The sequence below is a fragment of the Pacificibacter maritimus genome, assembly GCF_003814915.1.
Classification (GTDB): domain Bacteria; phylum Pseudomonadota; class Alphaproteobacteria; order Rhodobacterales; family Rhodobacteraceae; genus Celeribacter; species Celeribacter maritimus.
In genome coordinates this window covers 1-113692 of sequence record NZ_RKQK01000004.1, presented here as the reverse complement: position 1 = coordinate 113692, position 113692 = coordinate 1, and the positions used below count along the sequence as shown (strand labels likewise).

General features: G+C 49.0%; 115 protein-coding genes and 1 pseudogene (1 of these 116 cut by a window edge). 58 read left to right on the top strand and 58 right to left on the bottom strand.

What is annotated here, in order from left to right; all coding sequences use genetic code 11:
• Positions 1–57: the 3' portion of a protein-export chaperone SecB gene (gene secB / locus EDD53_RS12075; RefSeq protein WP_123793601.1), read on the top strand. The gene continues 441 nt to the left of window position 1, outside the view; only the last 57 of its 498 coding nucleotides appear in the window; its start codon lies off the left edge, out of view; the stop codon is at positions 55–57.
• A gap of 2 nt (positions 58–59) precedes the next feature.
• Here secB and dnaQ read toward each other — a convergent pair whose 3' ends face one another.
• Genes dnaQ through EDD53_RS12055 form a run of 4 tightly spaced genes read right to left on the bottom strand, consistent with a single transcriptional unit; the run spans position 60 to position 2836 of the window.
• On the bottom strand, positions 60–803 hold the full coding sequence (dnaQ, locus tag EDD53_RS12070) for a DNA polymerase III subunit epsilon (RefSeq protein ID WP_123793599.1): 744 nt from the start codon (positions 801–803) through the stop codon (positions 60–62).
• Positions 796–1413 (bottom strand): dephospho-CoA kinase, encoded by a 618-nt coding sequence (gene coaE / locus EDD53_RS12065; protein ID WP_123793597.1) that lies wholly within the window; start codon positions 1411–1413, stop codon positions 796–798. The genes dnaQ and coaE overlap by 8 nt, the downstream gene beginning before the upstream one ends.
• On the bottom strand, positions 1410–2240 hold the full coding sequence (locus tag EDD53_RS12060) for a shikimate dehydrogenase (protein ID WP_123793595.1): 831 nt from the start codon (positions 2238–2240) through the stop codon (positions 1410–1412). The genes coaE and EDD53_RS12060 overlap by 4 nt, the downstream gene beginning before the upstream one ends.
• Positions 2237–2836 (bottom strand): Maf family protein, encoded by a 600-nt coding sequence (locus EDD53_RS12055; RefSeq protein WP_123793593.1) that lies wholly within the window; start codon positions 2834–2836, stop codon positions 2237–2239. Before EDD53_RS12055 ends, EDD53_RS12060 begins: the two co-directional genes overlap by 4 nt.
• Positions 2837–3243: 407 nt before the next feature.
• Here EDD53_RS12055 and hemJ point away from each other — a divergent pair, with 407 nt between their 5' ends.
• The 7 genes from hemJ (at position 3244) to EDD53_RS12020 (ending at position 10625) form a co-directional block, all read left to right on the top strand.
• Entirely contained in the window at positions 3244–3696 is a 453-nt protein-coding gene (gene hemJ / locus EDD53_RS12050) for a protoporphyrinogen oxidase HemJ (RefSeq protein WP_123793591.1), read from the top strand.
• A gap of 121 nt (positions 3697–3817) precedes the next feature.
• On the top strand, positions 3818–5089 hold the full coding sequence (rho, locus tag EDD53_RS12045; RefSeq protein ID WP_123793589.1) for a transcription termination factor Rho: 1272 nt from the start codon (positions 3818–3820) through the stop codon (positions 5087–5089).
• Positions 5090–5114: 25 nt separating this feature from the next.
• Positions 5115–6404 (top strand): tRNA uridine-5-carboxymethylaminomethyl(34) synthesis GTPase MnmE, encoded by a 1290-nt coding sequence (gene mnmE, locus EDD53_RS12040; protein ID WP_123793587.1) that lies wholly within the window; start codon positions 5115–5117, stop codon positions 6402–6404.
• A 15-nt stretch (positions 6405–6419) separates the two neighbouring features.
• Positions 6420–8303, top strand: a complete 1884-nt coding sequence (gene mnmG / locus EDD53_RS12035) for a tRNA uridine-5-carboxymethylaminomethyl(34) synthesis enzyme MnmG (protein ID WP_123793585.1) — start codon at positions 6420–6422, stop codon at positions 8301–8303.
• Positions 8300–8917 (top strand): 16S rRNA (guanine(527)-N(7))-methyltransferase RsmG, encoded by a 618-nt coding sequence (gene rsmG, locus EDD53_RS12030; protein ID WP_123793584.1) that lies wholly within the window; start codon positions 8300–8302, stop codon positions 8915–8917. The genes mnmG and rsmG overlap by 4 nt, the downstream gene beginning before the upstream one ends.
• Complete coding sequence (locus tag EDD53_RS12025) at positions 8910–9707, top strand: ParA family protein (protein ID WP_123793582.1); 798 nt, start codon at positions 8910–8912, stop codon at positions 9705–9707. Before rsmG ends, EDD53_RS12025 begins: the two co-directional genes overlap by 8 nt.
• A gap of 3 nt (positions 9708–9710) precedes the next feature.
• Positions 9711–10625 (top strand): ParB/RepB/Spo0J family partition protein, encoded by a 915-nt coding sequence (locus tag EDD53_RS12020; protein WP_123793580.1) that lies wholly within the window; start codon positions 9711–9713, stop codon positions 10623–10625.
• A gap of 3 nt (positions 10626–10628) precedes the next feature.
• Here the strand turns inward: EDD53_RS12020 and hemW are convergent, their stop codons facing one another.
• Genes hemW through rph form a run of 4 tightly spaced genes read right to left on the bottom strand, consistent with a single transcriptional unit; the run spans position 10629 to position 13496 of the window.
• Positions 10629–11780 carry a radical SAM family heme chaperone HemW gene (hemW, locus tag EDD53_RS12015; protein WP_123793578.1) on the bottom strand — a complete coding sequence of 384 codons (1152 nt, stop codon included), beginning with the start codon at positions 11778–11780 and terminating at the stop codon, positions 10629–10631.
• Positions 11781–11782: 2 nt separating this feature from the next.
• Positions 11783–12166 (bottom strand): RidA family protein, encoded by a 384-nt coding sequence (locus EDD53_RS12010; protein WP_123793576.1) that lies wholly within the window; start codon positions 12164–12166, stop codon positions 11783–11785.
• Positions 12163–12783: an RdgB/HAM1 family non-canonical purine NTP pyrophosphatase gene (rdgB, locus tag EDD53_RS12005; RefSeq protein WP_123793574.1), complete on the bottom strand. Its 621-nt coding sequence runs from the start codon at positions 12781–12783 to the stop codon at positions 12163–12165. The genes EDD53_RS12010 and rdgB overlap by 4 nt, the downstream gene beginning before the upstream one ends.
• Positions 12783–13496, bottom strand: coding sequence for a ribonuclease PH (gene rph / locus EDD53_RS12000; RefSeq protein ID WP_123793572.1), 714 nt, complete (start codon positions 13494–13496; stop codon positions 12783–12785). The genes rdgB and rph overlap by 1 nt, the downstream gene beginning before the upstream one ends.
• A 121-nt stretch (positions 13497–13617) precedes the next feature.
• On the opposite strand from rph, the gene hrcA reads away from it, so the two are divergent.
• Together hrcA and EDD53_RS11990 are read left to right on the top strand one after the other, a co-directional pair.
• Positions 13618–14682 carry a heat-inducible transcriptional repressor HrcA gene (hrcA, locus tag EDD53_RS11995; protein WP_123793570.1) on the top strand — a complete coding sequence of 355 codons (1065 nt, stop codon included), beginning with the start codon at positions 13618–13620 and terminating at the stop codon, positions 14680–14682.
• Positions 14683–14731: 49 nt separating this feature from the next.
• The gene (locus EDD53_RS11990; protein ID WP_246002394.1) at positions 14732–15244 is read left to right on the top strand and encodes a nucleotide exchange factor GrpE; all 513 of its coding nucleotides are present in this window, start codon (positions 14732–14734) and stop codon (positions 15242–15244) included.
• On the opposite strand, the gene mutS is transcribed toward EDD53_RS11990, so the two are convergent.
• Positions 15241–17868: a DNA mismatch repair protein MutS gene (gene mutS / locus EDD53_RS11985; protein WP_123793929.1), complete on the bottom strand. Its 2628-nt coding sequence runs from the start codon at positions 17866–17868 to the stop codon at positions 15241–15243. The two genes, EDD53_RS11990 and mutS, sit on opposite strands and share 4 nt — an antisense overlap.
• A gap of 165 nt (positions 17869–18033) precedes the next feature.
• Here mutS and EDD53_RS11980 point away from each other — a divergent pair, with 165 nt between their 5' ends.
• Together EDD53_RS11980 and EDD53_RS11975 are read left to right on the top strand one after the other, a co-directional pair.
• Positions 18034–20298 (top strand): NADP-dependent malic enzyme, encoded by a 2265-nt coding sequence (locus tag EDD53_RS11980; protein WP_123793566.1) that lies wholly within the window; start codon positions 18034–18036, stop codon positions 20296–20298.
• 15 nt (positions 20299–20313) lie between these two features.
• Positions 20314–21198, top strand: coding sequence for a ribokinase (locus EDD53_RS11975; protein ID WP_123793565.1), 885 nt, complete (start codon positions 20314–20316; stop codon positions 21196–21198).
• Positions 21199–21246: 48 nt separating this feature from the next.
• Here the strand turns inward: EDD53_RS11975 and EDD53_RS11970 are convergent, their stop codons facing one another.
• Positions 21247–22470, bottom strand: coding sequence for an argininosuccinate synthase (locus EDD53_RS11970; protein ID WP_123793563.1), 1224 nt, complete (start codon positions 22468–22470; stop codon positions 21247–21249).
• 137 nt (positions 22471–22607) lie between these two features.
• Between EDD53_RS11970 and EDD53_RS11965 the strand changes: the two genes are divergently transcribed.
• Together EDD53_RS11965 and ilvA are read left to right on the top strand one after the other, a co-directional pair.
• Positions 22608–23354, top strand: a complete 747-nt coding sequence (locus tag EDD53_RS11965; protein WP_123793561.1) for a hypothetical protein — start codon at positions 22608–22610, stop codon at positions 23352–23354.
• Positions 23351–24601: a threonine ammonia-lyase IlvA gene (gene ilvA, locus EDD53_RS11960; RefSeq protein WP_123793559.1), complete on the top strand. Its 1251-nt coding sequence runs from the start codon at positions 23351–23353 to the stop codon at positions 24599–24601. The genes EDD53_RS11965 and ilvA overlap by 4 nt, the downstream gene beginning before the upstream one ends.
• Here ilvA and EDD53_RS11955 read toward each other — a convergent pair.
• Positions 24598–24930: an Hpt domain-containing protein gene (locus EDD53_RS11955; RefSeq protein ID WP_123793557.1), complete on the bottom strand. Its 333-nt coding sequence runs from the start codon at positions 24928–24930 to the stop codon at positions 24598–24600. The two genes, ilvA and EDD53_RS11955, sit on opposite strands and share 4 nt — an antisense overlap.
• Positions 24931–25063: 133 nt before the next feature.
• Between EDD53_RS11955 and EDD53_RS11950 the strand changes: the two genes are divergently transcribed.
• The gene (locus EDD53_RS11950) at positions 25064–26350 is read left to right on the top strand and encodes a PP2C family protein-serine/threonine phosphatase (RefSeq protein ID WP_246002377.1); all 1287 of its coding nucleotides are present in this window, start codon (positions 25064–25066) and stop codon (positions 26348–26350) included.
• On the opposite strand, the gene EDD53_RS11945 is transcribed toward EDD53_RS11950, so the two are convergent.
• Complete coding sequence (locus tag EDD53_RS11945; protein ID WP_123793553.1) at positions 26342–26776, bottom strand: NUDIX domain-containing protein; 435 nt, start codon at positions 26774–26776, stop codon at positions 26342–26344. The genes EDD53_RS11950 and EDD53_RS11945 overlap by 9 nt on opposite strands.
• Before the next feature lie 77 nt (positions 26777–26853).
• Here EDD53_RS11945 and hslO point away from each other — a divergent pair, with 77 nt between their 5' ends.
• The 5 genes from hslO to EDD53_RS11920 all read left to right on the top strand — a co-directional run bounded on the left by hslO (position 26854) and on the right by EDD53_RS11920 (position 31380).
• The gene (hslO, locus tag EDD53_RS11940; protein ID WP_123793551.1) at positions 26854–27855 is read left to right on the top strand and encodes an Hsp33 family molecular chaperone HslO; all 1002 of its coding nucleotides are present in this window, start codon (positions 26854–26856) and stop codon (positions 27853–27855) included.
• Positions 27839–28438, top strand: a complete 600-nt coding sequence (locus EDD53_RS11935) for a CoA pyrophosphatase (protein WP_123793549.1) — start codon at positions 27839–27841, stop codon at positions 28436–28438. The genes hslO and EDD53_RS11935 overlap by 17 nt, the downstream gene beginning before the upstream one ends.
• On the top strand, positions 28435–29592 hold the full coding sequence (locus EDD53_RS11930) for a CCA tRNA nucleotidyltransferase (RefSeq protein ID WP_123793547.1): 1158 nt from the start codon (positions 28435–28437) through the stop codon (positions 29590–29592). The genes EDD53_RS11935 and EDD53_RS11930 overlap by 4 nt, the downstream gene beginning before the upstream one ends.
• 230 nt (positions 29593–29822) lie before the next feature.
• Entirely contained in the window at positions 29823–30812 is a 990-nt protein-coding gene (locus EDD53_RS11925; RefSeq protein WP_425464066.1) for a class I SAM-dependent RNA methyltransferase, read from the top strand.
• 67 nt (positions 30813–30879) lie between these two features.
• Complete coding sequence (locus EDD53_RS11920) at positions 30880–31380, top strand: L,D-transpeptidase family protein (RefSeq protein ID WP_123793545.1); 501 nt, start codon at positions 30880–30882, stop codon at positions 31378–31380.
• A gap of 9 nt (positions 31381–31389) precedes the next feature.
• Here EDD53_RS11920 and dalA read toward each other — a convergent pair whose 3' ends face one another.
• Positions 31390–31926 (bottom strand): divisome-associated lipoprotein DalA, encoded by a 537-nt coding sequence (gene dalA / locus EDD53_RS11915; RefSeq protein WP_123793543.1) that lies wholly within the window; start codon positions 31924–31926, stop codon positions 31390–31392.
• A gap of 157 nt (positions 31927–32083) precedes the next feature.
• Here dalA and EDD53_RS11910 point away from each other — a divergent pair, with 157 nt between their 5' ends.
• Complete coding sequence (locus EDD53_RS11910; protein WP_123793541.1) at positions 32084–32677, top strand: L,D-transpeptidase; 594 nt, start codon at positions 32084–32086, stop codon at positions 32675–32677.
• A 64-nt stretch (positions 32678–32741) separates the two neighbouring features.
• Here the strand turns inward: EDD53_RS11910 and hemH are convergent, their stop codons facing one another.
• Positions 32742–33818 carry a ferrochelatase gene (gene hemH, locus EDD53_RS11905; protein WP_123793925.1) on the bottom strand — a complete coding sequence of 359 codons (1077 nt, stop codon included), beginning with the start codon at positions 33816–33818 and terminating at the stop codon, positions 32742–32744.
• Between the two features lie 60 nt (positions 33819–33878).
• Entirely contained in the window at positions 33879–34715 is an 837-nt protein-coding gene (locus tag EDD53_RS11900) for a methyltransferase domain-containing protein (RefSeq protein WP_123793539.1), read from the bottom strand.
• 48 nt (positions 34716–34763) lie between these two features.
• Here EDD53_RS11900 and EDD53_RS11895 point away from each other — a divergent pair, with 48 nt between their 5' ends.
• The 4 genes from EDD53_RS11895 to EDD53_RS11880 are packed head-to-tail and all read left to right on the top strand — an operon-like array spanning position 34764 to position 37060.
• Positions 34764–35477, top strand: a complete 714-nt coding sequence (locus tag EDD53_RS11895; protein WP_123793537.1) for a ComFC family protein — start codon at positions 34764–34766, stop codon at positions 35475–35477.
• Positions 35478–35516: 39 nt separating this feature from the next.
• Positions 35517–35774 carry a glutaredoxin 3 gene (gene grxC / locus EDD53_RS11890; protein WP_123793535.1) on the top strand — a complete coding sequence of 86 codons (258 nt, stop codon included), beginning with the start codon at positions 35517–35519 and terminating at the stop codon, positions 35772–35774.
• A 3-nt stretch (positions 35775–35777) separates the two neighbouring features.
• The gene (locus EDD53_RS11885; RefSeq protein WP_123793533.1) at positions 35778–36614 is read left to right on the top strand and encodes a carbon-nitrogen hydrolase family protein; all 837 of its coding nucleotides are present in this window, start codon (positions 35778–35780) and stop codon (positions 36612–36614) included.
• Positions 36611–37060 (top strand): MarR family winged helix-turn-helix transcriptional regulator, encoded by a 450-nt coding sequence (locus EDD53_RS11880; protein ID WP_123793531.1) that lies wholly within the window; start codon positions 36611–36613, stop codon positions 37058–37060. Before EDD53_RS11885 ends, EDD53_RS11880 begins: the two co-directional genes overlap by 4 nt.
• Before the next feature lie 8 nt (positions 37061–37068).
• Here the strand turns inward: EDD53_RS11880 and ubiG are convergent, their stop codons facing one another.
• On the bottom strand, positions 37069–37815 hold the full coding sequence (ubiG, locus tag EDD53_RS11875; RefSeq protein WP_123793529.1) for a bifunctional 2-polyprenyl-6-hydroxyphenol methylase/3-demethylubiquinol 3-O-methyltransferase UbiG: 747 nt from the start codon (positions 37813–37815) through the stop codon (positions 37069–37071).
• A gap of 83 nt (positions 37816–37898) precedes the next feature.
• On the opposite strand from ubiG, the gene pip reads away from it, so the two are divergent.
• From pip to infB, 5 genes are all read left to right on the top strand, one after another.
• The gene (gene pip, locus EDD53_RS11870) at positions 37899–38888 is read left to right on the top strand and encodes a prolyl aminopeptidase (protein WP_123793527.1); all 990 of its coding nucleotides are present in this window, start codon (positions 37899–37901) and stop codon (positions 38886–38888) included.
• Between the two features lie 155 nt (positions 38889–39043).
• A complete protein-coding gene (rimP, locus tag EDD53_RS11865; protein WP_123793525.1) occupies positions 39044–39643 on the top strand; it encodes a ribosome maturation factor RimP in 600 nt (199 codons plus the stop codon).
• Positions 39644–39646: 3 nt separating this feature from the next.
• Positions 39647–41260: a transcription termination factor NusA gene (gene nusA / locus EDD53_RS11860; protein ID WP_123793523.1), complete on the top strand. Its 1614-nt coding sequence runs from the start codon at positions 39647–39649 to the stop codon at positions 41258–41260.
• A 22-nt stretch (positions 41261–41282) separates the two neighbouring features.
• A complete protein-coding gene (locus EDD53_RS11855) occupies positions 41283–41915 on the top strand; it encodes an RNA-binding protein (RefSeq protein ID WP_123793521.1) in 633 nt (210 codons plus the stop codon).
• Positions 41912–44425 (top strand): translation initiation factor IF-2, encoded by a 2514-nt coding sequence (gene infB, locus EDD53_RS11850; protein WP_123793519.1) that lies wholly within the window; start codon positions 41912–41914, stop codon positions 44423–44425. The genes EDD53_RS11855 and infB overlap by 4 nt, the downstream gene beginning before the upstream one ends.
• 367 nt (positions 44426–44792) lie before the next feature.
• Here the strand turns inward: infB and mutT are convergent, their stop codons facing one another.
• The 3 genes from mutT to EDD53_RS11835 are packed head-to-tail and all read right to left on the bottom strand — an operon-like array spanning position 44793 to position 47324.
• Positions 44793–45191, bottom strand: coding sequence for an 8-oxo-dGTP diphosphatase MutT (gene mutT, locus EDD53_RS11845; protein ID WP_123793517.1), 399 nt, complete (start codon positions 45189–45191; stop codon positions 44793–44795).
• 8 nt (positions 45192–45199) lie between these two features.
• A complete protein-coding gene (gene argJ, locus EDD53_RS11840) occupies positions 45200–46444 on the bottom strand; it encodes a bifunctional glutamate N-acetyltransferase/amino-acid acetyltransferase ArgJ (protein WP_123793515.1) in 1245 nt (414 codons plus the stop codon).
• A 37-nt stretch (positions 46445–46481) separates the two neighbouring features.
• Positions 46482–47324 (bottom strand): peptidylprolyl isomerase, encoded by an 843-nt coding sequence (locus EDD53_RS11835; RefSeq protein WP_123793513.1) that lies wholly within the window; start codon positions 47322–47324, stop codon positions 46482–46484.
• A 179-nt stretch (positions 47325–47503) separates the two neighbouring features.
• Between EDD53_RS11835 and secA the strand changes: the two genes are divergently transcribed.
• Both secA and EDD53_RS11825 read left to right on the top strand, forming a co-directional pair.
• A complete protein-coding gene (gene secA / locus EDD53_RS11830) occupies positions 47504–50173 on the top strand; it encodes a preprotein translocase subunit SecA (RefSeq protein WP_123793511.1) in 2670 nt (889 codons plus the stop codon).
• A gap of 140 nt (positions 50174–50313) precedes the next feature.
• A complete protein-coding gene (locus tag EDD53_RS11825) occupies positions 50314–51888 on the top strand; it encodes a phosphate ABC transporter substrate-binding/OmpA family protein (RefSeq protein ID WP_170162751.1) in 1575 nt (524 codons plus the stop codon).
• Here EDD53_RS11825 and radC read toward each other — a convergent pair.
• The 4 genes from radC to EDD53_RS11805 all read right to left on the bottom strand — a co-directional run bounded on the left by radC (position 51879) and on the right by EDD53_RS11805 (position 56944).
• On the bottom strand, positions 51879–52646 hold the full coding sequence (gene radC / locus EDD53_RS11820; RefSeq protein ID WP_123793507.1) for a RadC family protein: 768 nt from the start codon (positions 52644–52646) through the stop codon (positions 51879–51881). The two genes, EDD53_RS11825 and radC, sit on opposite strands and share 10 nt — an antisense overlap.
• Before the next feature lie 82 nt (positions 52647–52728).
• Positions 52729–53886, bottom strand: coding sequence for a molecular chaperone DnaJ (dnaJ, locus tag EDD53_RS11815; protein WP_123793505.1), 1158 nt, complete (start codon positions 53884–53886; stop codon positions 52729–52731).
• 73 nt (positions 53887–53959) lie between these two features.
• Positions 53960–55882 (bottom strand): molecular chaperone DnaK, encoded by a 1923-nt coding sequence (gene dnaK / locus EDD53_RS11810; protein WP_123793502.1) that lies wholly within the window; start codon positions 55880–55882, stop codon positions 53960–53962.
• 240 nt (positions 55883–56122) lie between these two features.
• A complete protein-coding gene (locus EDD53_RS11805) occupies positions 56123–56944 on the bottom strand; it encodes an ABC transporter permease (protein ID WP_123793500.1) in 822 nt (273 codons plus the stop codon).
• A 147-nt stretch (positions 56945–57091) separates the two neighbouring features.
• On the opposite strand from EDD53_RS11805, the gene cysQ reads away from it, so the two are divergent.
• The 8 genes from cysQ to EDD53_RS11765 all read left to right on the top strand — a co-directional run bounded on the left by cysQ (position 57092) and on the right by EDD53_RS11765 (position 66097).
• A complete protein-coding gene (gene cysQ / locus EDD53_RS11800; RefSeq protein WP_123793499.1) occupies positions 57092–57889 on the top strand; it encodes a 3'(2'),5'-bisphosphate nucleotidase CysQ in 798 nt (265 codons plus the stop codon).
• Positions 57889–58689 (top strand): 3-deoxy-manno-octulosonate cytidylyltransferase, encoded by an 801-nt coding sequence (gene kdsB / locus EDD53_RS11795; protein WP_123793497.1) that lies wholly within the window; start codon positions 57889–57891, stop codon positions 58687–58689. The genes cysQ and kdsB overlap by 1 nt, the downstream gene beginning before the upstream one ends.
• Before the next feature lie 175 nt (positions 58690–58864).
• Positions 58865–59761 carry a UTP--glucose-1-phosphate uridylyltransferase gene (locus EDD53_RS11790; protein ID WP_123793495.1) on the top strand — a complete coding sequence of 299 codons (897 nt, stop codon included), beginning with the start codon at positions 58865–58867 and terminating at the stop codon, positions 59759–59761.
• Positions 59762–59773: 12 nt separating this feature from the next.
• Positions 59774–60757, top strand: a complete 984-nt coding sequence (galE, locus tag EDD53_RS11785; protein ID WP_123793493.1) for a UDP-glucose 4-epimerase GalE — start codon at positions 59774–59776, stop codon at positions 60755–60757.
• 48 nt (positions 60758–60805) lie between these two features.
• Positions 60806–61819, top strand: a complete 1014-nt coding sequence (locus EDD53_RS11780; protein ID WP_123793491.1) for a glycosyltransferase family 2 protein — start codon at positions 60806–60808, stop codon at positions 61817–61819.
• A 186-nt stretch (positions 61820–62005) separates the two neighbouring features.
• Complete coding sequence (locus EDD53_RS11775) at positions 62006–62992, top strand: glycosyltransferase family 2 protein (RefSeq protein ID WP_211331623.1); 987 nt, start codon at positions 62006–62008, stop codon at positions 62990–62992.
• Positions 62989–64686 carry a DUF5927 domain-containing protein gene (locus EDD53_RS11770; RefSeq protein ID WP_123793487.1) on the top strand — a complete coding sequence of 566 codons (1698 nt, stop codon included), beginning with the start codon at positions 62989–62991 and terminating at the stop codon, positions 64684–64686. Before EDD53_RS11775 ends, EDD53_RS11770 begins: the two co-directional genes overlap by 4 nt.
• 4 nt (positions 64687–64690) lie before the next feature.
• Positions 64691–66097 carry a nodulation protein NodH gene (locus EDD53_RS11765; RefSeq protein ID WP_123793485.1) on the top strand — a complete coding sequence of 469 codons (1407 nt, stop codon included), beginning with the start codon at positions 64691–64693 and terminating at the stop codon, positions 66095–66097.
• A gap of 8 nt (positions 66098–66105) precedes the next feature.
• Here the strand turns inward: EDD53_RS11765 and EDD53_RS11760 are convergent, their stop codons facing one another.
• The 16 genes from EDD53_RS11760 to mutM form a co-directional block, all read right to left on the bottom strand.
• Positions 66106–66570 (bottom strand): PTS sugar transporter subunit IIA, encoded by a 465-nt coding sequence (locus EDD53_RS11760; RefSeq protein WP_123793483.1) that lies wholly within the window; start codon positions 66568–66570, stop codon positions 66106–66108.
• Positions 66571–66615: 45 nt separating this feature from the next.
• Entirely contained in the window at positions 66616–67191 is a 576-nt protein-coding gene (gene hpf / locus EDD53_RS11755) for a ribosome hibernation-promoting factor, HPF/YfiA family (protein WP_123793480.1), read from the bottom strand.
• A gap of 252 nt (positions 67192–67443) precedes the next feature.
• Positions 67444–68181: an LPS export ABC transporter ATP-binding protein gene (gene lptB / locus EDD53_RS11750; RefSeq protein ID WP_123793478.1), complete on the bottom strand. Its 738-nt coding sequence runs from the start codon at positions 68179–68181 to the stop codon at positions 67444–67446.
• Positions 68181–68687 (bottom strand): lipopolysaccharide transport periplasmic protein LptA, encoded by a 507-nt coding sequence (gene lptA / locus EDD53_RS11745; RefSeq protein ID WP_123793476.1) that lies wholly within the window; start codon positions 68685–68687, stop codon positions 68181–68183. Before lptA ends, lptB begins: the two co-directional genes overlap by 1 nt.
• Positions 68688–68705: 18 nt before the next feature.
• A complete protein-coding gene (locus EDD53_RS11740) occupies positions 68706–69236 on the bottom strand; it encodes a hypothetical protein (RefSeq protein ID WP_148087112.1) in 531 nt (176 codons plus the stop codon).
• Between the two features lie 78 nt (positions 69237–69314).
• Complete coding sequence (locus EDD53_RS11735) at positions 69315–70277, bottom strand: KpsF/GutQ family sugar-phosphate isomerase (protein ID WP_123793472.1); 963 nt, start codon at positions 70275–70277, stop codon at positions 69315–69317.
• 25 nt (positions 70278–70302) lie between these two features.
• Positions 70303–70917 (bottom strand): ribonuclease D, encoded by a 615-nt coding sequence (locus tag EDD53_RS11730; protein WP_123793470.1) that lies wholly within the window; start codon positions 70915–70917, stop codon positions 70303–70305.
• 158 nt (positions 70918–71075) lie between these two features.
• A complete protein-coding gene (locus EDD53_RS11725) occupies positions 71076–72017 on the bottom strand; it encodes a glycosyltransferase (RefSeq protein ID WP_123793468.1) in 942 nt (313 codons plus the stop codon).
• A 141-nt stretch (positions 72018–72158) separates the two neighbouring features.
• Entirely contained in the window at positions 72159–74576 is a 2418-nt protein-coding gene (gene gyrB / locus EDD53_RS11720; protein WP_123793466.1) for a DNA topoisomerase (ATP-hydrolyzing) subunit B, read from the bottom strand.
• Between the two features lie 100 nt (positions 74577–74676).
• Positions 74677–75297, bottom strand: coding sequence for a LysE family translocator (locus EDD53_RS11715; RefSeq protein ID WP_123793464.1), 621 nt, complete (start codon positions 75295–75297; stop codon positions 74677–74679).
• Positions 75294–76400, bottom strand: coding sequence for a DNA replication/repair protein RecF (recF, locus tag EDD53_RS11710; RefSeq protein ID WP_123793462.1), 1107 nt, complete (start codon positions 76398–76400; stop codon positions 75294–75296). Before recF ends, EDD53_RS11715 begins: the two co-directional genes overlap by 4 nt.
• 50 nt (positions 76401–76450) lie before the next feature.
• Positions 76451–77569: a DNA polymerase III subunit beta gene (gene dnaN / locus EDD53_RS11705; RefSeq protein ID WP_123793460.1), complete on the bottom strand. Its 1119-nt coding sequence runs from the start codon at positions 77567–77569 to the stop codon at positions 76451–76453.
• A 176-nt stretch (positions 77570–77745) separates the two neighbouring features.
• The gene (gene dnaA, locus EDD53_RS11700) at positions 77746–79125 is read right to left on the bottom strand and encodes a chromosomal replication initiator protein DnaA (protein ID WP_123793458.1); all 1380 of its coding nucleotides are present in this window, start codon (positions 79123–79125) and stop codon (positions 77746–77748) included.
• A gap of 776 nt (positions 79126–79901) precedes the next feature.
• The gene (gene rpsT, locus EDD53_RS11695) at positions 79902–80165 is read right to left on the bottom strand and encodes a 30S ribosomal protein S20 (protein ID WP_123793456.1); all 264 of its coding nucleotides are present in this window, start codon (positions 80163–80165) and stop codon (positions 79902–79904) included.
• Between the two features lie 152 nt (positions 80166–80317).
• Positions 80318–81094 carry an enoyl-CoA hydratase gene (locus EDD53_RS11690; protein ID WP_123793455.1) on the bottom strand — a complete coding sequence of 259 codons (777 nt, stop codon included), beginning with the start codon at positions 81092–81094 and terminating at the stop codon, positions 80318–80320.
• 57 nt (positions 81095–81151) lie between these two features.
• The gene (gene mutM, locus EDD53_RS11685; protein ID WP_123793454.1) at positions 81152–82003 is read right to left on the bottom strand and encodes a bifunctional DNA-formamidopyrimidine glycosylase/DNA-(apurinic or apyrimidinic site) lyase; all 852 of its coding nucleotides are present in this window, start codon (positions 82001–82003) and stop codon (positions 81152–81154) included.
• Positions 82004–82088: 85 nt separating this feature from the next.
• Between mutM and ubiE the strand changes: the two genes are divergently transcribed.
• Together ubiE and ubiB are read left to right on the top strand one after the other, a co-directional pair.
• Positions 82089–82853: a bifunctional demethylmenaquinone methyltransferase/2-methoxy-6-polyprenyl-1,4-benzoquinol methylase UbiE gene (ubiE, locus tag EDD53_RS11680; RefSeq protein ID WP_123793453.1), complete on the top strand. Its 765-nt coding sequence runs from the start codon at positions 82089–82091 to the stop codon at positions 82851–82853.
• Positions 82854–84389: a 2-polyprenylphenol 6-hydroxylase gene (gene ubiB, locus EDD53_RS11675; RefSeq protein ID WP_123793452.1), complete on the top strand. Its 1536-nt coding sequence runs from the start codon at positions 82854–82856 to the stop codon at positions 84387–84389.
• Here ubiB and EDD53_RS11670 read toward each other — a convergent pair.
• Genes EDD53_RS11670 through EDD53_RS11660 form a run of 3 tightly spaced genes read right to left on the bottom strand, consistent with a single transcriptional unit; the run spans position 84382 to position 87930 of the window.
• Positions 84382–85260, bottom strand: coding sequence for a phosphotransferase (locus EDD53_RS11670; RefSeq protein WP_123793451.1), 879 nt, complete (start codon positions 85258–85260; stop codon positions 84382–84384). The two genes, ubiB and EDD53_RS11670, sit on opposite strands and share 8 nt — an antisense overlap.
• Before the next feature lie 48 nt (positions 85261–85308).
• Positions 85309–85986, bottom strand: a complete 678-nt coding sequence (locus EDD53_RS11665) for a flagellar hook capping FlgD N-terminal domain-containing protein (protein WP_123793450.1) — start codon at positions 85984–85986, stop codon at positions 85309–85311.
• 12 nt (positions 85987–85998) lie between these two features.
• Positions 85999–87930, bottom strand: coding sequence for a flagellar hook-length control protein FliK (locus EDD53_RS11660; protein WP_123793449.1), 1932 nt, complete (start codon positions 87928–87930; stop codon positions 85999–86001).
• On the opposite strand from EDD53_RS11660, the gene EDD53_RS11655 reads away from it, so the two are divergent.
• The 6 genes from EDD53_RS11655 (at position 87931) to EDD53_RS11630 (ending at position 91771) form a co-directional block, all read left to right on the top strand.
• Positions 87931–88224, top strand: a complete 294-nt coding sequence (locus EDD53_RS11655; RefSeq protein WP_123793448.1) for a rod-binding protein — start codon at positions 87931–87933, stop codon at positions 88222–88224.
• Entirely contained in the window at positions 88211–88564 is a 354-nt protein-coding gene (locus EDD53_RS11650) for a hypothetical protein (RefSeq protein ID WP_123793447.1), read from the top strand. The genes EDD53_RS11655 and EDD53_RS11650 overlap by 14 nt, the downstream gene beginning before the upstream one ends.
• Positions 88565–88792: 228 nt before the next feature.
• A complete protein-coding gene (locus EDD53_RS11645) occupies positions 88793–90103 on the top strand; it encodes a flagellin (protein ID WP_123793446.1) in 1311 nt (436 codons plus the stop codon).
• Between the two features lie 92 nt (positions 90104–90195).
• Entirely contained in the window at positions 90196–90573 is a 378-nt protein-coding gene (gene flaF, locus EDD53_RS11640) for a flagellar biosynthesis regulator FlaF (protein ID WP_246002375.1), read from the top strand.
• Positions 90570–90977, top strand: coding sequence for a flagellar biosynthesis repressor FlbT (gene flbT / locus EDD53_RS11635; protein WP_123793445.1), 408 nt, complete (start codon positions 90570–90572; stop codon positions 90975–90977). Before flaF ends, flbT begins: the two co-directional genes overlap by 4 nt.
• On the top strand, positions 90974–91771 hold the full coding sequence (locus tag EDD53_RS11630; protein WP_123793444.1) for a DUF1217 domain-containing protein: 798 nt from the start codon (positions 90974–90976) through the stop codon (positions 91769–91771). The genes flbT and EDD53_RS11630 overlap by 4 nt, the downstream gene beginning before the upstream one ends.
• Positions 91772–91914: 143 nt before the next feature.
• Here the strand turns inward: EDD53_RS11630 and EDD53_RS11625 are convergent.
• The 6 genes and pseudogenes from EDD53_RS11625 to EDD53_RS11600 all read right to left on the bottom strand — a co-directional run.
• Positions 91915–92109 (bottom strand): annotated as a pseudogene (locus tag EDD53_RS11625) (hypothetical protein); the annotation flags it as partial.
• 527 nt (positions 92110–92636) lie between these two features.
• Positions 92637–94913, bottom strand: a complete 2277-nt coding sequence (locus EDD53_RS11620; protein WP_123793443.1) for a hypothetical protein — start codon at positions 94911–94913, stop codon at positions 92637–92639.
• Positions 94910–95779, bottom strand: coding sequence for a flagellar motor stator protein MotA (motA, locus tag EDD53_RS11615; RefSeq protein ID WP_123793442.1), 870 nt, complete (start codon positions 95777–95779; stop codon positions 94910–94912). Before motA ends, EDD53_RS11620 begins: the two co-directional genes overlap by 4 nt.
• 70 nt (positions 95780–95849) lie before the next feature.
• Positions 95850–96452: a MotE family protein gene (locus EDD53_RS11610; RefSeq protein ID WP_123793441.1), complete on the bottom strand. Its 603-nt coding sequence runs from the start codon at positions 96450–96452 to the stop codon at positions 95850–95852.
• 8 nt (positions 96453–96460) lie between these two features.
• Complete coding sequence (locus EDD53_RS11605) at positions 96461–96862, bottom strand: hypothetical protein (protein WP_123793440.1); 402 nt, start codon at positions 96860–96862, stop codon at positions 96461–96463.
• 9 nt (positions 96863–96871) lie between these two features.
• Positions 96872–97384 (bottom strand): flagellar basal body-associated FliL family protein, encoded by a 513-nt coding sequence (locus EDD53_RS11600; RefSeq protein WP_425464065.1) that lies wholly within the window; start codon positions 97382–97384, stop codon positions 96872–96874.
• 116 nt (positions 97385–97500) lie between these two features.
• On the opposite strand from EDD53_RS11600, the gene fliF reads away from it, so the two are divergent.
• The 8 genes from fliF (at position 97501) to EDD53_RS11560 (ending at position 105261) form a co-directional block, all read left to right on the top strand.
• On the top strand, positions 97501–99159 hold the full coding sequence (fliF, locus tag EDD53_RS11595) for a flagellar basal-body MS-ring/collar protein FliF (protein ID WP_123793438.1): 1659 nt from the start codon (positions 97501–97503) through the stop codon (positions 99157–99159).
• Complete coding sequence (locus EDD53_RS11590) at positions 99159–99785, top strand: FliH/SctL family protein (protein ID WP_123793437.1); 627 nt, start codon at positions 99159–99161, stop codon at positions 99783–99785. Before fliF ends, EDD53_RS11590 begins: the two co-directional genes overlap by 1 nt.
• The gene (locus EDD53_RS11585) at positions 99778–100062 is read left to right on the top strand and encodes a FliM/FliN family flagellar motor switch protein (RefSeq protein ID WP_123793436.1); all 285 of its coding nucleotides are present in this window, start codon (positions 99778–99780) and stop codon (positions 100060–100062) included. Before EDD53_RS11590 ends, EDD53_RS11585 begins: the two co-directional genes overlap by 8 nt.
• Before the next feature lie 44 nt (positions 100063–100106).
• Positions 100107–100802: a flagellar type III secretion system pore protein FliP gene (gene fliP / locus EDD53_RS11580; RefSeq protein ID WP_123793922.1), complete on the top strand. Its 696-nt coding sequence runs from the start codon at positions 100107–100109 to the stop codon at positions 100800–100802.
• 152 nt (positions 100803–100954) lie between these two features.
• Positions 100955–103039, top strand: a complete 2085-nt coding sequence (flhA, locus tag EDD53_RS11575; protein ID WP_123793435.1) for a flagellar biosynthesis protein FlhA — start codon at positions 100955–100957, stop codon at positions 103037–103039.
• Complete coding sequence (locus tag EDD53_RS11570; protein WP_123793434.1) at positions 103036–103812, top strand: flagellar biosynthetic protein FliR; 777 nt, start codon at positions 103036–103038, stop codon at positions 103810–103812. Before flhA ends, EDD53_RS11570 begins: the two co-directional genes overlap by 4 nt.
• On the top strand, positions 103812–104903 hold the full coding sequence (locus EDD53_RS11565; protein WP_123793433.1) for an EscU/YscU/HrcU family type III secretion system export apparatus switch protein: 1092 nt from the start codon (positions 103812–103814) through the stop codon (positions 104901–104903). The genes EDD53_RS11570 and EDD53_RS11565 overlap by 1 nt, the downstream gene beginning before the upstream one ends.
• A gap of 1 nt (position 104904) precedes the next feature.
• Positions 104905–105261, top strand: coding sequence for a hypothetical protein (locus EDD53_RS11560; RefSeq protein WP_123793432.1), 357 nt, complete (start codon positions 104905–104907; stop codon positions 105259–105261).
• An 87-nt stretch (positions 105262–105348) separates the two neighbouring features.
• Here EDD53_RS11560 and EDD53_RS11555 read toward each other — a convergent pair whose 3' ends face one another.
• Genes EDD53_RS11555 through EDD53_RS11515 form a run of 9 tightly spaced genes read right to left on the bottom strand, consistent with a single transcriptional unit; the run spans position 105349 to position 109926 of the window.
• A complete protein-coding gene (locus EDD53_RS11555; RefSeq protein WP_123793431.1) occupies positions 105349–105855 on the bottom strand; it encodes a flagellar basal body-associated FliL family protein in 507 nt (168 codons plus the stop codon).
• A 15-nt stretch (positions 105856–105870) separates the two neighbouring features.
• Positions 105871–106596 carry a flagellar basal body L-ring protein FlgH gene (gene flgH / locus EDD53_RS11550; protein WP_123793430.1) on the bottom strand — a complete coding sequence of 242 codons (726 nt, stop codon included), beginning with the start codon at positions 106594–106596 and terminating at the stop codon, positions 105871–105873.
• A 14-nt stretch (positions 106597–106610) separates the two neighbouring features.
• Positions 106611–107048 (bottom strand): flagellar basal body P-ring formation chaperone FlgA, encoded by a 438-nt coding sequence (flgA, locus tag EDD53_RS11545; protein WP_123793429.1) that lies wholly within the window; start codon positions 107046–107048, stop codon positions 106611–106613.
• Complete coding sequence (gene flgG, locus EDD53_RS11540; protein WP_123793428.1) at positions 107045–107830, bottom strand: flagellar basal-body rod protein FlgG; 786 nt, start codon at positions 107828–107830, stop codon at positions 107045–107047. Before flgG ends, flgA begins: the two co-directional genes overlap by 4 nt.
• Positions 107831–107842: 12 nt before the next feature.
• A complete protein-coding gene (locus EDD53_RS11535; RefSeq protein ID WP_123793427.1) occupies positions 107843–108559 on the bottom strand; it encodes a flagellar hook-basal body complex protein in 717 nt (238 codons plus the stop codon).
• A complete protein-coding gene (locus EDD53_RS11530; protein ID WP_123793426.1) occupies positions 108559–108825 on the bottom strand; it encodes a flagellar biosynthetic protein FliQ in 267 nt (88 codons plus the stop codon). Before EDD53_RS11530 ends, EDD53_RS11535 begins: the two co-directional genes overlap by 1 nt.
• A 2-nt stretch (positions 108826–108827) precedes the next feature.
• Positions 108828–109121, bottom strand: coding sequence for a flagellar hook-basal body complex protein FliE (gene fliE / locus EDD53_RS11525; RefSeq protein ID WP_123793425.1), 294 nt, complete (start codon positions 109119–109121; stop codon positions 108828–108830).
• Positions 109122–109133: 12 nt separating this feature from the next.
• Entirely contained in the window at positions 109134–109526 is a 393-nt protein-coding gene (gene flgC, locus EDD53_RS11520; protein ID WP_123793424.1) for a flagellar basal body rod protein FlgC, read from the bottom strand.
• A gap of 13 nt (positions 109527–109539) precedes the next feature.
• Entirely contained in the window at positions 109540–109926 is a 387-nt protein-coding gene (locus EDD53_RS11515) for a FlgB family protein (RefSeq protein WP_123793423.1), read from the bottom strand.
• An 80-nt stretch (positions 109927–110006) separates the two neighbouring features.
• On the opposite strand from EDD53_RS11515, the gene EDD53_RS11510 reads away from it, so the two are divergent.
• Positions 110007–111329, top strand: a complete 1323-nt coding sequence (locus tag EDD53_RS11510) for a FliI/YscN family ATPase (RefSeq protein WP_123793422.1) — start codon at positions 110007–110009, stop codon at positions 111327–111329.
• A 27-nt stretch (positions 111330–111356) separates the two neighbouring features.
• Here the strand turns inward: EDD53_RS11510 and EDD53_RS14870 are convergent, their stop codons facing one another.
• Positions 111357–111503 (bottom strand): hypothetical protein, encoded by a 147-nt coding sequence (locus tag EDD53_RS14870; protein ID WP_170162750.1) that lies wholly within the window; start codon positions 111501–111503, stop codon positions 111357–111359.
• Between the two features lie 38 nt (positions 111504–111541).
• Between EDD53_RS14870 and EDD53_RS11505 the strand changes: the two genes are divergently transcribed.
• On the top strand, positions 111542–113692 hold a 2151-nt coding region (locus tag EDD53_RS11505; protein WP_148087111.1), incomplete at its 3' end, for a calcium-binding protein.

The following is a 113692-nucleotide window of genomic DNA, read 5'->3' as shown; positions in this document are numbered from 1 at the left end:
CGCCAAGATCTGCAACGCCGTGCTGAAGCGCAAAAAGGCGATGCCCCAACCAACTAGGCCTAACTATTGGTTTTAGTCCACAAAGCGCCGTCGCCCATCGCCTCAACAAAGGCAGCATGGTCGGCGGCTTCTTTGTCTGTAAGGCGGCTTGGCAGTGGTTTTGGGCGCCGCGATGGACGCCATGTACCAGCCTGCGCTGCTGCGTCGGATTTGTCATCATCTTTAGGGGTTGGGGCTAAAACCAGATCTGGCTGACGACCACCAATTAATTCCAAATAAACTTCCGCTAAAATTTCAGAATCCAGCAAAGCGCCGTGCAATGTGCGGTTTGAATTGTCGATGTGAAACCGACGACACAACGCATCGAGCGTTGCCGGTGAGCCAGGGAATTTTTTACGCGCTATTGCCAATGTATCGAGGGCCTGTTCCCAAGGTATTTGACGCAAACCCGCTGTCTTAAGCTCAGCATTCAGAAATTTAATATCAAAAGACGCATTGTGTATCACAAGGGTGCTGTCGCCGATAAAATCCAAAAAGTCCTGCGCGATATCTTTAAACACTGGCTTATCAAGAAGCGTGACTTCATCCGCGCGTGCGGGGCGGGGTGGTTCAAGGATATCGGGGCCAATACCGTGCACCCCGAAGGCACCTGCAGGCATAGTGCGCTTAGGATTGATATATTGGTGGTATGTCCGCCCTGTTGCTAAGTGATTGTCCAGTTCAATCGCACCAATTTCAACCAATCTGTCCCCTGTTAAGGGATCGAATCCTGTGGTTTCAGTATCAAGAACGATTTCACGCATTAGAATTCTCTTTGATCAGGTTTTCTTGGATCTCAGCCACGATGTTTTGCACTGCTCTTTGCGCTGTTTCAAGGGTAAGCGTTTCAACGACAGCATCAGCTAAACTACGTTTTTCGGCGTCTGGCATTTGCTTGGACAGAATGTAGTCGAACTGCTGGAGTGTCATGTCGGGCCTTGCGAGTACTCTTTCCCTTTGAACATCAGCCGGCGCGGATACGACTACGACGTAATCCACATGATCGACTAGCCCTGTTTCAAACAAAAGCGGCACGTCTAAAACTACAATTTTAGAAAGGTTAGTGTCTAAAAATGCCTGTCTTTCCGTAGCAACTAAGGGATGAATGATTGCTTCGATTTTCTTTAAACCATCGGTGGTGGTCTTGATCCAATTTTTCAAAACACTACGATCAACACCCTCGGAAGTCGCGGCTTCGGGACATAGTTTTGCAATTTTAGAAATCGCATTGGCGTTTTGTGAATAAAGATCATGTACGGTTTGGTCAGCATCCCAAACTGGTATGCCGAGCGATCGAAACATCTGCGCGGTTGTCGACTTTCCCATACCAATCGACCCTGTAAGGCCGATTACGAATTGGCGTGACTGTGTCATGTTGAAAGCAAAACTTGCCGCGTTTCATCATCTACAACGGGGGCCACACCAAACCAGCGTTCAAAACCGGGTGCAGCCTGATGCAGCAACATTCCGAGACCATCAACGGTTTGGCAACCATTCTGAGCCGCTTTTTCAAGAAACTCTGTACGCAGAGGCGTATAAACGAGATCAGTGACAACTGCTTTCGGTGAAAGGGCATTTAAAGAGATATTGAATTCGCTTTTACCAACCATGCCCATCGAGGTCGAATTCACAACTGTCATCGCACCTTCGAGCATATCGGCAGCATGCACCCAGTCGTAAACAGTGATTTTACTACCAAATTCAGCTTTCAAGGCATCAGAACGCGATCTTGTGCGATTGGTGATGCGAATTTCATCCACACCGACATCCAGTAGCGATGCAATCACGGCGCGCGCTGCGCCGCCAGCACCAAAAATGGCAGAAGGGCCTGCTTTAGGGTCCCATTTTGCATTTGATCTTAGATTTTCAACAAATCCGTAACCGTCAGTATTATCAGCATGCAACTTGCCATCTGGTCGGAAAATCAGTGTGTTTGCCGCCCCGATAAGCGCTGCGCGATCGGTTACGATATCTGCGATTCCGAGAACGGTTTCTTTGTGTGGAATTGTGACATTTGCGCCCACAAACCCCATTTTCGGCATCGCACGCAAGACTTGTTCTAGATCGCTTTGTGCCACATCTAAATGCACATAATGACCTTGGATACCGTAGCGTTTTAACCAAAAACCATGCAAATCTGGCGAACGGCTGTGACCAATTGGTGATCCAATTACACCTGCCATTGGAATTTTAACACTCATGATGAAATTGCTCCTGTTTGACCTAGGTATCCAAGTATTTCTAGGAGCGGCAAACCTAAAACGGTGAAATAATCGCCGTCAATGCGTGAAAACAAGCGGGACCCTTCTTCTTCCAATTTATAGCCTCCCACTGAATTTTGCACGGAATCCCAATTGCGCGTTAGATAATCGTCTAGGTAGCTTTCGGAATTTTGTTTCATTTGCAATTTAACTTCACCGATAAATCGCCACTTTGGAGCGCCTAGTTCGTAAATAACTGCGGCGGAAAACAATTTATGCCGCTCGCCATTTAGACGTAGAAGCTGATCTTTTGCCTCGCTGCGATCTTTTGGTTTCGAAAACAACTGGCCTTGGAATGACAAAACCTGATCGCATCCCAGAACAATAGCTTCGGGGTGTTTCAATGAAATTTTACGGGCTTTGCCCTCGGCCAATGCGTCGGCAATATCGCGGGGGGGCGTTTTATCGGCAATCAACGCATCCTTAATACTATCTTCATCAATACGCGGCACATTTATATCAAATGATACATTCGCATTTGAGAGCAAAGTCTGACGAATCGACGACCCCGAGGCCAGAATTAAATTTTGGGGCATGTTGATGATCCTGTGGAAAAAACTGTCCAAACTGTGTTGGCGCTTATCGGGATAACCATGGCACGGATAGACCTTGGGGAAAAGTCGACTGTTTTCCAAAAAACTTGATCATGTTTTCCTGAGTGGACTAATTATTTTTTTGCCTGTTAATAAAATTCATATTTAGACTTAATTAAACTTTATCCTAAAAGTTATTCCAAAGAGATTTTCTATTTAATGCTTTATTAATATTGGGTTTTTAAGAAATATCCCCAGATTTTCATTTCACATTATTAGATTTCTATCAGTGGATATAAGTTTTTGGATAAGCCGTTAATCCACATGATCCACAGGCCCTACAAACAACATCATCTTTTCTTTCTTTCTTATATTATTTTAATAGGGCACTGAAACTTGGAGTGCTTGAAATGAGCTATTTACTGTTGGACCTATATCCATGGACTAAATCATTGCATGTGATTTCCGTGATCGCATGGATGGCTGGTATTTTTTATCTACCTAGATTGTTTGTCCGTCATACCGAAAACGTGACAGTCGGTAGTGAAACAGATCTCTTATTCCAAGACATGGAAAAAAAGCTTTTAAAACTAATCATGAACCCTGCAGCAATTTCCACATGGATCTTTGGGCTTTTACTGGTGTTGACACCAGGCGTGATTGACTGGACGGATGCATGGCCTTGGATAAAAGCCTTTTGCGTCATCGCTATGACGTGGTTCCATCATTGGTGTGCTGTTAGACGAAAAGACTTTGTGCAGGGTGAAAATAGCCGTAGTGGTAAACATTATCGTTTGATGAATGAACTCCCTACCGTTTTAATGATTGTGATCGTCGTTATGATTATCGCACGCCCTATCTGAGATAGATTGACTCGCAAGGATAGTCTGGCTATTGATCCTTAAATCCCTGCCGTCCGGCTTACTGGGATATTTCACACCAATATGAAACTGATCGCTTTGCGTTCTAAGTTTGGATGTCTTGATGACTGTTAACTCCCTAAATCTTTCTGATCTTAAAGCAAAAACGCCTAAAGATTTACTTTCAATGGCGGAAGAACTTGAAATTGAAAACGCTTCTACAATGCGTAAGGGTGAGATGATGTTCTCAATCCTGAAAGAGCGTGCTGAAGAAGATTGGGAAATTACAGGCGACGGCGTTTTGGAGGTTTTGCAAGATGGGTTCGGCTTTTTACGGTCGCCTGAAGCAAATTACTTGCCAGGCCCAGATGATATTTACGTGTCGCCAGAAATTTTACGTCAGTTCGGGATGAGAACAGGCGATACTGTCGAAGGGTTGATGCAAGCGCCAAACGACAATGAGCGCTACTTTACCATCACCAAGGTTACGCAGATTAACTTTGAAGAGCCTGAAAAATCTCGTCATAAAATCAATTTCGACAACCTAACGCCGCTCTATCCGAACGAACGGTTGAATATGGAAATCGAAGATCCAACACTAAAAGATCGTTCTGCACGGATCATCGATCTTGTAGCGCCGATTGGTAAAGGTCAGCGGTCCTTGATTGTTGCGCCGCCGCGGACCGGTAAAACTGTTTTGTTGCAAAATATCGCGACCTCAATCGGTATTAACCATCCTGAATGCTATTTGATCGTGCTTTTGATTGATGAGCGCCCAGAAGAGGTGACAGACATGCAACGGTCTGTGAATGGTGAAGTGATTTCATCAACCTTCGATGAGCCTGCATCACGTCACGTTGCCGTGTCTGAAATGGTGATCGAGAAAGCTAAACGTCTTGTCGAACATAAACGTGATGTAGTGATCTTACTGGATTCTATCACCCGTCTTGGTCGCGCTTTTAACACTGTTGTGCCGTCTTCGGGTAAGGTTTTGACAGGTGGTGTTGATGCAAATGCTCTGCAGCGTCCTAAGCGCTTTTTTGGTGCTGCGCGTAACATCGAAGAGGGTGGATCTTTGACAATCATCGCCACAGCTTTGATTGATACAGGATCACGCATGGATGAAGTCATCTTTGAGGAATTTAAAGGGACTGGTAACTCTGAAATTGTGTTGGATCGTAAAGTTGCTGATAAGCGCGTGTTCCCTGCGATGGATATTTTGAAATCTGGTACGCGCAAAGAAGAGCTTTTAGTAGATTCGAAAGATCTTCAGAAAACATATTTGTTGCGCCGCATTCTAAATCCAATGGGCACGACAGATGCGATCGAATTCTTGATATCAAAACTCAAGCAAACAAAATCGAATGCGGAATTTTTCGATTCTATGAATGCATAAAATATAATTATCAATGGGTTAGCCTATGGATACGATTTATGCTCTTGCGTCCGCAAGAGGAAAAGCAGGCGTTGCTGTGGTCCGGATTTCCGGACCTCTTGCATTTTGGACTGTTGAAAAGCTATCCGGCTCTGTTCCAAAGCAGCGCTATGCGTCTTTACGCAGTCTAAAAAACGCACATGGCGAGATTATAGACGAAGCTTTGGTGATTTGTTTTGAACAAGGCGCGTCTTTTACGGGCGAACAAAGTGCTGAACTTCAATTGCACGGTTCTGTTGCTATCGTAAAATCGGTCCTTGAAGAATTATCAAATTTTGAAGGTTTGCGTTTGGCCGAGGCAGGGGAATTTACCCGTAGAGCGTTGGAAAACGAGCGTCTAGATCTTGCACAGGTCGAAGGCCTCGCTGATTTAATTGAATCAGAAACCGAAGCGCAGCGTAAACAAGCGATGCGTATTTTATCAGGTGCGCTAGGGGATAAAGCTGCAGGCTGGCGCACATCTTTGATCAGAGCGGCTGCACTCATTGAGGCAACGATTGATTTCGCAGATGAGGAAGTCCCTGTCGATGTCTCGCCAGAAGTGCTCGAATTGCTTGCGAATGTAATGTTGGAACTCGAAGCAGAAGTGTCTGGGGTTCGAATTTCTGAACGTATTCGAGAGGGGTTTGAAGTCGCTATTGTAGGCCCGCCAAACGTGGGAAAATCTACCCTTTTAAATACCTTAGCGGGGCGCGAAGCCGCGATCACTTCTGAAGTTGCGGGTACAACCCGTGATGTAATTGAAGTGCGCATGGAGCTTTCTGGATTACCGGTAACGCTTTTGGATACCGCTGGGCTGCGCGAGACAACTGACGTAGTTGAAACATTTGGTATAGCGCGTGCGAAAGAGCGCGCTAATATGGCAGACTTACGTGTTATTCTATTGCTATCAAAGGATGACATGCCTGAAATACCGCCCAGAGATGGCGATATTGTGCTTATTGGTAAAGATGATGACGGATCAGAATCGTCGTTGTCAGTATCGGGTCATACAGGCCAAGGCATTGAAAAACTTGTTGGTTTAATCTGTGAACGTCTATCCTTACTGGCCGCAGGTGCATCAACTGCGACACATGAACGCCATCGTATAGCTATGACAACTGCTTTGACTACTTTAGAATCGGGACGAGATCAGGTATTGATGGGCTCAGAACGCGCTGAATTGGCAGCTGAAGACATGCGTACGGCGATCCGTGCGCTAGATGCACTGGTTGGTCGCGTGGATGTTGAGAATCTTTTAGATGAGATTTTCTCAAGTTTTTGCATTGGTAAATAACCATAGATCTAAGGAATGTTTCACGTGAAACAACAAGATTATGATGTCGTTGTCGTTGGTGGTGGTCATGCTGGTGCAGATGCAGCTGCAGCTTCTGCGCGTACAGGCGCTAAAACCGCCCTTGTGACGCTAAAAATTGAGAATATCGGTGTAATGTCTTGTAATCCTGCTATTGGCGGATTGGGCAAAGGCCACTTAGTACGTGAAGTTGATGCGCTTGATGGGGTGATGGGGCGTATCGCCGACAAAGCAGGTATTCAATATCGCTTACTGAATCGTCGAAAAGGGCCTGCCGTTCAGGGGCCACGCGCTCAGGCTGACCGTAAAATCTATCGTGAAGAAATGCTTTCAGAGCTATCAAAAACACCGAACCTCACAATCATCGAAGGTGAAGTCACGGATTTGGTAATGTCTGGTGGAAAGGTCACGGGAGTATCTCTTGGCGATAAAGGCAATTTAAATGCTGGCGCAGTGGTTTTAACAACGGGCACGTTTCTAAACGGTATTATTCATATAGGTGACCAAAATCACTCTGGTGGTCGCATGGGTGATCAGCCATCTATTGCGCTGGCTGATCGTTTATATGGGTTTGGGCTCCCTATGGGACGGTTAAAAACCGGAACGCCACCGCGTTTAAATGGGAAGACCATTAATTGGGAAGTGTTAGAAGAACAGCCTGGTGATGACTTACCAGTGATGTTTTCGTTTATGAACAAAACACCTCCTGCACGCCAAGTATCATGCGGAATTACTCATACCAATGAGAAAACGCACCAGATTATTCGAGACAATCTTGAACGTTCTGCCATGTATGGTGGTCATATTGATGGGGTAGGGCCGCGCTATTGCCCATCAATTGAAGATAAAGTTGTACGCTTTGCGGATAAAACATCACATCAGATTTTTCTGGAACCAGAAGGGCTAGATGACGACACGGTATATCCAAATGGAATTTCCACATCCTTGCCAGTTGACGTTCAAGAGGCATATGTACGTTCTATTGTTGGTCTAGAGAATGTTGAAATTTTACAGCCTGGTTATGCGATTGAATATGATTATGTTGACCCGCGCGCCCTTAGGCCAACGCTGGAAGTAAAAGATGTACCAGGCTTGTTTTTGGCAGGTCAGATCAATGGCACAACCGGATATGAAGAAGCAGCAGCACAGGGCTTAGTCGCAGGATTGAACGCGTCCAAGTTATCATTAGGCGAGGATCAAGTTACATTCAGCAGATCTGATTCCTACATCGGTGTTATGATCGATGACTTGATCACACGCGGCGTATCTGAACCTTACCGTATGTTTACGTCTCGAGCAGAATTTCGATTAACCCTGCGCGCTGACAACGCGGATCAGCGCTTAACTGGTTTAGGTTATAGTCTAGGCGTTGTTGGAGAGGACCGTAAAGCTGCGTTTGATGAAAAAATGGAGCGACTGTCGAGAGCGCGAGAGTATTTGCAATCAAAAACATTTTCGCCAAAGGAATTGTTGAGGGGTGGTATTCGCGTCAGTGCGGATGGAAATAAGCGCAACGCCTATGAAATTCTGGCGTTTCCAGATGTTGATTTCACTAATTTGATCGCTCTTGATGCGAAATTTGGCGATGTTGATCCTGAAATTCAGTCTCAACTATCCTGCGATGCGTTATATGCAAACTATATCGAGCGTCAAAATCGTGACGTAGAGAAAATGAAACGCGATGAAGCGCATAGTATTCCAGACGATTTTGATTATACAGAGCTGCGTGGCTTATCAAATGAACTGCGTAGCAAACTCATCCTTGTAAGACCTCAAACAATCGGGCAGGCTTCGCGCGTTGAAGGGATGACGCCAGCCGCATCAACGCTTATTTTGGCCAAATTGCGTCAATCTTCTTCGAAAAAAGTAGCTGCTAAATGACCTTAAGTAATAACGTGTTTCCAAATGTTTCACGTGAAACATCGGACAGATTAGAAGTATATGAAGATCTTTTAAAAAAATGGAATCCAGCAATAAATTTGGTTTCCAAATTATCTCTTAATGATCTTCGGAATCGTCACTTCATCGATTCAATGCAAGTGTTTGATCTCAAATCAGACAGTTCTAAAACTTGGGTTGATATTGGTTCAGGTGGGGGTTTTCCTGGTTTGGTTTGCGCAATAATGGCCGCAGACGCTGCGCCTCAAATAGAATTTCACCTTGTTGAGTCTGATATCAGAAAAGCGACATTTCTGCGTAATGTCGCGCGAGAGGTGGGTATAAAAATTTCGGTCCATTCAGAACGAATTGAAAAGCTGAATTGTTTTAATGCTGATATTCTGTCTGCGCGGGCCTTGGCATCACTCGAAAAATTGCTTGAGTTTGCGGTATTACATCTGTCATCTGGCGGGGTTGCGCTGTTCCCGAAAGGTGTAAGCTTCAAAGAAGAAATCGAAACTGCTCGGTTGGAGTGGAAATTTGACGTAATCGAGTATCAAAGCCAAACAGATGAAAACTCTGTCGTTTTAAAAGTAGGGAATATTGCACGTGTCTGACATTATTCGCCCAGAGTTTGCAAAAATTATTGCAATTGCTAATCAAAAGGGTGGGGTAGGAAAAACGACGACTACTATCAATCTCGCCGCTGCCCTTGTCGAAACTGGGATGCGTGTTTTGGTGGTCGATCTAGATCCTCAAGGGAATGCTTCAACAGGCCTAGGAGTTGAAGCGAGTGCGCGAGAGAGAACCACCTATGATTTGATCATGGGGGATGTCGATCTGGATGAAATCATTCAATCCACTGATATTGAGGGATTATATATATCTCCAGCAACGATTGATTTGTCCTCGGCCGATATGGAAATGGTCGCCAACGAAAAACGTAGCTTTCTGCTGCATGATGCGCTGCGACAGCATGCAATGGATTCTTTTGCTCTTGATTATATATTGATCGACTGTCCTCCGTCGCTGAGCTTGCTCACCGTAAATGCTATGGTCGCATCGGACACGGTTTTGGTGCCGCTTCAGAGTGAATTTTTCGCACTGGAAGGGCTTTCACAGCTTATGTTGACCGTTCGTGAGGTGCGCCAAACGGCTAATCCAAACCTGCGTATCGAAGGGATTGTGTTAACAATGTACGACCAGCGCAATAATTTATCACGACAAGTCGAACAGGATGCGCGTGATAATTTGCAAGATTTGGTGTTTAAAACAGTTATTCCGCGCAACGTACGTATCAGTGAATCACCTTCTTTTGCGCTTCCAGTGCTCGATTATGATACCCATTCAAAGGGTAGCCAAGCATATCGTGCCTTGGCCACAGAACTTTTAGGTAAACGGAGATAGACCATGGCATCGACCCCAAACAAGCAGAATAAAGCGCGTGGCCTTGGTCGTGGCCTTTCCGCATTGATGGCGGATATTCCGAATGATCCAGTGATGCTCGATCAGGAAACAACTACGCGCCGTGCTGATATGGTTGTTCCGATTGAACGCGTTGAGCCCAACCCTGATCAGCCCAGACGGCAGTTTGTTCAAGCGGATTTGGATGATTTGGCCAACTCAATTCGTGAAAAGGGCGTTATTCAACCGCTGATCGTGCGCCCTAGTCCGCGTGTTAAAGAAAACTTTGAAATCGTGGCAGGTGAACGCCGCTGGCGTGCGTCCCAATTGGCGAAACGTCACGATATTCCGATTATCATTCGCGAATACGATGATATCGAGGTTCTTGAGGTCGCTATTATCGAGAATATTCAGCGCGCAGACCTCAATTCAATCGAGGAAGCAGCTGGATATAAGCAGTTGATGGAAAAGTTTGGCCATACCCAAGAAAAACTCGCTGAAGCGCTAGGGAAAAGCCGCAGCCATATCGCCAATCTTATGCGCTTATTGCAACTCCCGAGCGATGTGCAAAACTTTGTTGTCTCCGGTGATTTGTCGGCAGGGCATGCGCGCGCATTAATTACTGCAACCAATCCATCTGAATTGGCGCGCGCAGTTGTAAAAAAGGGCTTATCTGTACGCGATACCGAAAAGCTAGCAAAGAAAGAAAAACCAGCAACAAAGACACGCACGCGGTCCAAGGATGTATCCACAGAGAAGGATTCTGACACACGCGCGCTTGAAGGGGACTTGTCTGCGGCGATTGGAATGAGCGTGAATATCACGCATGTTTCCGGTGCTGAAAATGGTGTTTTATCTATAAGTTATAAAGATTTAGATGATTTGGATGCTTTGTGTCAAATCTTATCTCGTGGAAGATAGGATCTAGGGAATAATTTCGCGTAGAACTGCATTCAAAAGAGGGCGTCCCTTTGGGGTGACCATGAGGCGCCCTTTTTCTATTTTCACGAGCCCATCTTCGAATAGGAATTGATTTGTAACCTCTAGAGGGTTGCCAGAAATTTCTGCGGCGCGCGCGAGGTCGATGCCATCAGCGAGGCGCAAACCCATTAATAGAAATTCGGTCAGCTGTTCATCAGGGGGCAGTAAAGATCTACTGTGTTCGCCTGAACCGGTTTTGCGGACTTTTTCGAGCCAAAGACCAGGGGACAACAGAGTATCGGTTGCATACTTTTCACCATCCAATGTTAATCTACCATGCGCTCCTGGACCTATGCCAATATAGTCGCCATAGCGCCAATAGATCTCGTTGTGACGGCTTTCTGATCCATTTTGGGCATGATTAGACACTTCATATGCGGACATCCCAGCGGCATCGCAAATTTCTTGCGTGGCAAAATACATATCTGTTGCAGTGTCTTCTGTGGGTAGGTTTCGCAGTTTTCCGCGTGAATACCGCTCTCCAAAGGCAGTACCTTCTTCGATTGTCAGTTGATAAAGCGACAAATGGTCAGCCGCCATATCTAGCGCTTCGGTGAGCTCGTTTTTCCAGTCATTCAAGCTTTGCTGTTGTCTCGCGTAAATGAGATCAAAGCTAATTCGATCAAAGGTGTTCCGCGCAATATCGAATGCACTACGTGCTTCAGCGACGGTGTGCATACGACCCAAAGCTTTCAAATCCGCATCTCTGAGGGATTGGATTCCCATAGAAAGTCGATTTACGCCCGCCTCATGGTAGCCGATAAAACGACCCGCTTCGACCGACGTTGGATTGGCTTCCAGCGTTATTTCGCAGTCATTTGCAAGCGTCCAAGATGATCGCACGCGGTCGAGTAGTGCATTGACGAGATCAGGCGACATCAATGATGGCGTACCGCCGCCAAAGAATACGGAATTTAGCAACCGGCCCTGAGTGAGATTTGCGACGCGGTCAATTTCTGACAAAAATGCCGCCTTCCAACTTTCTTCGTTGATTGAAGCGGAAACATGCGAATTGAAATCACAATAGGGGCACTTTGCTTGGCAAAAGGGCCAGTGAATGTACAGACCGAACCCGCCGTTTTGCCAATCTTCCATGATTACCCCTTGAACGCTGTGACTTCGATTTCGATTAACATTTCTGGTTTGATCAAATCTGCAACGATCATTGTTGCTGCGGGGCGGATTTCGCCGAATGCTTCGCCGAGTGCTGGTAAAACTTGATCTACCAGAGCTGCGTCTACGATAGTGTATTGCACGCGAACGATATCAGACATTGCAAATCCACCATCGGAAAGCGCCTTAGAAATAGTGGAAAAGCAATTGCGGGCTTGGTCGACTGCCTGCTTTGGCATTGTCATGGCAGAATAGTCATACCCTGTGGTGCCCGACACAAAACACCAATCGCCCTGAACAACAGCGCGGGAGTAACCCATAGTTTTTTCGAAATCTGATCCAGATGAAATGAGAATGCGTTTGGTCATTTACTCAAATCCTTGAAGGGTCCAGCAACGAACTGAGCGAAGGCATCGGCGCGGTGACTCATTGCTTGTTTTTTGGCTGGGTCCATTTCTGCGAAAGTTATATCATAGCCGAGGGGCACAAACATAGGATCAAATCCAAAGCCTTTTTCGCCTCGCATGGGCCAAGTAAGGCTGCCTTCGACTTTGCCCTCAAAAACCTCGTCGTGACCATCGGGCCATGCTAGGCAGAGAGTACAACAAAATCGCGCAGTTCGGGGTGCAGGAGCTTCTAAGGCCTCCAATTTGTCCCAAACTTTTTTCATTGCCATTGGAAAGTCGCGGCCATTCGGGGTTTCCGCCCAATCAGCGGTGTAGACACCAGGTGCGCCATCCAATGCATCAACCATGATTCCGCTGTCATCAGAAAGCGCAGGTAGGCCACTCTTTTTCGCCGCATAATGCGCCTTAATGCGCGCATTGCCAGCAAAAGTGTTTTCGGTCTCGTCGGGTTCATCAAACCCTAGATCGCCTGCTGAGATGACTTCGACGCCAAAGGGAGCGAGCAGGGCTGATATTTCGCGCAACTTGCCTTTGTTGTGAGAGGCAAGAACGATCTTTTTTCCATCAAACTGACGCATTAGGCCACCGCTGCATTCTGCGCTGCGACAAGTTCTGCTATGCCTTTTTCTGACAAATCTAATAACTCATTCATCTGTGCGCGAGAATATGTGGCGCCTTCTGCGCTCATTTGCGTTTCAATCAGCTGGCCGTTTGCAAGCATGATAAAGTTGCCATCCACGCCAGCTTCTGCATCTTCCGGATAATCGAGATCAAGCACGGGTTGGCCAGCATAAATGCCGCACGAAACAGCAGCAACATTTGAAATAAGTGGGTCAGAAGTGATGTCTCCGGCCTTTAGCAGTTTGTTCACTGCAAGGCGAAGTGCGACCCAACCGCCTGTGATTGATGCGCAGCGCGTACCTCCGTCGGCTTGGATCACATCGCAATCAACAGTGATTTGACGTTCGCCCAAGGCAACACGATCAACGCCAGCCCGTAAAGAGCGCCCGATCAGGCGTTGGATTTCAACGGTTCGCCCACCCTGTTTGCCGCTGGTCGCTTCGCGACGCATCCGCGATGAGGTAGAGCGCGGCAGCATACCGTATTCCGCAGTGACCCAGCCTTGGCCAGAATTGCGCATAAATGGAGGAACGCGAGGCTCAAGTGTCGCAGTACACAAGACATGTGTGTCGCCGCAACGGATCATGCAGGAACCTTCAGCATGTTTGGTCACATTTGTTTCAATTGAAATCGCGCGCATTTCGTCTAAAGCTCTACCAGAAGGTCGCATGTTTTATCCTTTGCCTTACATCTGACCTGACATAGACAAGTGTGGGCAATCGACGCAAGTGGCATTGACCCCATGGGCACATGTCTTTTTAGTGCTTTTACATCTAATTTTTGGCGGACCTATGTCAGATCGAAGCAGTTTGATTTCCGAAATGAACGACAGATCGCGTGAAGTATTTCGACGTGTTGTTGAGGGGTATCTGGAAAATGGTGACCCTGTTGGATCTCGCAGCCTAACGCGCACGATGAATGAAAAAGTATCAGCGGCGACCATTCGCAATGTGATGTCGGATTTGGAGCATCTTGGTCTGCTCAATAGTCCGCATGTTTCGGCAGGCCGTATTCCAACACAAATGGGCCTTAGAATGTTTGTTGATGGATTGCTTGAGGTCGGAAAAGTTGATCAGATTGACCGTGCTAGAATAGAAGAAACAGTCAGTGCGGATCAGCATGATCTGGGATCTACTTTAGATCGTGTGGGGTCGGTCTTGTCGGGTATAACTCATGGTGCCAGTTTGGTTTTAACGCCGAAACATGAAGCACCAATCAAGCATATCGAATTTGTAAGCCTAGATCCTTCGCGCGCTTTAGTTGTTTTGGTTTTCGCTGATGGCCATGTGGAAAATCGTATATTTTCGCCGCCGCTCGGGCAAACCGCTTCATCTATGCGAGAGGCCGCGAATTTTCTAAATGCGCTTGCGCAAGGCAAAACACTATCTGAATTGCGCAAAACCGTAGAGGTTGAAATCAAAACGCGACGTCAAGAATTGGATAAGTTGGCGGCTGAATTGATTGAGAACGGTGACGCGATTTGGGAAAGCGAAGGCGATCAAAATGCGCGTTTAATCGTACGCGGGCGTTCGAATTTGCTTGGCAGCGGTGCTGAAGAAGACGAAATGCAGCGAATCCGAAGTCTGTTTGATGACCTTGAGCAAAAGCGAGATATAGCCGAATTTCTTGAACTTGCTGAAGACGGCGACGGAGTACGCATTTTTATTGGCTCTGAGAACAAACTTTTTTCTCTTTCGGGTTCCTCTTTGGTGGTTTCTCCCTATATGAACGCAGAACGAAAAATTATCGGTGCTGTTGGCGTTATAGGCCCGACTCGGTTGAACTACGGGCGGATCGTGCCAATTGTCGATTACACGGCGCAGCTTGTTGGCAAAATATTGTCGAGCAAGTCTTAAAAGGTGACATATGACGGATTCGAACAAAGACCTTGATGCAGAATTTGACATGGAAGTCGATGATCCCATCGAATTTCTTGGCGAAGAAGCGAATGAAGAAGAGCTGGAAAAATTGCGTGCTGAGCGTGATGAGATGCGCGACCGTTTTATGCGCGCAATGGCTGACGCAGAGAATTCTCGCAAACGGTCAGAGCGTGACCGCCGCGAGGCCGAAAACTATGGTGGTTCAAAACTTGGTCGCGATATGTTGCCTGTCTATGACAACCTTAAGCGTGCAATAGACACAATCACAGATGACCAGCGCGAGGCGCAAAAAGCTCTGATCGACGGTATCGAATTGACCATGCGCGAGCTTTTGAATGTGTTTAAGAAGCACGGTATCGATGCAGTCGCACCTGAAGTGGGTGACAAGTTTGATCCTAACATTCACGAAGCAATGTTCGAAGCCCCTGTGCCTGGAACCAAAGCTGGCGACATCATCCAAATTATGAACGTCGGCTTTATGATCCATGATCGCCTGTTGCGACCCGCACAGGTTGGGGTTAGCTCAACACCCGCTTAAGTTTCTGCAAGCGATTTGAGTTCATACAGTAGTTGAAGCGCCTCACGGGGCGTTAGCTCGTCGGGAAGGATCTCGGCGAGCTTTTCATTGACGATGCTTGGGCGCGTTTCCACTTTTGTTGGGAGTGGCGCAGGTGTCGCTGAAAATAGCGGCAAATCATCAATCACCGCTTTGGGGGATGTTTTGGTTTCCGATTGTCCTTTTTCCAAAGCTTCTAAGACAATTCTAGCGCGGTCTACGACCAGGGATGGAAGGCCAGCGAGCTTGGCGACTTGAACACCGTATGATCTGTCCGCTTTACCCTTGATAACCTCATGTAAAAAGATGACATCGCCATCCCATTCTTTGACCGAAACGGTTGCGTTATCCGCGCCTTCCAGCTTGTCGGACAGGGCTGTCATTTCGTGATAATGGGTTGCAAACAATGCTCGAGACTTATTTACATCATGCAAATGCTCTAGCGTTGCCCATGCGATGGAAAGGCCATCATAGGTCGCTGTACCGCGGCCGATTTCATCTAAAATTACCAATGCACGATCGTCAGCCTGATTTAGAATCGCAGCTGTTTCGACCATTTCTACCATGAATGTTGATCGGCCACGGGCCAAATCATCAGAGGCGCCAACGCGCGAAAACAGCTGTGAAACAATACCAATGTGAGCAGATGTAGCGGGCACAAAAGATCCCATCTGAGCAATCAGTGCGATTAGAGCGTTTTGCCGTAAAAAGGTCGATTTACCCGCCATGTTGGGGCCTGTCAGTAGCCAAATAGCAGCGCCATCTTTCCCGTCGGTTAGATCACAATCATTCGCCACAAATTGCGAATTCCCTTGTTTGCGCAATGCGCGCTCTACAACTGGGTGGCGGCCACCTTGAATGTCGAATGCTCGACCTGAATCTACATTGGGGCGTGCCCAGTTTTCGTGCAAAGCAAGATCTGCCAATGACGTCGTTAGGTCAATTTCCGCAAGCGATTTAGAGGCTTCGGCAATATGTGGCGCTTGCGTCAAAACGGCTTGCGAGAGTTCGGTGAAAATATGTTTTTCGATTTCAAGCGCGCGGCCGCCTGCATTGTGGATCTTTGTCTCCAGTTCGCTTAGTTCCAATGTGGTAAAGCGCACTTGATTTGCGGTGGTTTGACGATGAATAAATGATTCATTTAGCGGGGCAGACAGCATCTTATCCGCATGTGCTGCGGTTGTTTCGATGAAATATCCTAACACGTTGTTATGCTTTATTTTCAACGATTGGATGCCCGTCTGTTCGGCGTATTGTGTTTGCAGCGATGCGATCACCCCGCGCCCTTGATCACGCAATGTGCGGCATTCATCTAGCTCAGCACTATAGCCTTCCGCGACGAATCCTCCATCGCGCGCTAATAAAGGCGGCTCTGCGACCAAAGCGCGATCTAGCAGGTCAATCGTTGCCCCATGCCCCTGCAGTAGTGAAATATTCTGTTCAAATAGCTCTGGGATGTCGATGCTACTCAAGCTTTTTGAAACCTCCAAGGCTTGTGACAGACCATTTCGAATTGCCGTAAGATCACGTGGACCAGCGCGCTCCAACCCGAGGCGCGATAGGCTGCGTTCCATATCGGGAACTTTGCGCAGAACCTCGCGCAAAGCCTCGCTGACTTGTCGATTGGACACTGCAAATTCGACGGCATCAAGGCGTTGATGAATCAGGTTAACATCGCGAGATGGGCTAGAGAGCCTGCGCTCAAGCAAGCGCCCGCCTGCGGCCGTCAAAGTACGATCCATTGCTGCAATCAGTGAGTCCTCGCGTCCACCAGACAGGGCATGCGTGATTTCTAGATTTCGGCGGGTCGCGGCATCAATCTGCATAGCCCCGCCAATGTTTTCGCGGTGTGGCGGGCGAACTAAAGGCAATTTACCCTTTTGAGTGATTTCAAGATAATCAATGATCGCGCCCATGGCGGATATTTCTGCCAATCCGAATGTGGCATATGCATCCAAGCTTGAAACTTGAAACAGGTCCTGTAGCCGTTTCTTTGCTGATGTGCTGTCAAATGAACTGCGGGACAGCGGAGTTGTTGATGCTTCGAAATCAGGGACTAATTCAGCCCAATTCGCAGCACTTCCCTCTGAGACGATGAGTTCAGAGGGGGCGAGGCGCGCAAGCTCTGGCGCGAGGCGCACTAAAGGGCAGGGCATCACGTGAAACGCTCCTGTTGAAATATCGACCCAAGCTAAAGCGCCTTCCTCGCGAACTTCTGCATAGGCTGCCAGAAAGTTGTGACGGCGCGCTTCTAACAAACTGTCTTCAGTCAGCGTCCCCGGCGTCACAAGGCGAACAACATCACGTTTGACCACAGACTTCGCGCCACGCTTTTTTGCCTCGGCGGGGCTTTCTAGTTGCTCACAAACAGCAACGCGGAACCCTTTGCGTATAAGTGTATGAAAATACCCCTCGGCCGCATGAACAGGTACGCCGCACATAGGTATGTCATCACCGGCGTGTTTTCCACGTTTGGTCAAAGCGATATCTAGCGCTTCGGCAGCTGCGATAGCATCGTCGAAAAACATCTCATAAAAATCACCCATGCGGTAAAACAACAAAGCATCGCGGTGGCGAGATTTAATTTCAAGGAACTGCGCCATCATGGGCGTTACATTTGGTTTTTCAGCAGCCACGTGTGGGATCCTTGTTTATTTTGGCCCTAATTTAACAACAGACTGAGCAGCGTAAAGGGTCGATGCGTTCTTTTGTTGAGCGGACACCTGTGGATGGTTAAGAAGGTTGGACAGGCAAAAATGGAGGCCCCCCAAATGCCCAAACCTAAGCAAACCCGTGAAGAAGCGTTAGCGTTTCACATGGACCCACGTCCAGGTAAATTCGACATCGCGCCAAGCGTGCCGATGACAACGCAGCGCGATCTTTCGTTGGCCTATTCTCCGGGCGTTGCGGTGCCTTGTGAAGAAATAGCAGCCAGGCCTGAAACAGCGTACGATTACACCAATAAGGGCAATCTAGTTGCGGTGATTTCTAACGGTACAGCTGTGCTTGGATTGGGAAATTTAGGCGCATTAGCGTCTAAACCCGTGATGGAAGGTAAATCCGTTTTATTCAAACGATTTGCTGACGTAAACTCGATCGATATTGAACTGGATACAGAAGATCCTGAACAAATCATTCAAGCTGTAAAGTTGATGGGGCCAACATTTGGCGGCATCAACTTAGAAGACATCAAGGCGCCCGAGTGCTTTATCATCGAACAGCGCCTTAAAGAAGAAATGGACATTCCTGTGTTTCATGATGATCAGCACGGCACAGCGGTTATCTGTGCGGCTGGACTGATCAACGCGTTACACATTTCAGGTAAGAAAATCGAAGATTGTCGTATCGTTTTGAATGGCGCAGGTGCGGCTGGAATTGCATGTCTTGAGTTGATCAAATCCATGGGTGCGAAACATGACAATTGTATCATGTGTGACACCAAGGGCGTGATTTACCAAGGGCGCACTGAGGGCATGAATCAGTGGAAATCTGCGCATGCAGCAAAAACTGATACAAGGACATTAGAAGATGCCATGAAAGACGCTGATGTGTTTTTGGGGGTGTCCGCAAAAGGTGCTGTAACAAGTGACATGGTGGCATCAATGGCGCCAAATCCGGTAATTTTTGCTATGGCGAACCCGGATCCAGAAATCACACCAGAAGAAGCGCATGCAGTGCGCGAGGACGCGATTGTTGCAACTGGGCGTTCTGACTATCCAAATCAAGTGAATAATGTGCTTGGGTTTCCATATTTGTTCCGCGGGGCGCTTGATATCCATGCACGCGCAATCAACGATGAAATGAAAATCGCCTGTGCGCGGGCTTTGGCGGAACTTGCACGCCAAGATGTGCCTGATGAAGTTGCGCTTGCTTATGGGCAAAAACTATCTTTTGGCCGCGACTATATAATTCCTACGCCGTTTGATCCACGTTTGATCTACACCATCCCACCAGCTGTTGCGAAAGCTGGCATGGACACTGGCGTTGCGCGCAGACCGATTGTCGACATGGCGGGCTACGAACAAGATCTACAAGCGCGTATGGATCCAACAGCACAAATCTTACAAGGCCTTTACGCCCGAGCGCGCCAAGCGCAGGCGACAATGGTCTTTGCGGAAGGCGATGATCCGCGTGTTTTGCGTGCCGCTGTTGCCTATCAACGTGGTGGTTTTGGCCGTGCTTTGGTCGTTGGTCGTGAAGACGATGTGCGCGAAAAATTAGAAGTTGAAGGCCTGAGTGATGCGATGAATGGGCTTGAAATCGTAAATGCCGCCAACACCGCGCATTTAGATCAATATAAAGATTTCTTGTACAAGCGCTTGCAACGATCTGGTCATGACCACAAAGATATTCACCGTCTTGCTGCACGTGATCGCCACGCATTTTCAGCGTTGATGCTTGCGCATGATCATGCCGATGGTCTGGTAACTGGAGCGACACGTAAATCTGCGCATGTTCTCGACCGTATCAACACTGTGTTCGATGCGAAAGCATCTGACGGAGCGGTCGGGGTCACGGCCCTTTTGCACAAAGGTCGCATTGTTTTCATCGCCGATACGCTTGTGCATGAATGGCCTGACGAAAATGATCTCGCCGACATTGCTATCGCAGCTGCGCAGGTTGCGCGGGCCTTAGGTATTGAGCCACGTGTTGCGTTCGCATCGTTTTCGACATTTGGCTACCCAGTGTCAGAGCGTGCGACCAAAATGCATATGGCACCGAAAGTTCTAGATGAACGCGGTGTGGATTTCGAATACGAAGGCGAAATGGCAGTCGATGTGGCGCTGAATTCTGAAGCAATGGCCAATTACCCGTTCTGTCGTCTGACTGGTCCTGCTAACATATTGGTTGTTCCTGCGCGGCATTCGGCATCTATTTCTGTAAAATTGATGCAAGAAATGGCAGGGGCAACGGTGATAGGGCCAATTTTGACGGGGGTTGATAAGCCAATTCAGGTGTGTTCGACCGTTTCAACCGTCAACGATATTTTGAACATGGCCATATTGGCTGCGTGCAAAGTCGGTCAATCTAAGTAAGCGGACAGGAAGCGTATGACGATTTTTAACTTTGGGTCGATCAATGTCGATCACTTCTATGCGCTTCCTCACTTGCCGAGGCCAGGTGAAACACTGGGTGCGACTCAGTATAGTATCGGTTTGGGCGGTAAAGGTTTAAATCAATCCGTTGCTGTGGCGCGCGCTGGCTGTCAGGTGCATCACATCGGTGCGATAGGAGCATCAGACACTTGGGTGCGCGAAAAGATCGAATATCACGGTGTGAACTGTCAATATGTCGCGTCACTAGATGTTCAGACTGGTCATGCGATCATTTTGGTCGATTCTGTTGGTGAAAATTCGATTGTTTTATATGAAGGCGCCAATACCAAAATAGATCACTCACAGATGAAGGCCGCCTTAAGCACCGCAAAGATGGGTGACATTCTTTTGGTTCAAAACGAGACAAATATGGTCGTTGAGGCTGCGCAATATGCCCACAATTTAGGGCTGCGAGTCTTTTATTCTGCGGCTCCCTTTGATGTAAAAAACGTAAAAGAAATTTTGCCTTTTGTGTCAGTCTTGCTTGTCAATGAAGTCGAAGCAGATCAACTTTGCGCTGCTTTAGGCTCAAAAATAGAAGAAATTCCGGTTCCCGAAATTCTGGTAACCATGGGCAGTAAAGGGGCGCTTTTACGGTCGAACCAAACGGGGGAGGTTATAGAAGTATCGTCACCCAAGGTTGTCGCTGTCGATACCACCGCAGCAGGTGATACCTTTGCTGGCTATTTTGCAGCGGGGTGTGATCTGGGTCTACCTAAGCAGCAATCTTTAGTTTGGGCGGCCTCTGCGGCAGCTCTTAAAGTGACAAAACGTGGCACAGCGGAAGCTATTCCCACAGCTGATGCCGTAACTCATTTTCAAAATGGTTCAACGCAATAAAAAAGGGACGCTATAAAAGCGCCCCTTCCCAATGTTCTCTAACAATCTTTATTTGAAGCGGCGATTGCGTGCGGCCAAGAGCTTCAAGCGCAATGCATTAAGCTGGATAAAGCCCGCTGCGTCTTTTTGATCGTAAGCGCCTGCATCGTCTTCGAATGTCACGTGCGCTTCTGAGTAGAGCGAGTGATCTGATGCGCGTGCCACCGTAAATACAGAGCCTTTGTACAGCTTCAAAGTCACGGTGCCAGTCACGTGCTCTTGGGATTTGTCGATCGCCGCTTGCAGCATTTCGCGCTCTGGTGAGTACCAGAAACCGTTGTAGATCAGCTCAGCGTAGCGTGGCATCAAGCTGTCTTTGAGGTGACCTGAGCCGGAATCGAGTGTGATTTGTTCGATACCGCGGTGTGCTTCCAACAAGATTGTTCCACCTGGTGTCTCGTACACGCCGCGGGATTTCATGCCGACAAAGCGGTTTTCTACGAAATCCAAACGCCCGATGCCGTGTTTGCGGCCATATTCGTTCAGCGTTTCCAAAACAGTGGCAGGGCTCATCGCTTCGCCATTGATGGATACAGCATCGCCTTTTTCAAACCCAACTTCGATGAACTCAGGTGTGTCTGGCGCATCTTCTGGGTTCACAGTACGCTGGTGCACGTATTCTGGCGCGATCTCTGCTGGATCTTCCAAAACTTTGCCCTCGGATGAGGTGTGCAACATATTGGCGTCAACTGAGAATGGCGCCTCGCCGCGTTTGTCTTTGGCAACCGGAATCTGGTGTTGCTCTGCAAACTCTAGCAGGCGCGTGCGTGACGATAGATCCCATTCACGCCAAGGCGCGATCACTTTGATTTCAGGATTCAATGCATATGCGGCCAATTCGAAACGAACTTGGTCGTTGCCTTTGCCTGTTGCACCGTGCGCGACAGCATCTGCGCCAGTCATCTCAGCAATTTCAACAAGACGTTTTGAAATCAAAGGGCGTGCGATTGAAGTGCCCAAAAGATATTGACCTTCGTAAATTGCATTGGCGCGGAACATAGGGAACACAAAGTCGCGTACAAATTCTTCGCGCACATCTTCAATGAAGATATTTTCAGGCTTGATACCAAGCAATTCCGCTTTCGCGCGTGCTGGTTCAAGTTCTTCACCTTGACCAAGGTCGGCGGTAAAAGTCACAACTTCACAACCGTATTCTGTCTGGAGCCATTTCAGAATGATCGATGTATCAAGACCACCTGAGTAGGCGAGGACGACTTTTTTTGGCGCTGTCATTGTGTTTTCCCTTTTGCGGATGTCGCTTGGGCGATTATCGCGTTTTTGGGATAAGAGCAAGGTTTCGTGCTGTGAAAGCTTTTGGTTTCTGTTCAAAAGGCCTAAGTATTGCCTAATATGTTTGGGAATGGATGAAGATGACTGGATTTTTGCTTTTAAAGCGCTCTGTAACGGCTGTGTTTCGAAATTTTGATGATGCTCTTGCAATTTCGGGTTTGCTTTGGGTCGCATTGACTGCGGTAATCGTTTTCATATCAAGCTTCGCTCCTGAAATTACTCTTGCACAGGATGCACCAGTCAGTACGGGATCTCTACTTTGGCTTATTGTCCCCAACCTTGCTGCATTGATAGTTGGAATTTGGGTTGCAGTCGAATGGCATAGATTTGCGCTCTTAGGGGTGCGGCCTACAACTATTTTTCCTCAACTTCATATGGCGCAAACTTTGAGTTACCTTGGGCATAGTCTTAAATTAATTGTGCTCATGGTAGTGATTGCTTTCGCGATTGTATTCGTCGCGACAATTATCGGCACATTCAGTGGCGTTTTGCAGCCCTTGCTCGCCGTCGTGCCGGCAATTACTCTTGTGGGGGCGTTCCTAATTTTTTATCGCTTGTCACCGATTTTACCTGCTGCAGCGATTGGCCAGTCCATGACTCTGAAACAAGCATGGCAAAGAACACAATCAATCCAAAAAGAAATTTATCAAGCCGTATTCCTATTGGTCCTCGCAACCCTTTGTGCGCAACTTCCAATGCTTGTATTGCCCGGTGAACTGATCGCTTTGTTATACTCGCTGATTGTTGGCTGGATCGGATTGATGGTGGGCGTTAGCCTTTTGTCCGCGATATATGAAATGAGCGAAGGCCAGCAGGGTCAACCATGACTGATACTTTTACTCAACGCGCCAAGGATGCCGCTGGATTGATCCATGAGATTTTTGAGCCCACTCTCTGCGCCCGCAATGATCACCTTTCAAAGAAATTTGATGCGGACATCTGGCTTAAGCGCGAAGATCTAAGCCCTGTGCGCAGTTATAAAATCAGAGGCGCAGTAAATGCGATGCATCGCGCCCGCAATGATCGCCCCAATCTTAGTTTATTTGTCTGCGCTTCAGCGGGCAACCACGCCCAAGGGGTTGCCTTTGCCTGTCGGCATTTCGGTGTGCGCGGTGTGATTTTTATGCCCGTTACAACGCCAAAGCAAAAAGTTGAGAAAACTAGAATATTTGGCGGCGATTTTATCGAAATACGAATGATGGGTGATTATTTCGATGACACGTTGGTGTCAGCAAAAGAATTTTGCGCGGAAGCAAAGGGACACTTCCTTGCCCCCTTTGATGATGAAGATGTGATTGCGGGACAGGCCTCCGTTGCTGTTGAATTTTTTGCGCAACTGCCGTCTTTGCCTGATATCGTTATTCTTCCGGTGGGCGGTGGCGGGTTGGCGAGTGGTGTTGTTTCATTTCTGAAACACAACTCACCAAGCACAGAAATCTACTTTGTCGAACCCATGGGTGGCGCATCTTTGACTGCTTCGGTCAAAGCGCAGCGTTTGGTGGCACTTGAGGCGGTCGATAGCTTTGTGGATGGTGCCGCCGTTGCGCAAATCGGCAGTATCCCGTTCTCTATCCTTAAAGATACACCTGCCGATCATATTTTAACCTCCCCAGAGGATCGTATTTGTACGTCGATGGTTGAGATGCTGAATGTGGAGGGGATTGTGCTCGAGCCCGCAGGCGCTTTGACGATTGATGCTCTTACAGATCTCGCTCCGACGATTCGAGGGCGTTCGGTACTTTGCGTTGTTTCTGGGGGTAACTTTGATTTTGAAAGACTGCCTGAAGTCAAAGAGCGCGCACAGAAATTTTTAGAATTGAAGAAATATTTTATACTACGAATGCCGCAAAGACCGGGTGCATTGCGTGACTTTCTCGACCTTTTGGGTAAGAATGATGATGTTGCGCGCTTTGAATACTTGAAAAAATCCGCACGAAATTTTGGGTCAGTGCTTATTGGAATCGAAACGACGGATCGAGAAAACTTTGACGTTTTGTTTGCGCGAATGGACCAAGCCGGTCTTGTTTATAAAGACATAACCAACGACCAAACCCTTTCGGAGTATCTGCTCTAACTGCTCAAATAATGTGAGGATTTTTCGATGAAGGTCGATCGAGATTTTTCGTAAACGTCCAACATATCTTCGACATTTACGTCTGACGCCATTCCTGATGCCGCCATGCTTTCGCCGCGCTGGCACAGTGTTGAAAAGGTAGCAAAGCCAAGGTTCAGGCAGCTTCCCTTGAGAAAATGCAAATCACTTTCAAGCTGAGATCTATCGCTGCCAGCTCTTAAACGCTCAATAACTTCGTCAACTTCATTGAGAAACAAATCAACAACTTCATCAAAATCATCAGAGCCAACTTCGTTTCGCAATTCGATGACGCGATCCCAGTCAATCATACTTACTTTCCTGTTTTTCTTACCTTTGCCTCAGGATGTTAATTTTGGGTAATTTTGATTGAGAAGTTACATTTAATTTTACACTTAAGGCGGCGTTAAGTCGAAGACGGCATGGTGTGACTAATTCTATCATTTGAGGCTGGGTTATCAGTTGGCAGTTGCACAAGAAAAAATTAGTTATTTACAGGCAGTCCCTGAAAGGGGGGTGGTTAACACAGTCTTGGTCGTGGATGATTCTCGCGCCCAACGTAGGATTTTATCCTCATACCTTGGGCGTTGGGGCTACGAAGTCTTTGAGGCTGACTCTGGAGAGATGGCGCTAGATATCTGTGCTTCAGAAAAAATTGACCTCATTATTTCTGATTGGATGATGCCGGGTATCAGCGGGTTAGATTTTTGTAGAATTTTTCGATCTTTAGGCAGGGATGACTATGCTTATTTCATTCTACTTACCTCAAAATCTGAAAAAGCAGCTGTTGCTGAGGGTTTAGATGTCGGCGCTGATGATTTTTTAACAAAACCTGTTTCAGGCGACGAGCTGTTGGCCCGCATTAGAGCTGGCGAACGGATTCTTCGCATGCAGCGCGAACTTAAAGAGCAAAACGATCTTGTCAGCTCTACCTTGAGCGAAATTTCTGCATTGTACGACTCGCTTGATAAGGACTTGGTCGAGGCGCGTAAGTTACAGCAGTCATTGGTAAAAGAGAGATTTCGTTCATTCGGGGATGCGCAGGTTTCACTGTTACTACGCCCTAGCGGTCATGTGGGTGGTGATTTGGTTGGCTTCTTCCCAATTAACGACACAAAAATAGGAGTATTCTCGATAGATGTTTCTGGACATGGTGTTGCTTCTGCACTGATGACCGCCCGACTTGCCGCTTACCTAACTGGCTCAACGCCGGATCAGAATTTGGCTATCTCAACTGCAATTGACGGTTCTTATGCGCCAAGGTCGCCTGCAGAAGTTGCAAGTTCCTTGAATCGTCTGATGCTAGAGGAAATGGATACAGATCTATATTTTACGATGATTTTAGGTCATTTCGATAAAAGAACTGGCTCTTTTGTCATGACCCAGTGTGGTCATCCTTATCCCGCAATTCAGCATCAGGATGAGTCCGTGTCCTATTTTGGGGAAGGTGGATTGCCAGTGGGTTTGATCCCAAATGCACCCTATGAAGATTATGAGGTCAAAATTTCAAAGGGTGAACGCATTATCTTGCTGTCTGATGGAGTCACTGAGTGCCCAGATGGTGGTGAAGGCATGCTTGGTGAAGAAGGCTTTGCGACTATGTTGAACGGGTACGCGGATCTGTCAGGCGGTGCCTTTTTTGATACGCTACTTTGGGATTTAAACAAATATAACAACGATCGAGACTTTCCAGATGATATTTCTGCCGTTCTTATTGAGTATCTAAAATAAATTCTTAACCGCTGCCCTATCCCCTGGATTGCCCAGTTTCTTAATTGCAATTTCGCGCGGCATCCAGACGGCCGTGTGCCCTATCTCCAATGGCGCGCATATTTTTCGAACGGGGCGTGCTATGTAAATGCGGCACAGTTTTTCAGCCCAAATTCCATATTCTGGCATGAACGAAAATCTGCGAAATGCGTGCGAAAAGCGAACTCTGCCAATACGATACCCCGTTTCTTCCATTACTTCTCTGTGTAGAGCCGCTATGGGCGATTCGTTTTGATCGATACCTCCTCCAGGCAGTTGGAATTCGCCCATGTTGCTTTCCTGAAATGTTAAAAGCAGGTTGCCGTTTTTAGGTAGGATTGCGTAGGCGCCTGGCCGCAACTTGTAAAAAACGCCATTTTTTTTGGGGTCACCGTAACGTCTAATCATAATTCACCCTTTTCGCAGAGGTTGTTGCCCTTATATGAACAAGGTATGGCAACGTCTGACGCGCAAGGGAACCTAAAATGCTTGGATCAAAAATCGCCTGGGATGATACAGTTCTCCCATTTCAACTCGACAAATCAGACGTTCGCGGACGCGTAGCTCGGTTAGACGGGGTTTTGGAAAATGTGCTTATGCAGCACGATTATCCACCTGCGATTGAAGCGCTTGTCGCTGAGGTCGCGCTTTTGACCGCAATGATCGGTCAGACAATTAAGCTACGGTGGAAGCTTTCTATCCAGATTCGCAACGATGGCCCTGCGCGCTTGATTGCCACAGATTACTACGCTCCGACCGCAGACGGGAAACCCGCGCGCATTCGTGCCTATGCGTCCTATGATAAAGAGCGCCTGCAGGAAGATGGTGACGCATATGACAACGTCGGGAATGGATATTTCGCCATCTTGATTGATCAAGGTGAGGGTATGAAACCCTACCAAGGTATTACGCCCCTCACGGGCTCATCGCTTTCCAACTGTGCGGAAAACTATTTTGCACAATCTGAACAACTACCAACACGGTTTGAATTGTCTTTCGGTCGCTCAACCTTGTCAGGTGAAGACGAAAAATGGCGCGCAGGGGGGGTGATGCTGCAAAAAATGCCAAAGGCCTCACCGAGTGTTGCACCCGTTGAAAACGAGGCCGCTGATGGTGTTCTGAAGGCTGAAGATATTCTGAGTGAAGATGATTTTGAAAACTGGAATCGCGCCAATATTTTATTGGATTCGGTCGATTCACTTGAATTGATTGGTCCAAGCGTTCAGCCTACCCAACTTTTGACACGCTTGTTCCATGAAGATCAGCCCCGCGTATTTGATGCGCAATCTGTTGCATTTGGATGTAGCTGTTCCGAAGCAAGTGTGCGCAACAGCCTGTCGATTTATTCCGCAAAAGATATCAAAACAATGACAACAGATGCGGGAGTTGTTTCAGCAGACTGCCAATTCTGCGGAATGCACTATGAGATGGACCCAGAAACGTTGGGCTTCGAAGCAAAGGCTGGGCCTGATGGGCGTTCAGCTTAGTCGACTACATATAGAACGGGTGCTGGCGAAAGCTGGGCACCCGTCTTCTGATTTTGATCTAAATACAAATATAGAGTTGCCGAAAGCCCCCCTCAAAGCGGCAGGGGTTTTACTGCCTTTGATAGAACGCGCGTCGGGGACTAATTTAATATTGACCAAGCGGTCTGCGACCATTCGCAACCATCCTGGCCAGATTGCCTTTCCTGGCGGTCGCGTTGACCCCGGGGACCGCGACCATGTTGCCGCCGCAATACGAGAGGCTGACGAAGAAATCGGCTTACCGCCGCACACCGTCGATGTCTTGGGCGAATTGCCGTCTCATGTCACAATCTCGAACTATGAGATGCACCCTGTTGTCGGCTGGGTAAGACAAGATTTCACCCCACAAGCTGAAGAAGCGGAGGTTTCGGAAATTTTCGAAGTTCCTTTGAGGCATGTGTTGGATTTATCGAAGTACAAAGTACAATCTCGTTTCTGGCGCGATCAAAAGCGCTCATTTTATACCGTTCCATTCGGTCCTTATTATATTTGGGGGGCGACTGCCCGTGTTCTGCGATCTTTTGCAGAAAAGGCCAACAAATGAATTCAGTGAAAAACAAAAGCTGGTTTACGGCCGAGGCGACCCAACAGGTTATCCGAATGTTTCGCGATGCAGGGTCGAGTGCCTATTTTGTGGGTGGCTGTGTGCGGAACAGTTTGATGGAATTGGATGCAACCGACATCGATATGGCGACACCATTGCGCCCTGATGAGGTGATGGAGCTTGCGAAGATTTCTGGATTGAAAGTCATTCCCACAGGACTTGAGCACGGGACTGTCACCGTCGTGGCGCTGGGCGTGCCTTTTGAGATTACCACTTTTCGCCGAGACGTCACAACAGATGGTCGTCGCGCAACAGTGGCTTTTGCCAAAACCTTAGAACAAGATGCAAGCAGGCGAGATTTTTCAATCAACGCGCTTTATGCTGATCTGTCAGGCGAGATCATAGATCCATTGGCGGGATTACCCGACCTGCAGCAGCGTATTGTGCGATTTATAGGTGACCCCAATAAACGTATCAAAGAAGACTATTTGCGAATTCTCAGATTCTTTCGGTTTTACACGGCCTATGGCAATCCTTCAAATGGGTTAGATTCGAATGGGGTTGCGGCTTGTGCGCAAAATTTAGATGGGCTTGCAACCTTGTCGCGGGAGCGTATCGGAGCAGAAATGTTAAAGCTTCTCGCAGCGCCGGATCCGTGCCTCGCAATAGGGGCAATGGAGGCGTCCGGCGTTTTGCAAGCTATCTTGCCAGCCGCATCGGGGCGTACACTGTATCCATTCGTTTCGATGGAGTTCGCGACTGACCCAATTGCGCGACTTGCTGCACTGGGGGGCGATACGCCCATCGAGCGGTTGAAGTTATCAAAAAAGCAGGGCGCCAAGTTGAACTTGCTGAGGTCCTCAATGGGTGACGGGCGCAGTTTGAGTGAGATTTCGAATATAGACGGAGCTCAGGTGGCTTTAGCTGTGGCTGCCTTGCGCGCGGCCACGTTTGAAACACCGATGGATCCGAATATTGAGGCGCAGATCTTAGAGGCAGAAAAACAAGTCTTTCCTGTCTCAGCGCAGGATCTTATGCCACGATTGTCTGGAAAAGACTTAGGCTTAGCGTTGAAAACACTGCATCATACTTGGTTGCAGTCGGGCTTTAAGCTAACCAAAACTGAATTGCTGAAAAAACTGGAAGCCAAGTGAACACGATAAAATGTGAGATAGAGCGCCTTGGCCATCATGGTGACGGGATTGCTAAAGGACCAATTTTTGTACCAAAAACGCTACCCGGAGAGATCGTTGAAGGCCTTGTCGAAGGTGACCGAATGTTGGCCCCTAAAGTTATTTCTCCGTCAGTTGACCGGGTAAAGCCGCCTTGCCACCATTTTAAATCTTGTGGCGGTTGCGCATTACAGCATGCTTCCGATCCATTCGTGGCTTCTTGGAAGGCGCAAGTCGTCAAGATGGCGCTAGAAAGTCATGGTTTGAATATCGAGGTTGAAGATGTTCTGACATCGCCCAGCCAGTCGCGTAGGCGAGCTGTTTTCGCAGGTCGACGCACTAAAAAAGGTGTATTGGTTGGCCTGCACGGACGGGCTTCGGGAACTTTGGTTGCCATTCCTGACTGTATTTTGATGACCAAACCCATCATAGAATCCCTTCCTGGACTTGAAGCTCTGGTTTCCACTGGCGGGTCGCGTCGGGGAGAAATGGCGATAACTGTCACGGATACGGATTCTGGCGTTGATGTATCTGTAATCGACGGAAAGCCGCTTGATATGGCGTTGCGCACTGATCTTGCGAGTGTAGTGCGAGAGTTTGGTTTCATTCGCCTGACTTGGAATGGCGATGAGGTTGTACAGGAAACAAGGCCATATCTGACATTGGGTACGGCACGTATGACGCCGCCACCTGGTGCATTTTTGCAGGCGACACAGCATGGGCAAGCCACCCTTGTGGCCTTGATGAAGCAAGCTGTTGGCGGTGCGGGTTGCATTGTTGACCTGTTTGCGGGGTGCGGAACATTCAGTCTGCCTTTGGCGCTTTCAGCATCAGTTCATGCCGTTGAAAGCGAACCGATGATGCTGGAAAGCCTGTCTGATGCTTGGAAAGCCACGTCAGGGCTGAAAACTGTTACGACTGAGACACGTGATCTGTTTCGCCAACCTTTGTTGCCAGATGAACTTAAGCGGTTTGATGCAGCGATCATCGACCCACCTCGTGCTGGCGGAGTGGCGCAAACGGGTGAGTTGGCAAAAAGCTCTATAAAATCAATTGGGTTTGTATCCTGCAACCCTGTTACATTCGCGCGGGATGCAAAAATCCTTGTTGAGGGTGGATACAAAATTGATTGGCTCAAGGTAGTAGATCAATTTCGTTGGTCGCCGCATGTTGAAATTGCGGCACGGTTTTATAAGGTTTGACGCAAAGTTTACTTGGAGCAGTGCAAAGGCTGTCGTATACGCGACAAAAAAGAACACGGACATCTAAATGAAACGCAGAACCGTAATTGCAGGACTTGCCTCAGCCGCCATTTTTCCGATGCCGTCTTTTGGGCGCACGTTGGAGCCATATTTCGGTCCACAGATTACCCGTGTTGTGTTGCACAAAAAACGTCGTCGTTTGTATTTATTGCACGGCACAAAGGTGATCAAAAAATACAAAGTTGGTTTGGGCGGTGTTCCTGTCGGACATAAGCAGTTCGAAGGCGATGGAAAGACCCCTGAGGGCAGTTACATCATTGACCGCAGAAACCCGAATTCACAGTTCCATTTATCTGTTGGAATTTCTTACCCGAACGCGCAGGATATAGAGTTTGCTCGCGCGCGTGGTCGTAGCCCTGGAGGTGATATTTTTATTCACGGCCGCGCTGGCGAACATGTTGGGCGTGGCAAAGATTGGACCGCTGGGTGTATCGCGGTCGCTGATCGTCACATCGAAGAAATTTACATGATGGTTCTTACGGGAACTCAGATCGATATATTCCCGTAAGATGCTGCTTTACTGAAGGCCTGCAAAGTTTTGTGGTTGTGCTTGACCGAGCAAAAGCGTCCACCATAATTTGCCATTAGTTTCCTGATGCCATGCAAACCCAAGATCAGTTGCCCGAGGATCTAAAATAATTTGGCGGGTGTCGGGTTGTTCCATCCACGCGCTCAAAGTTTCTAACTCTGACTCGTAGGTTTCAGAGATATTTTCACCGATCATAAGTCCAGAAAAACCTGAACGTGCGACGCGGTCGATGGGTGAAGATCCATCTGACCCAAAGTGCCACGGGCGATTTTGGTTTCTCATATCAATTGAATGGGTTGCAGCAGCCGCAGTTAAATTTGCATTCAATTGAACTTCAGGCGCGCCAGATGCACCTCTTAGAGCATTGACAGAATCGAGCATGCGATACTGAATTTTAGCCTCATCTCTCGCACTGATGCGGTATACACGTGGCAAAGGTTTGCCATCAGGCGCCATTACAGGCGCAGCGCTTTCACAAGCGCTCAGCCCAATAACCGCACAAAGCAACAGAATAAATATACGCATCGTCTGGTCCTCGAAAACAATCTAAGATGCAGTACCCTGAAAACAAAGCCGGAGCAAATCAAGTCCGCGTAATATCGCCGTTGACGATTGTTTGATTTGCGACTGCGGCAATCCGGCCATATAGTTCGACCAACGCAATATTAGTTAGGGTCTCAGTATGACCAGTACTTTCGATAATAAACTTTCGCGCCGAATGTTCGTGTCTGCCGCCGCTGCGACTTTGGCTGTGCCTGCTTTGGCTCAGAATGACAACACGACTGAGATTGAGCGCGACTTGTCGCCCACTGTGCGTCGTAACATTTCTAGCTTTCGCTCGCTGGATTGGCGCCCTTATTTTGACAACACAGCAAATGGCGCTGTCTTGGTGGATATCACCTCGCGCGCACTGCATTATTGGAGCGAAGACCAGACGACCTATAAGCTCTACCCGACCTCGGTGCCGTTGACTGAAGATTTGACGCGCCGTGGTCGTACGTCGATTATTCGCAAGGTCGAAGGCCCATCGTGGTCGCCAACGCCTGCAATGCGCGAACGCAACCCTGAATGGCCGCCTTTTGTAGGGCCTGGCCCAGATAACCCCTTAGGCACGCATGCGCTTTATTTGACATGGCAGTATTACCGAATTCACGGCACGCACGACACGCGCAAAATCGGGCGCCAGTCTTCAAACGGGTGCATTGGGTTGTACAACGAACATATTGCAGAGCTCTACGCCCTGACAAAGAATGGTACACAGGTCTTGTTGATCTAAAAGTAACCACATGACTGTTGTAAAAGTGGCGACCTTGGCGGTCGCCACTTTTAATTATAAAGCCTTAAGTCCAACCTTTTAGGTTTTCTTCGATGACTTGGGTTAAGACATCAATGTGGGCCTCATCATCGTTGAGGCAGGGGATGTATAAAAAATCTTCCCCTCCAGCTTCTTCAAAGCTCTCTTTGATTTCTTCGTTGATTTCTTCGAGTGTCTCAATGCAATCCGCTGAAAATGCTGGGGCACAGACAGCAATACTTTTGTTACCAGCCTCTGCTTGTCTTGCAACCTCTTCAACCGTGTAAGGTTGAAGCCATTCTTCAGGGCCAAACTTCGACTGAAATGTTGTCATAATTTCTGTATCTGCCCAACCTAGACGTTCCTTGAGTAGGCGTGTGGTTTTTTGGCATTGGCAGTGATACGGGTCGCCCCCTTTGGTCAAATAGCGCGCTGGAAGACCGTGATAGGAGCAGATCAATATATTTGGCTTTTTTGCTGCACTTGCGTAGGCGCGTTCAACAGATTGAGCGAGGGCGTCTATGTATTGAGGGTTGTCAAAATAAGGAGCAACAGTCCGCGACGCTGGTTGCCAGTTTTCTTTCATGAGGGCGCGGAAAAATTCGTCGTTTGCCGTTGCCACGGTAGCCCCAGCATATTGCGGGTAGAGTGGGAAAAACAAAATTTTGGTGCATCCTTCAGCGATCATGGCAGCCACCTTGGATTTGGTGGAAGGATTTCCATACCGCATGCAGTAATCGACTACGATGTTTTCACCAAATTTAGACCCTAACTTGGCTGAAATTGCCTGATGTTGTTGTTTCGTGATCGTCAACAGAGGGCTTTCATTCGCATCGTTATTCCAAATTGTGCGGTATGCCGCTCCTGATTTCTGAGGGCGAATAGATAGAATAATGCCCTGCAAAATGGGTTGCCATTTCCAAGCGGGGTAATCGATGACACGCTTGTCCGACAGGAACTCGCTTAAATATTTGCGCATCGACCAATAATCGGTTGCGTCTGGTGTGCCCAAGTTCGCCAATAGAACGCCAATTTTTTCTTGCGGAATCTTTGGATGATCATGCAAGGCATGCGCTGGGCACTTGGCGTCGGTCGCATTTGTGTTCAGCCGTGTTGGCTTCATTGTTCCCATGGTTCGGTCCTATGTGTCGTTTGATCTAAACTGGGGCGCTGGGGCCTGAGGTCAAGTCGGGTCAGTGTCTTTTGGAATGTTGAACTCTTTTGCGCCGAGGGCATCCGCCAAACGAGTTTTGGCAGAGCCAGGCATCAAGGGTTTTGGCTGACTTGCGTCTGGTGCCCAGCCTGTCAAAAAAATCATATCGAAAGTGGCCTGCAATCGTCGGTCTGTCGAAAAGTGAGTTTGATATAATTCTTGCGCCAGCTCAAACAGTGCGCGTGACATAAATTTACGTGGACGTGCCTCTAAAGCTGATGTTTCCCCCATAGCGCGCAGTTCTTTTACCAGATGTGTGAGTGATGAAAACGTAACCCGCGTTGTGGTTTTATCTGCCACAGGAAGGGCAAATGCCGCGCGCTGCAATAGACCTCCGAGATCGCGTAGTTCGCCCATCGGCAAAACGCGCGCAGACAATCCGCCTGACAAGCGCGCTTCTGCTTGTGACAGGGATGAGCGAAGTTCATTTAGGGTTTGATCACCAAAAAAAGTCGCAATCATGAGGCCGTCAGGTGACAAAGATCGATTGCATTGAATAAGTTGCCCAACAGGATCGTTCGCCCAGTGCAGCGCCATTGCATGGATGACCAGATCATGCGCACCTTCTTTGAGGTCAATGATATCTGTGTCCTCAACGACTTTCGCATCTGGAAACCATTTTTTCCAAATTTCGGGAAAGCTTGTGACAATCGCAGGTGATCTAAACGATTTGTTAACCATATCCAGACGATGCTCTATCTCAAGCCGCGCCTCGGTGTGTAAAAAGAAATCACTAGCAATTTTGGTGGCTCTATCGCGATTGCGCACGAGCTGGGCGCGATCAACAAGATGGTCATTGGGGGGCATGTTTTATCTTCCACTGAAGTCGATCCAACTTAAGAAATTGCGCAACAAATGCAAAGCCTGAACAAGCTCTTTTATCCAATCAAATGCCTGACCTGCGACCAGTTGGTCGAGTTCGTCTATGGTCTTTGCCCGACATGTTGGGGGGAAAGCCATTTTATTGATGGCGGGTGTTGCGATATGTGCGCGACCTCATTGATCGGTGAATCGCAGGCGGGGGATCTGTGTGACGATTGTTTAACTAAACCACGGCCTTGGGCGCGCGCAGCCGCTTTAATGGTGTACCGTGGTAACGCGAAATCCATCGTCATGCGATTAAAGCATTCGGATCGCACCGATCTTGCCTATCCCGTCGGAGAGTGGTTGGCCAATTCAGCAAAGCCAATAGTCGAGCATGATACCGTGGCTGTGCCTGTGCCCATTCATTGGTTGCGGGGGTATTGGCGGCGCTACAACCAATCAATATTGCTGTCAAAACGGCTTTCTAAGGTATTAGAAATTGACCACTGCCCCAACTTGTTGGTGCGAAAACGCGCGACACGTAAGTTAGATGGGATGTCTGCCAGCGAGCGACGAGAAACTGTCGCAGGGGCCATTTCTTTTCGGGGCCAAAAGGCAAAAAGAGTGAAGGGGCGTCATGTGTTGTTGGTCGATGATGTCTTGACCACGGGCGCGACATTAACTGAATGCACCAATGCTTGCTTAGCGGCGGGAGCCAGAAAGGTTTCGGTCGCGGTGCTTGCACGCGTTGCGAAGAAAAACTAAATCCGTATAGTCCTGCACAACAGTAAAAGGACTTACAATATGCAAGCTGTAACGCTTTACACGACACCAATTTGCCCTTTTTGCATTGCAGCTAAAAGGCTGCTCGATAGCAAAAATGTACAGTATACTGATATTGACGTGATGAACGCCCCTGATCGTCGTCAAGAGATGATGCAGCGAGCGTCTGGTCGTCACACAGTTCCACAAATTTTTGTCGGCTCAACTCATGTTGGTGGCTGCGATGAGTTGCATGAATTGGAGCGCGCAGGCAAGCTTGACACTTTGCTTGCTGGATAAGTCATGTTCACCGCAGGTTTGATAACTTTAAATTCTGGTGATGACCCAGATGAAAATCTGCGGGTAATCCTCGGATACGTCCGAAAGGCTGCACAGCAAGGGGCGCAAATCGTTTGCACGCCCGAAGTGAGCAATTGTGTTTCGACATCTCGCAAGCATCAGCAGAAAGTTCTGCAAACGCAAGACAAGGATACCACGCTCAAGTCTTTACAAGAAGAGGCTCTAACACTCGGTATTTGGCTTCTTATCGGGTCATTAGCATTGAAATCAAATAGTGCTGATGGCCGATTTGTAAATCGATCCTTTTTGATAGCGCCTGACGGAAGTATCCACGCATGCTACGATAAAATTCACATGTTTGATGTCACACTTGGTGCTGATGAAGTTTACAAAGAATCCGATGGTTACAGACCGGGTGATGATGCTGTTATTGCCGATACTGCGCTGGGCGCATTTGGTATGACTGTTTGCTATGATTTAAGGTTTCCAACGCTGTATCGTAAGCTTGCACAGGCTGGGGCGCAAATTTTTACGATTCCCGCAGCGTTTTCACAGACAACAGGCGCAGCACATTGGGAAGTATTGCTGCGGGCGCGTGCTATAGAAACGGGTAGTATTGTGATTGCGCCAGCTCAGACAGGGTTACATACCTCAAAAGGTAGCAAAGGTCGTAGCACATATGGTCATAGTATGGTGATTTCGCCATGGGGCGAAATCCTTTATGATGGCGAGCAGAGCTGTGGTGTTGGGGTCGTTGAGATTGATTTGGAAGATGTTGAAAAGGCGCGCAAAGCTATTCCATCTTTGCAACATGATAGAGCATTCGAGGTGCGAAAATGAGGTCCACATCTGGGTCAGACTCTCTGGCAGTTGCTTTGTTTTCTGAAATTTTTATGGCCGATCAGTTGGCGCGCAACCGACTCACAAAAGCTTTGCCTAAAGGTATGGAGATTAGCCACTTTTCTGTTTTAAATCACCTTGCGCGGTCAGGGGATGAGCGGTCGCCTGCTCAGCTTGCGCGGGCTTTTCATGTGACGCGTGGCGCGATGACAAATACCTTGAATAAGCTGGAATGGGCTGGACATATCCACATTCGGCCTGATTGGGATGACGCACGGCGTAAGTTTGTTTCGATTTCTCCATCAGGCACTGCCGCACGTGATGCCGCATTGGCAGCCATTACCCCTATCTTAACGCAGGTTGTTGAAGCCATTGGTCAAGATAGGGTGAAAAACGCACTCCCAGTCTTGCGTGAAATGCGTATTCGCCTTGAAGATGATACTTAGATTAGACCCTAAACTGGCTTAATCGATGCAGTTACATAATTCACCGACAAATCTTTGTCTGATAATGACCAAGACCAAAGTACAGGATTAAAAACGAATCCTTTTCGATCAACTGGCTGTAAATTGGCAGTCGTGATCAAGTCGTACAACTCATCAGGCGTTATGAATTTATTCCATTCATGCGTGCCGCGTGGCAACCACCGCATGACGACCTCTGCTCCGAGAATGGCAACAAAGTATGACTTTGGATTGCGATTGATAGTTGAGCAAATCATCAATCCGCCCGACTTTAGCAAATCATGACAGGCATTTAAATATGCTTCGGGGTCAGAAACATGTTCGACGACTTCCATATTGAGTACGACATCAAATTGCTCGCCTGAAGCAGCTAAGTCTTCAGCTGTTGTGTGGCGATAGTCTATCGTCAAACCTGATTGTTCCGCATGAAGACGTGCGACTGGAAGGTTCCCTGCGGCGGCATCGGCACCGACCACAGTTGCCCCAAGGCGCGCCATGGGTTCTGATAAAAGTCCCCCTCCGCAGCCGATATCCAAAAGCCGCAGCCCGTCAAAAGGTTTGTCATCACTCAAGTCACGACCAAATTCCGCAGCGATTTGAGCTGTGATGTAATCCAGACGACAGGGATTGAGCATGTGGAGGGGCTTAAATTTCCCGTTGGGATCCCACCATTCGGCGGCCATTGCCTCAAACTTTGCGACTTCAGACGGGTCTATTGTCGTGTGATGGGTTTGCATGATCCGTTCCTTCGTGTTCAATTCAGCGTAAGCTATTTTTGATCTATCACCAGCTGAGCTATCACGCTCTCTATAGGAATTCTATGAACAAGGTTTCAGGCCCAAAGAGCGCATATAGCTATCTTTACCCGCCGCTGGTGCAGTACGATCAACGTATGCTCGCGGTTGATGGGCTTCATACTATTTATGTCGAACAAAGCGGAAATCCAGATGGTATCCCTGTGGTTGTTCTTCATGGCGGCCCAGGCGGGGGCAGTAGTCCTTTTATGCGCCGCTTTTTTGACCCCGAGATCTATAGAATCATTCTATTTGACCAGCGCGGCTGTGGGCGATCAAAACCCTTTGCCGACGTCACGGACAACACAACTTGGCACCTAGTAGCAGATATCGAACAAATTCGTGCTGTTTTAAACATCGATAAGTGGATCGTTTTTGGTGGCAGTTGGGGCGCAACACTCGGCTTAGCCTATACCCAAAATCACCCCGAACGCGTTATACACCTTGTGTTGCGGGGCGTTTTTCTTGGTATGCAAGAAGAGCTAGACTGGTTCTATCAGGGTGGCGCTGGGCGATTTTGGCCCGATCTTTGGCAGGGCTTCATCGCTGATATTCCAGACGACGAGCGTAGCGATCTGATTCAAGCCTATCACAATCGCTTGTTTAGTGGTGACGTTGAAATTGAAACGCATTTTGCAAGAATTTGGTCAAAGTGGGAAAATGCGCTGGCGTCACTCGGGTCTGATGGGCGCGTAGGGGACCCTCCCGCGCAATTCGCGCGTGCCTTTGCCCGTTTGGAAAATCATTATTTCCAAAATAAGGCATTCTTTGAAACAGATGGTCAATTGTTGAAGAATGTTGAATCGATGGCCGATGTGCCCGGAACAATCGTACAAGGACGCTTCGACATGGTTTGCCCGCCCAAAGGGGCATATCGTTTGCATAAGGCTTGGCCCGCTTCGCAGTTACACATGATAGGGCAGGCGGGGCATGCATTGTCAGAAGCGGGAATAGCTGCGCAATTGGTTCACACTATGGATCAGCTAGCAAAGCAAATAAGGCTGCCCTTGCGATAGGGGTTGCAGTTTCAAGGATCACAGCGTATAGCGTGTTCAACAGCGGCGCGTTGGGAAACCCCAAGGTACCACCGAGAAATATCAACGGGCCGCGCGCCCGTTTTTTTGTGCCCTCTTAATTTAGGGTCCTGTTTGCCCGAAAGGCTTATTGGAATATGTCCGAACTGATTGCCAAAACATCGATCGACCGCCGCATGGCTGAGATCGTTGGTCCCGTTATTGAGGGAATGGGCTTTGAATTGGTGCGTATTCGTCTGATGTCATCGACAAAGTCGAAAACGCTACAGATCATGGCCGAGCGCCCTACTGGCGGTATCGAAGTTGATGAATGTGCTCAAATTTCCACAGCTGTATCAGCAGTTTTGGATGTTGAAGACCCAATTGAAGATGAGTTTACGCTGGAAGTTTCTAGCCCAGGTATCGACCGCCCTTTGACCCGTTTGAAAGATTTTGAGACTTTCGAGGGCTACGAGGCGCGCATCGAGACCGAAGAAATGTTTGATGGCCGTCGCCGCTTTAAGGGCGAATTGGCTGGTGTCGAGGACGGTGATGTTTTGATTAACATCATTGAAAACGGCGAAACTGTTACGATTGGTTTGAAATTTGACTGGTTGTCAGATGCCAAATTGATTCTGACCGATGATTTGATCGCTGAAATGCTCCGCCAACGCAAAGCGTCTGGCGCAATTGACGAAACCCAATTTGATGACGTTGAAACTGACGATGGTTCCAACGACGACCTTAGAGAGGACTGAGACATGGCAATCACCTCCGCCAACCAGCTTGAGCTACTTCAAACCGCCGAGGCTGTGGCCCGCGAAAAAATGATCGACCCCAACCTTGTTGTTGAGGCGATGGAAGAAAGCTTGGCGCGTGCAGCAAAGTCCCGATACGGCTCCGAGATGGACATTCGCGTTCACATCGACCGTAAAACAGGCAAAGCGACATTCACACGTGTGCGCACCGTTGTGGCCGACGAGGAGCTGGAAAACTATCAAGCCGAATTGACTGTCGACCAAGCCAAGCAATACATGCCTGATCCAGAAATTGGCAGCGAAATTACTGATGAAGTGCCGCCAGTCGAGCTTGGCCGTATCGCAGCACAATCTGCGAAACAGGTTATCTTGCAAAAGGTTCGCGAAGCCGAGCGTGATCGCCAGTACGACGAATTCAAAGACCGCGCAGGCACAATCATCAACGGCGTTGTGAAGCGTGAAGAATACGGCAATGTGATCGTTGATATCGGTCGCGGCGAAGGCATTTTGCGCCGCAACGAAAAGATCGGTCGTGAAACATACCGTCCGAATGATCGTGTGCGTTGCTTTATCAAAGATGTACGCCGCGAAGCGCGTGGCCCACAGGTGTTCTTGTCACGCACAGCGCCTGAGTTCATGTCTGAACTGTTCAAAATGGAAGTGCCAGAAATTTACGATGGCATCATTGAAATCAAAGCTGTTGCCCGTGATCCTGGTTCGCGTGCAAAAATAGCTGTGATTTCCAACGATGGTTCTATCGACCCTGTCGGTGCCTGTGTTGGTATGCGTGGTTCACGCGTTCAAGCCGTCGTCAACGAACTTCAGGGTGAAAAAATTGACATCATCCCATGGAACGAAGATGCGCCAACATTCCTTGTGAATGCGTTGCAGCCAGCTGAAGTTTCCAAGGTTGTTCTTGATGATGACGCCGGCAAAATCGAAGTTGTTGTGCCTGATGAGCAATTGTCACTGGCAATCGGTCGCCGTGGTCAAAACGTGCGCCTTGCATCCCAGTTGACGGGCCTTGATATCGACATTCTTACAGAGGCCGAAGAATCAGAGCGCCGTCAAAAAGAGTTTGCAATCCGCACCAAACTCTTCATGGATAACTTGGATTTGGACGAATTCTTTGCACAGCTTCTTGTGTCTGAAGGCTTCACGAACTTGGAAGAAGTTGCCTACGTTGAAGTTGACGAATTGCTTGTTATCGACGGCGTTGATGAAGCGACTGCAGGTGAACTTCAGGCGCGTGCGCGTGACGTTCTTGAAGCTGCCAATTTGAAAGCGCTCGAAAATGCGCGTGCTTTGGGCGTTCTCGACAGCTTGGTTGAATTTGACGGCCTGACACCCCAAATGATTGAAGCGCTTGCTCAAGACGATGTGAAATCACTCGAAGATTTCGCAACCTGCGCCGATTGGGAACTTGCTGGCGGATGGACAACCATCAATGGCGAGCGCCACAAAGACGAAGGATTACTAGAGAAATTTGACATGTCCTTGGAAGAGGCGCAAACGCTTGTCATGACAGCGCGCATTCAACTTGGTTGGGTTGATCCAGCCGAATTAGACGCAAGCGAAGAAGACGTAGATGGCGAAACTGAGGAGGCCGAGGCTTAAAGGCCTCAGCTTAGGTGATCTGATGCCCCGTGGTGGCCACAAAAATACAAAGGATGATGGAGAGCGCCGTTGCATTGTAACGCGCGACTCCGAGCCGCGTACTGGTCTCATCCGTTTTGTGATCGGTCCCGATGGTCAGGTCGTTCCTGACTTGGCAGAAAAACTGCCAGGTCGCGGTATCTGGGTTAGCGCTGATCGCGGGGCCTTGGATGAGGCAATTAAGAAAAAGCTGTTTGCCAAAGTGGCCAGAGCAGATGTTTCGGTGGCCGATGGCTTTGTGGATTTGATCGAAAACGGTCTAACCCAACGCGTCGTTCACCTCATTGCTTTGGCTCGAAAAGCGGGTGAAGCGGTTTGTGGTTTTGAAAAAGTAAAAGGATGGATTGCTGAGGAACGCGCGATTGTTTTGATGCAAGCCTCCGACGGATCTGAACGCGGAAAAGGCAAACTACGGACACCTGAGGGAGGCCGCTGGTTCGGCCATCTTACAAGTGCCGAATTGGGTTTGGCCTTTGGCCGTGAAACTGTGATACATGGCGCGCTCGCGCGTGGCGGTCTTTCTACAAAAGTTGTAGACGACGCCGCACGATTGATGGGTGTGCGCGAGATAAGCGGTGGAGAGCGCTCCGCCGGAAAGGGTAAGACGACGATATGAGCGATACAGATGGAAAAAAACCCCTAGGCATTCGTGGCGGCCCCGGACAAGTTAAGCAAAGCTTCTCACACGGGCGCACCAAGAGTGTTGTCGTAGAAACAAAACGCAAACGCGTTGTGGTGCCAAAAGCTGGCGCTGCAAAAACTGGTGGCGGTTCTCCACGACTTGGCGATCCTTCCAAACGTCCAGCGGGTATTTCTGATACGGAAATGGAACGCCGGATGAAAGCGCTTGCTTTCGCAAAGCAAAACGAAGCTGCAGAAGCTGAAAAACGCGCTGCAGAAGATAAATCTCGCGAAGAAGAACGTAAGCGTCGTCGTGCAGATATCGAAGCAAAAGAGCGTGAAGAAAAAGAACTTCAAGAAGCGCGTAAGCTAAAGGAAATCGAAGAAGAGCGTGCAAAGGCCGAAGCTGAAGAAGCCAAGAAACGTGCAGAAGCTCCGAAACCCGCGCCAAAAACAACTCAGGCTAAAGTGGATGACGATCCAGCTGCAGCGCAAGCTGCGGCTCAAAAAGCAACGGATCAGCGCAGCCGCCCAACACCTGCGCGCCGCGCTGACAACGACGACGCGAACCGCAATAACCGCAACAAGCAATCTGAAGATAGCCGCCGCTCTGGCAAGCTAACTGTAAATCAGGCGCTGAACGGTGGTGATGGTAAGCGTCGCTCAATGGCATCCATGAAGCGTAAGCAGGATCGTTTGCGTCAAAAGGCTATGGGCAACAATGAGCCACGCGAAAAGGTTGTTCGTGATGTTCAGGTTCCTGAAACAATTGTTGTGTCTGAATTGGCCAACCGTATGGCGGAACGCGTAGCTGATGTTGTGAAATCTCTCATGAAAATGGGTATGATGGTCACTCAAAACCAACCTATCGATGCCGATACAGCAGAACTGATCATTGAAGAATTTGGTCACCGTATCCAACGTGTCTCTGATGCGGACGTAGAGGATGTTATTCAGCAGATCGTAGATAAAGAAGAAGACCTTAAATCACGACCTCCTGTTGTTACGATCATGGGCCACGTTGACCATGGTAAAACATCACTTCTTGACGCAATCCGCAAAACCAGCGTTACAACTGGCGAAGCTGGCGGTATCACGCAGCACATCGGTGCGTATCAGGTGGCCACGGAAAGTGGCGCGGTTTTGTCCTTCCTCGATACACCTGGCCACGCGGCGTTCACATCTATGCGCTCTCGCGGTGCGCAAGTGACAGATATCGTTATTCTTGTTGTGTCTGCTGATGACTCGGTCATGCCACAAACGATCGAAGCGATCGCGCATGCCAAAGCTGCAGAAGTTCCGATGATTGTTGCGATCAACAAATGTGACAAACCAGATGCGGACCCACAAAAAGTTCGCACTGAGCTTTTGCAGCATGAAGTGATCGTGGAAGAATTCTCAGGCGATGTCCAAGACATCGAAGTCTCTGCCATCACGGGCCAAGGTCTTGATGACCTACTCGAAGCAATTGCGCTTCAAGCGGAAATTCTAGAATTGAAAGCGAACCCAGATCGCGCCGCCGAAGGTGCCGTGATCGAAGCCCAACTTGATGTGGGCCGCGGTCCTGTTGCGACGGTTTTGATCCAAAAAGGTACGCTGAAACGTGGTGATATCTTTGTTGTGGGTGAGCAGTGGGGTAAAGTCCGTGCGCTTGTGAATGACAAAGGTGAAAGGGTTGACGAAGCTGGCCCATCAGTACCTGTTGAGGTCCTTGGCCTTAATGGAACGCCTGAAGCTGGTGATGTTTTGAACGTTGTGGATACGGATGCTCAAGCGCGTGAAATCGCTGAATACCGTGCACATGCCGCAAAAGAAAAACGCGCGACCGCTGGTGCTGCAACCACATTGGATCAACTTCTTGCGAAAGCAAAAGCGGATGAAAACGTGGCAGAGCTACCAATCTTGGTCAAAGCTGATGTTCAAGGTTCTGCCGAGGCAATCATCCAAGCGATGGAAAAAATCGGTAACGATGAAGTCCGCGTTCGCGTTCTGCATTACGGTGTTGGTGCGATCACAGAAAGTGACATCGGTCTTGCAGAAGCATCTGGCGCGCCAGTGATCGGGTTTAACGTACGGGCGAACTCACCCGCACGTAGCAGCGCTAACCAAAAAGGCGTTGAGATCCGCTACTATTCAGTGATCTACGATCTTGTAGATGACGTAAAAGCGGCTGCATCTGGTCTATTGTCTGCTGAAATCCGCGAAAACTTCATCGGATACTCTGAAATCCGCGAAGTCTTTAAGGTATCTGGTGGCGTTGGCAAGGTTGCAGGGTGTCTTATCACTGAAGGTGTCGCGCGCCGCTCTGCTGGTGTACGTTTGCTGCGTGATAATGTCGTTATTCATGAAGGCACACTTAAGACGCTTAAGCGCTTCAAAGACGAAGTCAAAGAAGTTCAGTCAGGCCAAGAATGTGGTATGGCGTTTGAGAACTACGAAGACATTCGCGCAGGTGACGTGATCGAGTTGTTCGAGCGCGAAGAAGTTGTTCGCAAGCTTGACTAAGAGCTTAAAAGTCAGAATACAAAAAAGGCGGGCCACGAAGCCCGCCTTTTTTATTTGAATACCTTCGGATCCACATTTTGGTCCGGCGCAACGCCAGCTATGAAATTGGCGTGCCTTCAAAAGTTTTGCCGCCTACGCTGACAACAATCTTCCCTTGTGACGATTCCCGAACAAACAGTCCTTGAACAGAGATGTATTTTCCCATTGAGATAGAGCGCAGCATATTCAATTCCCCAGAATTAGTTTCGAATTAAGAAACAGTGTAGAGCAAAAGTGTTAATTTTGCGCATACAAATTTCACATAACCGTCATATTTCTGCTGAAATATCAGCCGAAAAAGAAAAAAAGTTGTCGAATGACCTATAGTTCACAGCCAATCGCGTAGAATCGGGATCAAGGGAACATCTGCAGCAGGCATCGGATAGTCGCACAGCGCGTTTGGCGAGACCCATTTTAGAACCTGCCCTTCTTTGGCTTCAGGGATACCAGCCCACTTTCGACAGACAAAAAGCGGCATAAGAAGGTGAAAATCGTCATAAGAATGGGATGCAAATGTAAGGGGCGCGAGGCAGGAATCCCATGTCTCAATCCCTAGCTCTTCATACAGTTCACGCACCAAGGCTTGTTCGGGCGTTTCGCCACTTTCGATTTTACCTCCAGGAAACTCCCACAGCCCTGCCATGGACTTTCCTTTGGGGCGTTGCGCTAAAAGCACACGCCCATCTGTATCAATAAGCGCGACGGCTGAAACAAGTATGACTTTCACACGACCACCTATGATCTGTAGTCAGCATTGATGGTGATGTAGCCATGCGTCAAATCGCAGGTCCACATCGTGCAATTGCGCGTGCCAAGCCCGATATCGACGCGAATAACGATGTGATCGTTTTTCATATGTGCGGCACCGGCCTCTTCAGTGTAGGAAGGGGCCGCCCAGCCGTTTTCAGCGACCAATACATCCCCGAACCAAATGGAAAGTAAATCACGATCAGCTTGCGCACCAGATTTGCCGACAGCCATAACGACTCGCCCCCAATTTGGGTCTTCGCCAGCGACAGCTGTTTTCACCAAAGGCGAATTCGCTATGGATGAAGCAATAGCGCGCGCATCTTCATTCGTTTGTGCATTTGTAACCTGTACTTCGACAAACTTGGTGGCGCCTTCGCCGTCCTTCACCACAAGGTGAGAAAGCTCCAACATGACTTCGTGCAGGGCGGTGCGAAAGGTTTTGGAGTGTTCGCTGTCGATCTCTAGCTTGGTTGCATTGCTGCGCCCTGTGGCCGCGGCAATCAATGTATCTGAAGTGGATGTGTCACTATCGACCGTGATGCAGTTGAACGTGGAATCCGTGCAGTCTGAAACTAAGGTTTGGAAATGATCTTGGTCGATTTTTGCATCGGTAAAGATATAGACGAGCATGGTCGCCATATCAGGTGCGATCATACCCGAACCCTTGGCGATACCTGCGATCTTGATCTGTTCGCCATCGATTACAATCGAACGTGCGGACCCTTTGGCAAAGGTATCTGTGGTCATGATCGCTTTGGCCGCATCAGCAATGCCACCAGCGGATTGGCCAGCTTTGAGGTCATCGATCTTTGCAATAATGCGATCCCACTTAAGCGGTTCGCCAATCACTCCAGTGGATGATGTATAGACGCGGTTTTCAGCGATATCTAAGTGTTCTGATACTGCTTGTGTAATCTTATGAACAGCATCTAGACCATTTTTGCCAGTGAAGGCGTTTGAGTTACCAGAGTTCACCAAAATAGCTGCTGGCCCTGTGGGGTCGCTACCGATTTTTGCTTGGCAATCCAGCACCGCAGCGGAGCGGGTGGAGGATTTTGTGAAGGTGCCCGCGATGACGCTGCCTGCGCAAAGTTGCGCAAGCATGACATCAGTACGGCCCTGATATTTAACACCTGCAGCCGTCGCCGCGAAGGTCACGCCATCAATAACTGGAAGATTCGGGAATCCGTCCGTTGGAGCAAGGGGAGAAATGTGGTCAATCTTGGCCATGAAAGGCATCCTTAGTATTGATGGCGTGTTGTCGCGATCAGTTGGTGATCAAAGCGTCGTTGCGGATTGCTGTTGGGTCAATGCCCTCAGTACGCTCGATTGTTGCCGCGTCTTGAAGTTGTGCAATGTTCTCGCGAATAGCAGCTTCTTCAAGGTTAGACGCTAATTCGTCACGCAAATCCTCGAGAGGCGGAACATCTTGCAATCTGCTATCCAGAAGCTTGATGACATGCCAACCAAACTGTGTTTCGACAGGTGCAGAAATTGTACCTGGCTCAAGCGCAACCACGGCGTCTTCAAATGGTGCAACCATCATGCCGGCACCAAACCAGCCTAAATCACCACCATTTGGACCCGATGGGCCTGTAGACTTTTCTTGAGCGAGTTTAGCAAAGTCAGCGCCATCTTCAAGTTCCGCGACCAATGCTGCGGCTTCTTCTTCAGTTTCAACAAGAATATGGGCGGCGTTGTATTCACGGCCAGGCTCAAATTCTGCAAACCGTTCATCATATGCAGCTTGTATATCTTCTTCCGACACAGCATTCGCGGCCGCAGCTTGAAGTGCAGCGCCAGCGATCACGATGCGTTCTTCATTCTCGATTTGTAGGGTTACGGCTTTGCTCAATTCACCGGCGGATTGTTTCAAAAGTTCTTGCTGAATCAATTGGTCCAGAATGCCATTGAACAATTGAACATCTTCAAGTTCTTGGTATTGCGCAGGCAAGCTACCGCGTGCTGCGATGACATGACCAAGTGTGATTGATGTCTCATTCACTTTGGCGACAACTGAGTCTGCAGTCAGATCTTGTGCTGACGCGCTGCTTGCGATCGAAAAGGCACCCAAAAGGGCTGCTGCGATCACATTTGTGTGGTATTTCATGCGGAATATCCTTCCTCTCGCCGCCTATTTGCGGCGTAACATTGACACTATAGACACGGCCCCTTACATCGCTTTAGGTCTGGGTAGAGGAGCCTTCGGATACGTTTTATGGCCTCGCAAGCAGCGGGGCAATCCCTCCTCTCACACGATCCTGTCAAGACGCACCGAGCGGAGAGAATATGTTGGGCATTGGAACAATTGCTAAAAAGGTTTTTGGGACCCCCAATGACCGCAAAGTGAAGGCAACGCGCCCTATTGTGGCGAAAATTAACGCATTGGAAGCTGAGTTTGAAAAACTTAGCGACGAAGGCCTGATTGCCAAGACAGAAGAATTTAAGCAACGAGTTGCTCAAGGTGAGACCTTGGATGCGCTTTTGCCCGAAGCTTTCGCCAATTGTCGCGAAGCAGCGCGACGCGCACTGGGGTTGCGGGCATTTGATACTCAGCTAATGGGCGGCATATTTTTGCACCAAGGCAATATCGCTGAAATGAAAACAGGCGAGGGTAAAACCCTAGTTGCGACGTTCCCGTCCTATTTGAATGCGCTTTCTGGAAAGGGTGTTCATGTCGTTACGGTAAATGAGTATCTAGCCAAGCGTGACAGCGAATGGATGGCGAAAGTTTTTGCAGCTTTGGGCATGACGTGTAGTGCTGTTCACTCAGAATTGTCGCCTGAAGACAAAAAGGCCGCTTATAATTGTGACGTGACTTACGCCACAAACAACGAGCTGGGTTTTGATTACCTGCGTGACAACATGAAAACTGAAATCGGTGAACTGTTGCAGCGCGGGCATAACTTTGCGATCGTTGATGAGGTCGATTCAATTTTGATCGACGAAGCGCGCACGCCGTTGATTATCTCTGGCCCGTCCGATGATCGTTCGGAACTTTACGTTACCATCGACAAACTGATCCCAGAATTGACGGACGAGCACTTTGATCTGGATGAAAAGACGCGCGGCATTTCTTTCACAGAAGCAGGTAACGAATTTCTAGAACAGCGCTTACTTGAAACTGGTATGTTGGCCGAGGGCCAATCGCTTTACGATCCCGAAAGCACCACTCTTGTACACCACGTGAACCAAGGGTTGCGCGCACATAAACTTTACCAGAACGGTACACAATATATTGTGCGCGATGGCGAAGCTATGTTGATTGATGAGCACACTGGTCGCATGATGTCTGGGCGTCGTTTGTCTGAGGGCTTGCACCAAGCTATCGAAGCGAAAGAGGGTCTTGAGATCAAGCCCGAAAACATTACGCTGGCCTCAGTCACGTTCCAAAACTATTTCCGCCTTTACGGTACCTTGTCGGGTATGACAGGGACCGCGACGACGGAAGCCGAAGAGTTCATGGAAATCTACAACCTTGGGGTTGTAGAGGTTCCCACAAATCGTCCAATTCAACGCGTTGATGAACATGACCGCGTCTACCGTACTGAGCGTGAGAAACTTGAAGCTGTGATCAAATCTGTTCGCTTTGCGAACGATAAAAAACAGCCTGTACTCGTTGGTACGACGTCGATTGAAAAATCTGAACAATTGGCCCAATTGCTCACAGCTGAGGGAATTGCCCATAACGTCTTGAATGCGCGCCATCACGAGCAAGAAGCCCAAATCGTCGCCGATGCTGGTAAACTTGGCGCTGTAACCATTGCAACAAATATGGCTGGGCGTGGTACCGATGTGCAACTTGGCGGCAACGTTGACTTGAAATTGATGGACGCTTTGGATGCAAATCCGGATGCTGATCCAGAAGCGTTGCGCGCACAAATCGAAGCAGAGCACGCAGAAGAAAAACGCCAAGTACTGGAGGCGGGCGGATTATATGTGCTTGCGACTGAGCGCCATGAATCGCGCCGTATTGATAACCAGCTGCGGGGCCGTTCTGGCCGCCAAGGTGATCCTGGCCGTTCGGTATTTTTCCTTTCTTTGGATGACGACTTGATGCGTATCTTCGGGTCGGATCGTTTGGATAAGATGCTATCATCGCTTGGTATGAAAGAAGGCGAAGCGATTGTGCACCCTTGGGTGAATAAATCGTTGGCAAAAGCCCAAGCAAAAGTCGAAGGCCGCAACTTTGACATTCGTAAGCAGCTTTTGAAGTTCGATGACGTGATGAATGACCAGCGCAAAGTCGTCTTCTCCCAGCGTCGCGAAATCATGGAATCTACCAATATTAATGATGTTGTTACAGACATGCGGCACGAGGTCATCGAAGACTTGGTGGATGCTGCTATTCCACCAAAGTCGTACCCAGAACAATGGGATGTCGATAAACTATACGTGTCTGTCCTCGAAAATCTTGGTCTTGATCTTCCAGTTAAGACTTGGGCAGAAGAAGAAGGCGTCGATGACGAAGCGATTATCGAACGTTTAATAAAAGCCTCTGACGATGCGATGGCCGAAAAAACCGCCGCGTTTGGTGATGATCAAATGCGTCAAATCGAGAAACAGTTCTTATTGCAAACCATCGACGGAAAGTGGCGCGAGCACCTTTTGACTTTGGAACACTTGCGATCCGTTGTTGGTTTCCGTGGGTATGCGCAGCGTGATCCGTTAAACGAATACAAAAACGAAAGTTTCCAATTGTTCGAAACAATGCTGGATTCTTTGCGTGTCGAAGTCACATCGAAACTGTCCAGAGTGCGTCCTATGACGGAAGAAGAGCGTCAGTCGATGTTGCAGCAAATGGTTGCGCAACAGGCCGCAAGCGCTGCGCAGCTGAAGTCTACTGCTGTTCCTGGCTTTGATGAGGAAAACCCAGAAACATGGGGTAACCCCGCTCGCAATGATGACTGTCCATGCGGGTCAGGCAAAAAATTCAAACACTGTCACGGCGCAGTGTGAACTGAAGCACTTTAGGTAATCTGAAAGATGCCGCTTGTTGAAGCGGCATTTTTTGTAAACTGTTGGCGGAACGCACTTTTGCCTTCGCTTGATTAAAAATGTATTTCCTTAGCCAATCAGGAATAAGTCAGGGCGCTGGTATGAGAGAGTTTTGTGCAATACTGGGTACGCTTGCGTTTCTATCATTCGGCATTCCGATACAGGTGTTTGCCCAAGATGTTACCCTAACCTCACGTGATGGATCTATTTCTGTATCGGGTATATTTCTGGGTTTCGATGGTGACTTTTATCGTGTCGCAACTGATTTCGGCCCCCTGACTATCGATGGCTCTGGTGTGTTATGCGAAGGTCCCGGCTGCCCTGATCTGAACAGCTTCTATCCAATCGTGCGCTTTTCGGGTGATGGTGCAGTTTCTGCATCTCTTATGCCTGCTTTGGTGTCTGCTTTTGCTGCGCGCTATGGGTATAATACCGAGGTGACAGTGGGTGAATATTCTTACAGCGTCCTTCTTACCGACGCAGCTCAAGGTCAACCAGCCGCTCAGTTCGATCTAGCACAGACATCCAGCGAAGAAGGCTTTGCCGACCTCCTTACTGAAAACACTGATATTGTAGTGTCTTTGCGTGAAGCAACTGCGCAAGAAAAAAAGTTGGCTAGATCTGAAGGTATTGGGGATCTATCAGACGCTGTGCGCGCGCGTGTTTTGGGTTTGGATGCGATTGTTCCAACTGTGTCTCTGTCCAATCCGTTGACCACAATTTCGCTCACGGATTTGGAAAAACTGCTGTCGGGAAAGGTGAAAAACTGGAAAGAAATCGGCGGTCAAGATGCCCCTGTTTCTTTGCTGTTGGATGATGAAATTCTAAGCGAAGGATCGCCCTTGCGCGCGCTTTTACCGAGTATAAAACCTGATGTCACAACCAACCAATCCTTGGTGTTGCGTAGTTCGCAAGATGCGGTCGACGCGTTAGAGCGCCATCCATATGGAATCGCATTCGGTAGACTTTCTACCGTTGGGCGGGCTAAGGTTATGGGGTTGACGGGCGCTTGCGGGTTTTACACAGATGTAAATTCTGCCGACGTTAAAACCGAAGACTACCCTTTAACCCAGCCGATGTTTTTATACACCCCAGCACGCAGACTGCCGAAAATCGCGCGTGATTTTTTAGACTACGTGCTCTCACCATCCGCCCAAATTGTCGTTGCGCGTTCTCCCTTTGTTGATCAAGCCATTGAAGAGCTTTCGTTTCGGGATCACGGTCAAAGGTTTGCCAACGCTATTCGCAACAGCGGTACAGAGATTAGTCTAGACGATTTAAAATCTCTCATTGAGACTTTGCATGGTGCGCATCGACTGTCACTGGGTTTCCGCTTTGAGGGGGGGACAGCGAAACTTGATGCACAAAGCCGATCGAATGTGCAACTCTTGGTTCGCCTGATCGAGGCAGGAGTTTATGACCGCAAGGATATGATTTTCGCCGGCTTTTCAGATGGTCAGGGGGCAGCTTTAGCTAACAAAGCCTTGTCTGTTAAGCGTGCTCAGGCTGTGCGTGCATCGATTATCGCAGCGCTGCAAAATGGGGAGGAGGGAAATTTAAACATGACTGTGCAGGGCTTCGGAGAGGCGATGCCTTTAGCCTGTGATGATGTCGCATGGGGGCGAGAATTAAACCGCCGTGTGGAAATTTGGGTGCGTGATAAAACTTATAAATAGCCAGTTGACCGAAAACTCAACTCTGTTGATTTTCCGATGATCAGGTGGTCATGTAGGTGAATGTCCAATGCGTCTGCGGCATCCCGAATTTGACTTGTCATAGTTATATCTGCATCGGATGGGGTCGGATCACCCGAGGGATGGTTGTGAACCAAAATCAGCGCTGAGGCATTTAATTCCAGCGCGCGCTTCACCACTTCGCGTGGATATACTGGGACATGATCTACGGTGCCTTTGGATTGTTCTTCATCAGCAATCAAAACGTTTTTGCGATCTAGGTAGAGAACCCTAAAGTGCTCGGTTTCACGGTGTGCCATCGTTGTATGGCAATAATCGAGCACAGCGTCCCAGCTCGAAATGACAGGCCGCTGCATGACTTTTGCCCGCGCAAGCCGATGCGCTGAGGCCTCTATCACCTTAAGGTCACGTGCGACACCGTCATCAACACCAGCGACCTCCACAAGCCGCTGAATGGGGGCGGAGAGAACTCTATTATAGTCGCCGAACTTATCTATCAAATCCTGTGCTATGGGCTTCACATCGGTGCGCGGTAGAGACCGGTATAGCACAAGCTCTAAAAGTTCGTAATCCGGCATAGCTTGCGCGCCGCCGTCAACAAAACGATCTTGAAGATTTTTCTTATGGTTTCGCAGGTAGCTTGGCGGTTTGGAGGGCAGCGCAATAGGGCGAGCCTCGTCGAGATCAAACAGCCAATGTGGCATTTCACGAAATTCTGTGGGGCGCGGATCTGTTGTCATGAGACAATTTTTCCGCCGATTCGCTAAAAATTTGGTTAATTTCCCTTAACCCGTAGATTGTGTCACGGGCTAAGGGTGGTTTTTAGCTTTTCATGCCGTCCCAAAAGCTTTTGACCTTTTTGAAAAAGGATGAGCTTTCAGGGTTGTTTTTATCCTCACCGAGGTTTTCGAACTCTTGTAAAAGTTCTTTTTGCTTCGCGGTCAAGTTGACAGGTGTTTCAACCGCAAGTTCAATGAACATATCGCCTTGGCCAGCACCACGCAGCGCTGGCATACCTTTGCCGCGAAGACGCATCTGGCGACCTGATTGACTGCCCGCAGGAATTTTTACCCGTGAACGACCGCCATCGATTGTTGGGACTTCAATATCGCCACCAAGTGCCGCAGAGGCCATAGAGACAGGGACTGAGCAGTGTAGGTGAACGCCATCACGTTCAAACAAATCGTGTTGCTGAACTTCGATGAAGATATACAAATCACCTGTCGGTCCGCCGCGCAGGCCTGCTTCACCTTCACCAGCAAGGCGAATGCGTGTACCTGTCTCGACGCCTGCAGGAATGTTTACGGACAGGGAGCGTTCTTTTTCAACGCGTCCAGCGCCGCCACATTGACCACAGGGATCTTTTATCATTTGCCCCATACCGCCACAGGCAGGGCAGGCGCGTTCAACTGTAAAGAAACCTTGCTGCGCGCGTACTTTGCCCATGCCAGAACATGACGGGCAAGTTTGAGGTTCTGCGCCGTTTGCTGACCCTGTTCCGTTACAGCCGCCACAGCCCACCGACGTTGGCACGCTGATGGTCTTCTGGCTACCAGTGTATGCGTCTTCAAGAGTGACACGCATGTTGTAGCGCAGATCGGAACCGCGTTGTGCGCGGGAACGGCCGCCACCACGTTGTTGCCCCCCCATGAAGTCGCCAAAGAGGTCATCAAAGACATCGGAAAAGGCTGATCCAAAGTCGCCTTGGCCACCGTAACCGCCACCAGGCCGGCCACCGCCACCCATGCCACCTTGTTCGAAGGCAGCATGGCCATAGCGATCATACGCGGCTTTTTTATCTGGATCTTTTAAAGTGTCGTAAGCTTCATTTACTTCTTTGAACTTGGCTTCCGCATCTGGGTTATCGGCGTTGCGATCTGGGTGAAATTCCATCGCTTTCTTGCGATAGGCTTTTTTCAAGCCAGCAGCATCGTCGCCCTTGGTGGCACCAAGCACTTCGTAGAAATCACGTTTTGCCATGGATTAGGTCCTCCAGAAAAGCGGCGGCCGACACAAATTTAAAATGTGTCGGCCAACCGAAATTCGCTGCGGTTTACGAACGCTTATCGAGATCTTCAAAATCTGCATCAACGATATCATCGTCAACACTTGAAGGGCCGCCGTCGTCTTCGTCCATGCCTTCTGGCGCAGCTGCTTCCGCTTCTGCTTGGGACGCTTTGTAAATCGCCTCACCCAGTTTCATCGCGGCATCTGTTACGTTTTGGATGCCGGAACGAATTTTCTCAGGGTTTTCGGTTTCGAGTTGGTCGTTCAACGCTGAAATCGCCAACTCGATGGCTTCAACTGTTGTTGGATCAACTTTGCTACCGTGCTCTTCAAGAGACTTTTCAGTCGAATGAATAAGGCTTTCAGCTTGGTTTTTCGCTTCAACAAGATCTTTGCGCGCCTTATCGGCTTCTGCATTTTCTTCCGCGTCTTGGACCATTTGTTCGATGTCTTCGTCGGACAGGCCACCGGAAGCTTGGATGGTGATCCGCTGCTCTTTACCAGTGCCTTTATCTTTGGCGCCAACTTCGACGATACCGTCCGCATTGATGTCAAAAGTGACTTCGATTTGTGGCATGCCGCGTGGTGCTGGCGGGATGCCTTCGAGGTTGAATTGACCAAGAATTTTGTTGTCTGCGGCCATTTCACGTTCACCTTGGAATACGCGAAGGGTCACTGCGTTTTGGTTGTCTTCAGCCGTTGAAAAGACCTGTGATTTCTTGGTTGGGATCGTCGTGTTGCGGTCGATCAAACGTGTGAACACGCCACCCAAGGTTTCGATACCGATAGACAGTGGTGTCACGTCGAGCAACAACACGTCTTTAACATCGCCTTGCAAAACGCCAGCCTGAATAGCCGCGCCCATCGCAACAACCTCATCAGGGTTCACGCCTTTATTTGGCTCTTTGCCAAAGAATTTTGTAACTTCTTCGATCACTTTAGGCATGCGTGTCATACCACCAACAAGGACGATTTCGTCGATGTCTGATGTGGAAAGGCCAGCGTCCTTGAGAGCAGCCTGACATGGCTTGATCGAATTTTTGATCAAGTCAGATACAAGTGTTTCCAATTTGGCGCGCGTGAGCTTCATCACAAGGTGCAAAGGTTGACCTGTGCTGGAGTCCATTGAGATGAATGGCTGGTTGATCTCGGTTTGCTGGCTAGAAGAAAGTTCGATTTTTGCTTTCTCAGCAGCCTCTTTTAGACGCTGAAGGGCCATCTTGTCTTTGGTGAGATCAACACCGTTTTCTTTTTTGAACTCATCGGCAAGGTAGGAAACGATGCGCATATCAAAGTCTTCACCGCCGAGGAATGTATCGCCATTGGTGGACTGAACTTCAAACACGCCATCGCCGAGTTCCAAGATGGTCACATCGAATGTACCGCCACCAAGGTCATAAACCGCGATGGTTTTTGTATCTTCTTTGTCGAGGCCGTAAGCCAAGGCAGCCGCTGTTGGTTCGTTCAGAATTCGCAAAACTTCGAGGCCAGCAATTTTACCAGCATCTTTTGTCGCTTGGCGCTGCGCGTCGTTAAAGTACGCAGGAACAGTGATAACTGCCTGTGTTACTTCTTCGCCGAGGTATGATTCAGCTGTCTCTTTCATTTTGCCCAAGATAAAGGCCGAGATTTGTGAAGGAGAGTACTTGTCGCCACGAACCTCAACCCATGCATCGCCGTTACCGCCATCGATAACCGCGTAGGGCAGGTTCTTTTTATCTTTTGCCAGATGCTTGTCGTCGTCGCGGCGTCCGATCAGACGCTTAACAGCGAAAACTGTGTTTTCTGGGTTTGTGACAGCTTGGCGTTTCGCGGCTTGACCAACAAGACGCTCAGATTCAGTGAAACCTACGATGGACGGTGTGGTCCGTGCACCTTCGGCGTTTTCGATAACCCGCGGTTGCGAGCCATCCATGATTGCGACACAGGAGTTTGTAGTCCCGAGATCAATACCAATGACTTTGGCCATGCTCAAAATCCTCTTCTAGGCGATGTGGTGACCTTGGGCCCCTTAAGGCACCCTTAGTCAATCCCATGGGTTAAATCAGGTTTCCCTGATCAATGCTTCTCGGCGTATATAGGGAGGCGTTCTTGCCCCTGCAAGTTGTCCGAGGCGTCTAGGGTGCAAAAAACAGCAAATTATTGTTACAAAATGCACATGAGTTTAGCTTGTGATGATAATGTATGCTTTAAACCAGCCAAGAGAGGCTTAGCGCCCAGCGCCCCAACTTGCAGATGCGCGGGTGCGGGTGAAAAATTCAGCCAAAAGTCCGACGGTAATAAAGACCAAAGAAAAGACGATTGGGTACATGACTGAACTAAAGTGTGGCGAATAGTTTACAAAGGTGTACCCACGCGCTTGGTCGATACAGTGGAATAGCGGGTTCCACGAAAACATCGCTAAAATATATCCAGGCATCTGATTGGCGACGAACATTTTGCCAGAGGTAATCATATTGGCGCGGGAATAGATGACCTGTACAATCTTCGTGAATTGCGGAAACCATGGGCGCAACGCTAATAATACCATTCCGATCGCGACACCTGAAAACCATGAGATCATCAGCATCATAAATGCGCCCGGCAAATATTGGAATGTGACCGTGCCCCAACCAAGCGAGTATGCGAACAAGATTACGACCACGGACAGCACTTGAATATAAAGTGAACTCAAAGCGGCAGATGTAATTGCAATCGCGGTATTCATTGGCGCGTGCTGCATCATGGGTGAAGTTGCTGTTTCCGACCCTGCCACCGCACTCAGTGCCTTATTATGCGTCAAAAATAAAAAAATACCTGACATGATATAAAGGATAAAATCCCCGCGCAGTGCATTTCCGCGCAGCCCCAATATTGAGAACATAAAGACAAAGACTAAAACAAGAATCAATGTCTGTAACATATTGATTACAAGTCCTAAAAGCGGGTTTCCATGCGACTTTCTTACGTGGCGAACAGTGTTGTGAAAGATCAGCCGAAGGATTGATCCCGCCGTCGATAGGCCGCTTTGTTGTTCTGAATATTGAAACATGCTCGAAAATCCTGTGACAGCTTTCACAACAGAAATATCAGTGATTTCTTGCTGTTTCTTTATCAACGTATCATAAGGTGTGTAGTTTGAAATATCAATAATGACGCCATACTCAGCTGCGTCACTCTATCTTTTAGGAGCCATTTTATGGATTTCGCAAAACTCACCCCGATTATCCGTAAACTCGCACTCGAAGCTGGTGATAAGATAATGGAAATCTATAACTCTGACGATTTTGAAGTAAAATCAAAATCTGATGACAGTCCCGTGACCGCTGCCGATGAAGCAGCAGATGTTTTGATTTCTGCAGGTCTACGTGCTGCATTCCCTGACGTGACTTTGATCACAGAAGAGCAGTCTGGGTCGCACGCATTGAAAGCGGATTCGTTTTTGATCGTTGATCCGCTGGATGGCACTAAAGAGTTCATTAATCGTCGTGGCGATTTTACTGTGAACATTGCTTATGTCGAAAAAGGCGTGCCAATTCGCGGTGTCGTCTATGCTCCTGCAAAGGATCGGTTGTTCATCACCGACGAAACTGGCCAGTCCTTTGAGGAAGTCGGTCCATTCTCTAAAGACACAGTCGGTACGTTGCATAAAATCGCGGTGTCTAAACCTGATAACGCGGGTCTGTTGATCGTGGCATCCAAATCGCATCGTGATCAAGCAACCGAAGATTATATCAACAAGTATAATGTCAAAGACAGTAAATCAGCGGGTTCATCTCTAAAATTCTGTTTGGTCGCAACGGGTGAAGCAGATCTATACCCCCGTGTTGGACGTACAATGGAATGGGACACGGCTGCTGGCCATGCCGTTTTGTCAGGGGCTGGTGGTCATGTCGTGCGCTTTGACAATCACGAGCAGCTTACATACGGTAAAGAAGACTATGCCAATCCATTTTTTATTGCCTATGCTCCTGGCGTTGAATTGAAGACTGCCTAATGTCCGTTCTCATAGTTATTCCTGCTCGATATGCCTCAACGCGTTACCCAGGTAAGCCACTGGTTGAATTGACTGGTGCGTCGGGCGAAAAGAAGTCACTCATCAGGCGCAGTTGGGATGCAGCCATGTCTGTTTCTGGTGTCGATAAAGTCGTTGTTGCGACAGACGATGGTCGCATAAAAACAGCCTGCGAAGCCTTTGGCGCACAGGTCGTGATGACATCCGAGACTTGCGAAAATGGGACTGAGCGTTGCTCAGAAGCCTTGGCAAATCTTGAGGGAGACTACGAAATTGTGGTCAACCTTCAAGGGGACGCACCGCTAACGCCAGCGTGGTTTGTCGAAGACTTGGTTCAAGGCCTGCGCAATACGCCAAAAGCCGAAGTCGCCACACCCGTGTTGCGATGTGATGGCAGGGCGTTGAATGGCTTTCTTGAGGATCGCCGCAATGGGCGCGTTGGTGGCACGACGGCTGTATTTGGTGCGGACAATCAGGCTTTGTACTTCTCAAAAGAAGTGATCCCCTTTACGGCCGATACCTTTGCTGACGATGCCGAGACACCTGTGTTTCACCATGTGGGTGTCTACGCCTATCGCCCCTCTGCGCTAAGCGCGTATACTCAGTGGTCAGCAGGGCCGCTCGAAATGCTTGAGGGGTTGGAACAATTGCGTTTTCTTGAGCAGGGCCGCGCTTTATTGTGCGTTGAAGTTCAAGCGCGTGGACGACAGTTTTGGGAATTGAACAATCCTGAAGACGTGCCGCGGCTTGAAGCCATGATGGCTGACATGAAGCTGAATTAATTCACCGTTTAATCTCTGTGCAAGGCTTGTTAATTTTGTACTGATTTGCGGCGGGTTACAATATTGTCACATCGAACTGCCAGTTTATGGTGAAATGTTGGAAGTTTAAATAAATTCACGTCATCATTGATGGCGAACAGATGAAACCCGAAAAAACGGGTTATTAGGAGTAAAAATGGCGCGTAAGGTAACGAAAGCAATTTTCCCAGTCGCGGGCTTAGGAACACGATTCCTGCCAGCTACAAAATCGATTCCAAAAGAAATTATGACATTGGTCGACCGCCCCCTCATCCAATATGCCATCGATGAGGCGCGTGCTGCGGGTATTAAAGAATTTATTTTTGTGACTTCACGTGGCAAGGGTGCCTTGGAAGATTACTTTGATCACTCGCCCATTTTAGAACAAGAGTTGCGTAAAAAGGGTAAAACTGAACTGCTCGACACGCTTAAAAACACCAATATGGATAGTGGCGCTATCGCGTATATCCGTCAGCACAAAGCTCTAGGGTTGGGGCACGCTGTTTGGTGTGCGCGCCGCCTTTTGAGCCCAAGAGAGCCTTTTGCGGTTATCTTGCCTGATGATGTTATCGCCGCTGAGAAACCTTGTTTGCAACAAATGATCGAAGCCCATGAAGAACTGGGCGGTTCAATGGTTGCTGCAATGGAAGTTCCGACTGAAAAAGCCAGCTCTTACGGTGTTTTGGATGTGAAAAAAGACATGGGCAACGCTGTTTCTGTCAACGGCATGGTCGAAAAGCCCGCTGCGGGAACTGAGCCTTCAAATCTAGCTGTCATTGGGCGTTATATTTTGGCGCCTGAGGTCATGAAAAACCTGCATCAAATGAAACAAGGTGCTGGTGGTGAAATTCAATTGACGGATGCGATCGCTGACGAAATTTCAGCTGGTCGCGATGTCTTTGGGTACCGGTTCGAAGGGCAACGTTTTGACTGTGGCTCAAAGGCGGGTTTCCTTCAGGCGACGATCTCCTTTGGTTTGTCGCGCCCCGAATTGCGTGGCGAGCTTCAAGAATTCCTAAATGAACTGAGCGTCAGTCAAGCCGCCGCTCAGTAAGGTGTGAACGGAATGAAAAATGTGATTGTGACAGGCGGTGCGGGCTATATCGGTTCGCACGCCTGTAAGGCGTTGCGTGACGCAGGTTATGTGCCTATCACGTTTGATAACCTGTCTACTGGTTGGCAAGAGGCCGTTAAATTCGGCCCCTTTGAACAGGGCGATCTTTTGGATCGCGCGCGCCTGGATGACGTGTTTGCCAAGTACAAGCCAATCGCAGTCATGCATTTTGCAGCCTTCAGTCAGGTCGGTGAAAGTATGACTGACCCAGGAAAGTACTGGCGGAACAATGTTTTCGGATCTTTGCAGTTGATTGAAGCTGCAGTTGATGCGGGATGTTTGAACTTTGTTTTTTCATCTACTTGCGCGACATTCGGTGATCAGGACAATGTGGTTTTGAACGAAGAGTCTCCACAATTTCCAATCAATTCTTATGGCGCATCAAAGCGTGCCATCGAAGACATTCTTGCGAATTTTGAACAATCCCATAACCTGAAAAGCGTCGTCTTTCGCTATTTTAATGTCGCAGGCTGTGATCCCGATGGTGAGGTTGGCGAATTTCATCAACCTGAAACCCATCTCATTCCTCTAATGCTTGATGCTATCGCGGGTAAGCGTGATGCACTCACGATTTATGGCACTGATTACGATACGCCAGATGGTACGTGTATTCGCGACTATGTACATGTCTGTGATCTTGTCGATGCCCATGTTTTGGGGCTGGAGTGGCTCTCAAATAACAAAGGCAGCCGTTATTTCAACTTAGGGACAGGCACAGGATTTTCTGTGCGCGAAGTTCTAGATGAATCCCGCGCAGTAACCAACAAAGAAGTGCCGCATGTCGAAGGGCCGCGCCGTCCAGGTGATTGTACTAAGCTCGTATCAGGATCAGAGCGCGCGATGACCGAACTCGGCTGGTCGCCGCAAAGGTCCACGATGAAGGAAATGATCAAAGACGCATGGCATTGGCACCAAACTGGCCACTATGACAAGTGATCCAGTTCGCCTTACAGTGTTGTCACCCATTGGGTGAAAGGTCTGTGTATGCAAGAACTCTGGCGTAAGTATAAATTGCGGGTGCTGCGCAAGAATGCTTTGTGGCGTTCTTTTCGTGCGCGTCGCCAACTTACTGCGCTACGTGTTCAGAGTGACGAAATACGGCAAGGTGCTTTGCTTTGCGTGATGTGCGTTCGAAATGAATCTGTGCGCCTGCCATATTTTTTAGACTACTACCGCAAGATGGGTGTTGATCATTTTCTGATCGTTGACAACGATAGCACTGATGGCACCACCGAATATCTCATGTCAAAAGCGGATACGTCTGTGTGGGCGACAAGTGCAAGCTATAAGGCCGCGCGCTTTGGGCTTGATTGGACGACTTGGCTGCAAATTAAATATGCGCGCTCAAAGTGGTGCCTGACATTGGATGCTGATGAGCTTCTCGTCATACCGCATAACGGCAAGCGGTCACTAAAGGATTTGACACACCATTTAGACACTATCAATCAGCGTGCGTTTGGCGCCATCATGTTGGACATGTATCCCAAAGGTCCAATAGATAGCGTTGACTATCAAGTGGGTGATGACCCGATAAAGACATTGCGTTGGTTCGATGCAGGGCCATATCGGTCAAGTCGGCAACTGCCTAAAGAAAACCTATGGGTTCAAGGGGGCGTGCGAGAACGTGTATTTTTTGCCAGTGACCCAAGCAAAGGCCCCACGTTGAATAAGCTTCCGCTCGTGAAGTGGGATGCGCGATTTGCCTATACCAACTCTACGCATAGCATGTTGCCAGCCAAGATGAACCACGCCTACAGTGGGCCAGGCGGATCTGAGGTTTCAGGGGTGTTGCTCCATACTAAATTTCTGCAAATTGCGGTCGAAAAATCACTCGAAGATAGGCATCGCAAACAGCATTTTGGTAATCCTGATGCGTTCCAAGATTATTATGACGCAGTGATTGCGGCACCTGATCTTTGGTGCAAAGACTCGGTCGAATACACAGGCGCAGACCAACTCTTGGCGCTGAAAATGATGTCACAGGGCGACTGGGCGTAGTTTATTTTCAAAACGATCTGTAAACAGTTTTGTTCTATGGTTAGAATTGTTTACGTATCTATCATAAATGCGTATTCTAAAAGATAAATTATAAATGAAACGTGGACACGTATCGACGTTGCATACTGATGAGCATCGAGCTGTGAGAATTGGACGAATAGAGTGAAGTGGTGGAAGATATACAGGTTGCGATTGCGCAGAAAGCTCGCGCTTTGGCGTGCATTCCGCGCGCGTAGACAGCTGTCAATCCACCAAGACAACACATCGCAAATCAAAAAAGGCGATGTTTTACTGGTCTGCACGCTACGCAACGAGCGTATCCGTTTGCCGTATTTCATGAAGTATTACCGTGAATTGGGCGTGAAGCACTTCCTTTTCGTAGACAATGACAGCGATGATGGGTCACGTGAATACCTGACTGGCGCCGCTGATGTTTCTATCTGGCATACGACAGCGAGTTACCGAAACTCGCTGTTTGGTGTCTATTGGATGAATTGGATTGCGCGCAAATACTGTCACGATCATTGGACTTTGACTGTCGATGTCGATGAATTTTTTGTCTTCCCTTTTTGTGATACGCGCCCGATTCCCGCTTTAACAGACTGGCTCGATAATTCGGGAATTCGATCATTTTCAGCTATGCTGATCGATATGTATCCTAAAGGCCCGATTGATGCACAGCCCTATAAAGAGGGCCAAGACCCGATGGAGATCGCTCAGTGGTTTGACAGTGGTAACTACATGCTGTCCACCAATTACGAATATCAAAATCTGTGGATTCAGGGTGGTCCTCGCGCGCGGCTGTTCTTTAGTGACGACCCCTACAATGCGCCGTCCTTGAACAAAATTCCTTTGGTTAGATGGCATAAAGATTACGCCTATATGCACTCAACCCATATGCTTTTGCCGCGGGGGTTGAATCACGTTTACGAAACCGAAGGTGGGGAAAAAGCATCTGGTGTGTTGATGCACGCAAAATTCCTCAACACTTTCGTGCAAAAAACCGAAGAAGAATTGCAGCGCCGCCAACACTATGCAGGCAGTCGAGAATATTTAGCATATCATAACCGCATAAAAGACGACCCAGAGCTGTGGTGTAACTGGTCTGAAAAATACATTAATTGGCGTCAATTGGAAATTTTGGGGCTTATGTCCAAAGGGAATTGGGCATGAGCGTTGGATTCGTCATGCTGGTCCATGAGGCGCTCCATCGGGCTGAAGAGGTGGCGCGCCATTATGCTCAGCATGGCTGCCCCGTTGTGATCCATGTTGATAAACGCGTTCATAAAGATGAGTATTTGTCGTTTGTTGACAGTCTATCGGATTTGACGACAGTTAAGTTTTCAAAACGCCATTCTTGTGAATGGGGCACCTGGAGTTTGGTGGCAGCATCGCAAGATGCATCTGAGATGATGCTCAAAAGTTTCTCTGACGTGCGCCATGTCTACCTGTCTTCTGGTTCATGTTTGCCGTTACGCCCCGTTAGAGAATTGATCCAATATTTGGCGGCGCGCCCAATGACCAATTTCATTGAAAGTGTTACCACAGAAGATGTGCCTTGGACCGTGGGTGGACTTGATGCTGAACGCTTCACACTGCGTTTTCCGTTTTCTTGGAAACGTCACCGCAAATTGTTTGACCGCTACGTGGCGCTTCAACGGCGTTTTGGCTTTAAACGACAAATTCCCGATGGGCTGGTGCCTCATCTTGGGTCGCAGTGGTGGTGCCTGACGCGCCAGACGCTTTCGGCTATTCTGGAAGACCCTGATCGTAAAGTGTACGATGCTTATTTTCGCAAAGTTTGGATTCCTGACGAAAGCTACTATCAAACGCTCGTGCGGTTGTATTCAAACAATATCGAAAGCCGATCTTTGACCCTTTCAAAGTTTGATTACCAAGGCAAACCGCATATTTTTTATGACGATCACCTGCAATTGTTGCGGCGCTCTGATTGCTTTGTGGCGCGAAAAATCTGGCACAAGGCTGACCGTCTTTACAGCACATTCCTAAATTCTAATATAAACCCAATGCAGGGCGCAGAGCCAAATCCAGGCAAAATAGACCGCATTTTTTCCAAAGCAGTTGAGCGACGGATTATGGGGCGAGAGGGTTTGTATATGCAAAGCCGACAACCTGCACATGGCAAAGGGCATGGAAAAACATCTGCTCCCTATTCGATATTTGAAGGGTTTTCAGATCTTTTCGAAGATTTCGATCAATGGCTTGCGCAGGCTGTTGGGGCGCGCGTGCATGGCCATTTGTTTGGACCAGAGGGTGTAGAATTCTCGGGGAATCAAAAAATATTTGCTGGCGCTATGTCAAACCATGCAGAACTACGTGACTATAATCCGTGTGGCTTTCTGACCAGCTTGATTTGGAACACACGCGGTGAGCGGCAGTGTTTTATGTTCGGACCGCGTGATAACCAAGAAATCAATTGGCTGGTCGCAATGGACCCAAATGCGCAAATTTCTGTGATATCTGGCGCTTGGGCTGTCGCGTTGTTTCGCTCAAATATGAACTTTTCTAGTATTCGGCGCGAAGCTGCACGTTTGCAAAAGATCGAGGCGGAACACTTGGAAGTTTTGCGGTCACAACACGTCAAAGCACGGGTGCGAATCTGGACAATGGCTGATTTTATCGAAAGCCGACTTGAGCCATTGCAATCCATTATTGATGAGATTGGCCCAAGAAATGTACGGCGCTTAACTGAAGCACCGCGTATGCGTGATTTGACTGGGTTTGGCCAGTTTCTGCAAAATCTAAAAAATCAGGGTATGCATCCCCATCTAATGGGTGATTTTCCGATGGAACCTGATATTGAAAATACGCAACGTAATCGCAAAAAACCCTATTTGGTAAAGTGAAACTATGCCCCATCGTTTTGATTATTTCGTCATTTTTGCAGAAATGCGGACGGGTTCGAATTTCTTAGAAGAAAACGTCAATGCATTTGATGGGCTACGCTGCTGGGGCGAACTTTATAATCCACACTTTATTGGTAAGCCCAAAAATACAGATTTCGAAGGCGTAACCTTGGCTCAGCGTGAGGCGGATCCAACTAAATTATTGGAGTGTGTGAAAACTGCTTCCAAAGGATTAAACGGGTTTCGCTATTTTCACGATCATGACCCGCGTATGCTGATGCATATGCTCAACGATCCTCGTTGCGCAAAAATTATCCTGACCCGCAATCCGTTAGAAAGTTACGTATCTCGTAAAATTGCGGGTGCGACGGGGCAGTGGCGCCTCGGAGATCTTAAAGATGCGCGCAGTGCAAAAATTGAATTTGACCGCATAGAGTTTGAAACAATGCTTGATGCTGTCAAAGGATTTCAAATGCGTTTGATGCGCGGATTGCAAACCTCGGGGCAGACTGCTTTCTATATCTCTTACGAAGATGTTCAAGATATCGATGTAATCAATGGCTTGGCCACATATCTTGGTGTTGATCAACAGTTGCCCAAAACTGTTCAGAAAACCAAAGTTCAAAACCCTGCAGGGTTGGAAGATAAGGTGGTGAATTATTCTGAAATGGTGAGCGACTTGTCCTCGATCGATCATTTCAATCTTTCAAATACGCCAAACTTTGAACCGCGACGTGGTCCAGCGGTGCCAACGTTTATCGCGGCAAAAGCTGCGCCTTTGTTGTATCTGCCGATACGCGGCGGTCCTGAAGCCGCCGTGACCGAATGGATGTCGCGCCAAGGTAAGTCAGACATGGGGCTGATTGGTGAATTTAGTCAGAAAACCTTACGCCAATGGAAGCGTGGGAATAAGGGCCATCGCAGTTTCACGATCATCTCACATCCTGTCGTGCGCTTGCACCGTTCGTTTTGCCGCCACATTGTCAGCCAGAATGAAGAAACCTACGGCGAAATTCGCGAACAACTGCGCAGTACATATAAGTTACCGCTGCCGTTGGGGGACAGTGATTACGGCTTGGCGCAGCATCGTGTTGCGTTCATTAAGTTTGCCGAATTCGTAAAAGGCAATCTGAGCGGGCAGACATCTATTCGTGTGGATGGCAGTTGGGCCTCACAGTCAGAGGTCATCACCGGCTTCGCTGATTTCGCTCTACCAGACCAAATTATACGTGAAGACGAAGTGAGCGCGGTTCTGCCAAGCCTCATACCCAATTTGACCAAAGATGTTCCTAGCCAAGCTGAGGACACCCCATATGCGCTCACAGATATCTATGACGCGGATGTCGAAACCGCTGTACGCGCGGCTTATCAAAAAGACTATATGCTGTTTGGATTTAAAGCATGGGGCTAGCTTAAGGGCTAGGCGACTTTAGATGATGGGATAGATGTCAAGATCGCGTGCAATGTGGCTGCGTCGGCGTTTGCACGCAATTTTGTGCAGGTTTTCTCATCCCTCATTGTACGCGACACCAATGCAAGGGCCTTCAGATGATCAACGCCTGATTCTGCTGGGGCGAATAGAGCAAAAATAAGATCAACTGGTTGCCGATCAACAGCATCAAAGTCCAATGGAGTATCAAGCTTGAAAAACGCTCCTACGACACGCTCCAACCCTTCGATGCGGGCATGAGGTAAGGCAATTCCGTGCCCAACGCCTGTCGGACCTAAGCTTTCGCGTTCTTGAAGTGAATTAATTGCGCCATTTAAATCTAGACCATAGCTGGCAGCAGCGACTTCACCTAAATCCTGAAAAAGGCGTTTTTTGCTGGTTAGTTTTCCAACGACCTTAACGGCAGAAGGTTGCAAGAGCTCAGAAAGTTTCATGTAAAGCTATACCCGCCTCGGCCATCGCACGAGGCGGGCAGAGGTTTATTTAATGTTATCAGGGTCGATCCAGCCAAAATTCCCATCAGGGCGGCGGTAAACGACGTTCACTCCGGTTGTACCCTCTTTGTGAAACACCACGACTGGTGCGCCAGCAAGTTCCAACTGCATAACGGCTTCACCGACAGTCAAAGTTGGTACCTTGGTTTCGGTTTCAGCAATAATCATTGGTTGAAGGGATTCGGGTTCCTTGTCCTCATCATGGTCTGTTGCGGCGAGGATATACGTGGAAGCGCCGCTAAGTTCAACCGGTTCAGAGCGATGAGAATGGTGGTCCTTCAATCGGCGCTTGTATCGGCGCAGTTGTTTCTCCATTTTCTCGGCGCATTGATCAAAAGCCGAATAGATATCGTGTGTATGCGCATTTGCCTGCGCTGTTAAGCCAGTGGACAAATGAATTACTGCCTCACAGTTATATTCAGCGCCACTTTTAGAAAAAACCACCGTCGCACCCGTTGGGCGTTCGGCGTATTTATCGACGACCACTCCCAATTCGGTTTTGACATGGTTTTGCAAGGCGTCGCCAATATCAATTTGTTTTCCACTAATTTGGTACCGCATGATATCTCCTTTTGTTTACTTAGGGCGCCGCAACGGCACATTTGTGACGCTACGCTACCCTTTTGGGATTTTTGTGAATTGCGGGATTTGGATGCACAGTAAACCGCTGTGTCCCAGTCTTTTGGCTGGGGCGCATCTATGTGGCTGTAAGCAAAGAGTGCCGAACCACGCGCTGATAATCGATGTATATGCATCCCCTCTATTTGGCTGCAAAATGAGGGGGGATGTCAACTAGAAGCTGAAAGACGGTTATCAAAAGCGAAAGTTTTCGCCCAAATACACGCGACGAACGGTTTCATTTTCAACGATTTCACGTGTTGTGCCTGACATAAGCACCTGACCATCATGTAAAATATACGCGCGGTCGATGATTCCCAATGTTTCCTGTACGTTGTGATCGGTGATGAGCACACCGATACCACGATTTTTCAGATCTGACACAAGGGCGCGAATTTCGCCAACCGCAATTGGATCAACGCCCGCAAAGGGTTCGTCGAGCAAAACATAGTTGGGATCCGCTGCAAGGCAGCGCGCGATTTCAACGCGGCGTCTTTCCCCGCCTGACAGGGCAACCGAAGGCGCACGGCGTAGGTGGGCAATAGAAAATTCGCTGAGCAACTCTTCCAAGCGTTCGCGTCTGACCAAAGGGTCACTTTGCGTGATTTCAAGAATCGCAAGAATATTGTCTTCAACGCATAGGCCACGAAAAATAGAGGCCTCTTGTGGTAAATAACCGATCCCGAGCTTGGCGCGGCGGTACATCGGAAGACGCGCAATGTCGCGGCCATCGACGATGACTTCGCCTGCTTCGGGTGTCACCAGTCCAGCAATGGAATAAAAGCAGGTTGTCTTGCCAGAACCATTTGGGCCCAGCAAAGCAACCACTTCGCCTCTGTCCAGCGTCAATGACACATCACGAATGACTGTACGTTTGCGGTAGCCTTTTCTTAGGTTTTTGACTCGCAAACCTAGGTCTTTGGGTGATGACATTACTCGGCACCCGTCTGAAGAATAGTTTTCACGCGTCCATTGATGCGCCCTGTACCTGTGGTCAAATCAACAGTCATTTGTTGACCCGACAGAACATTGCGGCCTTGGGTTAAAATGACATTGCCCGCCAAGGCAATCGTCGACGTATCAATGCTATAGGTGGCTCTATCGGCCTCAATGGCTTCGTTTCCATTGGCAAAAGTAACACTTCCCGTGGCGATAAGTTCGTCGATTTTACCGCTATCATCAGCGTTATATACAACTTCGACTGTGTCCGCCGATAAGCGCAACGCGCCTTGGCCAATTAAAACAGAGCCTGAAAAAATAGCCTTGCCTGTTGATTGATCGACGGAAAGTTCATCAGATGAAATTTCAACAGGCAAACCGCTGTCATGTTGCAATCCGCCAAAGGCAACCTGCGTGTCTTGTGCGGCGAGTGAGGTTGAAAACGCAGCGGCAGCCAACGTAAATATCGCTATGTTTTTTAAACGCTTGAGTTGCTGCATGGTGATCCCCCAAATTCCTTATGGCTGGTATACCAGTTTTACACGTTCTTTGAAAACCAGAAGGTAGCTTCCACTGTCTGCGTCTTGTGAAATCTTCATCGAGCCCGCACTAATGTCGCCCGCTGGCGCTGTTCCTTCAACAGGACCAGGGCTTTCGATCTGCGAAAAGTTCAACTGAGCTGCAATGCGGTCCGTGTTAAGGGAATAGCCCGTTGTGGTATTCACATTCACGCCACCCGCAAGTTCCGCAACTTCGTTGGGTCCATCAATTGCAATATCGTTGGCAAGCATTGAAACGGTCGCGCTGTTGAGTAATTTTAACTCCGCATTGACTTGGGTTGAATTCAAAATGCGTCCATCAGATGGATCAGGTCGGATCGTTTTTGCTGCGATCTCGAGTTGCGCCCCGTCACTTGTAACCGTCGAAAACGCAGGGCCATCCAAGCGTTGTTCGCGTGCAAGCGCTTCAATATCAGACTGTGCAAAAGGAAAGTCATCTAGCGTTTCTGAACTGCGCGCGAATAGAAAAAGCGTTGCCAATAGAGCCACGCTAGCCAAGGGCAGCAGGATCTTAGCCTTTGCGACTATTCGAGAATGAGGGTTATCAAAACGCGTCATGGGGATGTATTACACGATACCAGCACGAAGGCAGTCTTGTATTTTGAGAATACCACAAGGTCGGCCGTCTTCAGCGGAATTTCGCACAAATAAGCAGGTTATCGAACGCTCATCCATACGTGCGAGAGCCTTTTCAGCAAGTGCATCTGCTGCGATCGACAGCGGGTTTGGCGTCATAATGTCGGCGGCCGTTTTTTCCAAAAGGCCATCAATATTTCGGCGTAGATCGCCATCGGTGATTATGCCAATTAGGCGACCTGCATCGTCTACGACCCCAGCCACACCAAAGCCTTTGCTTGAAATAATCGATAGAACTTCGCGCATCGGCGTGTCAGGCCGCGTGATCGGCATGTCTGTATTCATCAAGTCGCTGGTCTTCGTCAGACGTGATCCAAGCTTGCCACCTGGGTGCAGCATTCTGAAATTGTCGGCGGTAAATTTTCGGTGGTCCATCAAAGCAATCGCGATGGCATCGCCAAGCGCAAGCGTCATGGTGGTAGAGGTTGTTGGAACAATCCCTTGATCACAGGCCTCTTCAGCCTTTGGCAATAGTAAAGGGACATCGCAGGCGCGCATCAATGAGCTGTTCGGGTTTGAGGCAACACCGATCATTGGGATTTGAAATCTGCGCGTAAAGGCGATCAGGTCGGCCAATTCAGGGGTCTCGCCAGAGTTGGAAAGTACCAATACTATATCGTCTTTGCCAATCATCCCAAGGTCGCCGTGGCTTGCCTCAGCGGGGTGTACAAAGTGCGATGGTGTACCTGTTGATGCCAGTGTTGCAGCAATCTTACGTGCTATGTGACCTGATTTTCCCATGCCAGTGACAATGGTCCGACCCTTGGCATCTAAGATTAATGATGTTGCTTTGATAAAGTCGTCACCTAGGGTATCGGACAATTTAACCAGTGCATCAGCTTCACGGCGTACAACGCGTTGTCCGACGGTTAAAAATGGGTGAATATCTGGCATGGGTACCTTCGTTATCAATTGAGTTTCACGAATGTGCAAAAATATCGGCGTCGGGCCAACCTTTTAGGTCGAGAAGAGCACGCGTGGGAAGAAATTCAAAGCAGGACTGTGCTAAATGAACGCGGCCCTCACGTTCAAGCATATGGTCCAATTTGTCGCGCAGTTTATGCAAATACAGAACATCGGAGGCGGCATATTCCAGTTGTGCTTTGCTTAATGTGGATGCGCCCCAGTCACTCATTTGCTGATGCTTTGAGATATCGACCTTTAGCAACTGGTCCAGCAAGTTTCTCAGCCCGTGGCGATCCGTATAGGTTCTGACCAGCTTTGACGCGATCTTGGTGCAGTAAACGGGTTGAGCGAGCGCGCCAAATGTATGGTACAGTGCAGCAATATCAAATCTGCCATAGTGAAAAAGTTTCACGACATCGGGATCTGACAATATCGCACATAAATTGGGGGCCTGAGTTTGACCGCTGCTGACTTGAATTAAATGCGCATCGCCGTTTCCGCTAGAAACTTGCACAAGGCACAGCCGGTCTCGGTGTGGGTTTAAACCCATGGTTTCACAGTCAATGGCCACTGATGGCCCTAGTTCAAGATCGTCAGGCAGATCGTTTTTATGAAAGAAAATTGTCATGCCATACCCTTGTACTGATCACTCGTTTGAGTTTCCACATATGCCTTTGCTGCTCTTTGGGCAAGTTTCGCGTGCCAGTTTTCGACGAACGTCCTGTGTTATCCTTTAGCGAAGGCCATGTTTCTGAATTGCATGGCCTAGGCCAAGCAGATGCTGCGTTAAAGGCGTTTCGTAATACAGGCTAAGTATAAGGCAAAGTTACCGCGCCGTCTTTGGCGTGCAGCACCGGATCTAAACAGTGCAACTAAACGCTTTGGAAGTGGGCCAAATCGTGCAGCCGAATAATACGACAAGGCGCGCTTTGCCTCAGCTGTAAAATGCTTGCGAGATGCATTTAGGGCCTTGATATTAATGTCATTCCACTTGGCAAATCGACGATCTGAAACAAAGCGCACACGTTGCAATTGCCCCCATCGTGAAATGTTTGATCCGATCACGTTATTGTCGTGCTGTCTGTAGCGCAGGACTGCATTAGGATCTCGTAACACGGTGCCGCCGCAGCACGAAATGACCTGATATGCCCACCAGTCATGAACAACCACGTCATCAACTTCATTGGCGGCGGTTTGCAACAAGCGTATTGCGGGCGCGTTCAGCATCATAGTGTTTCCGGCACCGATTGACTGTACAAAAGAATTGCCCACACTGGGCGTCCAAGTGCGTTTTTGAAATGTGTGAAGGGGGGCAAGCTTATGGTCACAGATGAGAACATCTGCCGCATAAAGTAACGGTGTGCTGGGTTGTTTGGCTTCATTTAAAGCTTTGCGTGCGCGTGCCAATTTATCTGGAAACCAAACGTCGTCTTGATCAGAAAAGGAAATTAAACGCGTATTTTCGGGAATCGACCTGATTAAAAACAAAAAGTTTTGGGCGCACCCGCTTTGAGGTCCTGTCAGGATCGTAATATCATGGTCTGTTGAGTGGGCCTGTTTGAAACGTTGCAAAATCTCAACTGTCGTATCGCTGGATCCATCATCGGAGACCAACAAATCCCAATTCTTGTCGGTCTGAGCTATCAAACTATCAAGCTGTTCTTGCAGAAAGGCATCGCCATTATACGTCGCCAACAAGATGAGTATTTTTGCGGTGTCTTGCGTCAAAGCCTAGAGCCTTCGTGGTTCAGCACCCGTGTGGCGCGGTGAATGTGCCCAGACAAGTCAGTGCTCGTCAGTTTAAGTCGCTCGTAAGCGTTTCGAATTGATATACCCGCGGACCTTTTTCATGATCGGCGGGTATATCCATTAGGCGTCTAGGTTTTCAACATTCAGCGCATTGTCCTGAATGAATTCGCGACGCGGTTCGACAACGTCGCCCATCAGTTTGGTAAAGATGTCATCGGCTTCTGCGAAATCTTCGATTTTAACCTGAAGCAAAGTGCGGGCATCAGGGTCAAGTGTGGTTTCCCAAAGTTGATCCGCGTTCATTTCGCCCAATCCTTTGTAGCGCTGCAAGGAAAGACCCTTTTCGCCTTCTTCCAAGATCGCATTTAGCAAATCGATCGGACCGTGGATCAGGCTCGAGCGGTCTTTGCGGATCAACCGCGAAGGGTCGTTGAACACGCCATTTGTGGCGTCGACTTCTTGATTGATACGGCGCGCTTCGCCGCCGCGTAAAATAGCACCATCAAGCGTGCGCACTTCTTCCACTCCGCGCAAAACGCGGGTCAAACGAATGCCAACGTCTTGCGTGGGGCGCCCTTGCCAACCGCGCTCAAATTCTGGCGCAATCATATCAAGGCGCTTTGCAATCATATCGGCTGTGCCTTGCAGGTCGCTGTCCACACGGCCCGCTTCAAACGCGCCTGCCAATGCGGCTTGTTCGACAATATGGCGCGGGTAATGCGTGGGAAAGGCGTCTAGAATACGTTTAAACTTACGCGCTCCTTCAACGACACGCGCAAGATCAGCGCCTGCAATTTCTTCGCCAGTTTGCAATCGCAATACTGCCCCGTCTGTGCCTTGCTGAATCAGGTATTCATCCATTGCGGCTTGATCTTTGAGATAAACCTCTGATTTGCCGCGTGCGACTTTGTACAAAGGCGGTTGCGCCACATAAAGGTGACCCGCTTCGATCAAAGATGGCATCTGACGGAAGAAGAAGGTCAACAACAGTGTTCGAATATGCGCCCCATCAACATCCGCATCGGTCATAATAACGATCTTGTGGTAGCGCAGTTTATCAAGATTAAATTCGTCACGGCCAATACCAGTGCCGAGCGCCATCACGAGGTTCCCAATTTCCTGACTGCCGAGCATGCGGTCAAAGCGCGCGCGCTCTACGTTTAAAATTTTACCGCGCAAAGGCAGGATCGCTTGTGTGCGACGGTCACGACCCATTTGGGCAGAACCACCAGCGGAATCGCCCTCCACCAAGAAGACTTCGGTTTGGGATGGATCTTTTTCAGAACAGTCTTTCAACTTACCTGCTAGAAAATTCACATCTAAAGCCGACTTGCGGCGGGTTAATTCGCGGGCTTTACGCGCAGCCTCGCGTGCCATGGCCGCTTCGCAAATCTTGCCGACGATCATTTTGGCGATCTGAGGGTTTTCATCGAACCATTCGGTTAATTTTTCGCCAACCAAATTCTCAACTGCAGGACGGACTTCTGAGGATACCAGTTTGTCTTTGGTTTGCGATGAGAACTTAGGGTCGGGCACCTTGACAGACAGCACGCAGGTCAGACCTTCGCGGGCATCGTCGCCCGTAAATGTGATCTTTTCTTTTTTCGCGATACCGCTCTCAGCCGCATAGCGCGTCATGGTGCGAGTCAAAGCCCCACGGAAACCCGCGATATGTGTGCCGCCGTCGCGTTGAGGGATGTTGTTGGTGAAGGGGAGAACATTCTCGTGATAACTGTCATTCCACCACATTGCCACTTCAACGCTAATGCCATCTTTTTCACCTGTCACAAAGATCGGTTCGGGCATCAAAGAGGTTTTCGAGCGATCAAGGTATTTGACAAATTCTTTAACGCCGCCATCGTAGTAAAGTTCGGTTTTCAGCGGCTCCGCGGGGCGTTCATCTTCTAAGATGATGCGCACACCTGAGTTCAAGAAGGCCAGCTCACGCAGGCGCTTTTCCAAAATTGCGAATTGGTAATCAAGGTTTGAAAACGTGTCTGTCGACGCCAAGAAGCGCACTTCCGTACCTGTTTCATCACCAGCATCACCGATGACTTCGAGGTGCTCAGATGTTTCGCCGCGTTCAAAGCGCGCTTTATGAACACTGCCACTGCGCCAGACTTTCAGTTCGAGCCAATCAGACAAGGCGTTCACAACCGACACACCCACACCGTGCAAACCGCCAGAAACCTTATATGAGTTGCTGTCAAACTTACCGCCTGCGTGCAACTGGGTCATGATAACTTCGGCAGCAGAAACACCTTCTTCTTCATGCAAATCAGTCGGAATACCGCGTCCGTTATCACGCACAGAAATAGATGAATCCTTGTGAATTTTGACGTTCACATAGTCCGCATGCCCCGCCAGAGCTTCGTCAATGCCGTTGTCCACGACCTCATAGACCATATGGTGCAAACCAGAACCGTCATCAGTGTCACCGATATACATACCAGGACGTTTGCGAACAGCCTCTAACCCTTTGAGAACTTTAATAGAACTGGCGCCATATTCTTCGGACTGCTCGGGGGTATCGGACATGATTGTTTCCTTGTTATTTCTTGCCCTTTTTATACGGCAATCCATAAGGGTTGTCACGCTATTGGCACAAATATCACGGGAGATTCAGGCGAGGTGTCGCTTAAGTGAACGGGATCACAAAGGCGACTAAAATCAACAAAAGTCCAGCTGTAATATTCATTCGCTTCAGGGCGTTTGGCGACGATAGAAGAACGCGAATTTTGCTCACTGATGCGGCCAGTATGAAATTGCCTGTCAAAGGCACCAGTGCAGAAATCACACAGATTGCCGTGGTATCCCATAGCGTCAGGCGCGATAAATCAAAGAATCCAGGCAAGAGGCCCATATAAAACAAGATTGCTTTTGGATTGCCCATAATCACCACAAGCCCAGCAATAAAGCCCGCCCATTTGCCTGGTGCTGTGAGTTTAGAGTTTGTGGTGATGGCCTTGTCTGAATTGCGTATGAGCAAGGCGCCCATGATAAGGAACATAGCGACAGCGACCCATTTCAGCGCCACTAAGAAATAGCTAAATTCCGAAATGATCCAAGTCACGCCAAGCACTGCAAGCAGCGGCCAAAGCATATCTCCGATGACAACGCCAAGCGCCAATGGCCATGCGGCTGAAAAGCCGCCAGACAAGGTGCGCGCCAGCATCGCCACCCATACAGGACCAGGTGTTAAGAAGAGCACAAACAAGGCCCCTGCATAGAGCATCAATTCGAACGGCGTAATATTCACAGAACTTCCTTTAAAGTTGATATGCCCGCGTCTTCACCTACTTCAAAAGTTGCGGCGCGCGTGCTGAGTTCGGCAAAAAGCTCTGGGCCCGTGCCCGTCATAAAGGCCTGTGCACCCAGCGCACAAATTTCATCATATAGAGCTGCGCGGCGTGCGCTGTCGAGGTGCGCTGCGACTTCATCCAGCAAGAATATTGGCGCGGCCCCAAAGTCTTGCGCCAATGCACGACCATTTGCCAAGATCAATGAAATGAGCAGGGCCTTTTGTTCACCGGTCGAGCATTGATCCGCAGCTACGCCCTTTGCTGTGTAAACCGCATCCAGATCGACGCGGTGAGGGCCAATCAACGTTCTGCCCGCAGCAAGATCGCGGGATCGGTTGTCCTTGAAAGCGCTCAACAAACTCTCGGCCGCGCTGAGCATCGGGAATTGATCTGATGATTTCAACGTCAAGCAGGCTATGGGAAACGCTGTTTCTGCACCCGCTTGCGCATCAGTCAGGCGCTCTATGACCGTCAAGCGGTTTTGCATCATCGCGGCGCCCGCATTAGCCATTTGTGTTTCAAGGGCTGCGTACCAATGGGCGTCGCGCACCATGTCTTTTAGCAAACGGTTGCGTTCGCGCATGGCTTTCTCATAGCTCAAAACAACTTCGCCGTGGCGCGGTTCAAACGACATAACTATGCGGTCTAAAAAACGTCTGCGACCTTCTGGCGCTTCAATCCACAGGCGATCCATTGCTGGAATAAGCCAAACCACACGTGCGATCCGGCCCAAAGCAATTTGTGCAGCTGATTTTCCGTCAATTTTGACAGTCCGCGATGCTCCGTTTTCTGACCATGTTTCGATATCATGGCTTTGATGAAGTGATTGCAATTCGGCGCGGACTTTCCAGCCCAAACTTTCAGGTTTGCGTGCGATGTCTTCCATCGCCGCACGGCGCAAACCACGGCCCGGTGACAGCATGGACACTGCTTCAAGAATGTTGGTTTTCCCCGCTCCATTTGCACCCCAAATGGCGACAGGCCGCCCATCTAATTCAAGATGTGCGGCCCGATGTGAGCGGAAATGCGACAGGGTTAAGTCTTCGATGAACAAAGACATTTAGCTCGACTGACCTATTCCAAATCTATTCAACTTGAATGCCTTAGATTTTACACGCGCATCGGCATAACGACATATACTGCTGACGTGTCATTGCCTTCGCGCATTAAGGTTGGATCACCAGACGAATTGAACATGAACACAGCATTCTCACGGTCGACTTGGCTTGCGATTTCCAAAAGGTACTTGGCGTTAAAGCCGATCTCAAGGCGCTCGTCGTTATAGGCCACTGCCAACTCATCTTCGGCGGCACCACTGTCTGGCGCATTGACGGATAAAATAAGTTTGTCTTCTTCCAAGGTGAGCTTAACCGCGCGGGACCGTTCAGAAGAAACAGTGGCAACACGATCAACAGCCTTGGCAAATTCCGCTGCGTCCACTTCTAGCTTGCGGGTGTTGCCCACTGGAATAACGCGGGTGTAATCAGGGAATGTGCCGTCGATCACTTTAGATGTAAGAGTGATGTCAGGGGTGGCAAAACGCACTTTTGCTTCTGAGACAGATACAGCGATCATCATGTCGTCATCTTCTAAAAGCTTACGCAATTCGCCAACAGTTTTGCGTGGTACAATCACGCCAGGCATTTCTAAGGCGTAGTCAGGTAAAGGGGCGTCTATGCGCGCCAAGCGGTGACCATCAGTGGCAACGCAACGTAGTGCTTTGCCATCTTCGCCATCAGCAATATGCATGTAAACGCCGTTCAAATAGTAACGGGTTTCCTCGGTTGAAATCGCGAATTTTGACTTGTCGAACAAGCGCCGCAAGACAGGTGCAGGCACTGCAAAATTGCTGTCGTATTCAGAGGTGGTCATCACGGGGAAATCTTCTTTTGGCAAAGTAGCCAAGGAAAAGTTTGATCGACCCGCTTCAACTGTTAAGCGACCTGACGCCCCGTCATCGGTTAGTATAACCATTGCACCATCGGGCAGTTTGCGCACAATTTCGTGCAACGTTACAGCCGAAACAGTCGTTGCACCAGCGCGCTCAACCATACCAGCACATTTGTCGACGACTTCGATATCAAGATCCGTCGCGCGGAAGGAAACGGTGTTCCCTTCTGCTTCGATCAGTACGTTTGCAAGGATCGGAATGGTGTTGCGACGCTCGACTACAGACTGCGCCTGCCCTACGGCTTTTAACAGTTCACCGCGTTCAATGCTAATTTTCATGCCACCCTCGTCTCGTTCATTGGCCGGATGCTGAGAATATAACATTCACCATCACGTGCAAGATATTGTTGTTTGGACTTTGTTCACTCTTTGCGCAAGCGTCAAGGGTTGGCAAGCACCACCATGCGTTAAAACGCGGCGCTGCTGCCAGAGAGTGTCAGGTTTTTGCCCTTTGTTTAACCTTCGAGAGCGCGGCGAAGCATTTCGACATCTTCAAACATCTGGCTATCTGTGGTTTGTAACTCTTCGATACGACGTACGCCATGCATCACGGTTGTGTGGTCGCGTCCACCAAATCGACGGCCGATTTCAGGCAAAGAGCGTGACGTGAGTTGTTTCGATAGATACATCGCAACCTGACGTGGTCGCGCAATAACGCGTACACGTTTTGGACCAATCATGTCTGACAAACGGATTGAATAATGCTCGGATACGCGGCGCTGGATTTCTTCGACTGTGACCTTGCGATCTGACGCTTTCAAAATGTCCGCCAAACATTCCTGAGCGAGATCCATCGTGATTTCACGCCCTACAAGAGAAGCAAATGCAAACAGGCGCATCAAGGCCCCTTCGAGCACACGCACGTTGGTCGTGATGCGGTGGGCCAAGAATTCCAAAACGCCTTCAGCGAACACCAACCCAGGGTATTGCGTACGATAGTTTTCCGCCTTGGTTTGCAAAATGCCCAACCGCAATTCGTAATCTGTCGGGTGAAGATCAACGACCAAACCACACTGTAAGCGTGACTTGATTCGGTCTTCTAGATCCTTGATCTCACCAGGTGCACGGTCGGCCGAAATGATGATCTGCTTACCTTGATCCACAAGCGCGTTGAACGTGTGAAAGAACTCTTCTTGCGTGCTGTCTTTGCCTGCGATGAATTGCACGTCATCGACCATCAAAACATCTACCGAACGGAACAATTGCTTAAAGTCCATCATTTGGCGGTCACGCAAAGCTTGCACAAAGCGGTACATGAATTGTTCTGCGGATAGATATAGAACGCGCGCCTCGGGGTCGCGCTGTTTGATTTCATGCGCAATGGCATGCATCAAGTGTGTTTTCCCAAGCCCAACGCCACCATACAGAAACAATGGGTTAAAGGTAACTGGACCGCCTTCCCCAACGCGGCGCGCTGCCGCATGGGCCAATTCATTCGGCTTGCCAACAACAAAATTATCAAAGGTAAAACGCGCATCCAGAGGGGCACTTGGCAGGTCAGCCACTTCCACTTCTGGTGTTGATGTGGCTAACGCGCTAGTTTGCTCAACAGGCGCGGCCGTTGCTTCGGTTGGTGCGTCCTGCGCTGGGCGCGCGACCTCGACCTTAAAGTCAACCCGTGAAGCTGGCACTTTGGATGCCTTGAGGTGCATCAAGATTTGGTCGGCGAAATTGCGCGAAACCCAATTGGCCATAAAGCTGGTTGGGACTGAAAAATGGGCAACGCCATTATCTACTTTTTTCAGCTGTAGTGGCTCAATCCAATTTGCATAATCGTTGCGACCGACTGCTTCGAGAAGCTGTTGTTTAACACGTCCCCACGTATCGTTTTTCATATTCGTATTCGACCCAATTATATTTCTTTTTCAGTTCGCGCTGGCATTCAGCCAATCCCTTGGACACTGCGCGATCACAGTCCAAGACATAGCGCCTCAGGTCGTCTAACTCATACGGTGGTCAAAAAATAACCAACCACATCAATGTCCCTCACAACATTGATTGGCACACTCAAAAGAGCACCGATATAAATTGCATGTCCCAAAATGGCACGACCATATAATCTAGTCAAAAAATGACCAGTTATAAGCGTTCCAAAGCTGTTCAACGCAAGTGGACACATCAGAAAAAAGTCACGCCAAAGCGCTTATTCTTTTCTGGACAGATTGATCAGAGATACCCCTATCTAAATGACCAAACCACACCACTCAACAGATTGAGCAAAGCTCAAATTACAAACCAAACAGACGTTGCTGCTGGGTTGCTTTTTATCTGTGAGGAAAGTGAATGTCCCCCAAGACGACGTGAATCGCAGGTACAAACTAGCAAGTGATGCGCAGACCGCGCAACCGATCTTCGCGCTTGACTCTGTCTTTCCCAAACTCGAATCTTAAAAGCCTATAGAGTCCGCATTTCTCGTGTCTCTATTGCCGCAAAATCGCCTGAACAGAATTTCATTTATTTCAGGTATTGCGAATCTATCCACAGTTTAGTTAGGCGCTCACGGCCTTATAGATTCGCTAAATGGCGGAAATAAAAACGCCAATATTGGCCATAAAGCCAAAAAAAAGCGCACCCGAAGGTGCGCTTTCAAAATCTCGTCGAGGGCTAAAGCTTAGCCGAGTGCTTTTACACGGGACGCAAGGCGCGATACTTTGCGTGATGCTGTGTTTTTGTGCACGATGCCTTTGGTGACGCCACGCATCAACTCTGGCTGTGCTGCTTGAAGGGCAGCCTTCGCAGCAGCAGAATCGCCAGATTCAATTGCTTCTTCTACAGTGCGCAAAAATGTACGGATGCGTGAACGGCGCGCTTTGTTGACTTGAGTGCGGCGCTCAGTTTGACGTGCGCGTTTTTTAGCTTGGGGCGAATTTGCCATGGTGTCTTTCCCTTTCTAGGGCTCAATAAAATTACGTTTGCGCAATAGGCCCAAGTCCAAAACTGGACAGGAAAGTCATAGCCTGAGCGGGCTCCACGCGCATGTAGGAGGTCCATTAAGCGAGAATCGCACAAAAGGAAAGCTTAAATCACTTATTTGTCGCGAAACTGCGGAGTGCGCTTTTCTAAAAAGGCGGCCATGCCTTCAGCTTGATCGTCTGTTGCGAACAAGCTGTGGAAAGATCGACGTTCAAACCGCAAGCCTTCTGACATCGTGGTTTCATAAGCGCGATTCACAGCTTCTTTCGCTGCATATGTTGAAAGCGCACTTTTCTCCGCAATTTTTTCAGCGGTGGCGATGGCGTCTTCCATCAACTTCTTTGCGGGCACAATGCGTGACACCAGCCCTGATCTTTCAGCTTCTTCTGCGTCCATAAAGCGCCCCGTAAGGTGCATTTCCATGGCTTTGGATTTCCCAACAAATCGCGTTAAACGTTGGGTGCCCCCGAGACCTGCGATAACGCCGAGGTTAATTTCAGGTTGGCCAAACTTAGCTGTATCTGCAGCAATGATGAAATCGCACATCATGGCCAGTTCGCAGCCCCCGCCCAAAGCATAGCCTGCTACGGCTGCAATAATGGGTTTACGTGTGGCCGCGATGGCTGTGCTTTCGGCGCCAAAGAAATCGGTCAAAGCCATATCCGCATAGGATTTAGTTGCCATTTCGGCGATATCTGCCCCTGCAGCAAAGGCTTTTTCTGAGCCGGTAATCACGATGGCGCGCACTTTGGCATCAGTGTCAGCTTTTTCCAATGCCTGTGATAGCTCAACAAGCAGCGTCGAATTTAGGGCGTTTAAAGCTTCGGGGCGGTTGAGGCGGATGACCTGAACATTGTTTTTTGTCTCAACGACTAAAGTTTTGTAAGCCATATGCGCCCCTCGATTCAGATTTAGCAAAGGTGTATCAGCCAACTGGTTTGAGTCAATTTATCTTTGGCAGTTCGGGCATGAAAACGTTGAGCGGCCCGATTGAGAAATGCGCGTGATCAGCGCGTTGCAATTTGGCGCGACACACAGCTCGCCTTCGCGCCCATAGACTTTAAACTTGTGTTGGAAATATCCCAGTTCTCCACCAGCTTGACGAAAATCTTTAAGAGATGATCCTCCAGCTTCAATCGCATCCAATAAAATTTCGCGTACGATTGGCACCAAAGACGCAATTCGTTCTGGCGCTAGGTCTTTGGCTTTGGTTGTAGGGTTTATTCCTGCACGAAAAAGCGCTTCGCACACATATATATTGCCTAAACCCGCCACGACACTTTGATCCAACAGAGCAGATTTCACAGGTGAATTCTTGTTGGCGAAAGCGTCAATCAGATGGGACTCGTTGAAATCATTGCCAAAAGGCTCGGGACCAATTTTAGCTAAAAGCGGATGCGTGTCAGCTGTCGCCGTTTCAAGCAGATCCATGGCTCCAAACCTGCGCGGATCGTTAAAGGTTACACGAGCACCGTTTTCCATGTGGAGCACGACATGGTCATGTTTGATCAAAGCGGGATGCTCATGTACAAATTGCCCAAGCGGATCGCCAGACACAGTCATGCGACCCGACATGCCCAAATGCACCAACAATGTTTCGCCAGTATCCAAATCTGCCAGAATATATTTCGAACGTCGGCGAAGCTGCATCACGCCAGCGCCTGTCAATCGTTCTGCCATTTTGTCGGGAAAAGGCCAGCGCAGGTCAGGCCGATTTACATCAGCGCGCGTGATCACTGAACCTGTCATACTGGGTTCTAGCCCGCGTCTAACTGTCTCAACCTCGGGTAATTCGGGCATTTTGCACTCTCTTTGCTGGCTCTGACGATTGTCACGCGCGATGTGAAGCCTATAAGAAGTATAAGTTTTGCAAAAGGTGCAAGAGATGACACAGACAAATAACACATCCAGTGACAAGACGACCCACTTTGGGTTTCAAGATGTTGCCGAAGACCAAAAGGCTGGAATGGTCCACGAAGTCTTTACCAACGTTGCCTCAAAGTATGATGTTATGAATGATGTCATGTCGATGGGAATCCACCGGATCTGGAAAGATGCGATGATGGATTGGCTTGCGCCGCGTCCTCACCAACGGCTTTTGGATGTTGCTGGCGGTACTGGCGATGTGTCTTTTCGTTTTTTAAACCGTGCGTCGGGTGCGCAAGCCGTTGTGCTGGATATGACTGAATCTATGCTTGTTGAAGGGCGCAAGCGCGCTGAAGCCGAAAAGATGGCCGATGATCTTACTTGGGTCACAGGCGATGCGATGGCTCTGCCTTTTGATGACAATCAATTCGATGTCTACACCATTTCTTTCGGGATACGGAATGTCACCCGCGTTAATGAAGCTCTGTCAGAAGCCTACCGCGTGCTCAAACCAGGTGGGCGCGTGATGGTGTTGGAGTTTTCCCAATTACCGAATGCTGCCATGCAAAAGGCTTACGACCTGTATTCTTTCAATGTCATTCCAAAAATGGGACAGTTGATTGCAAATGACTCAGAGAGCTATCAGTATTTAGTTGAAAGTATTAGAAAATTCCCTGACCAAGACACATTTTTGCAAATGATCAAGACAGCAGGATTTGCCAATGCAAGCTACCGCAACCTAAGTTTGGGCATCGCGGCGCTGCACACAGGTTGGAAAATTTAGATGCGTGGGCCACACAATATTTGGCGACTAATCCGTACGGGTGCCACATTTGAGCGAACAGGCGCGCTGAAAGTGATCTTGGATGCAACGGATGCGCCGCGTTCAATGAAAATTGCGTTGCGCAGTTTGGTGTGGCCTTTTCAGTGGCTCGGTATCAAAGGCGATCAATCGCGCCCACCCGTTACCCGTGCGATTACAGCACTTGGACCAGCTTACATCAAATTCGGTCAAATTCTATCGACACGCCCTGATGTTGTGGGCCAAGAATTGTCCGATCAGTTGCAAGTCTTGCAAGACAAATTACCCCCGTTTTCGCGGGAACAGGCCATCGAAATGATCGAGGCCGATTTGGGCCGCAACATTGACGATGTGTTCTCTGAATTTTCTGAACCTGTGGCCGCCGCTTCCATTGCGCAGGTGCACAAAGCTGTAAAACGCGAAACTGGCGAAGCTGTCGCCGTCAAAGTATTGCGTCCTGGGATTGAGCGCGCGTTTCGCAAAGACGTGGATGCGTTTTATCTTGCTGCTTGGTTCATTCAACGGTTCTTGCCATCCTCTCGCCGTTTGCGTCCACAAGATGTGGTTGCCCATTTCGAAGGGGTGGTTTTGGGCGAATTGGATCTGCGTCTTGAAAGTTCATCGGCGGCAGAGTTCCATGCGAACACAATAAACGATGCTGGCTTTTATGTCCCAAAAGTCGATTGGGCGCTGTCTTCGCGCCGTGTGATGACCTTGGAGTGGCTCGAAGGCATCACGGCTTCCAACCTGTCAGAAATCAGCGCGGCTGGTCATGATCGTAAAAAGCTCGGCAGTGTCGTGTTGCAGATGTTCCTAAGTCATGCTTTGCGCGATGGTTTTTTTCATGCGGATATGCACCAAGGTAACCTCAAAATTATGCCCAATGGCGATGTCGCCGCATTGGATTTTGGCATCATGGGCGTGTTGGATGTCTATACGCGCCGTGTCTATGCTGAAATCATTTTTGGGTTCATCCGCAAAGATTATCAACGTATCGCAGAGGTTCATTTTGAGGCGGGATATGTACCCGCAAATCAAGATGTTGACCAGTTTGCGCGTGCGTTACGCGCAGTTGGCGAACCGATCTTTGGTATGGATGCCACGCAAATCTCCATGGGGCGCGTAATGTCATATCTGCTCGAAGTGACCGAACGCTTTGGTATGGCGACACGCACAGAATTGATTTTGTTGCAACGAACTATGGTGGTCGTCGAAGGCGTCGCGCGTTCGCTTGATCCCAAAATCAATATCTGGGAGGTCTCGCAACCTGTGGTCGAAAGTTACATCAAGGAAAGCATTGGCCCCAAAGCATTGGCCCGTGATCTTGGCCGTACAGCGATTGTGCTATCGCGTTTTGGGCCGAAATTGCCTGCGCTCGCTGAGTCTATTTTAATGGCGCAGTCGCAAGGGGCCGAGCCGGCTCAGCAAATGTCATCAGCGCGGCAGGCTATGTTTTTGGTCTTTGGGGGCGGTGTATGTGCTGCCATTGGTGCGATTGTCGCGATTGTCGTTAGCTAAATTCAGCAAGACCAGCGGCCGCATAGACTGTTTCGCCGCGCATGGCTTTCCAATGGCAATAGGCGGCGATACGCCAGCGCAAGAGTGGTTCAAATTCGGTATATCTGTCCGTGGTTGTTGGGCAATCGTAAGCTGCCAGTAATTGTGATGCTGTCACTTTCTCAGCATTTGAATTGCCGTATACAAGCTGCATGGCAGGGGAAAGCGCCAACGATAGATCATGAATTGGATCGCCAGCTCCAGGGCATTGCCAATCAACAAAGATCACTCTGTTTTCCATGTGGATTGTATTTGCAGGTGTTGGATCGCCATGCAAAAAACTTGGAGGAACCTCACCCACATCAGCCACAGTCGGACAGGTATCGCGTAGGTAGTTTGCGCGCGATGTCTCATCGCCTTTTAAAAAAAAGAAACCTTGCTGTTTGACCGAAGTCCGGTCGCATAAAACACGACGAGCTGCGCTTGGCGGCGTTAGTTGATGCACGGATGCAAGCGTCTTAAGGGCGGCTTGGGACGTAGATCGCGCTGGTTCGCCATCGATAAATTCATAAGCCAGACAACCACGACCATGGACGTGAAATAACTGGAGTGGTCGAGGGGCAAAACCGGAGGATTCGAGCGCAGTCAGGGCTGACATTTCGCTCGTTACATCATTGGGAAATAGAGGATTGGATCGTTCAGACCGAAAGATTTTAAACACTATTTGTCGGTCGTAAAACTGGCCTACGAAAACAAGGTTTGACCGCCCACCCTGCAAACGCCGCCATGTTTTTGCTGTACCAAATCCAGCCAAAGCAACGGCTTGTGCAAAGCCAGTTGGTAGATCGTTTGAAGTGTTTCGAAGTCTCGTGGTCTGCGGATCATAGGTCATATCCCGACTGTATAGAATCTGTTATTTAGGGTGCAATGACTTGTGAGTTTAATTTGGTTCCCTGAGGGCTGATATCGCATCTGCGCTAACCTCTGCGCCGCCTTCCATTACAAGAACTGTGTCAGTCCCTTCAGCGCGCGCTTCAGTGACGTAGCCAAATGCTTCTACCGTGGTTGTCGACAAATATTCGTCATAGGCAAAATTTTCGAGTGTGAAACTATAATTTCCATCCGGTAGTGGCGCACCATTTTCGTCCAGACCGTCCCATTCGTAGTAATCCCGTGTGTTCGGTATTTCTTGTGTTTGAACGACCGTGCCTGTTGCATCTTGAACCACCAAAAATGTGCGATCTGCGGATGAACTCGGGTTCGGTGCAAGCGTGATCGGAGCGCCGTCGTAATGGACTGGCGCTTGTGTTCTCGCTTCCATACCTACCCAACCTGCAATCTGTGCCATTCCCATAACACCCATTTGCGTGCCTAAAGATTTCAACAAATCGTTTGTCTGAACCTGCTGCTCAACCCCTGAAAAAGTCGCGAGCTGTATGGCATAGTCTGCAGAATCAACAGGGTTTAGGGGATCCTGATTTTGCATTTGCACCGTCAGCATTTTTAAAAACGTTTCAAAATCTGAAGTGATCGCAGAGGTCGATTCTTCTGTTTGTGTCTCCGCAGTGGATGTTTGCGCATAGGTCGTCGGTTGCGCTGCTGTAACTGAACTTGTCATAGTTGTTATTCCTTACAATCGCAGATCCATGCCTGAACTTGCAGTTAAATTAAGAGTTGGAGTTTGCTTTTTGGTCTGATCAAGCGGATGCGTCTGGGAGGCAATATTTAGGTCGCCGCCATCGGCACTTTTATGGGCGTGTTTGTCAGAGCCGTCTTGCGCATTATTTTGATTGTCTTGCTGAAATTGAAGGCTACTGTTTTCGTACCCAAGCTCAGAAAATTCAGCCAAAAGACTGTCCGCATTTCGGCGCATAAACTCGAGCGTATCAGGTCGTTCTGCTGCGATAACAACAGTCATTGCTCCTGATTCAGAAAGCTGGAATGTCAGCTTAACTTTGCCAAGTTCTTCAGGCGATAGGCTGATTTCAATTGGCCCGTCGGGCAATTGTTTGGCCACATCTGCGATCTGAGCGGCAAGGCGTGCAGGCAGTTCTGGTTGAGTTGCCAGTGCTAGCGGCAAAGCAGTCTGTGGTAGATCCGCGCGTTCGGCCATTAAATCATATGCCGCAAAGCTTGGCGTGACCTCTAGCTCGGTGTTGCTTTGAGTTATCTCTACAAATGAATCCTGAAGCGGCGCCTGTGTGACTGTCATTTGCGGTGTATCTTTTGTCACATGTTGTGTGGGCTCGGAAGTTTGCGTCGGCTCTGGCTGTAGCTCAATCTCCGGAGACTCTATTGGTGTCTCTTGCAATTCATGATGGACCCCGTCACGCACTTTGGCCTCTTGATCACTGGTAAGAATTAAGCCGTGTTTTTCGGGCGTTTGGGGAGATTGAGAAGACGGGGGCGAGGCCACGTTAGCCTGAGGTTGCTCTGGTGTATTCGAAACAGATTGTGGTCGTTCCGCGGTATTCAATATGGCAGGAATGTTCTTGCCAGCATCCGTTTGAATTGTTTTGATTGGGACATGCCTTGGAGGTTGAGGCACTTCGGAATCTGGACTTTTAGGCACAATAGGCGCGAGTGGTTGCTCAGCCTTTTTTTGGGGTTCAAATTCTGAGCTTGCCGCTGCCGCTTCACCAACGTTTGCATGCGGCATGGCAATATGCGGGCCACCCGAAGCTTGATCTAATATGGTTTGATCTCCGTTCGGCACTGCGGCCGTGATATCAGTGTGCAAATTGATTTTTGTAGAAGCAGGCATTGCGATGTCAGTTTTTTCAATCGCAAAACTGGCATCAAGATTCCTGCCAGAAACAGGAGTGACTGAGGTTGCGCTAATCTCGGTCTGGTTTGTTTTTTGCTCCAGTTGGGTGGCTCTAAGGTCAGCCCCCAACGGGTTTTCCTTGGGCGTGACATCAAGTATTTCGACTGTACTTTCCTGTGCAAAAGATTCGGCCTCAGGTGCCAAATCATCAGTGACCGCTTTTTCGTCAGAATGAGTTTCCACATGATGCGAGCCATAAAAATAAGCGGGCTCTGCGTTCTGCTGAACAGGTATCGTCTGCGCTGGATCTACTTCGATAGTTGTCGTTTCTGCGAAGACTACCGCGTCTTGCTCCTCTAGGTCATCCACAACATTATTCTTATTATGGTCAGGGATTCCCTTGGGGTGAGCCATAGGGATATGCGAAAACTCTGCTTTTTCGGTGCTTTCAGGGGTGCCTAATTGTGGCAATGGGTTCGCTTGATTCACTCCCGATATCGACAGATCTTTCATCGAGATTGTTGTGTAATCCCCCTCGGCTGTCACGCCATCACTGGCTTCCAAAGCGACCACACTTTCAAAACTCACGCCATCAGCCAAAGCTATCGTGTCAGTCGCAATTGGTAACTCTAAAGCCTGCGTTTGGCCTAGATTCACCTGTGGTTGATTTAGAATCATAAACTGCATTTTATTATCCGGAAATTCTTTCGCCGATATCCAATTATCACCTGAGAGAGTTACCGCTTCTTTACCAGTTCCCGATATTTCTAAAAAAAAGATATCGGAGTGAACCACATGGATATTACGGCACAGTCAGGGGCTATCCACACAGATATGCCCAACGCTCCCTCAAGGGATGAGAAACTGCGTGAGGCTTCAGAAAAGCTCGAATCGGCGTTTCTTGCTGAAATGCTAAAGGCGGCGAGCTTTGGAAAGACCCCTGATGCATTTGGCGGTGGTGAGGGCGAAGATCAGTTCGCATCGTTTCTAGTTCAAGCGCAGGCTGACAAGATGGTTGAAGCTGGTGGAATCGGTTTGGCAGAACAACTCTTTGAAGCACTTAAGGAGCAAGATAATGGGTTTGTTTAACGCTATGCGCCCCGTGAGTGCATTGATCGAACTGCTTGAAAAAGAACATGACGCGATCATCAAAGGACAGTTTTCCGTCTTGGTCGACGTGAGCGAACCCAAAGAATCTCTCATGCAAGCACTCTCTCGCGTTTCTCCGAATGAAGCAGATTTAAACGTCTTGAAAAAGCTGAGTGAGCGCAATCGCAAGCTGTTGGTTGCATCTGCTCATGGATTGAAATCAGCGCGCAAACGCTTAGCTGATCTCAAGGCACCTTTGCCGAGCTTTCAAACATATGGTCCATCAGGATCACGGGCGGACATGGTCAATAAGTCATTAACTATAAAAAAGAAAATTTGATCTTTGCCCTAATCATGCCACGTTTTTCTTAGAAAAACCGTTATCGCCTTAGGGAACTTTAAACCAATAGGCGGCTATGTTCAGAGTGCATCCCGAGGGGGTGGCGCGGGCAACCGGAAACGGTTTTCTCGTATTTAGTCAGAATGACAAACCTGAAACCGTCCGATGAGACGGATCACGTAAATCATGTGGCGTAAAAAGCGCCCTTAGACCAAAGGAACATATTCTATGTCCAGCATTCTGACCAACAATGGCGCAATGGTTGCGCTTCAAACACTTAAGTCAATCAACAGCGAACTTGGTGACACGCAAAGTGCTATTTCGACAGGTAAGTCTGTTGCATCAGCAAAAGACAACGCATCTGTTTGGGCCATTTCAAAAGTGATGGAATCTGATGTCAAAGGATTCAAGGGCATCTCGGATAGCCTTTCACTTGGTGAATCTACACTTGCAGTAGCAGCGAGTGCGTCAGAAACAATCACCGACCTTCTAACTGACATTAAAGGTAAAATTGTTGCCGCTCAGGAAGAAAACGTAGATCGCGAGAAAATTCAAACAGATATTACCGCACTCACAGATCAAATTAAATCTGTTGTTGGCGCCGCTCAGTTCAACGGATTGAATCTGATCGATGGTACATCTGAAGACGATATGAAGGTCCTGTCATCATTAGACCGCAGTGCTGATGGTACGGTTACACCGTCACATATTTCAGTCGGACGCCAAAGCTTGTCAGTCACCACATCTGCCGATGCTCAAACCTTTGGTACTACGGATGCTGCCGATACGGCCGAAGCACAATCTTTCATGTCTGGTACTCAGGCAACGCTTCACGATGACGCAGCCTATGACACAAGCACAAATATGACGTCGGTTGCCGATGGCGCGGATGAAGCTGTGACAATCGAAGCTGTCGCAGAAGGTGTAAGTTACGAAATTCAACTCAACGACATTGCAATTAATGTTGTTGGCGGCGGCACTGCAACTGGTGATCGTACATTCCAATATGTTGCGGGCGCGGACGACAGTGTTGAAGATGTTGCTCGGAATTTGTCTAATCAAATCAGTAGCTTTTTTGAAGCGGCAACGGATTCTGGTAGCTATTCCGTTTCGCTCGATAGTGGCGAAATCACAATCGCAAATGACTCCGGCGATCCGATGTTTGTCAGTCAACGTGTGCAAACCGGTGGTACTGCAGGTACTTCCGCCTCGTCAGGTGGCCTCGGCGCTCTTCAAACTATTGATGTAACAACCGATTCGGGTGCAACAGGCGCATTGGCTGCGATTGACGACCTTATCACACAATCCATCGATGCAGCTGCCGCATTTGGTTCCGCACAGGGTCGTATCGAGACCCAGTCGACATTCGTCGATAACTTGACGGACTCCCTGAAGGCAGGCATCGGCTCAATGGTTGATGCTGACATGGAAGAAACTTCCGCACGACTTCAGGCGCTTCAAGTTCAACAACAACTCGGGGTCCAGTCGCTATCGATCGCGAACCAAGCCCCTCAAACAATCTTATCGCTCTTCCGTTAAGAGCAATATTCTGGGCGCGATAAAATGCGCGCCCAGACACTCACGCAGTAAAAACTGCGTTTTAGATTTCATTGTCACCGGAAGGATCCGACGTGAACGCTTTCAATATGGCCCGAACGGCCTACAGCTCTACATCTGCGCCAATTCGTACCGCTCGCGGTACGGAGTATGCAGCTTTCGCAAGAATTACACACCAATTGAGTGCCTCTGCAAAAACGAAGAAAACAACTTACGCTGCCTTTGTTCAAGCTCTTCACAACAACAGGATGCTCTGGACACTACTTGCAGGCGACGTCGCTTCGGCAGACAATCAATTACCCAAAGAGTTGCGTGCTCAAATATTTTATTTGGCTGAATTTACCCAAAAACATACATCGGACATTCTGAACGGCAAAGCTGACGAAGTGCCTCTTATCGATATAAACACGTCAATAATGCGTGGATTGCGCCAGGAGGGAGACTCGGTATGAGTGGACTTGTTTTAAAGTTGGGCCCGAAGGAACGCGTATTGATCAATGGTGCGGTAATTGAGAATGGCGAGCGTCGTTCTAGGCTTTCAGTAGTTACCCCGAACGCCAATATTTTAAGATTGCGCGATGCAATCCATCCTGAAGACGTGAATACTCCAGTGCGGCGAGTGTGTTATATCGCTCAACTGGTTTTGTCTGGCGACGCCAACCCCGAAGATGCCTATTTTCAAATTTTGCGTGGCATCGAACAGCTAAGTCAAGTTCTTACTGATCATGACAGCAGGGCGCTGTTGTGCGACGCGACTGATGCTATCCAAGACAAGCAATTCTATCAAGCACTCAAGTCACTGCGAAGCTTATTGCCACGAGAAGACAGGTTGCTGTCGGCTGCGAGGCCACAATGACTTTTCAACCTATCGTTCCGTTGAGTGGGTATGCAGGTTGGAGCTTTCTCAATAGAACGATGGATGTACAAAAGGCTGCCTTTAATGAGGCAGCCTCAGTGCAACGTGCTACCGATTACTTTAGAGAGAATATTGGAGCAGTTGCGTCTGCGGATGACTTGATGTCCGATAGGCGATTGCTGTCAGTCGCCCTTGGGGCGTTTGGTCTTGAGGAAGATATCAATAACACATTTTTCGTCCAGAAGGTATTGGAAGACGGAATAGTTGATGACGATGCGCTTGCGAATAAGCTCTCCGATAAAAGGTATTTCGAATTCTCAAAAGCCTTCGGTTTTGGTGATTTCGACACCCCGAATACGGAATTAAGCACTTTTCCCGATGAAATAATTACAAAATATCAAGATACCCAGTTTGAAATCGCCGTTGGTGAGCAAGATGAAACGATGCGATTGGCGCTAAACTTGGATCGTGAGCTAATCGAAATCGCAAACACCCAAACTTCGGACAACGGCCTGTGGTATGGTGTGATGGGAAATAGTGCCGTGAGAAGCGTCTTTGAAACGGCTCTTGGCCTTCCTAGTTCCGTAGGTAGCTTGGACTTAGATCAGCAGCTCTCTGAGTTTCGAGATAAAACAAGTCGCTACTTTGATGACAGCGAAGTGTCACAGTTCGCAGATAAGTCAAAGCGAGAAGAGCTTGTAAGGTTGTTTTTGGTACGTAGCGAAGTGGCAGCAGGTAGTGTTGGAGCGTCGCCATTGGAAAATGCTTTATCTCTTCTATCTGGCTTCGCATAAGGCTTTCGATTAATTGAAGTCAAATCGTGCAGGTAAAACTATTATCTTTCAGAGGTTTATAAACTGAGCGTGTAAGCCTAGACAGGATGGAGCAGATGCAAAATAATAGACCTGTCGCGCTTTGGTGCCGCCCAAGTGCTCGTTTAAGCCACCTTGCGTTCGAAAGCGACCGGTCTTTTCCAACCCAATGCTGAGTGTCGGCAGCGCAGATTGTAGAAGCCGTTTATGTATTTCGCTGCACGGCGCTCGTTTGGTTGAAAATTATGAGAGTGGACGATTGCCGTCTCAGCCTTCCTGCGGGTGTCCCATGAATTGCGCCAGATCAGCTCTGTCTTGATCTCTGCCTGGCAGCAGAAGCTTGCATCACCAAGAGGCATTTCTGGTTCGGCGCAATGTTGAATTTGTGATCGTGGTCCGCCTCTCGGCAGATTGCTTTGCAATCGCCTGCGGGCGATGGTGGTGACTTTGTGTTTACAGATTCTGACGAGGGACATACCGTTCTGGCGCAGTGAGACAGGTTCTGAAAACGATCTGGGGGATCGTTTTCCTGTCAAACGCGGCCAACCCAGCGATGTTCGGCGTCCAAGCCGATTTCCTTCAGATCTTCCGCCATCCGTGGCCTGCCACTCTCGGGACCTTTGCTACGGAAATACCCTGCCGTGCAGTGCATGGTTCGTCTACTTTGTTGCAGTAAATGCTATCAACGGAGCGGCATCAAACCGCGACGGGTCCATAATAACTCGCCTGGATTATTGCCAAGTCTACCATGTTCAACCCGATCTTTATTATTGATGGATGTTGCAACGATAGTTTGTGCAACTATCAAGACATCAATAGATTTCATCTGGAAAAGTGGCTCTCAGTATTATTGGTTCAACAGCGAACCAAAACGTTCGCGCGCAATTCGACTGCGATCTAGCAGTGTATCAGCACCTGCGAGTGTTGGCTGAAATGCGATTTCATTTGGTTCGAGCTGACCAGCACTGAGAAAACTTGCAACTTCCGACCACTGGGTGTCCTCCTGCTGCGACAGTGGCTCCCAGTCCTCCGCTAAAAAAAGTGCTGCATTCGTTAAGTCTGCCTGATCGCCACGCGCAAACTCTTTTGCGGCTAACCTAGGTTGTTTCATGTGCAGGTAAATTTCACCTCGTAATCGATTGGCGCGCGGTTCATCTATATGCATCAGATAAGCCAGCGCACTGTCCAAATCACCCTTGTTTCTATGGATATCCGCCAGTAAAATCTTTGCTCGATTGCTCGGCGGACTTTCAAATTTTCCAAATTCCGCTGCTAGATCTACAAACCCCAACCCCATCAAGCGATCAGCTAAGGTTAACTTTGTCTCGTCAGACAAAAGGGCGGCAGCATCGGCTGATAAAACTGATATAGCTTGCTTCACAAATTCAAGGTCATCGCTTGATGAGGCAACACCAGCAGATGCACTGTTGAGGAGGCGCTGAAACTCGTTCGATTCAACTATTGTTCTGTTCGTGCCCTTTAGTAAAGCTTGTAGCGCTAAATCAGGACGGTTTGAGTGAATTCTTGCATCAATCGATGCCCGTATCAGTTGTGCTTCTAACGGAGTGTTTCTGTGCTCGATAGCCAGTATTTCAGCATTTTCAGCCACTTTTGGGTCGATTGTATGCAGTGATTCTTTTTGCACATCAATCGAGCGAATGAGCGCTAGTGCGGCTTCAGGACCATCGTGCGATACGATCGTGTCGAGTATCTCCACGGCGTTGGTAGAGTTTCCGTCTGCGATCATCATTTCGGCATTCAAAAAGTCGAGGGCATCATTTGATTGATCTGCAACTCTTAAGATTGCGTTTTGAACGAGCTCAGCAGCTGTCACATAACCAGAAGCGAGGAATTTCTCAGAAATTCTAGGTCCTAGGTGCTTACGTAAGTGCAGCGGCAAGCCTGAGAAATATGCTATAATTGAATCGAGTTGCTGATCGGTGACAGGTGGCAGTTTTTCACGGGAAATTACGGACCAAAATGCAGAGGGGCCGTCACAGTCGACTTGCGTCTTGAACGCAGAAGTCTCAACGCTGGACACACCATCCATTACCTCTGCAATTTTTCTTAAAGCTGCCTCGTCTTTGAGTGGCAAACCATATGCATCGAGTGCAGCTTTCGCTTCTGCACCAAAAGTGAGGAATAAGTAATACTTCACTAGGGCCTCAACACCTTGCGGTGAAGGTTGATCAAATTCACCCAATGTTTGGCTTCGATATGCTGCGATCTGCAAGCCCTCGTTCAGCGGTTGGCCCCAGTCTTGAATATCTAAGGCGTGAGAAGCGAAACAATTTTCTTCAGAAAGGTTGATAGTCTGTGAGGCGACGGGTTTCCTGTCGCGGTCAACAGCAGTTTGAATGCGAATGTGAGTATCATCTGTTCGACGTGCTGCGCCAGATGTTAAAGCTGTGTCGGCACTCTCATCTGATGCAGGAGTTTGTGTGAGTTTCTCAACCTCGGCGACGACACTCTCGGTATCTGGTAAGTCTGCGTCTAACAGATCTTGGGAAACAGCACGGCTTATTTGGTCGAATAGGCGCTTTTCCATTTCTGAGACACGCGGGTTTGGCGTGTCTGACAGCGCGTCGAGGCGCCAGACATGTTGTTGCGCTACTATCGGAATGTCGATGGGGGTTGTGGGGCTGATCATAGCTTGCGTCGGCACAGGAGGCGTCAAATTAACCTCAGTATCAACGAGCTGGGCAGTTGTCTTTTCCACAGTGAAGCGAGACTGATCAAAAGGTTGTTCAAATCTTGAGTTTTTCTGGGCAGTTCCATCTTTGATATCGAGAACAACGTGATTGTCGCGTAGATCGAAGGCATCAAGGAAAAAACGGTTGTCTGTTGAAATGAATAGCGCACCATCCCCCAAGTCCTGAACATCAAAAATTCTGTCTTTCGTTATAAAATCAAATACTTGATCTAATTTATACTGAATTTCACCCTCGTTCGGCTTGAAGATATACCCGCCTTCGACTGTACCTGCGCTCCAGTTGGTCGGACGCGGTAGTTGCAAAACGAGACGTGAGAAATCTTCATGATCGCCCGATACAACTTGCACAGGCTCAGCCCATGAAGGGATCGCAAGTAGGGTGCAGAATATGATGAATAAGTTGCGAATCATGCTGCGTCTGACTTCACGTCTTTGAGGGCCTCTTCCAAATCCGAAAAACTCGGCCTGTAATGGCCTGGCGTATTTTGCCGCCCAACTTCAATACAAATATTTGTTGCATGATTGTGAAGGTTGGCCACGAGAACCTCGCGGATAAGTTGATAAAAATGCGCATCTTCTTCGATGACGGTTTTCATTTTTGCGGCGAAAGGCCCTGCAAAACCATAGGCAAGAAATACGCCAAGAAATGTCCCAACAAGCGCACCACCGATCATTTTGCCGAGGATTTCAGGTGGTTGATCGATAGAGGCCATCGTCTTGATGACCCCCAGAACCGCAGCCACGATGCCCAATGCCGGCAACCCGTCGCCAATTGCGGCCATGGCATGGGAAGAGTGAAGGGCGTGATGTAGATTCGCTTCCATCCGTTTTTCAAGAACTTCCTCAACTTGATGAGGATCATCGTAATTCATCGACGCCGAGCGTAAGGTATCACATGTCAGCGCGATCGCTTCTTTGTCGGCTAGAATTTTGGGATACTTCGTAAAAATTGATGAGTTTTCAGGAGCTTCAATGTGTTCTTCCAAGCCAACGGGATTTTGACGTGCTAGGCGAATCAGTTCGAATAGCAGGCACAAAAGATCTTTGTAGTCAGTGGGCTGCCACTTAGGACCCTTGAAGACTTTACCCATGTCTTTCAAGGTGTGTTTAATGCCAGCCATGTCGTTTGAAATTGTAAACGCACCAGCCGCAGCGCCGCCAATCATCATAAATTCAAAGGGAAGGGCTTTCAAAATAAGCCCCATTTTCCCCCCTGCAGCAATATAGCCGCCAAAAACCATTACAAAAATGATTAAAATGCCCACGATTCCGATCATTGCGCTTTATCCCAAACTACAAATTTCACTGAAAGCATCCTCGCACATCAGGCTTAACAATTAACTCACGCTAGTCGCTTGGTGCGTTTGCGTTACGCCCTGCAAGCAAAACTGATATTGTATAGGCTGTTTCTGGTTTCAGGCCCGCCAACAAAGAGGCAGCAGCATCGGGGCGCATTCGACCTAAAAAACCAGCCGCAAAATCGGGTGACATTTGCTCAAAAAGAGCAGCGGCATCTTTGGGTTTCATGTTTTCGTAAACCGCCGTCAGCTTGTCCAAGTCATCTTTTGAGGCTGTGCTGGCGCTCGCCATCGTAGCAGCAAGTTTTTCCTCTGCTTGTTGTAAGGCGACCAAGTTTTTGTCAAACTCGATGCGAGCCAACTCTAAGGCTTTCATCTTTTGTGTTAGCATAGTTTCTGTTTCAAGAACTGCCGCCTCGCGCTTTTTCAAACTTTGAAATAGGGTCGTCATTTGCCCTTCGGGCATGCATTCCGCTGTCGTGTTCAATGATTGGCTTTCAGTTTCTTTGGCGAAGTTTGCAACTTCTTTCGCAATTGCTGCACCAGTGCCTGACATCAATCGTACACCTGCTGACAACACGAAAATGGCTGAAATGATTAACAAAGCGCCACGCCCAGAGCGCTTGGGTTTCTTCGTTTTAGGGATTTTCATGGAATTCGTCATTCTGCTGCCTCGACACGTGAACGGCGGCTAAGGAAAGGGGCAACAACATGGGCTGCGTCATTTGGAGTGGTCTTCGGGGAGGTTTGCGAATCCAATGGTTGCGTTTGGGGGGGCTGCGGCAGGTCATGCATTGATGCCATGAGCAGCTCCAATCTTTTTGCTGCGTCTTCCGAGCGTTCGGTCAGGCTTTTTAAATTTTCGCCAGATGCGATAGCTGTCGACTGTGCTTTTAGAAGCATTTTGGACAGGTCATCTACCTGAGCCGACAGCACTGCAATTGCACCGCCTACACCCTTTTCAAGATCTGTGAACCTGCTCAGCCGTTTCGCAAGAACAATACAATAGATGGCAACTGAAAATGTACCAGCGAGCATCAATATATCTGCAATTAATTCCATTTTCGCCTCCTAGTTTATAACAAATTCCATGATCAACACGTCTCGAATACGCTCTTCACCCGCAACAATTTGCAATCGACGTAGCATTTGACTGCGCAGTTTTACGAGCGCCGCGGGAGCCTCAAAATCGGTGACATCTAGCGCCCTTAAATATCCGTTGAGGACGTCCACGATGCGCGGCAACAAGGATAAAACTTCTTCCTCATAAAGCGACGGGACTTCGATCTGCGCATGAAACCTCAGGTGACGGTTGCCTGCAGAAGGGCTTGCCAAATTTATGATGAGTGGGTCGATTGCGACAAATGCGACGTCAGGCAGGGGGTCGACCGGATCCGTCGTCAGTTCAGCGAGCTCAGCTTCTGTCGGTTCTGCAGGTGGCGATAGTATAAGTCCGGAGTAGACAGCAAAAAATCCCCCTCCGCCTAATAAGAGCATCAATACAAGACCGATGATCAGCGGGAGTTTAGACTTTTTCTTTGGTTCGTTTTCAATTGGTTCTTCGTCGGCCATCGGTTCATCCATCAATTTCTTTGACGATTCCGTTTTAACCTGAAGGAAGCTAACCGATTATTAAGGCTGTTCGATCATTCCTTAAGTAACGACGCGGGCAGAAGCCCATACATCTAAGGAGAGACGTCTTGCAGCAGGTCCTATCTGTCTGGTTAAATCTAGATCCCAAACGCAGAATTATTGTGATTGCGGCGACACTTTTCATGTTTGCGTCCGTTATAGGCGTCTCTCGAATCGCAACAGCACCGTCGATGACGCTTCTCTATTCTGGGCTTGATTCGAGTGCTGCGGGAGAGGTGGTTCAGGCCTTGGAAGCACGTGGAGTTGTCTACGAGATTCGCGGCGGATCAATTTTTGTCGCAAATACACAGCGCGATGAGTTGCGGATGACCCTCGCGTCTGACGGATTACCAGCAAATTCCACCAGCGGGTATGAGTTGCTAGATTCGCTCACGGGTTTTGGTACAACATCGCAGATGTTCGATGCAGCGTATTGGCGGGCTAAAGAAGGGGAATTGGCGCGTACCATAGTGTCGTCAGCACAAATTCAATCGGCCCGTGTCCATATCGCAAACCCATCTGCGCAACCGTTTAAGCGTCAGATAGCCGCAACTGCATCTGTGACGGTTGTTGCAAACTCAGGAAATGTTTCATCAGCACGCGCAAAGGCGTTGCGGTATCTGGTGGCATCCGCAGTCGCGGGTCTTGCGCCCGAAGATGTGTCGGTCATTGATGGAAAAAACGGCGTCGTTGTGTCGGGTGATGAAATAGATACGGGGGGCGCACAGGGTACAGATCGTGAAAAAGAGTTGCGCCAAAGTATTGAGCGTCTTCTTGAGGCGCGCGTGGGCGTTGGTCGTGCAATCGTTGAGGTTTCTGTTGAACACGAAACAGATCACGAATCGATCGTTGAAACAAAGTTCGACCCCGATAGCCGTGTTGCGATCAGCTCTGAAACCGAAGAAAGCACAACATCCTCCACCGATTCTCGTGGAAGCTCTGTTACCGTGGCATCGAACTTGCCGGATGGGGATGGTGCGTCAAATGGCGATTCGAGTTCCAACAATAGCGAAGTCAGAGAGCGCGTGAACTATGAGGTGTCCGAAGTTCGTCGCGAATTTCAACGGGGACCGGGCGCGATTAAACGCCTCACTGTCGCAGTGCTGGTTGATGGGTTGCGCAGCGAAAATCCAGACACCCAAGAGGTAACATGGGCTGCGCGGGATGAGTCTGAATTAGAGGCTCTGCGTGAACTCGTGGCCTCAACGGTTGGCTTTAACGAAGAACGCGGAGATATGATCACAATTAAAACAATGGAGTTTCAGCCCATTGTGGTCGAAGGCACTGTGGTTCAAAGCAGCTTACTTTCGGTGAGTGACCTAGATCTTATGACGCTGCTACAGCTCGCAATTCTTGCTGCGGTGACAGTGGTCCTGGGCCTATTTGTGGTACGTCCTATTTTGGCAACTTCCAGTGTTGCCTTGCCTGCGCCGTCCGCAGAATTGCCAGCCCCCCAAGCCAATCAAACGCCGAATACGTCACAAGCAATTCCCGTTGCGGAACTACCTGATATGGGCGGGGGAGCTCCTGCTTTAAACGGCGAAATCGAAACTGGAGATTTCGCACTTCCGACCCTTGGTGTGGTGTCTGATTTTGATTTCGGAGAGGATGACTTTGGGGTTTCCGCAGACCCAGTTAAGCGCCTCAAACAGCTCATTGAAGACCGTCAGGATGAAACCGTCGAAATTCTCCGTGGCTGGATGGAAGACAGAGAGGAGAATGCGTAATGAAATCGCTTTTCCCGCTTGAAGACTTCGGTGCCCCTAAAAAACGCACTCAAGTGTCGAAGCCCACACCCGCTCTGGTCGAACCAAAAGGACCAACGCCTGCTGAAATCGAAGCCGATAGAATGGCTTCCTATGAACAGGGGTATAAAGCAGGTTGGGATGATGCCGCGCAATCGCAGGCGGCTGACCAAAAAAACATTGGCGCAATGTTTGCGCGCAATTTGCAGGAACTTAGTTTTACATTTCATGAAGCTAAGTCGCAAGTTATGACCACCCTCGAACCATTGTTGACGGAAATAACATCAAAGGTTTTGCCACAACTTGTTGCCAAAACCTTAGGCCAAACGATCCTTGAAGAGCTGATGGTCTTTGCCGAACACGCTGCAGATGCACCCATTCAAATCGTGATTGCTCCATCTGGGCGTGCGGCTCTTGATGATCTCATTGACACTTCCTTAACCATTCCTGTGGAAATCCTAGAAGAACAAACCTTAACAGACGGGCAAGTTTATCTCCGTATGGGAGAGCAGGAAAAGAAAATAGATATGGATGGCGCAATCGAACGGATCGAAAAGGCCATAGAATCTGTATATTTACTCAATCAAGAGGCCATGAAGCATGGATGATACTCAGGGGCTTGAAGACAGCCAAAAGAACCCTTTCACACAAGTTCCGATTGAGATCACAATCTCTGTCGGGCGCGCGCGCCCTTTGATTAAGGATTTGCTAAAGCTGCAAAGCGATAGCGTACTCGCGCTCGATAAACGTATTGATGACCCCGTGGAACTCTACATCGGCGATAAGCTTATTGCGCGTGGCGAGTTGCAAGAGCTGGACGGCTCAAGTGACGGTCAACTTGCCGTAAAGCTTACCGAGGTCGCGGACCTCAAGAACGGGTTGTAAAATTGAAACCTCATTTGGCCCTTTTTGTCTTTATTTCATTAACCATGTTTTTCACATCTCCGGTCTTAGCGCAGGATATGTCGATCACATTTGGGGATGGCGGTTCTTTGGCCAACCGGTCCATCCAATTTATGTTGCTCATCACTGTATTAAGTCTGGTGCCTGGGCTTGCAGTAATGGTCACGTGCTTTCCCTTCATCGTCACTGTCTTGTCGATATTGCGGCAGGCTTTGGGGCTTCAGCAAGCACCGCCAAACATGTTGATCGTCAGTTTAGCGCTTTTTTTGACCTATTTTGTTATGGAGCCAGTGTTCGATCAAAGTTGGGTCAGCGGTGTTGAGCCATTGATCAATGGGGATATCGATGTCGAAGCTGCCTTTCCTTTGGCGATGGAACCTTTCAGAGGGTTTATGGCGAATAGAATCGATCCCACAACATTCAGTCACCTTGCGGATCTACGCCCCGATTTCGATGCTCTAAACACTGTGACGGAAGATGCGCCTCTGTCTATTCTGATTCCATCTTTTCTCTTGTCAGAAATCGAACGAGCGTTCCAGATTGGCTTTCTGGTCTTTCTTCCCTTCCTTGTCATAGATCTTGTCGTTGCCGCGATTTTGATGTCGATGGGCATGATGATGGTTCCGCCCGCCGTGGTCTCTATGCCATTCAAACTTGCGTTCTTCGTTGTGTCTGATGGTTGGGCATTGATCTCAAGCGCTTTGGTTCGCAGTTATTTTTAAACTGGCCATGGGTCTAAAATCAGACAATTTTCATAAACCTAGTCACACTTTGTAAACCATATTTCCGCTAGTCTGTTCTAGAAAACAAGAGAAATACGGTGTCACATGTCGCACGATTTTATCACAATCTGTTGGTCTGAATTGGGCTGCATATGAACCTATCTTTGCAGTCGATTTTCCGCCCAACAATCCTGCTCGCACTCGCTTTAATGGCTGTCATTGTCATGATGGTTTTGCCCGTTCCTGCTTGGGTACTGGATATCGGTTTAGCTGCCAGTTTTGCGCTGGCCATTCTAATTTTCACAGTGACGCTTTTCATCGACCGCCCTTTGGATTTTTCAGTTTTCCCCACCGTACTTCTGGCCAGCTTGATGCTGCGTCTCTCACTCAACGTATCCTCGACCAAGCTTATCATCGGGCAAGGGCACACTGGCACAAGCGCTGCTGGAAATGTTATCGAAGGCTTCGCCAGTTTTGTGATGGGGGGGTCGGTCCTTTTGGGGCTGGTTGTCTTTATCGTCCTGCTGATTGTGAACTTCATGGTTATCACCAAAGGCGCTGGTCGCATGGCCGAAGTTGGTGCGCGATTTGCGCTTGATGGAATGCCTGGTAAACAACTCGCGATCGATGCTGATATGTCAGCGGGCGCGATTTCTCATGAGGAAGCAAAAGAACGCCGAGAACGTGAACTCGCTGAAACGACCTTTTTTGGCTCTCTTGATGGCGCCTCAAAGTTTGTGAAAGGCGATGCTGTTGCAGGCCTTTTGATCACCTTGATGAACATTGTGATGGGTCTTGTGATCGGTATCGCCGTTCATGGGATGCCTGCTGGGCAAGCTTTTGAAACCTATGCTATTTTGACCGTTGGTGATGGGCTTGTCAGTCAGATTCCTTCCGTCATTATTTCAATAGCTGCGGCTCTTCTTTTGGCAAAAGGGGGGGCAAGCGGGTCCGCCGATTTGGCGCTGTTCAAACAGCTTGGCCGCTATCCCCCCGCGCTGTTTACTGTCGGGATCTTGATGGCCCTCTTTGCCTTTGTGCCAGGCCTGCCTTTTATGCCCTTTATCGTAGGGGCAATCGCATTGGGCGGCGCCGGTTGGTACGTGGCTAAAAATGCGCATGAGGAAAGCAAAGATGCAGAAGCCGCTGTCGCTGATACACCAGAAGAAATCAAAGAATCCTTGGGTGATATACTCGATTTAGATGACATTCATGTTGAGTTTGCGCCTGATCTGGTGGCGATGGTTCTTGATCCGCAGACGGGGCTTGATGCGCGTATTTCGAACATGCGAAATCACGTCGCCACCGTTTTTGGCCTCATTTTACCCGAAATCCGCCTAACCGATGATCCAAGTTTGCCAAGCGGTACTTATCTTGTGCGCATTCAAGGCGTTGAACAGGCGCGTGATCAACTGAAACCAGATCTAGCTTTGGCGTTACTATCAGGTGACACAATCGGTTTGCCAAGCGGTGAGGATGTGAAAGAGCCCGTTTATGGCGCGCCTGCACGCTGGATTTCCGACGATCAAAAAGAAGAAATGGCATTGATGGGCTGTACAGTTGTGTCCCCCACTGAGGTGCTGGCAACGCATTTGCTTGAGGTGATCAAGCGTAACTTCCAAAGACTTCTGACAATGCGCACATTGCGGCGTCTATTGGATGAAATGACCAATCTGACCGATCAAGCCCGTGCGGAAACCAATCGCAAACTGCTCGACGAACTCATCCCCGATAAAGTTCCACTGGATTTATTGCTGTCTATCTTACGGCTCTTGTTGGAAGAGCGCGTTTCAATCCGCAACATGTCGCTTATCTTAGAGGCCACCGCCGAAGCACGTGGCGCACATGCGACACCTGAATCTGTATGTGAACACGTTCGCCATCGGCTTGGGTTTCAGCTTATTTCTGAGATCAAGCGCGCTGATGGCACATTGCCCCTTTTGCAGCTTGCTCCCGAGTGGGAAGAGAAATTTGCCACCTACCAAATTGATGGGGATCGAGGGCAATCAGATGTGGCACTGCCACCTTCTGATTTTAACAAACTGGCAAAATCTATGGCCGATAAAATCGCCAAAGCTGGCGAAACTGGGATTTATCCAGCCATTGTCACTTCGACTCGGCGCAGACGGTTTTTGAAAACCGTTTTGGCCGCGCAAGGCATTCAAAATCCCGTCTTTTCATTCGAAGAAATAGGCACAGAAGCACGGCCGTCATTGGTTGGATTGGTCCCAGCATGATCGATCTTTTGCCAGCAGCGCTTGGATTATCCCAGCAGGCCTTGCTGCTAGGTTTCGTCGTGTTCTTACGCGTGGGCGCCATGATGGCCGTTCTTCCTGCCTTTGGCGAACGCAGTATTCCGCAGCGAGTTCGCTTGGCGTTAACACTGTGTTTCACGATCGTCGTAACACCAGCGGTTGCTGATTTTATTGCTCCGTTTTCTGTGCAAAGCGGGGCGATGGGGCGTGCGATTGCGACAGAAGTTTTAGCGGGGCTTGCGATTGGAATTGTTCTACGATTGTTTGTGATGATCCTTGAAATCGCCGGCACGATCATTGCGCAATCTACGTCACTTTCTCAGATGTTTGGCGGTGGCGCCGTTGAGGCGCAGCCTGTGGTGGGCCACCTTTTGTTGGTGGGTGGCTTGGCTTTGGCGGCTATGTTGGATCTTCATGTTCGTGTCGTCGAAATCATCATAATGTCGTATGATTTCATACCTGTTGGTACATTCATTGGCGGTGCCACCCTGTCGGATTGGGGCTTGCAACATATCCGTTCGGGCTTTGCGATGGCCTTTTCTCTGTCCGCACCCTTTGTCATTGCTTCTTTGGTTTACAACGTCGCGCTCGGCGTCATTAACCGCGCCATGCCGCAACTCATGGTCGCGATGGTTGGAGCGCCTGCTATTACATTGGGCGGTATGGCACTCATGATGATTACTTTGCCCCTGTTGCTTCAAATTTGGCAACATGGGTTTGACGTTTTGCTTATGAATCCCTTTGGAGCGAGGTGATGTCACAGGGTGAAGAGGACGACGATAAGCAATACGAGCCGTCGCAAAAGAAACTCGATGATGCGCGTAAAAAGGGCGAAATACCCCAATCAGTCGATTTGGTGACATCCGCCGCCTATATGGGGTTCATTGGCGTTGCAGCAGTTTTTGGCGGTGGATCATTGATCCAACTGGGCACAGCCTTGCAATCATTTTTAGAAAAATCAGATACGCTCTCCACTGAATGGTTTTCAGGATCAGGTACCGTTTTGGGGGGCGGAGCGATGCAAGCGGTTTTTGCGGCTTTGCTGCCCTGGTTTACTCTGCCAGCGCTCGCAGCGATCTTAGTTATTATTGCCACCAAGTCATTGGTTTTCGCGCCGAGTAAAATTGAGCCAAAGCTAAATAAAATTTCGATCATCTCTAACGCCAAAAACAAATATGGCCGCAAAGGATTGTTTGAGTTTGCCAAAAGCTTTTTCAAGCTGTCGGTATATTCAATCGTGCTTGGGGTCTATTTGGTGCAAAAAGTCCCTGATATTTTGGCAACAATGTCACTTAGTCCGGGAATGGTGACAGTGATGCTACTTGAGCTATGTTTGGGGTTCATGCTGATCGTTTTGGTGATTTCGATGACGATCGGAGGGGTAGACTATATGTTTCAATACAGCGAACATATCCGCAAACACCGTATGTCGCGCAAAGAGCTGACGGATGAGTCGAAAGATCAAGAAGGTGATCCGCACTTCAAACAGAAAAGGCGTCAACGCGCTCAGGAAATTGCCCTCAGTCAGATGTTGGGTGATGTTCCCAAGGCGGATGTGATCGTGGTCAACCCGACCCATTACGCTGTTGCGCTGAAATGGGATCGTATGCGTGGCGGTGCACCGATTTGTGTTGCCAAGGGTGTTGATGATGTCGCAGCCAAAATTCGCGAGATCGCGAATGAAAATTCTGTACCTATTCACCGTGACCCGCCAACCGCGCGCGCGCTTTATGCGACGATTGAAATTGGTGCAGAAATTTGGCCTGAACACTACAAAGCTGTGGCGGCCTCTGTGCGTTTTGCCGAAACGATGCGCGCCAAAATGAAAAACCGATTTGGAGCGTAAAATGAGTGACCTCGCTAAAAAAGTGATGCAGCTCCAGCACTTGGCTGAACTGAAGTTGAATATGGAATTGTCTCACCTTCAGGCTATCACGGCGCAACGCGATGCGCCGCTTCAGGTGATCGAGGCGATCAATGCGGAAAAGAAAGCCATTCAGACCGCAGCCTTAGATGATAATGATTTCACGCATGCTACCTTGTCTGGCGTTGATCAAAACTGGGCAAAGTGGGCGCAGGTGCAACAAAAAACCGCGATGGAAAACATGGCGCGCATTGCGCAAAAGCGTGAAAGCCAACTGCAGATTGCAAGACAGGCCTTCGGCCGAGTAGATGCGCTAAAAGCTTTGGCAAACAAAGAATAACCCCACCGCGGCAAGCGCACTGCCTTGACATGGTGGGGTTAGCATGGTGCTAGACTTCTGCTGCCTCAAACGATGACGCGTTGGACGCTAGTCAACATCTTGTCGAACGATATCAATAATCAAAACGTCATATACGTCAGTGCCAATCGTTTTTTGTGCGACTTCCGTTAGGGCATTTCGAAGCGATTTCATCGTGCGACTGTCCGTGAAAGACCCTTTAAAGCCACCCGTGTTCGCGTGATCAAAAAGCACTTGCAAAAAGGCATCCCGAAGTTTGGGTTCGCGCGCATAAATCAATTCACGCGTGCCGGTTTTTGCTTCGATGTTCAGTGACAAAACCACCATTGCGGTCACGCGCCCCTCATCCAAATCAGGGACGATGAATTGATTGTTGAGCTTGACGTACTCAAAGGCGGGAACACCGTTTTCATCAATGGCCTCAGGTGGGTCTTCTTCGACATGAGCCACATTGGGGTCAACGTCACCGCAAGGATCAATTGACACCACCTCGGGATCTGGGCGCAGCGCCATGCCACCGCCAACTCCAGCGCCAAGACCAATGAGGGCCAGTAAAATAGGAAAGAGTTTCTTCATCTGAATGGCCTTGTGTTAGAACGGCAATACGATGTCGGCAATTTGCTGACCATATCTTGGTTGTTGCATCTGTGTGATCTGGCCACGCCCACCATAAGAAATTCGCGCACTGGCGATTTTTTCGTAGGTGATTTCATTTTGGCGCGAAATATCTTCTGGGCGGACATAGCCCTCGACCAAAAGTTCACGAATTTCAAAATTTACACGGACCTCTTGAGACCCTTGAATGTGCAAAACCCCATTGGGCAAGACATCCAGAATCGTTGCCGCGACCATTAATTCTAGTTTCTCATTGCGACTGACTGAACCATTTCCAGACGAAGTCGAGCTACCACTTGCGCTGATCATTTCAGACATTGATGCGCCTTCAGGCAAGGTCGCATTAATTCGTTGTGGAATGCCCAAAAGCGAAGGTATGCCCGCCGTTTCGGTGCCAGAACGCCCGCGCGAAGATGTATTTGAAAACTCAGCACTGTCATCAATTTCAATCACGACCGTCAAAATATCGCCACGCTCGATTGCACGGCGATCCCCCAACAAAGATTGACGTGAGGCATTCCAAAGTGATGCACCGTCAAGTGGAGTGGTTTCTTCGATGCGCTCAGGCAGGGGCGGGGTCAACATCGCGGCGGTTTCCGCGGAGGTTGTAACAGGCGTAAACTCTGGCAGCCGGCCAACCTCACTTAGGTCAGAACATCCAGAGGCCAAAATAACGAACGGAATAAAGTAAAAACTGCGCATGATTATGCCCTTGATTAAGATTGTGGAAGATTGCCGACGTAAACCGACCCATCTGCTGCGACGATTCCTGATACGGTGGATTTGGATGTAAGGTTCATGACTCTGACCAAATCACCTGGACCTGCGCGCCCCAATGCGCGTGCGTCTGCATAGATTGAAAGAGATCCTGTCAGGTAAACCAACTTCACGATTTGATTGCGCTCAATGATGGCCGCAGCCCCAACATCGCCAGCCATCACAGGGCGCCCTGCGTAGATTGCGACGCGAGCCTCTAGCCCGATGGCTTCATCAATTGACACCAACGATCCAGCGACATCGCCTTGGGCGACAGAAACATCTGCGGCTGACAAAACGGTCTGGGCGCGAATGGTGCGATTTGCAATCAACACATCTGCGAAAACGATGTTTGGGCATAGGCAGATGAGCAAAGATATAATGGCTAAATATTTCATCGGATTTGTGTCGTTGCTGATAGCATTTGGTCAGCCGCAGTGATGACTTTGGCGTTCAATTCATATCCGCGCTGCGCTTCGATCAGTTCGGTCACTTCGCGCACGGCATCTACGCTGCTGTCTTCAAGATATCCTTGACGTAGGGTGCCAGTACCGTCCAGTCCCGGCTCATTGACAAATGCAGGGCCAGAGGCAGGGGATTCCAAAAATAGGTTTGATCCTATGGCTTCTAACCCTTTGGCATTCGTGAAGTTCGCAAGTGAAAATTGCCCCAGCAATTGCGGTTCTACCTGATCGTTGAAGTAGGCGTAGACTTCGCCTTGCGCGTTGATGGAAATGGATCGCGCGTCATCTGGGATGACCACACCTGGCACGACCCCATATCCATCAGAGGTCACGATCAAACCATCTGCTGACCGTTTCAAAGCCCCGTCACGTGTGTAGGCCGATTGACCCGATGGCAACGTCACTTCCAAGTAGCCCTTGCCTTCGATCGCAAGGTCAAGATCGCCGCCCGTGGCCGAAAGTGACCCTTGGGCCAGTTGGATGGTGACGGAAGATGGGCGTACACCTAGACCAAGCTGAACACCTGTTGGCAAAACCGTGCCATCAGATGAATTGATTGTGCCTGGACGGGTCATTTGTTGATAGTGAAGATCGGCAAATTCGGCGCGCCTTGCGTTATAACCTGTGGTGTTCATATTCGCGAGGTTTTGCGAAATCGTTTCCACACGCATCTGTTGGGCGCTCATTCCTGTCGCGGCGATTTTTAAGGCTCGCATAGCATAATCTCCTTATCGACCAAGGGTTGAAAGAACCGAGCGGATGCGCTCGTCTTCTTTTTCGACAAATTTTTGACTGAGCTCATAGGCGTGCTGCACTTCGATCATTCGCGTGATTTCCGTCACGGCATTGACATTCGAATTCTCGACATAGCCTTGCAAAATCACAGCATCTTCGACGGGCTCCACGCCACCATCCGTCATAAATCGTACCCCGTTGGTGCGATCCATGCTGGTAGGATCACTGGGCAGATAAAGCCCGATCTGTGTAAGGGGGCGCCCATCGGCTGAAAGCGTGCCATCGGAGGACACCGACACATTTCGCGCATCGGGTGGAATAAAAATAGCGGCACCGCCATTGTCTAACAGCCGGTATCCATCGTGTGTTACCAGCTCGCTGGCCTCATTGGGCGTAAAGGCCCCTGCGCGTGTCAGCGCTTCGCCTTCTGGGGTTTCGATTAAAAAGAATCCATCACCTTCGATGGCAAAGTCAAATGCGCCACCTGTTGAGGTCAACGGACCTTGGCTGTTGTTTGTGTGGCGTACGTTGCCTTCTGCCATCGACAGTGATTCTTCCCCGACTTCCAAAGCAGAAATATGTTCGGAAAAGATCAGGCCTTCTTTGCGAAACCCAGTGGTGGAACTGTTGGCAATATTATTGGCGATCGTGGTCATTTCTCGGTTCAGACCAGACATACGCGTTAAGGCTGTGTATCCAATACTGTCCATTACATGCCTCCGATTAGGGGAATGAGTTGATCAACAAAAAAAGCTGAAAGTGTTTCAGTCATGAACCCCATGGTCATCCAGAACACGATCAAGATTGCCGCAAGTTTCGGCACAAAGGTGAGCGTCATTTCTTGGATACTGGTGAGCGCTTGCACCAAACCGATGCTGACCCCCGCCAGCAAAGCGACCACCAGAATCGGTGTGGAGATCACCACAGAAATCCAAAGCGCTTGTCGCAGGGTGTCATAAAAAATTAGATCGTCCATTGTTATACAGGCATCCGAAGAATTTCTTGATAGGCTTCAACAACCTTATCACGGACCGATACAGCGGCCTCGACTGCCAATTCGGTTTGGGCAAGGGCCTGAACCAAAGCTTGGCTATCAGCGTTACCAGTCATAGCTGCCTGTGCGATGGATTCGCTTTGCTGAAAGGTGTCAGTAAAGCTTTGCGCCGCTTGGGCTATTTTGCTCTGACCTTGGCCTTCTGTATCGGGCTTGGGGGCTGTTGCAGGACGCGTTGTGGCATAGCCCATTGCGGCGGTTGCTGATCGGATATCCATTCTGGTCTCCTATTATCTACGTAGAAGGTCGAGCAATGACGTCGACATTTGTCGCGCTTGATCGAACATTTTAAGATTTGCCTCATAGCTGCGCTGCGCTTCGCGCGCGTCAGCTATTTCGACCATGATTTCGACATTTGATCCGCTGTAATAGCCGTCCTCAGCGGCCAGCGGGTGGCCTGGATCAAACACCTTTTTGACGGGCGTTTGGTCCAATTCCACAGGGCCGCTTTGTACCGCGCCTGTCTTTTTCCCCTGTTCCATGATCTGTTCAAAGGCTGCCGTTTTTCGTTGGTAGCCCGGCGTATCGGCATTGGCGATATTTTCAGACACATGGCGCAAACGGCTGGCTTGCGCTGCCATACCTGAGGCTGACAGAGATAAAATATTGAAAAGATCACTCATGCTATCGCTCCTATCAACGGCCCAAAGATGTTCTGAGAATGTTCATTGAACTTTTGTAAACTGACATCGCGAGATCATGTTGATGACGCACTTCCGTGGCCTTCATCATCTCGGTTTCTAACGCGACCGTATTGCCGTTGGGCGAACTTGGGTCTGCGGCGTCTATCTGTGTAATGAATGTGTTTTCTGGGGTGGCCCCGCTCAAGTGACCCGCCCGCGATGCTTTCATCGACGACTGCGATTGCGCACCCTGATAGGTCTCTTGAAAAGAGGCAATGTCTTGCGCTCGATACTCTGGAGTATCGGCATTCGCGATATTCTTCGCGATAACTTCTTGGCGTGAGCTGGCGTGTTTTGCCAAGCCGCTGGCCATTTGAAAAATGTCCAAATTCTGGAACATCGGGGCTTCTCCCTCGATTTGTGTCAATCAAGGATTAACCCTGATTCCTTTATAAAGAGTTGTCGAAGGCAGAGGGATTTATGCAAAGCATCGGGTTTGATATCTTAAAAGCTGAAATCTCAGCGTTAAAAGCGGTCCAAAACATGGGTCGGGTTATTCAAGTCGCAGGTGGCGTGTTAACCGTAAGCGGTCTCAGTCAAGTTGCGGCCTCTGGCGATATGGTCGAGATTCGCCACAACAATAGTGTGCGGCTTGGCGAGGTTCTAAAGCTCGATCGACAAACCATCACCGTGCTGCCCGATGGTGGCGCTGATGGCATGTCGATTGGCGACCAAGTCACTCACATTGGAAACAATGAAGTCGCGCCACATGATAATTGGATCGGTCGCGTCATCGACCCTTTTGGCAATGCGCTTGATGGTGCCCCCATTTTTCGCGGTAAAACATCTCGCCCCCTACGTGGAACTCCTATTAGCCCGACTGACCGACGCAGGTTGGGCGAACGGTTGGAAACAGGGCTCGCCGTTTTCAATACGCTTTTGCCCATCGTGCGCGGCCAACGCATTGGTTTGTTTGCGGGCTCAGGTGTGGGAAAATCCACATTGCTTGCAAAGCTCGCAACAGGGCTTCACACAGATGTTGTCGTGATTGCCATGATCGGCGAACGCGGGCGCGAGGTACGTGAATTTGTCGAACGTGTTCTTGGCCCAGAAGGCATGAAGCGCGCAGTCGTCGTCGCCGCCACATCAGATCAATCGCCCCTTGTGCGTCGCAGATGCGCATGGACCGCTATGTCCGTTGCCGAACATTTTCGCGATAGTGGTCGCCAAGTTTTATTCTTGGCCGATTCCGTGACCCGATTTGCAGAAGCCCACCGCGAAGTCGCGATCGCAATGGGTGAAGCTGGCAATCTGCGGGGCTATCCGCCGTCCACCTCGCATTTGATCACAAGTCTATGCGAACGCGCTGGGCCAGGCGTGGGAGATGCAGGCGACATAACGGCCGTCTTTTCAGTGCTTGTTGCTGGCTCTGATATGGAAGAACCCGTGGCAGATATTCTGCGCGGGGTGCTGGATGGCCACGTGGTGCTAGATCGCAAAATCGCCGAACGCGGGCGTTTCCCTGCGATTGACTTGCTCAGATCGGTGTCTCGCGCTTTGCCCGATGCTGCAACGCCTGACGAAAACGCGGCTCTTAGCAAAGCGCGTCGGTTGTTGGGGGCCTATGACCGATCTGAAATGATGATTCAGGCGGGGTTATATTCCGCAGGATCAGATGCGACGATCGACGAAGCGATTGCGTGTTGGCCCAAACTAGATGCCTTTTTGGCGGAGCCAGAATTGAATTCAACCAATGACAGTTTTAAGCGCTTGCAGCAGTGCTTTGATCGCGGTGCAAAATAGGCCGCACAGGCGTGGTCTGCGAACAGCCTAGGGGGATTTCGCAGCACGGCGTGGCAGCATAATGACAAGCTCATATTGAGACGACGTTTTTTCGATAAATTTTAAAGTTTCGGATTGGAAATACATGCCTTGGTTTTGCCCGATTCCAGCAAACCAAAGATAAGATTTTAGCACCAAAGTCTCCTTGCGATTGAGGGCTCGGAGATTTGGCCATGGGATACCTAAACTACTTTGCAGAACATGCATTCGAACTCGGCCTCTTGGGGACCGATGTTCGTGACATGGTGACACGCGAAGTTGATGGGGAAACCTTCCTATATACAACAACATCCCTATCGGGCGGCGTCACATCATACAGGGTGAATGAAGACGGCCTTCCCGAACTTATCGACCTAGAAGAATTTTCAGGGGCCTCTAGGTTACCCGTGATGCATGAAGTTGAGATCGTGACCATCAATGGGTCACAGTTTCTAATTGTGGGGTCAGATAGCGCACATGAAATGACAGGGTATCGTTTGGCTGATGATGGCAGCATCGGTCGGCGCCACAATGTCGATTGGGGCCCCGTAGATGATGGTGCCGCGCATATCGAATTTATGACGATTTCTGGCCACACTTTTGTAGCAACCGCAAGTGAACATGGCTCTGGAATTTCCATTTTCGAGCTGACAGAAAGCGGTACAGAACTTACCTATGAGATCGCCAATCACGGCCAAACCATTCTGTCGACGGTTGCTGCGATGGAAAGTGTTGTCATTGATGGACAAACTTATCTCGTTACCGCCTCGACATCCCAAAACGAAATTCAAACGTTCCGTGTTTCTTCCTCTGGAACCTTGTCTGAAACAGATGCAATCGGAGCGGATAGCGGTCTTGGGATTAACGCTCCCACGGCGATGGAAATCGTCAATGTCGGCGCGCAGACCTATGCGATTGTTGCCTCTTCCGTATCCGATAGTCTTTCCGTTGTGCGCGTTGACGCCGGTGGACAATTGGTGCCGACGGACCATGTCTTAGACAATCTTCACACGCGTTTCGATAATATCGGCGAGATGGCAGTTTTTGACGCAGATGGCCAAATTTATATCCTTGCGTCAGGCACGGATGATGGCATCAGTTTGCTCACCTTGCTTCCTAATGGGCGCCTTCAGCATATTGAATCCGTCGCGTGGGATGGCTCGAACGGCCTCAACAGCATTTCTTCGATTGAAGTCGTTGATCTGGGCAGCTCCCTTCAGGTGTTCATTGCATCTGGTACAGGCGACGGGCTGTTTCAATTTGATTTTGATGTCTCTCAAATAGGTCAAAGCCTCACAGGAACACATGCCGACAATACACTTCAAGGCACCGCACAAGCAGATGTCCTAAGTGGCGACGAGGGCAATGACACGCTGTTCGGCAATGCTGGGAATGATATTCTTGTTGATGATTGGGGCGCAGATGTTTTTTGGGGTGGCTCTGGTATGGACACCTTTGTCATGCGCCCTGACGATGGAAGTATAGACACAATTATGGATTTCGAGCGCGGCCTTGATCGCTTGGATTTCAATAATTTTGGTATGCTGTATTCGGTGCAGCAAATCACTGTGGTGCCGACCAGCGCGGGCGCACGGGTCTCGTTTCGCGATGAAGTCTTTTATATTCATTCAACAGATGGCTATTCCTTGAATTCGTCCGATCTTTTCGCTGAAAGTTTCTTAGGTCCTGATCGTCCATTTCTCATGGTTGAAACGGAACTGCACGGCACCGAACTCATCGATAATCTTATCGGCGGTGACAGTGCTGACACGATCTACGGATATGCTGACGATGATTTCATCTATGGCGGCCATGGCAATGATACGATTGTGGGTGGCATCGGAGCAGATGAATTAGACGCGGGTAATGGGAATGATCGCCTTGACGGCGAGGGCGGTGATGACATCCTAAACGGCGGTGCTGGTAATGACGTTCTGAATGGTGGAGATGGCGATGATAGGCTGATTGGGGGGGCAGGTTCTGATGTATTAGACGGGGGCGATGGCACCGATACGGCATATTATTTCGGCGCCACAGCTGGCTTGCGGGCTGACATCATGATCTCGGGCGCCAATACCGGGGATGCGGCTGGTGATACGTATCGCTCTATCGAAAATCTGTTCGGATCTGCTTACGACGATGTTTTAATTGGCAACGATGAAAGCAACACGATATGGGGGTCAAATGGCAATGACAGTCTCTACGGTCGTAGTGGCGATGACACGCTTATTGGCGGCGCAGGATTGGACGCCCTCAATGGCGGGAATGGCAACGACACGCTGATCGGCGGCGCGGGTGCGGATGCTTTGGTCGGTGGCGCAGGCACAGATCGCGCGCAATATACA

What these genes read in the sequence shown, in the direction of transcription:
- rsmG (WP_123793584.1), top strand. Translation starts at nt 8,300, where the DNA reads ATGACCTTAAGTAATAACGTGTTTCCAAATGTTTCACGTGAAACATCG.
- ubiE (WP_123793453.1), top strand. Translation starts at nt 82,089, where the DNA reads ATGACACAGACAAATAACACATCCAGTGACAAGACGACCCACTTTGGG.
- EDD53_RS11610 (WP_123793441.1), bottom strand. Translation starts at nt 96,452, where the DNA reads ATGAAAATCCCTAAAACGAAGAAACCCAAGCGCTCTGGGCGTGGCGCT.
- mutM (WP_123793454.1), bottom strand. Translation starts at nt 82,003, where the DNA reads ATGCCCGAATTACCCGAGGTTGAGACAGTTAGACGCGGGCTAGAACCC.
- EDD53_RS11930 (WP_123793547.1), top strand. Translation starts at nt 28,435, where the DNA reads ATGAATTCAGTGAAAAACAAAAGCTGGTTTACGGCCGAGGCGACCCAA.
- EDD53_RS11605 (WP_123793440.1), bottom strand. Translation starts at nt 96,862, where the DNA reads ATGGAATTAATTGCAGATATATTGATGCTCGCTGGTACATTTTCAGTT.
- EDD53_RS11885 (WP_123793533.1), top strand. Translation starts at nt 35,778, where the DNA reads ATGTTCACCGCAGGTTTGATAACTTTAAATTCTGGTGATGACCCAGAT.
- lptA (WP_123793476.1), bottom strand. Translation starts at nt 68,687, where the DNA reads ATGCAGCAACTCAAGCGTTTAAAAAACATAGCGATATTTACGTTGGCT.
- EDD53_RS11655 (WP_123793448.1), top strand. Translation starts at nt 87,931, where the DNA reads ATGGATATTACGGCACAGTCAGGGGCTATCCACACAGATATGCCCAAC.
- EDD53_RS11965 (WP_123793561.1), top strand. Translation starts at nt 22,608, where the DNA reads ATGACTGGATTTTTGCTTTTAAAGCGCTCTGTAACGGCTGTGTTTCGA.
- EDD53_RS11515 (WP_123793423.1), bottom strand. Translation starts at nt 109,926, where the DNA reads ATGTTCCAGAATTTGGACATTTTTCAAATGGCCAGCGGCTTGGCAAAA.
- dnaA (WP_123793458.1), bottom strand. Translation starts at nt 79,125, where the DNA reads ATGAAAAACGATACGTGGGGACGTGTTAAACAACAGCTTCTCGAAGCA.
- EDD53_RS12020 (WP_123793580.1), top strand. Translation starts at nt 9,711, where the DNA reads ATGGCATCGACCCCAAACAAGCAGAATAAAGCGCGTGGCCTTGGTCGT.
- EDD53_RS11780 (WP_123793491.1), top strand. Translation starts at nt 60,806, where the DNA reads ATGCAAGAACTCTGGCGTAAGTATAAATTGCGGGTGCTGCGCAAGAAT.
- ubiG (WP_123793529.1), bottom strand. Translation starts at nt 37,815, where the DNA reads ATGCAAACCCATCACACGACAATAGACCCGTCTGAAGTCGCAAAGTTT.
- dalA (WP_123793543.1), bottom strand. Translation starts at nt 31,926, where the DNA reads ATGCGTATATTTATTCTGTTGCTTTGTGCGGTTATTGGGCTGAGCGCT.
- grxC (WP_123793535.1), top strand. Translation starts at nt 35,517, where the DNA reads ATGCAAGCTGTAACGCTTTACACGACACCAATTTGCCCTTTTTGCATT.
- ubiB (WP_123793452.1), top strand. Translation starts at nt 82,854, where the DNA reads ATGCGTGGGCCACACAATATTTGGCGACTAATCCGTACGGGTGCCACA.
- argJ (WP_123793515.1), bottom strand. Translation starts at nt 46,444, where the DNA reads ATGGCCAAGATTGACCACATTTCTCCCCTTGCTCCAACGGACGGATTC.
- hemH (WP_123793925.1), bottom strand. Translation starts at nt 33,818, where the DNA reads ATGAAGCCAACACGGCTGAACACAAATGCGACCGACGCCAAGTGCCCA.
- dnaJ (WP_123793505.1), bottom strand. Translation starts at nt 53,886, where the DNA reads ATGGCAAAACGTGATTTCTACGAAGTGCTTGGTGCCACCAAGGGCGAC.
- EDD53_RS11645 (WP_123793446.1), top strand. Translation starts at nt 88,793, where the DNA reads ATGTCCAGCATTCTGACCAACAATGGCGCAATGGTTGCGCTTCAAACA.
- EDD53_RS11530 (WP_123793426.1), bottom strand. Translation starts at nt 108,825, where the DNA reads ATGGACGATCTAATTTTTTATGACACCCTGCGACAAGCGCTTTGGATT.
- rho (WP_123793589.1), top strand. Translation starts at nt 3,818, where the DNA reads ATGACTGTTAACTCCCTAAATCTTTCTGATCTTAAAGCAAAAACGCCT.
- flbT (WP_123793445.1), top strand. Translation starts at nt 90,570, where the DNA reads ATGAGTGGACTTGTTTTAAAGTTGGGCCCGAAGGAACGCGTATTGATC.
- EDD53_RS11600 (WP_425464065.1), bottom strand. Translation starts at nt 97,384, where the DNA reads ATGGATGAACCGATGGCCGACGAAGAACCAATTGAAAACGAACCAAAG.
- mnmE (WP_123793587.1), top strand. Translation starts at nt 5,115, where the DNA reads ATGGATACGATTTATGCTCTTGCGTCCGCAAGAGGAAAAGCAGGCGTT.
- coaE (WP_123793597.1), bottom strand. Translation starts at nt 1,413, where the DNA reads ATGACACAGTCACGCCAATTCGTAATCGGCCTTACAGGGTCGATTGGT.
- EDD53_RS11825 (WP_170162751.1), top strand. Translation starts at nt 50,314, where the DNA reads ATGAGAGAGTTTTGTGCAATACTGGGTACGCTTGCGTTTCTATCATTC.
- EDD53_RS11585 (WP_123793436.1), top strand. Translation starts at nt 99,778, where the DNA reads ATGGATGATACTCAGGGGCTTGAAGACAGCCAAAAGAACCCTTTCACA.
- EDD53_RS11560 (WP_123793432.1), top strand. Translation starts at nt 104,905, where the DNA reads ATGAGTGACCTCGCTAAAAAAGTGATGCAGCTCCAGCACTTGGCTGAA.
- flhA (WP_123793435.1), top strand. Translation starts at nt 100,955, where the DNA reads ATGAACCTATCTTTGCAGTCGATTTTCCGCCCAACAATCCTGCTCGCA.
- EDD53_RS11665 (WP_123793450.1), bottom strand. Translation starts at nt 85,986, where the DNA reads ATGACAAGTTCAGTTACAGCAGCGCAACCGACGACCTATGCGCAAACA.
- mnmG (WP_123793585.1), top strand. Translation starts at nt 6,420, where the DNA reads ATGTTTCACGTGAAACAACAAGATTATGATGTCGTTGTCGTTGGTGGT.
- dnaK (WP_123793502.1), bottom strand. Translation starts at nt 55,882, where the DNA reads ATGGCCAAAGTCATTGGTATTGATCTCGGGACTACAAACTCCTGTGTC.
- recF (WP_123793462.1), bottom strand. Translation starts at nt 76,400, where the DNA reads ATGTCTTTGTTCATCGAAGACTTAACCCTGTCGCATTTCCGCTCACAT.
- EDD53_RS11535 (WP_123793427.1), bottom strand. Translation starts at nt 108,559, where the DNA reads ATGGACAGTATTGGATACACAGCCTTAACGCGTATGTCTGGTCTGAAC.
- EDD53_RS11980 (WP_123793566.1), top strand. Translation starts at nt 18,034, where the DNA reads ATGCCCAAACCTAAGCAAACCCGTGAAGAAGCGTTAGCGTTTCACATG.
- EDD53_RS11970 (WP_123793563.1), bottom strand. Translation starts at nt 22,470, where the DNA reads ATGACAGCGCCAAAAAAAGTCGTCCTCGCCTACTCAGGTGGTCTTGAT.
- rph (WP_123793572.1), bottom strand. Translation starts at nt 13,496, where the DNA reads ATGCGACCTTCTGGTAGAGCTTTAGACGAAATGCGCGCGATTTCAATT.
- dnaN (WP_123793460.1), bottom strand. Translation starts at nt 77,569, where the DNA reads ATGAAAATTAGCATTGAACGCGGTGAACTGTTAAAAGCCGTAGGGCAG.
- kdsB (WP_123793497.1), top strand. Translation starts at nt 57,889, where the DNA reads ATGTCCGTTCTCATAGTTATTCCTGCTCGATATGCCTCAACGCGTTAC.
- EDD53_RS11510 (WP_123793422.1), top strand. Translation starts at nt 110,007, where the DNA reads ATGCAAAGCATCGGGTTTGATATCTTAAAAGCTGAAATCTCAGCGTTA.
- EDD53_RS11735 (WP_123793472.1), bottom strand. Translation starts at nt 70,277, where the DNA reads ATGCCAGATATTCACCCATTTTTAACCGTCGGACAACGCGTTGTACGC.
- cysQ (WP_123793499.1), top strand. Translation starts at nt 57,092, where the DNA reads ATGGATTTCGCAAAACTCACCCCGATTATCCGTAAACTCGCACTCGAA.
- EDD53_RS11920 (WP_123793545.1), top strand. Translation starts at nt 30,880, where the DNA reads ATGAAACGCAGAACCGTAATTGCAGGACTTGCCTCAGCCGCCATTTTT.
- EDD53_RS11620 (WP_123793443.1), bottom strand. Translation starts at nt 94,913, where the DNA reads ATGATTCGCAACTTATTCATCATATTCTGCACCCTACTTGCGATCCCT.
- infB (WP_123793519.1), top strand. Translation starts at nt 41,912, where the DNA reads ATGAGCGATACAGATGGAAAAAAACCCCTAGGCATTCGTGGCGGCCCC.
- EDD53_RS11590 (WP_123793437.1), top strand. Translation starts at nt 99,159, where the DNA reads ATGAAATCGCTTTTCCCGCTTGAAGACTTCGGTGCCCCTAAAAAACGC.
- hemW (WP_123793578.1), bottom strand. Translation starts at nt 11,780, where the DNA reads ATGGAAGATTGGCAAAACGGCGGGTTCGGTCTGTACATTCACTGGCCC.
- flgA (WP_123793429.1), bottom strand. Translation starts at nt 107,048, where the DNA reads ATGAAATATTTAGCCATTATATCTTTGCTCATCTGCCTATGCCCAAAC.
- EDD53_RS11765 (WP_123793485.1), top strand. Translation starts at nt 64,691, where the DNA reads ATGCCCCATCGTTTTGATTATTTCGTCATTTTTGCAGAAATGCGGACG.
- rdgB (WP_123793574.1), bottom strand. Translation starts at nt 12,783, where the DNA reads ATGCGTCAGTTTGATGGAAAAAAGATCGTTCTTGCCTCTCACAACAAA.
- dnaQ (WP_123793599.1), bottom strand. Translation starts at nt 803, where the DNA reads ATGCGTGAAATCGTTCTTGATACTGAAACCACAGGATTCGATCCCTTA.
- EDD53_RS11650 (WP_123793447.1), top strand. Translation starts at nt 88,211, where the DNA reads ATGGGTTTGTTTAACGCTATGCGCCCCGTGAGTGCATTGATCGAACTG.
- EDD53_RS11670 (WP_123793451.1), bottom strand. Translation starts at nt 85,260, where the DNA reads ATGACCTATGATCCGCAGACCACGAGACTTCGAAACACTTCAAACGAT.
- EDD53_RS11945 (WP_123793553.1), bottom strand. Translation starts at nt 26,776, where the DNA reads ATGATTAGACGTTACGGTGACCCCAAAAAAAATGGCGTTTTTTACAAG.
- hemJ (WP_123793591.1), top strand. Translation starts at nt 3,244, where the DNA reads ATGAGCTATTTACTGTTGGACCTATATCCATGGACTAAATCATTGCAT.
- gyrB (WP_123793466.1), bottom strand. Translation starts at nt 74,576, where the DNA reads ATGTCCGATACCCCCGAGCAGTCCGAAGAATATGGCGCCAGTTCTATT.
- rpsT (WP_123793456.1), bottom strand. Translation starts at nt 80,165, where the DNA reads ATGGCAAATTCGCCCCAAGCTAAAAAACGCGCACGTCAAACTGAGCGC.
- EDD53_RS11900 (WP_123793539.1), bottom strand. Translation starts at nt 34,715, where the DNA reads ATGCCCCCCAATGACCATCTTGTTGATCGCGCCCAGCTCGTGCGCAAT.
- fliP (WP_123793922.1), top strand. Translation starts at nt 100,107, where the DNA reads ATGTTTTTCACATCTCCGGTCTTAGCGCAGGATATGTCGATCACATTT.
- ilvA (WP_123793559.1), top strand. Translation starts at nt 23,351, where the DNA reads ATGACTGATACTTTTACTCAACGCGCCAAGGATGCCGCTGGATTGATC.
- secA (WP_123793511.1), top strand. Translation starts at nt 47,504, where the DNA reads ATGTTGGGCATTGGAACAATTGCTAAAAAGGTTTTTGGGACCCCCAAT.
- nusA (WP_123793523.1), top strand. Translation starts at nt 39,647, where the DNA reads ATGGCAATCACCTCCGCCAACCAGCTTGAGCTACTTCAAACCGCCGAG.
- EDD53_RS11760 (WP_123793483.1), bottom strand. Translation starts at nt 66,570, where the DNA reads ATGAAACTTTCTGAGCTCTTGCAACCTTCTGCCGTTAAGGTCGTTGGA.
- EDD53_RS11690 (WP_123793455.1), bottom strand. Translation starts at nt 81,094, where the DNA reads ATGGCTTACAAAACTTTAGTCGTTGAGACAAAAAACAATGTTCAGGTC.
- radC (WP_123793507.1), bottom strand. Translation starts at nt 52,646, where the DNA reads ATGACAACAGATCCGCGCCCCACAGAATTTCGTGAAATGCCACATTGG.
- EDD53_RS11770 (WP_123793487.1), top strand. Translation starts at nt 62,989, where the DNA reads ATGAGCGTTGGATTCGTCATGCTGGTCCATGAGGCGCTCCATCGGGCT.
- pip (WP_123793527.1), top strand. Translation starts at nt 37,899, where the DNA reads ATGAACAAGGTTTCAGGCCCAAAGAGCGCATATAGCTATCTTTACCCG.
- flgC (WP_123793424.1), bottom strand. Translation starts at nt 109,526, where the DNA reads ATGAGTGATCTTTTCAATATTTTATCTCTGTCAGCCTCAGGTATGGCA.
- EDD53_RS12060 (WP_123793595.1), bottom strand. Translation starts at nt 2,240, where the DNA reads ATGAGTGTTAAAATTCCAATGGCAGGTGTAATTGGATCACCAATTGGT.
- hslO (WP_123793551.1), top strand. Translation starts at nt 26,854, where the DNA reads ATGCTTGGATCAAAAATCGCCTGGGATGATACAGTTCTCCCATTTCAA.
- EDD53_RS11805 (WP_123793500.1), bottom strand. Translation starts at nt 56,944, where the DNA reads ATGTTTCAATATTCAGAACAACAAAGCGGCCTATCGACGGCGGGATCA.
- hpf (WP_123793480.1), bottom strand. Translation starts at nt 67,191, where the DNA reads ATGCGGTACCAAATTAGTGGAAAACAAATTGATATTGGCGACGCCTTG.
- flgH (WP_123793430.1), bottom strand. Translation starts at nt 106,596, where the DNA reads ATGCGCAGTTTTTACTTTATTCCGTTCGTTATTTTGGCCTCTGGATGT.
- EDD53_RS12055 (WP_123793593.1), bottom strand. Translation starts at nt 2,836, where the DNA reads ATGCCCCAAAATTTAATTCTGGCCTCGGGGTCGTCGATTCGTCAGACT.
- EDD53_RS11880 (WP_123793531.1), top strand. Translation starts at nt 36,611, where the DNA reads ATGAGGTCCACATCTGGGTCAGACTCTCTGGCAGTTGCTTTGTTTTCT.
- EDD53_RS12010 (WP_123793576.1), bottom strand. Translation starts at nt 12,166, where the DNA reads ATGACCAAACGCATTCTCATTTCATCTGGATCAGATTTCGAAAAAACT.
- EDD53_RS11855 (WP_123793521.1), top strand. Translation starts at nt 41,283, where the DNA reads ATGCCCCGTGGTGGCCACAAAAATACAAAGGATGATGGAGAGCGCCGT.
- motA (WP_123793442.1), bottom strand. Translation starts at nt 95,779, where the DNA reads ATGATCGGAATCGTGGGCATTTTAATCATTTTTGTAATGGTTTTTGGC.
- fliE (WP_123793425.1), bottom strand. Translation starts at nt 109,121, where the DNA reads ATGGATATCCGATCAGCAACCGCCGCAATGGGCTATGCCACAACGCGT.
- EDD53_RS11955 (WP_123793557.1), bottom strand. Translation starts at nt 24,930, where the DNA reads ATGATTGACTGGGATCGCGTCATCGAATTGCGAAACGAAGTTGGCTCT.
- EDD53_RS11895 (WP_123793537.1), top strand. Translation starts at nt 34,764, where the DNA reads ATGCAAAGCCTGAACAAGCTCTTTTATCCAATCAAATGCCTGACCTGC.
- EDD53_RS11935 (WP_123793549.1), top strand. Translation starts at nt 27,839, where the DNA reads ATGGGCGTTCAGCTTAGTCGACTACATATAGAACGGGTGCTGGCGAAA.
- EDD53_RS11910 (WP_123793541.1), top strand. Translation starts at nt 32,084, where the DNA reads ATGACCAGTACTTTCGATAATAAACTTTCGCGCCGAATGTTCGTGTCT.
- galE (WP_123793493.1), top strand. Translation starts at nt 59,774, where the DNA reads ATGAAAAATGTGATTGTGACAGGCGGTGCGGGCTATATCGGTTCGCAC.
- EDD53_RS11570 (WP_123793434.1), top strand. Translation starts at nt 103,036, where the DNA reads ATGATCGATCTTTTGCCAGCAGCGCTTGGATTATCCCAGCAGGCCTTG.
- rimP (WP_123793525.1), top strand. Translation starts at nt 39,044, where the DNA reads ATGTCCGAACTGATTGCCAAAACATCGATCGACCGCCGCATGGCTGAG.
- lptB (WP_123793478.1), bottom strand. Translation starts at nt 68,181, where the DNA reads ATGTCATCACCCAAAGACCTAGGTTTGCGAGTCAAAAACCTAAGAAAA.
- EDD53_RS11990 (WP_246002394.1), top strand. Translation starts at nt 14,732, where the DNA reads ATGGAAGTCGATGATCCCATCGAATTTCTTGGCGAAGAAGCGAATGAA.
- EDD53_RS11835 (WP_123793513.1), bottom strand. Translation starts at nt 47,324, where the DNA reads ATGAAATACCACACAAATGTGATCGCAGCAGCCCTTTTGGGTGCCTTT.
- flgG (WP_123793428.1), bottom strand. Translation starts at nt 107,830, where the DNA reads ATGCGAGCCTTAAAAATCGCCGCGACAGGAATGAGCGCCCAACAGATG.
- mutS (WP_123793929.1), bottom strand. Translation starts at nt 17,868, where the DNA reads ATGATGGCGCAGTTCCTTGAAATTAAATCTCGCCACCGCGATGCTTTG.
- EDD53_RS11565 (WP_123793433.1), top strand. Translation starts at nt 103,812, where the DNA reads ATGTCACAGGGTGAAGAGGACGACGATAAGCAATACGAGCCGTCGCAA.
- EDD53_RS11975 (WP_123793565.1), top strand. Translation starts at nt 20,314, where the DNA reads ATGACGATTTTTAACTTTGGGTCGATCAATGTCGATCACTTCTATGCG.
- hrcA (WP_123793570.1), top strand. Translation starts at nt 13,618, where the DNA reads ATGTCAGATCGAAGCAGTTTGATTTCCGAAATGAACGACAGATCGCGT.
- EDD53_RS11790 (WP_123793495.1), top strand. Translation starts at nt 58,865, where the DNA reads ATGGCGCGTAAGGTAACGAAAGCAATTTTCCCAGTCGCGGGCTTAGGA.
- EDD53_RS11555 (WP_123793431.1), bottom strand. Translation starts at nt 105,855, where the DNA reads ATGAAGAAACTCTTTCCTATTTTACTGGCCCTCATTGGTCTTGGCGCT.
- EDD53_RS11730 (WP_123793470.1), bottom strand. Translation starts at nt 70,917, where the DNA reads ATGACAATTTTCTTTCATAAAAACGATCTGCCTGACGATCTTGAACTA.
- EDD53_RS11630 (WP_123793444.1), top strand. Translation starts at nt 90,974, where the DNA reads ATGACTTTTCAACCTATCGTTCCGTTGAGTGGGTATGCAGGTTGGAGC.